This window comes from Bartonella sp. W8167 (assembly GCF_016100335.1).
In the GTDB taxonomy this organism is placed as follows: domain Bacteria; phylum Pseudomonadota; class Alphaproteobacteria; order Rhizobiales; family Rhizobiaceae; genus Bartonella; species Bartonella apis.
Genome location: NZ_JACFSQ010000002.1, coordinates 1 through 115,343, shown reverse-complemented (window position 1 = coordinate 115,343; position 115,343 = coordinate 1). Strand labels below are relative to the sequence as shown.

108 protein-coding genes, 2 tRNA genes, 3 pseudogenes and 1 riboswitch (1 of these 114 running past the window's edge) are annotated in these 115,343 nt (G+C 46.0%); of the genes and pseudogenes, 28 read left to right on the top strand and 85 right to left on the bottom strand.

Translation table 11 applies throughout. The annotated features are described in order from the left end of the window. Both H3V12_RS07235 and H3V12_RS07230 read right to left on the bottom strand, forming a co-directional pair. A protein-coding gene (locus tag H3V12_RS07235) for a prephenate dehydratase (RefSeq protein WP_198214104.1) crosses the window boundary here: on the bottom strand, window positions 1-301 show its start. 560 nt of this gene lie to the left of the window's left edge; the window shows 301 of its 861 coding nt (coding positions 1-301); the start codon lies at window positions 299-301; its stop codon lies off the left edge, out of view. Then, window positions 298-1,038 carry a 3-deoxy-manno-octulosonate cytidylyltransferase gene (locus H3V12_RS07230; RefSeq protein ID WP_198214349.1) on the bottom strand — a complete coding sequence of 247 codons (741 nt, stop codon included), beginning with the start codon at window positions 1,036-1,038 and terminating at the stop codon, window positions 298-300. Before H3V12_RS07230 ends, H3V12_RS07235 begins: the two co-directional genes overlap by 4 nt. Before the next feature lie 118 nt (window positions 1,039-1,156). On the opposite strand from H3V12_RS07230, the gene H3V12_RS07225 reads away from it, so the two are divergent. From H3V12_RS07225 to H3V12_RS07200, 6 genes are all read left to right on the top strand, one after another. Then, a complete protein-coding gene (locus H3V12_RS07225) occupies window positions 1,157-1,702 on the top strand; it encodes a cytochrome c family protein (RefSeq protein WP_198214102.1) in 546 nt (181 codons plus the stop codon). Window positions 1,703-1,761: 59 nt separating this feature from the next. Then, window positions 1,762-3,585 (top strand): extracellular solute-binding protein, encoded by a 1,824-nt coding sequence (locus tag H3V12_RS07220; RefSeq protein ID WP_198214100.1) that lies wholly within the window; start codon window positions 1,762-1,764, stop codon window positions 3,583-3,585. Window positions 3,586-3,753: 168 nt separating this feature from the next. Next, window positions 3,754-4,860, top strand: coding sequence for a microcin C ABC transporter permease YejB (locus H3V12_RS07215; protein ID WP_075915216.1), 1,107 nt, complete (start codon window positions 3,754-3,756; stop codon window positions 4,858-4,860). After that, window positions 4,860-6,020 (top strand): ABC transporter permease, encoded by a 1,161-nt coding sequence (locus tag H3V12_RS07210; RefSeq protein ID WP_075915215.1) that lies wholly within the window; start codon window positions 4,860-4,862, stop codon window positions 6,018-6,020. The genes H3V12_RS07215 and H3V12_RS07210 overlap by 1 nt, the downstream gene beginning before the upstream one ends. Beyond that, on the top strand, window positions 6,017-7,642 hold the full coding sequence (locus H3V12_RS07205) for an ABC transporter ATP-binding protein (protein WP_198214098.1): 1,626 nt from the start codon (window positions 6,017-6,019) through the stop codon (window positions 7,640-7,642). Before H3V12_RS07210 ends, H3V12_RS07205 begins: the two co-directional genes overlap by 4 nt. A 475-nt stretch (window positions 7,643-8,117) precedes the next feature. After that, window positions 8,118-8,351: a hypothetical protein gene (locus tag H3V12_RS07200; protein ID WP_198214096.1), complete on the top strand. Its 234-nt coding sequence runs from the start codon at window positions 8,118-8,120 to the stop codon at window positions 8,349-8,351. A 127-nt stretch (window positions 8,352-8,478) separates the two neighbouring features. Here H3V12_RS07200 and H3V12_RS07195 read toward each other — a convergent pair whose 3' ends face one another. Then, window positions 8,479-9,246 (bottom strand): molybdopterin-synthase adenylyltransferase MoeB, encoded by a 768-nt coding sequence (locus H3V12_RS07195; protein WP_198214094.1) that lies wholly within the window; start codon window positions 9,244-9,246, stop codon window positions 8,479-8,481. Window positions 9,247-9,331: 85 nt separating this feature from the next. Here H3V12_RS07195 and gshB point away from each other — a divergent pair, with 85 nt between their 5' ends. The 7 genes from gshB (at window position 9,332) to H3V12_RS07160 (ending at window position 17,930) form a co-directional block, all read left to right on the top strand. Next, window positions 9,332-10,270, top strand: coding sequence for a glutathione synthase (gene gshB / locus H3V12_RS07190; RefSeq protein ID WP_198214092.1), 939 nt, complete (start codon window positions 9,332-9,334; stop codon window positions 10,268-10,270). A 141-nt stretch (window positions 10,271-10,411) separates the two neighbouring features. Continuing rightward, entirely contained in the window at window positions 10,412-11,461 is a 1,050-nt protein-coding gene (locus H3V12_RS07185) for a substrate-binding domain-containing protein (protein ID WP_198214090.1), read from the top strand. 56 nt (window positions 11,462-11,517) lie between these two features. After that, entirely contained in the window at window positions 11,518-13,002 is a 1,485-nt protein-coding gene (pstC, locus tag H3V12_RS07180) for a phosphate ABC transporter permease subunit PstC (RefSeq protein WP_198214088.1), read from the top strand. Then, window positions 12,999-14,291: a phosphate ABC transporter permease PstA gene (gene pstA / locus H3V12_RS07175; RefSeq protein ID WP_075869765.1), complete on the top strand. Its 1,293-nt coding sequence runs from the start codon at window positions 12,999-13,001 to the stop codon at window positions 14,289-14,291. Before pstC ends, pstA begins: the two co-directional genes overlap by 4 nt. A 68-nt stretch (window positions 14,292-14,359) precedes the next feature. Further along, window positions 14,360-15,118 (top strand): phosphate ABC transporter ATP-binding protein PstB, encoded by a 759-nt coding sequence (gene pstB, locus H3V12_RS07170; protein WP_075869766.1) that lies wholly within the window; start codon window positions 14,360-14,362, stop codon window positions 15,116-15,118. Window positions 15,119-15,135: 17 nt separating this feature from the next. Then, window positions 15,136-15,858: a phosphate signaling complex protein PhoU gene (phoU, locus tag H3V12_RS07165; RefSeq protein WP_198214086.1), complete on the top strand. Its 723-nt coding sequence runs from the start codon at window positions 15,136-15,138 to the stop codon at window positions 15,856-15,858. Window positions 15,859-16,898: 1,040 nt separating this feature from the next. Continuing rightward, complete coding sequence (locus H3V12_RS07160) at window positions 16,899-17,930, top strand: cell wall hydrolase (protein ID WP_198214084.1); 1,032 nt, start codon at window positions 16,899-16,901, stop codon at window positions 17,928-17,930. A gap of 491 nt (window positions 17,931-18,421) precedes the next feature. Here H3V12_RS07160 and H3V12_RS07155 read toward each other — a convergent pair whose 3' ends face one another. The 3 genes from H3V12_RS07155 to H3V12_RS07145 all read right to left on the bottom strand — a co-directional run bounded on the left by H3V12_RS07155 (window position 18,422) and on the right by H3V12_RS07145 (window position 22,392). Continuing rightward, the gene (locus tag H3V12_RS07155; protein ID WP_246787525.1) at window positions 18,422-20,761 is read right to left on the bottom strand and encodes a membrane-bound PQQ-dependent dehydrogenase, glucose/quinate/shikimate family; all 2,340 of its coding nucleotides are present in this window, start codon (window positions 20,759-20,761) and stop codon (window positions 18,422-18,424) included. A gap of 404 nt (window positions 20,762-21,165) precedes the next feature. Beyond that, window positions 21,166-21,239 (bottom strand) — tRNA-Gly (locus tag H3V12_RS07150). 55 nt (window positions 21,240-21,294) lie between these two features. Further along, window positions 21,295-22,392 carry a 2'-deoxycytidine 5'-triphosphate deaminase gene (locus tag H3V12_RS07145; protein ID WP_198214348.1) on the bottom strand — a complete coding sequence of 366 codons (1,098 nt, stop codon included), beginning with the start codon at window positions 22,390-22,392 and terminating at the stop codon, window positions 21,295-21,297. 85 nt (window positions 22,393-22,477) lie between these two features. Next, window positions 22,478-22,513: riboswitch (SAM riboswitch) on the top strand. Between the two features lie 170 nt (window positions 22,514-22,683). On the opposite strand from H3V12_RS07145, the gene H3V12_RS07140 reads away from it, so the two are divergent. The 3 genes from H3V12_RS07140 (at window position 22,684) to H3V12_RS07130 (ending at window position 26,670) form a co-directional block, all read left to right on the top strand. Continuing rightward, window positions 22,684-23,877: an O-succinylhomoserine sulfhydrylase gene (locus tag H3V12_RS07140; protein ID WP_077970205.1), complete on the top strand. Its 1,194-nt coding sequence runs from the start codon at window positions 22,684-22,686 to the stop codon at window positions 23,875-23,877. 169 nt (window positions 23,878-24,046) lie between these two features. Next, window positions 24,047-25,912, top strand: a complete 1,866-nt coding sequence (mutL, locus tag H3V12_RS07135; RefSeq protein WP_198214080.1) for a DNA mismatch repair endonuclease MutL — start codon at window positions 24,047-24,049, stop codon at window positions 25,910-25,912. A 518-nt stretch (window positions 25,913-26,430) separates the two neighbouring features. Further along, a complete protein-coding gene (locus tag H3V12_RS07130; protein ID WP_075869960.1) occupies window positions 26,431-26,670 on the top strand; it encodes a DUF2093 domain-containing protein in 240 nt (79 codons plus the stop codon). 64 nt (window positions 26,671-26,734) lie between these two features. Here the strand turns inward: H3V12_RS07130 and lpxK are convergent, their stop codons facing one another. The 10 genes and pseudogenes from lpxK to H3V12_RS07080 form a co-directional block, all read right to left on the bottom strand. Beyond that, window positions 26,735-27,757: a tetraacyldisaccharide 4'-kinase gene (lpxK, locus tag H3V12_RS07125; RefSeq protein WP_198214078.1), complete on the bottom strand. Its 1,023-nt coding sequence runs from the start codon at window positions 27,755-27,757 to the stop codon at window positions 26,735-26,737. Next, window positions 27,747-29,069 carry a lipid IV(A) 3-deoxy-D-manno-octulosonic acid transferase gene (waaA, locus tag H3V12_RS07120; RefSeq protein WP_198214076.1) on the bottom strand — a complete coding sequence of 441 codons (1,323 nt, stop codon included), beginning with the start codon at window positions 29,067-29,069 and terminating at the stop codon, window positions 27,747-27,749. The genes lpxK and waaA overlap by 11 nt, the downstream gene beginning before the upstream one ends. A gap of 10 nt (window positions 29,070-29,079) precedes the next feature. Continuing rightward, a complete protein-coding gene (locus tag H3V12_RS07115) occupies window positions 29,080-29,835 on the bottom strand; it encodes a lysophospholipid acyltransferase family protein (protein ID WP_075869775.1) in 756 nt (251 codons plus the stop codon). A 227-nt stretch (window positions 29,836-30,062) separates the two neighbouring features. Next, on the bottom strand, window positions 30,063-30,308 hold the full coding sequence (locus H3V12_RS07110; RefSeq protein WP_075913544.1) for a DUF4170 domain-containing protein: 246 nt from the start codon (window positions 30,306-30,308) through the stop codon (window positions 30,063-30,065). Between the two features lie 45 nt (window positions 30,309-30,353). Further along, window positions 30,354-31,154, bottom strand: coding sequence for a 3'(2'),5'-bisphosphate nucleotidase CysQ (locus H3V12_RS07105; protein WP_198214074.1), 801 nt, complete (start codon window positions 31,152-31,154; stop codon window positions 30,354-30,356). After that, window positions 31,141-32,472, bottom strand: a complete 1,332-nt coding sequence (locus tag H3V12_RS07100) for a TldD/PmbA family protein (protein WP_198214072.1) — start codon at window positions 32,470-32,472, stop codon at window positions 31,141-31,143. Before H3V12_RS07100 ends, H3V12_RS07105 begins: the two co-directional genes overlap by 14 nt. Before the next feature lie 460 nt (window positions 32,473-32,932). Then, window positions 32,933-34,261: a pitrilysin family protein gene (locus H3V12_RS07095; RefSeq protein ID WP_075915626.1), complete on the bottom strand. Its 1,329-nt coding sequence runs from the start codon at window positions 34,259-34,261 to the stop codon at window positions 32,933-32,935. Between the two features lie 8 nt (window positions 34,262-34,269). Further along, window positions 34,270-35,622, bottom strand: coding sequence for a pitrilysin family protein (locus tag H3V12_RS07090; protein WP_246787524.1), 1,353 nt, complete (start codon window positions 35,620-35,622; stop codon window positions 34,270-34,272). 146 nt (window positions 35,623-35,768) lie between these two features. After that, window positions 35,769-36,326, bottom strand: coding sequence for a 16S rRNA (guanine(966)-N(2))-methyltransferase RsmD (gene rsmD, locus H3V12_RS07085; protein WP_075869780.1), 558 nt, complete (start codon window positions 36,324-36,326; stop codon window positions 35,769-35,771). Window positions 36,327-36,876: 550 nt separating this feature from the next. Beyond that, window positions 36,877-38,247: pseudogene (locus tag H3V12_RS07080) on the bottom strand (pseudouridine synthase); the annotation flags it as partial. Between the two features lie 193 nt (window positions 38,248-38,440). On the opposite strand from H3V12_RS07080, the gene H3V12_RS07075 reads away from it, so the two are divergent. After that, on the top strand, window positions 38,441-38,890 hold the full coding sequence (locus H3V12_RS07075) for a nucleoside deaminase (protein ID WP_198214066.1): 450 nt from the start codon (window positions 38,441-38,443) through the stop codon (window positions 38,888-38,890). Then, window positions 38,890-39,723, top strand: a complete 834-nt coding sequence (locus tag H3V12_RS07070; protein ID WP_198214346.1) for an aldo/keto reductase — start codon at window positions 38,890-38,892, stop codon at window positions 39,721-39,723. Before H3V12_RS07075 ends, H3V12_RS07070 begins: the two co-directional genes overlap by 1 nt. 679 nt (window positions 39,724-40,402) lie before the next feature. On the opposite strand, the gene H3V12_RS07065 is transcribed toward H3V12_RS07070, so the two are convergent. From H3V12_RS07065 to H3V12_RS07030, 8 genes are all read right to left on the bottom strand, one after another. After that, window positions 40,403-41,032 (bottom strand): hypothetical protein, encoded by a 630-nt coding sequence (locus H3V12_RS07065; protein ID WP_075869964.1) that lies wholly within the window; start codon window positions 41,030-41,032, stop codon window positions 40,403-40,405. 258 nt (window positions 41,033-41,290) lie between these two features. Continuing rightward, a complete protein-coding gene (ileS, locus tag H3V12_RS07060) occupies window positions 41,291-44,206 on the bottom strand; it encodes an isoleucine--tRNA ligase (protein WP_198214064.1) in 2,916 nt (971 codons plus the stop codon). A 245-nt stretch (window positions 44,207-44,451) separates the two neighbouring features. Further along, window positions 44,452-45,201, bottom strand: coding sequence for an outer membrane protein (locus H3V12_RS07055; protein ID WP_198214062.1), 750 nt, complete (start codon window positions 45,199-45,201; stop codon window positions 44,452-44,454). Between the two features lie 485 nt (window positions 45,202-45,686). Next, the gene (locus tag H3V12_RS07050; protein ID WP_075913537.1) at window positions 45,687-46,430 is read right to left on the bottom strand and encodes an outer membrane protein; all 744 of its coding nucleotides are present in this window, start codon (window positions 46,428-46,430) and stop codon (window positions 45,687-45,689) included. A 200-nt stretch (window positions 46,431-46,630) separates the two neighbouring features. Then, window positions 46,631-47,251, bottom strand: coding sequence for a ribonuclease D (locus H3V12_RS07045; RefSeq protein WP_075869787.1), 621 nt, complete (start codon window positions 47,249-47,251; stop codon window positions 46,631-46,633). 10 nt (window positions 47,252-47,261) lie between these two features. Next, window positions 47,262-48,644 carry a dipeptidase gene (locus H3V12_RS07040; protein WP_198214060.1) on the bottom strand — a complete coding sequence of 461 codons (1,383 nt, stop codon included), beginning with the start codon at window positions 48,642-48,644 and terminating at the stop codon, window positions 47,262-47,264. A 164-nt stretch (window positions 48,645-48,808) separates the two neighbouring features. Further along, window positions 48,809-49,684, bottom strand: coding sequence for a bifunctional DNA-formamidopyrimidine glycosylase/DNA-(apurinic or apyrimidinic site) lyase (mutM, locus tag H3V12_RS07035; protein ID WP_198214058.1), 876 nt, complete (start codon window positions 49,682-49,684; stop codon window positions 48,809-48,811). Between the two features lie 561 nt (window positions 49,685-50,245). Further along, window positions 50,246-51,490: an aminopeptidase gene (locus H3V12_RS07030; RefSeq protein WP_198214056.1), complete on the bottom strand. Its 1,245-nt coding sequence runs from the start codon at window positions 51,488-51,490 to the stop codon at window positions 50,246-50,248. Window positions 51,491-51,737: 247 nt separating this feature from the next. Here H3V12_RS07030 and H3V12_RS07025 point away from each other — a divergent pair, with 247 nt between their 5' ends. Further along, entirely contained in the window at window positions 51,738-52,682 is a 945-nt protein-coding gene (locus H3V12_RS07025) for a 2-hydroxyacid dehydrogenase (protein ID WP_198214054.1), read from the top strand. Between the two features lie 439 nt (window positions 52,683-53,121). On the opposite strand, the gene moaA is transcribed toward H3V12_RS07025, so the two are convergent. The 7 genes and pseudogenes from moaA to H3V12_RS11275 all read right to left on the bottom strand — a co-directional run bounded on the left by moaA (window position 53,122) and on the right by H3V12_RS11275 (window position 64,563). Then, complete coding sequence (gene moaA, locus H3V12_RS07020; RefSeq protein ID WP_198214053.1) at window positions 53,122-54,129, bottom strand: GTP 3',8-cyclase MoaA; 1,008 nt, start codon at window positions 54,127-54,129, stop codon at window positions 53,122-53,124. 12 nt (window positions 54,130-54,141) lie between these two features. After that, window positions 54,142-55,083: a peptidylprolyl isomerase gene (locus tag H3V12_RS07015; protein WP_210326803.1), complete on the bottom strand. Its 942-nt coding sequence runs from the start codon at window positions 55,081-55,083 to the stop codon at window positions 54,142-54,144. Window positions 55,084-55,109: 26 nt separating this feature from the next. After that, window positions 55,110-55,832, bottom strand: a complete 723-nt coding sequence (gene narI / locus H3V12_RS07010; RefSeq protein ID WP_075869793.1) for a respiratory nitrate reductase subunit gamma — start codon at window positions 55,830-55,832, stop codon at window positions 55,110-55,112. A 13-nt stretch (window positions 55,833-55,845) separates the two neighbouring features. Next, entirely contained in the window at window positions 55,846-56,544 is a 699-nt protein-coding gene (gene narJ, locus H3V12_RS07005; RefSeq protein WP_198214050.1) for a nitrate reductase molybdenum cofactor assembly chaperone, read from the bottom strand. Then, window positions 56,544-58,082 carry a nitrate reductase subunit beta gene (gene narH / locus H3V12_RS07000; protein ID WP_075869795.1) on the bottom strand — a complete coding sequence of 513 codons (1,539 nt, stop codon included), beginning with the start codon at window positions 58,080-58,082 and terminating at the stop codon, window positions 56,544-56,546. Before narH ends, narJ begins: the two co-directional genes overlap by 1 nt. Next, entirely contained in the window at window positions 58,079-61,825 is a 3,747-nt protein-coding gene (locus H3V12_RS06995; RefSeq protein WP_198214048.1) for a nitrate reductase subunit alpha, read from the bottom strand. Before H3V12_RS06995 ends, narH begins: the two co-directional genes overlap by 4 nt. A 24-nt stretch (window positions 61,826-61,849) precedes the next feature. Beyond that, a pseudogene (locus H3V12_RS11275) lies at window positions 61,850-64,563 on the bottom strand (MFS transporter). 207 nt (window positions 64,564-64,770) lie between these two features. On the opposite strand from H3V12_RS11275, the gene H3V12_RS06980 reads away from it, so the two are divergent. The 3 genes from H3V12_RS06980 (at window position 64,771) to msrA (ending at window position 66,547) form a co-directional block, all read left to right on the top strand. Next, window positions 64,771-65,472, top strand: coding sequence for a cyclic nucleotide-binding domain-containing protein (locus tag H3V12_RS06980; RefSeq protein WP_198214042.1), 702 nt, complete (start codon window positions 64,771-64,773; stop codon window positions 65,470-65,472). A gap of 96 nt (window positions 65,473-65,568) precedes the next feature. Next, window positions 65,569-65,907, top strand: coding sequence for a hypothetical protein (locus H3V12_RS06975; protein ID WP_198214040.1), 339 nt, complete (start codon window positions 65,569-65,571; stop codon window positions 65,905-65,907). Next, window positions 65,900-66,547, top strand: a complete 648-nt coding sequence (gene msrA / locus H3V12_RS06970; protein ID WP_198214038.1) for a peptide-methionine (S)-S-oxide reductase MsrA — start codon at window positions 65,900-65,902, stop codon at window positions 66,545-66,547. The genes H3V12_RS06975 and msrA overlap by 8 nt, the downstream gene beginning before the upstream one ends. Before the next feature lie 807 nt (window positions 66,548-67,354). On the opposite strand, the gene H3V12_RS06965 is transcribed toward msrA, so the two are convergent. Genes H3V12_RS06965 through H3V12_RS06955 form a run of 3 tightly spaced genes read right to left on the bottom strand, consistent with a single transcriptional unit; the run spans window position 67,355 to window position 68,945 of the window. After that, the gene (locus H3V12_RS06965; RefSeq protein ID WP_178391769.1) at window positions 67,355-67,561 is read right to left on the bottom strand and encodes a SlyX family protein; all 207 of its coding nucleotides are present in this window, start codon (window positions 67,559-67,561) and stop codon (window positions 67,355-67,357) included. Further along, a complete protein-coding gene (locus H3V12_RS06960) occupies window positions 67,558-67,980 on the bottom strand; it encodes a group III truncated hemoglobin (protein ID WP_198214036.1) in 423 nt (140 codons plus the stop codon). The genes H3V12_RS06965 and H3V12_RS06960 overlap by 4 nt, the downstream gene beginning before the upstream one ends. Before the next feature lie 5 nt (window positions 67,981-67,985). Further along, a complete protein-coding gene (locus H3V12_RS06955) occupies window positions 67,986-68,945 on the bottom strand; it encodes a hypothetical protein (protein ID WP_198214034.1) in 960 nt (319 codons plus the stop codon). A gap of 223 nt (window positions 68,946-69,168) precedes the next feature. Here H3V12_RS06955 and H3V12_RS06950 point away from each other — a divergent pair. Next, window positions 69,169-69,244 (top strand) — tRNA-Thr (locus H3V12_RS06950). A gap of 195 nt (window positions 69,245-69,439) precedes the next feature. Here H3V12_RS06950 and H3V12_RS06945 read toward each other — a convergent pair. The 44 genes and pseudogenes from H3V12_RS06945 to H3V12_RS06735 all read right to left on the bottom strand — a co-directional run bounded on the left by H3V12_RS06945 (window position 69,440) and on the right by H3V12_RS06735 (window position 103,158). Continuing rightward, complete coding sequence (locus H3V12_RS06945; protein WP_198214032.1) at window positions 69,440-69,997, bottom strand: hypothetical protein; 558 nt, start codon at window positions 69,995-69,997, stop codon at window positions 69,440-69,442. Between the two features lie 102 nt (window positions 69,998-70,099). Beyond that, window positions 70,100-71,638 (bottom strand): phage tail protein, encoded by a 1,539-nt coding sequence (locus tag H3V12_RS06940; protein WP_198214030.1) that lies wholly within the window; start codon window positions 71,636-71,638, stop codon window positions 70,100-70,102. Then, window positions 71,631-72,314 carry a phage tail protein I gene (locus H3V12_RS06935; protein ID WP_198214029.1) on the bottom strand — a complete coding sequence of 228 codons (684 nt, stop codon included), beginning with the start codon at window positions 72,312-72,314 and terminating at the stop codon, window positions 71,631-71,633. Before H3V12_RS06935 ends, H3V12_RS06940 begins: the two co-directional genes overlap by 8 nt. Beyond that, window positions 72,307-73,443 (bottom strand): baseplate J/gp47 family protein, encoded by a 1,137-nt coding sequence (locus H3V12_RS06930; RefSeq protein WP_198214027.1) that lies wholly within the window; start codon window positions 73,441-73,443, stop codon window positions 72,307-72,309. The genes H3V12_RS06935 and H3V12_RS06930 overlap by 8 nt, the downstream gene beginning before the upstream one ends. After that, window positions 73,433-73,849, bottom strand: a complete 417-nt coding sequence (locus tag H3V12_RS06925; protein ID WP_198214025.1) for a GPW/gp25 family protein — start codon at window positions 73,847-73,849, stop codon at window positions 73,433-73,435. Before H3V12_RS06925 ends, H3V12_RS06930 begins: the two co-directional genes overlap by 11 nt. 65 nt (window positions 73,850-73,914) lie before the next feature. Continuing rightward, window positions 73,915-74,505, bottom strand: a complete 591-nt coding sequence (locus H3V12_RS06920; RefSeq protein WP_198214023.1) for a phage baseplate assembly protein V — start codon at window positions 74,503-74,505, stop codon at window positions 73,915-73,917. Next, window positions 74,502-75,647, bottom strand: coding sequence for a contractile injection system protein, VgrG/Pvc8 family (locus H3V12_RS06915; RefSeq protein ID WP_198214021.1), 1,146 nt, complete (start codon window positions 75,645-75,647; stop codon window positions 74,502-74,504). Before H3V12_RS06915 ends, H3V12_RS06920 begins: the two co-directional genes overlap by 4 nt. Further along, the gene (locus H3V12_RS06910; RefSeq protein ID WP_198214019.1) at window positions 75,644-75,898 is read right to left on the bottom strand and encodes a tail protein X; all 255 of its coding nucleotides are present in this window, start codon (window positions 75,896-75,898) and stop codon (window positions 75,644-75,646) included. The genes H3V12_RS06915 and H3V12_RS06910 overlap by 4 nt, the downstream gene beginning before the upstream one ends. 8 nt (window positions 75,899-75,906) lie before the next feature. Further along, window positions 75,907-76,389: a phage tail protein gene (locus tag H3V12_RS06905; RefSeq protein ID WP_198214017.1), complete on the bottom strand. Its 483-nt coding sequence runs from the start codon at window positions 76,387-76,389 to the stop codon at window positions 75,907-75,909. Between the two features lie 2 nt (window positions 76,390-76,391). After that, window positions 76,392-79,088 carry a hypothetical protein gene (locus H3V12_RS06900; protein ID WP_198214015.1) on the bottom strand — a complete coding sequence of 899 codons (2,697 nt, stop codon included), beginning with the start codon at window positions 79,086-79,088 and terminating at the stop codon, window positions 76,392-76,394. 173 nt (window positions 79,089-79,261) lie between these two features. Beyond that, window positions 79,262-79,594 carry a hypothetical protein gene (locus H3V12_RS06895; RefSeq protein ID WP_198214013.1) on the bottom strand — a complete coding sequence of 111 codons (333 nt, stop codon included), beginning with the start codon at window positions 79,592-79,594 and terminating at the stop codon, window positions 79,262-79,264. 111 nt (window positions 79,595-79,705) lie between these two features. Then, window positions 79,706-80,221, bottom strand: a complete 516-nt coding sequence (locus H3V12_RS06890; protein ID WP_198214011.1) for a phage major tail tube protein — start codon at window positions 80,219-80,221, stop codon at window positions 79,706-79,708. Between the two features lie 12 nt (window positions 80,222-80,233). Continuing rightward, a complete protein-coding gene (locus H3V12_RS06885) occupies window positions 80,234-81,508 on the bottom strand; it encodes a phage tail sheath subtilisin-like domain-containing protein (protein ID WP_198214001.1) in 1,275 nt (424 codons plus the stop codon). Continuing rightward, window positions 81,508-81,726 carry a hypothetical protein gene (locus H3V12_RS06880; protein WP_198213994.1) on the bottom strand — a complete coding sequence of 73 codons (219 nt, stop codon included), beginning with the start codon at window positions 81,724-81,726 and terminating at the stop codon, window positions 81,508-81,510. Before H3V12_RS06880 ends, H3V12_RS06885 begins: the two co-directional genes overlap by 1 nt. A gap of 4 nt (window positions 81,727-81,730) precedes the next feature. Beyond that, window positions 81,731-82,222 carry a Gp37 family protein gene (locus H3V12_RS06875; RefSeq protein ID WP_198213992.1) on the bottom strand — a complete coding sequence of 164 codons (492 nt, stop codon included), beginning with the start codon at window positions 82,220-82,222 and terminating at the stop codon, window positions 81,731-81,733. Beyond that, window positions 82,219-82,677 carry a DUF1320 domain-containing protein gene (locus tag H3V12_RS06870; protein WP_198213990.1) on the bottom strand — a complete coding sequence of 153 codons (459 nt, stop codon included), beginning with the start codon at window positions 82,675-82,677 and terminating at the stop codon, window positions 82,219-82,221. The genes H3V12_RS06875 and H3V12_RS06870 overlap by 4 nt, the downstream gene beginning before the upstream one ends. 5 nt (window positions 82,678-82,682) lie before the next feature. After that, window positions 82,683-83,072 carry a hypothetical protein gene (locus tag H3V12_RS06865; protein ID WP_198213989.1) on the bottom strand — a complete coding sequence of 130 codons (390 nt, stop codon included), beginning with the start codon at window positions 83,070-83,072 and terminating at the stop codon, window positions 82,683-82,685. Window positions 83,073-83,081: 9 nt separating this feature from the next. Then, the gene (locus tag H3V12_RS06860; protein WP_198213987.1) at window positions 83,082-84,023 is read right to left on the bottom strand and encodes a major capsid protein; all 942 of its coding nucleotides are present in this window, start codon (window positions 84,021-84,023) and stop codon (window positions 83,082-83,084) included. 20 nt (window positions 84,024-84,043) lie between these two features. Then, on the bottom strand, window positions 84,044-84,367 hold the full coding sequence (locus tag H3V12_RS06855) for a DUF2190 family protein (RefSeq protein ID WP_198213985.1): 324 nt from the start codon (window positions 84,365-84,367) through the stop codon (window positions 84,044-84,046). A 22-nt stretch (window positions 84,368-84,389) separates the two neighbouring features. Next, window positions 84,390-85,526, bottom strand: a complete 1,137-nt coding sequence (locus H3V12_RS06850) for a hypothetical protein (RefSeq protein ID WP_198213983.1) — start codon at window positions 85,524-85,526, stop codon at window positions 84,390-84,392. A gap of 232 nt (window positions 85,527-85,758) precedes the next feature. Further along, window positions 85,759-86,589 (bottom strand): trypsin-like peptidase domain-containing protein, encoded by an 831-nt coding sequence (locus H3V12_RS06845; RefSeq protein WP_198213981.1) that lies wholly within the window; start codon window positions 86,587-86,589, stop codon window positions 85,759-85,761. Between the two features lie 146 nt (window positions 86,590-86,735). Then, a complete protein-coding gene (locus H3V12_RS06840) occupies window positions 86,736-87,167 on the bottom strand; it encodes a hypothetical protein (RefSeq protein WP_198213979.1) in 432 nt (143 codons plus the stop codon). A 20-nt stretch (window positions 87,168-87,187) separates the two neighbouring features. Next, window positions 87,188-87,709 carry a phage virion morphogenesis protein gene (locus H3V12_RS06835; protein ID WP_198213977.1) on the bottom strand — a complete coding sequence of 174 codons (522 nt, stop codon included), beginning with the start codon at window positions 87,707-87,709 and terminating at the stop codon, window positions 87,188-87,190. A gap of 89 nt (window positions 87,710-87,798) precedes the next feature. Continuing rightward, the gene (locus tag H3V12_RS06830) at window positions 87,799-89,070 is read right to left on the bottom strand and encodes a PBECR2 nuclease fold domain-containing protein (protein ID WP_198213975.1); all 1,272 of its coding nucleotides are present in this window, start codon (window positions 89,068-89,070) and stop codon (window positions 87,799-87,801) included. Between the two features lie 3 nt (window positions 89,071-89,073). Next, window positions 89,074-90,639 (bottom strand): DUF935 family protein, encoded by a 1,566-nt coding sequence (locus H3V12_RS06825; protein ID WP_198213973.1) that lies wholly within the window; start codon window positions 90,637-90,639, stop codon window positions 89,074-89,076. Next, window positions 90,636-92,315 carry a phage terminase large subunit gene (terL, locus tag H3V12_RS06820; protein WP_198213971.1) on the bottom strand — a complete coding sequence of 560 codons (1,680 nt, stop codon included), beginning with the start codon at window positions 92,313-92,315 and terminating at the stop codon, window positions 90,636-90,638. Before terL ends, H3V12_RS06825 begins: the two co-directional genes overlap by 4 nt. Beyond that, a complete protein-coding gene (locus H3V12_RS06815) occupies window positions 92,302-92,808 on the bottom strand; it encodes a DUF1804 family protein (RefSeq protein ID WP_198213969.1) in 507 nt (168 codons plus the stop codon). The genes terL and H3V12_RS06815 overlap by 14 nt, the downstream gene beginning before the upstream one ends. A gap of 1 nt (window position 92,809) precedes the next feature. Beyond that, entirely contained in the window at window positions 92,810-93,118 is a 309-nt protein-coding gene (locus H3V12_RS06810) for a hypothetical protein (RefSeq protein ID WP_198213967.1), read from the bottom strand. After that, on the bottom strand, window positions 93,115-93,450 hold the full coding sequence (locus tag H3V12_RS06805; protein ID WP_198213965.1) for a DUF2730 family protein: 336 nt from the start codon (window positions 93,448-93,450) through the stop codon (window positions 93,115-93,117). The genes H3V12_RS06810 and H3V12_RS06805 overlap by 4 nt, the downstream gene beginning before the upstream one ends. Next, window positions 93,447-93,941 (bottom strand): hypothetical protein, encoded by a 495-nt coding sequence (locus H3V12_RS06800; RefSeq protein WP_198213963.1) that lies wholly within the window; start codon window positions 93,939-93,941, stop codon window positions 93,447-93,449. The genes H3V12_RS06805 and H3V12_RS06800 overlap by 4 nt, the downstream gene beginning before the upstream one ends. 2 nt (window positions 93,942-93,943) lie before the next feature. After that, on the bottom strand, window positions 93,944-95,146 hold the full coding sequence (locus H3V12_RS06795) for a peptidoglycan-binding protein (RefSeq protein ID WP_198213961.1): 1,203 nt from the start codon (window positions 95,144-95,146) through the stop codon (window positions 93,944-93,946). A gap of 30 nt (window positions 95,147-95,176) precedes the next feature. Continuing rightward, window positions 95,177-95,674: a helix-turn-helix domain-containing protein gene (locus H3V12_RS06790; protein ID WP_198213953.1), complete on the bottom strand. Its 498-nt coding sequence runs from the start codon at window positions 95,672-95,674 to the stop codon at window positions 95,177-95,179. 312 nt (window positions 95,675-95,986) lie between these two features. Continuing rightward, window positions 95,987-96,595 carry a regulatory protein GemA gene (locus H3V12_RS06785; protein ID WP_198213951.1) on the bottom strand — a complete coding sequence of 203 codons (609 nt, stop codon included), beginning with the start codon at window positions 96,593-96,595 and terminating at the stop codon, window positions 95,987-95,989. After that, a complete protein-coding gene (locus tag H3V12_RS06780; protein WP_198213949.1) occupies window positions 96,592-96,864 on the bottom strand; it encodes a hypothetical protein in 273 nt (90 codons plus the stop codon). Before H3V12_RS06780 ends, H3V12_RS06785 begins: the two co-directional genes overlap by 4 nt. Beyond that, entirely contained in the window at window positions 96,865-97,383 is a 519-nt protein-coding gene (locus H3V12_RS06775) for a host-nuclease inhibitor Gam family protein (RefSeq protein WP_198213947.1), read from the bottom strand. After that, on the bottom strand, window positions 97,384-97,623 hold the full coding sequence (locus tag H3V12_RS06770) for a hypothetical protein (protein WP_198213945.1): 240 nt from the start codon (window positions 97,621-97,623) through the stop codon (window positions 97,384-97,386). It lies immediately after the preceding gene. Window position 97,624: 1 nt separating this feature from the next. Next, window positions 97,625-97,981 (bottom strand): hypothetical protein, encoded by a 357-nt coding sequence (locus tag H3V12_RS06765; protein ID WP_198213943.1) that lies wholly within the window; start codon window positions 97,979-97,981, stop codon window positions 97,625-97,627. Further along, window positions 97,959-98,549, bottom strand: coding sequence for a hypothetical protein (locus H3V12_RS06760; protein WP_198213941.1), 591 nt, complete (start codon window positions 98,547-98,549; stop codon window positions 97,959-97,961). The genes H3V12_RS06765 and H3V12_RS06760 overlap by 23 nt, the downstream gene beginning before the upstream one ends. Further along, complete coding sequence (locus H3V12_RS06755; RefSeq protein WP_198213939.1) at window positions 98,546-99,319, bottom strand: ATP-binding protein; 774 nt, start codon at window positions 99,317-99,319, stop codon at window positions 98,546-98,548. The genes H3V12_RS06760 and H3V12_RS06755 overlap by 4 nt, the downstream gene beginning before the upstream one ends. 32 nt (window positions 99,320-99,351) lie before the next feature. Continuing rightward, the gene (locus H3V12_RS11205; protein ID WP_246787531.1) at window positions 99,352-100,089 is read right to left on the bottom strand and encodes a Mu transposase C-terminal domain-containing protein; all 738 of its coding nucleotides are present in this window, start codon (window positions 100,087-100,089) and stop codon (window positions 99,352-99,354) included. A 288-nt stretch (window positions 100,090-100,377) separates the two neighbouring features. Beyond that, window positions 100,378-100,815, bottom strand: a pseudogene (locus H3V12_RS11200) (transposase family protein); the annotation flags it as partial. A 698-nt stretch (window positions 100,816-101,513) separates the two neighbouring features. Beyond that, complete coding sequence (locus H3V12_RS06745; protein ID WP_198213936.1) at window positions 101,514-102,005, bottom strand: hypothetical protein; 492 nt, start codon at window positions 102,003-102,005, stop codon at window positions 101,514-101,516. Next, window positions 101,978-102,865 (bottom strand): ParB N-terminal domain-containing protein, encoded by an 888-nt coding sequence (locus H3V12_RS06740; RefSeq protein ID WP_198213934.1) that lies wholly within the window; start codon window positions 102,863-102,865, stop codon window positions 101,978-101,980. The genes H3V12_RS06745 and H3V12_RS06740 overlap by 28 nt, the downstream gene beginning before the upstream one ends. Further along, a complete protein-coding gene (locus tag H3V12_RS06735; RefSeq protein WP_198213932.1) occupies window positions 102,862-103,158 on the bottom strand; it encodes a helix-turn-helix domain-containing protein in 297 nt (98 codons plus the stop codon). The genes H3V12_RS06740 and H3V12_RS06735 overlap by 4 nt, the downstream gene beginning before the upstream one ends. A 143-nt stretch (window positions 103,159-103,301) precedes the next feature. On the opposite strand from H3V12_RS06735, the gene H3V12_RS06730 reads away from it, so the two are divergent. The 3 genes from H3V12_RS06730 (at window position 103,302) to H3V12_RS06720 (ending at window position 104,520) form a co-directional block, all read left to right on the top strand. Further along, complete coding sequence (locus tag H3V12_RS06730) at window positions 103,302-103,742, top strand: helix-turn-helix transcriptional regulator (RefSeq protein WP_198213930.1); 441 nt, start codon at window positions 103,302-103,304, stop codon at window positions 103,740-103,742. Between the two features lie 56 nt (window positions 103,743-103,798). Then, entirely contained in the window at window positions 103,799-103,978 is a 180-nt protein-coding gene (locus H3V12_RS06725) for a hypothetical protein (RefSeq protein ID WP_198213928.1), read from the top strand. Between the two features lie 146 nt (window positions 103,979-104,124). Beyond that, a complete protein-coding gene (locus H3V12_RS06720; RefSeq protein ID WP_198213927.1) occupies window positions 104,125-104,520 on the top strand; it encodes a hypothetical protein in 396 nt (131 codons plus the stop codon). Window positions 104,521-105,150: 630 nt separating this feature from the next. Here H3V12_RS06720 and H3V12_RS06715 read toward each other — a convergent pair. From H3V12_RS06715 to H3V12_RS06695, 5 genes are all read right to left on the bottom strand, one after another. Then, the gene (locus tag H3V12_RS06715) at window positions 105,151-106,350 is read right to left on the bottom strand and encodes an NnrS family protein (RefSeq protein WP_198213926.1); all 1,200 of its coding nucleotides are present in this window, start codon (window positions 106,348-106,350) and stop codon (window positions 105,151-105,153) included. A 4-nt stretch (window positions 106,351-106,354) separates the two neighbouring features. Further along, window positions 106,355-107,074 (bottom strand): ATP-binding cassette domain-containing protein, encoded by a 720-nt coding sequence (locus tag H3V12_RS06710; protein WP_246787523.1) that lies wholly within the window; start codon window positions 107,072-107,074, stop codon window positions 106,355-106,357. 8 nt (window positions 107,075-107,082) lie between these two features. Further along, window positions 107,083-107,898 (bottom strand): ABC transporter permease, encoded by an 816-nt coding sequence (locus H3V12_RS06705; RefSeq protein WP_198213914.1) that lies wholly within the window; start codon window positions 107,896-107,898, stop codon window positions 107,083-107,085. Further along, window positions 107,898-108,884, bottom strand: a complete 987-nt coding sequence (locus H3V12_RS06700; RefSeq protein ID WP_198213912.1) for a PhnD/SsuA/transferrin family substrate-binding protein — start codon at window positions 108,882-108,884, stop codon at window positions 107,898-107,900. The genes H3V12_RS06705 and H3V12_RS06700 overlap by 1 nt, the downstream gene beginning before the upstream one ends. Before the next feature lie 499 nt (window positions 108,885-109,383). Then, complete coding sequence (locus H3V12_RS06695; RefSeq protein WP_198213910.1) at window positions 109,384-110,001, bottom strand: TetR/AcrR family transcriptional regulator; 618 nt, start codon at window positions 109,999-110,001, stop codon at window positions 109,384-109,386. Window positions 110,002-110,099: 98 nt separating this feature from the next. Between H3V12_RS06695 and H3V12_RS06690 the strand changes: the two genes are divergently transcribed. Further along, window positions 110,100-111,104 (top strand): SDR family oxidoreductase, encoded by a 1,005-nt coding sequence (locus H3V12_RS06690; protein WP_198213908.1) that lies wholly within the window; start codon window positions 110,100-110,102, stop codon window positions 111,102-111,104. A gap of 516 nt (window positions 111,105-111,620) precedes the next feature. Here the strand turns inward: H3V12_RS06690 and H3V12_RS06685 are convergent. After that, a complete protein-coding gene (locus H3V12_RS06685; protein WP_198213906.1) occupies window positions 111,621-112,400 on the bottom strand; it encodes a hypothetical protein in 780 nt (259 codons plus the stop codon). A gap of 455 nt (window positions 112,401-112,855) precedes the next feature. After that, complete coding sequence (locus H3V12_RS06680; protein WP_198213904.1) at window positions 112,856-113,200, bottom strand: antibiotic biosynthesis monooxygenase; 345 nt, start codon at window positions 113,198-113,200, stop codon at window positions 112,856-112,858. A 1,519-nt stretch (window positions 113,201-114,719) separates the two neighbouring features. Here H3V12_RS06680 and H3V12_RS06675 point away from each other — a divergent pair. Further along, on the top strand, window positions 114,720-115,343 hold a 624-nt coding region (locus H3V12_RS06675; RefSeq protein WP_198213902.1), incomplete at its 3' end, for a hypothetical protein.

The window sequence follows — 115,343 nt, the reverse complement described above, 5'->3', positions numbered from 1 at the left end:
TTATCTCTTCACGTTTAACACCCGGCAGCACCATCAATTCAAAATGGATCGGTAAAAAATATTCACCGATAATGAAGAGTTTTGTTTGCGGCAACAAATGGTGGATATCGGCAACACGTCCGGCAAGCGTGTTTTCAATCGGAATCATGCCAAGGTCGCCTTCTCCGCTCTCGACCGCATGCAAAGCATCTTCAAATGTCGTGCAGGGCAACGGCTCCATATCCGGAAATACGTTCCGGCAAGCCGTGTCAGAATTGGCGCCGTAATCACCTTGGAACGCTATTTTATTGGTTTTTGTCATTTTCCCGCTCTGATCATTTCGCGTGCATGTTCGAGATCTTCGATTGTGTCAACCCCCAAAGGCACAGTTTCGATAATTTCGGCATCAATACGCATACCTGCTTCAAGCGCACGCAATTGTTCAAGGCTTTCCCGCTTTTCAAGATAGGAAGGCTGTAGCGAGACAAAACGTTGAAGTGCTCTACGTTTATAGGCATAAAGGCCGATATGGTGGTAAAGTGGCCCCTTGCCATAAGGAGCTGTCGCGCGGGTGAAATAAAGTGCGCGCAATCTGGTTTTTCCAATCGGCGAACCGACAATTTTTACGACATTCGGATTGACTTTTTCATCTTCAACCGAAATTTCAGCGCCCAAAGTGGCAATATCCGTTTCAGGGTTTTCAAGTGGTTCCAGTGCTGCAGCAATTTCATGCGGCGCAATTGTTGGCAAATCACCTTGCACATTGACGATGACATCAAAACGGTTATCCGGATCAAGAAGCGTTAATGCCTCATAGATACGGTCCGAACCCGATTGGTGGTCGGGACGTGTCATGACAGCTTCCATTCCATGCGCCTTGACAGCATTGGCAACGTCTTCATGGTCGGTTGCAACAACCACCCTGCCGAGATTTGCCTTATTGGCGCGTTCGGCAACATGAACAATCATCGGCTTTCCGGCAATATCGGCCAGAGGCTTTCCGGGAAGTCGTGTTGAAGACATGCGGGCAGGAATAAGTATAAGAGTAGAAAAAGCCATCATCATTGTCCTGAAGATTATTATCCCAGTTTATTCTATCCGATTTATAGATGTTGCGTTGATGACGCAAAAGACTTAAATTTTCAACATCTATAAAATTTAAGCGACCGAATTTTTTATGAAGGTATCCACTGTCAACGACCTTATCGCCGCCTGTCTTCTCTGGGCTGTTTTTATTTTTGCAATCGTTTATGGCAGTGACATTGTTTATGACCACCAGAAACCGGCAAAAATTGTTTATTCAATCAACGGTGAAGACGCACCGATTACCGAAAAGGTAGAGCCGAAACAACAAATATCACTGGCGGCAAGGCTTCAACAGGCCGATATAGGAAATGGCCGCAAAGTATTCGGCCAATGTGGTTTATGTCATACACCGGCAAAAAATGGTCCGGCGCGCGTCGGCCCCCCTTTGTATGGAATAGTGGGAAGACCGTTTGCTTCGGTTTCCGAATATACCTATTCGCGCGCTATGCGGGCAGAAAACGGCAAGACATGGGACTTTGCAACACTTGATGCCTATCTTGCTTCCCCGCGCAAATATATTCCCGGAACGGCCATGGCTTTCAACGGCGTGAAAGATGAAAAGGATAGAGCCGATCTTATTCTTTATTTGCGTAGTCTTTCCGATGAGCCGGTTGAATTGCCACATTTAACCCCTTAAGAATAATAATCAATAAAATCTGTTTTCTATTGGCTATATTGAAATCGATTGGGGATTTGATGAAACTCGGATTGGCTTTTTGTCTCTTTTTTGCCCTTAATAGTATAGCTAACGCCGATCCCGAGTGGCGCACGAGCCTGTCTCTCGGAGTTGAACCCAAATATGGCGACAACTTCACCCATTATGATTATGTCAATGTGAAGGCGCCCAAAGGTGGCACTTTTAATGATAGTCGCACCGGCACATTTAACAGCTTCAACCCCTATATTGTTACAGGTACACCTGCAGCGGGTTTTTCTTCCCGCGGTGGTGGGGAACAATATGATACACTGATGGCACCTTCGACCGAAGAAACGTCGGTCAACTATCCCCTTATTGCCGAGGCCGCACAATACCCGGATGATTTTTCGTGGGTAAAATTCCGCTTGAACAAAAAAGCCCGATGGCATGACGGTCGCCCCATTACTGCCGAGGATGTGGTGTGGAGCTTCAATGTTTTGAAAAGCAATTCGCCATTTTTCAACAATTATTATCATTCGGTCAAAAAAGCCGAAAAAACCGGTGAAAATGAAGTCACTTTTCTATTTGAAGAAAAAGGCAATCGCGAACTCCCTTATGTGATGGGGCAAATGCCGGTTTTACCTCAACATTGGTGGGAGGGGACCGATGAAACGGGTAAAAAAAGGGATATTACTGCACCAACTCTCGAAATACCTTTGGGGTCAGGGCCTTACGAGGTTGAAAGTTTTGTGGCCGGAAAATCGATCACGTGGAAAAGGGTTAAAAACTATTGGGCAGCCGATCTTCCTGTCAATCGTGGGCGGTTCAATTTTGATAAAGAGCATTATAGCTATTTTCTTGATCCGAACGCTGCATGGGAAGCTTTCAAAAAAGGTAACCTCGTCGACTGGAATTTGGAAAATCGTATCCAGCGCTGGAACCAGAGCTATGATTTTCCAGCGGTCAAAAACGGGCAAGTTATCCGGCGCAGTTTCGCTTTTCACGGCTCGGGACGTATGCAAGGATTCTTTATCAATACCCGCCGTCCACAATTTGCCGACCGGCGCGTGCGTCAGGCACTCAGCCTCGCTTTTGACTTCGAGTCTCTCAATAAATCGATGTTTTTTAATGATTATCATCGGATTTCAAGCTATTTCGACGGGCTTGATCTCGCGGCAAAAGGTTTGCCGCAGGGAAAGGAACTTGAAATTCTTGAAACGGTCAAAGATGAAGTGCCGGCCGAAGTCTTTACCATACCCTTTTCCAACCCCGTTTATGACAAACCCGATTCATCAAGGCGCTATCTCACAGAAGCCATGCGTTTGTTGAATGAAGCCGGTTGGCATCTGGAAGAGAACCGGCTTGTCAATAAAAAGGGTGAAGTTTTCACATTGGAAGTGATGTTGAGTGATATGGCATTCGAGCGTGCAACAGCACCTTTTATAGCCAATCTTCAACGTTTGGGTATCAATGCATCCATGCGCGTCGTTGACACTTCACAATATCAAAATCGCGAAGCAAATTTCGATTTCGATCTTGTCATCAAGGTCATCGGACAAAGCGATTCACCCGGCAATGAACAATTGGAATATTGGGGCTCGAAAGCCGCTGACCGGCCGGGAAGCTATAATGTCGCGGGGATAAAAAATCCGGCTGTCGATAAACTCATCGAACGTGTCATCTATGCAAAAGATCGTGAGGAACTCGTTGCTGCAACCCGTGCTCTCGACCGGGTTTTGTTGTGGAATTATTATGTTATCCCGCAATGGTATGCCGAACATCTTAATATTGCCTATTGGGACAAATTCGGTATCCCCGAACCGCAGCCGGAAGCAAGCGGCGTTGATATTCCCTCATGGTGGGTCAAGAAAGACAAAAACTAGAGCTGCGGTGGACTAGAACGCCCAAGAACCGGAATTGCTGAAAAATCAGCCGTTTGTCATTTGTTTACCATAAATGTTCCAGAATAGGGGTTCAATTGAACGCACCGGTTTGATTCGCATGTTGCGAGCTTAACAAAACTCATACCGGCAAGAGGATGAAAGAGAGATATGGCGGCCTATATAGCGCGGCGTTTGCTGCTGATTATACCGACATTGATCGGCATTTTGACGGTGACATTTGTCATTGTGCAATTTACTCCCGGTGGCCCTATCGAGAATATTATTGCGCAATTGCAAGGGACCGGTGGCGATGCCATGGGGCGGGTTGCCGGCGGTGGCGGTGACCTCGGGCTTTCATCAGAGGTAACGTTACAGGGTAGCGACGCGAGTGCAAAATATCGTGGTGCACGCGGCCTTGATCCGGAATTTATTGCAAAACTCGAAAAGCAGTTCGGTTTTGATAAACCGCCGCTTGAACGTTATTTCACAATGTTGTGGAATTATATCCGGTTCGATTTCGGCGATTCCTATACGCAAGGCCGTTCTGTCGTCGATCTTATCAAAGGTGCCTTGCCGGTTTCGATTTCTTTAGGGCTATGGCAATTGTTGATTTCTTACGCAATTTCCATTCCCCTCGGTATCCGGAAGGCCGTCAAGGATGGCTCCACATTCGACATATGGACAAGTGCCGTTATCATTATCGGTTATGCAATACCGAGTTTCCTGTTCGGCATTCTGTTAATGGTCCTTTTTGCCGGAGGGTCATTCTTCGACTGGTTTCCATTAAGCCATTTGACATCGGAAAATTTTGATGAATTGTCGCTCGGCGGCAAAATTCTGGATTATTTCCACCACCTTGCTTTGCCACTCACAGCCATGGTTATTTCCGCTTTCGCCACCACAACATTGCTGACCAAAAACTGTTTTCTGGAAGAAATCAGAAAGCAATATGTGGTGACGGCACGGGCAAAAGGTTTAAGCGAACACGCGGTTCTTTACGGGCATGTTTTCCGCAACGCCATGCTTGTTGTCATTGCAAGTTTTCCGGCAGCTTTCATCGCTTCATTTTTCACCGGTTCACTGCTTATCGAAATGCTATATTCGTTAAACGGAATGGGGCTTTTAAGCTATACATCCATTGTCAATCGTGATTATCCGGTCGTGTTCGGCTCGCTCTATATTTTCTCGTTGATCGGGCTTGTTGTCAGCCTTATTTCCGACCTCACATATATGCTTGTCGATCCGCGTATCGATTTCGAGAAGAGGGACGTTTGATGAGCAAGCAACCTTCCGGACTGATAATCGACGTGGCAAAGCCGGCAAAACCCCGCCGCAACAAAAGGCCGTTTTTGTCGCCGCTTAATGAACGGCGGTGGAGAAACTTCAAGAAAAACCGTCGCGGCTGGTGGTCGTTGTGGATTTTCCTAATTCTTTGCCTCTTTTCTTTCGGTGCCAATTTTATTGCAAATGACCGACCGATTATTGCATCCTATAAAGGCGAGCTGCTTTTTCCGGTGCTTTTCGATTATCCCGATTCCAAGTTTGGCGGTGTCCTTGCAACGGTCGATTTCCGTGAAGATTATATCAAGAAAGAAATCAACGAACATGGCTGGGCGATATGGCCGCCGGTGCATTATTCCTATGATACAACTGTCGGTAACAAGCCTGTTGCGCTGGCTCCGCCATTCTGGCTTCAAAGTAAAGACGAGCGGTGCAAGAATTACGCTCTCGGTGCAAAGGATCCCGAATGCACAATCGGGAATTGGAACTGGCTTGGTACAGATGACCAGACACGTGATGTCTTTGCGCGTGTGCTTTACGGTTTTCGTGTTTCCATATTGTTTACGGTTATCTTGACGGCGGTTTCTTCGATTATCGGCATTGCTGCCGGTGCAGTGCAGGGGTATTTCGGCGGTTGGGTCGATCTCATTTTCCAGCGTTTTATCGAAATCTGGTCTTCGGTTCCCGCGCTTTATCTCATCATTATTATGGCGGCAGTTCTTGCCCAAGGCTTCTGGGTTCTGTTGGGAATTATGTTGTTGTTCCAGTGGGTAGCGCTGGTGGGCGTGGTGCGTGCAGAATTTTTGCGAGCAAGAAATTTTGAATATGTCAATGCAGCAAGGGCGCTGGGTGTGCCGAATATCACGATCATGATACGCCATCTTCTGCCCAATGCTATGGTTGCAGCGCTTACCTATTTGCCGTTTTTGCTGACAGCCGGTATCTCGACCTTGACCGCCCTTGACTATCTCGGTTTCGGTTTGCCTCCGGGGTCTGCCTCGCTTGGAGAACTCATGCGGCAGGCAGCGACCAATCTCAATGCGCCGTGGATTGGCATTACCGGCTTTGTTGCTATTGCTGTCATGTTGTCGCTTCTGGCTTTTATCGGTGAAGCCGCCCGTGATGCTTTCGATCCGAGGAAGACATTCCAATGACAGCTTTGCTCAGTGTTCGCGACCTTTCAGTGATGTTTCGTCAGGATGGCAAGGAAACACTTGCCGTCGATCACATCTCGTTTGACATCAATTCCGGTGAAACACTCGCGCTTGTCGGCGAATCAGGTTCGGGAAAGTCTGTAACCGCGCTTTCTATTCTGAAGCTTTTATCCTATCCGATGGCGAGCCACCCTTCAGGCGAAATCCTTTTTGACAATAAGGATTTGATGAAGCTTGATGAAAAATCTTTACAGAAAGTTCGTGGTAAAGACATTGCAATGATTTTTCAGGAACCGATGACTTCGCTCAATCCCCTTCACACAGTCGAGCGGCAGGTAAGCGAGGTGATGAAAGTTCACGAGGGCATGTCGGATAAAGACGCTCGCCAACGCACGATCGAACTTCTCACTCAAGTAGGAATACGCGAGCCTGAAAAACGCTTGTCGTCATTTCCCCATCAATTATCGGGCGGTCAGCGGCAACGCGTTATGATTGCAATGGCGCTTGCCAATAATCCGCAACTTCTTATTGCCGACGAGCCGACAACCGCACTTGATGTAACAGTGCAGGCGCAAATTCTCGAACTCCTTGAAAAGCTCAAGCAAGAGCGTTCGATGTCTATGCTCTTTATTACCCACAATCTCGGTATTGTGAGGAAATTTGCCGACCGTGTTTGTGTGATGACTGGTGGCAAAATTGTCGAGACAGGAAAAACCGCCGATATTTTTAACCACCCGCAGCATGACTATACCAAAAAGTTGTTGGCCGCAGAGCCGAAAGGAAACCCGCCGAAAGCCGATAAAAATGCTCCTGTTGTTATGGAGGGGGAAAAGGTCAGGGTCTGGTTTCCAGTTAGAAAGGGTTTTTTCCGCCGCACGGTCGATTACATCAAGGCGGTCAATGATATTGACGTGACGATACGTGAAGGACAGACATTGGGCGTTGTCGGTGAATCCGGTTCGGGAAAAACCACACTGGGTCTCGCGCTCACCCGTATGATTTCCTCACAAGGCCATATCCGTTTTGACGGAAAAGATATTGAACATTTTTCCTTCAAACAGATGCGACCTTTGCGTCGTCATATCCAGATTGTTTTTCAGGATCCGTTCGGCTCGTTGTCGCCAAGAATGTCGGTCGGTGAAATTATCGCCGAAGGATTGCTTATTCACGAGAAAAATCTGAATTACGAAGAACGCGATGAACGAGTTGTCCGCGCTTTAGAAGAAGTCGATCTTGATCCCGAAACGCGCAATCGCTATCCGCACGAGTTTTCTGGTGGTCAACGCCAGCGTATTGCAATAGCCCGCGCCATGGTTCTCAATCCACGTTTTGTGATGCTGGATGAACCGACCTCGGCTCTTGATATGAGCGTTCAGGCACAGGTGGTCGATTTGTTGCGCGCTCTTCAACAAAAACACAATCTTGCCTATCTCTTCATCAGCCATGATCTGAAAGTCGTCAAAGCATTGGCCAATGATCTTATTGTCATGAGAAATGGTCAAATGGTTGAACATGGACCGGCGGAAGAAGTGTTTTCATCACCCAAAACCGAATATACCAGAGCTTTGATGAATGCCGCTTTCGATTTAAGTGTCGATAAGAATGACATTGGTGAAGCTTGATATTTATCAAGCATGAACGCAGGCAAGCAAAGCGAAAATTCTATGTCTGCTTAACAAAACCGATCGGGCGGTTTTTTGATCGACCAAGTTTTTTGGTTAGCCAGTTTTAGATCGTCCAGCTTTTTGATTGGAAAAGTTATCTGATTGGTCGAATCTTTGCTTGCAAGAATTTTGAATTTTTCTTGTGTTTTCTTTGAAGTGAAATAAAAATCGGCGCAATCAAACATCAGCAGAAACGTTCAGGCGATAGTGCATCACTTGGCTGGAATAGCTTCAAGAAATAACAATTATCTTTTTGTTGAACAAAGCGCATAAGAGAGGATTTTTCGGGTTTCAAAGCCGGCAATCGTCGGAAGTGTTGTGTTGAAGTTATGAAAGAGCATTAGAGCTTTCAACGAAATAAAGCTTATAGTCTTGAAAAGTTTTTGATCCGCTCAATGTCTTTTAGCTGTGAGACTTTCAGGAGAAAGACATTATGACAAAAGAACATAAAAATGGGCATAAGTCACCCGAACATAAAAACAGGCCAGAAAATAGACATGAGCGCCGTCACGACACCATGCCGGATGGCACCGCCTATAAAACCAATGAAACGCTTCTCGATGCGGGTAATCTTGAAGATTATAACGGCCCATTATCGGATTCCGACAGTCCATTATTGGAAAAGAACATTGCTTCCGACAATTTGTCGACCGATAAACAGAAATAGTCCTTTCAGAATAAGTGGTCCCGACATTCAAAATGGCCCGACTTTATTAGAAAGACGGGGCTAGAAAGACGGAGCTAACAAATTGCGTGCTTCGAGAGGCGTTGTTTTAAAATAAAAAACAGCGTTTTTATTTTTGTTTTTGCGCTCTTTTTTTATAGCGGATTGTCTCGAAACGGGCTGACAGCCCGTCATAAAGGAGCAGCCTTCCGACAAGCGGTTCACCGCAACCGGTGATGATTTTTATGGCTTCCATAGCTTCTAACGAACCGATAACACCGGGCAGAGCACCGATGACGCCCGCTTCTGCACATGTCGGTACAACACCTTTGGGTGGCGGGGTCGGAAAGAGATCGCGATAGGATGGGTGTTCACCGCCAAGATAGGGCATGAGGACAGTTAAAGAGCCGTCAAAACGACCGATTGCACCGCTGACGAGCGGTTTTTTTAAATTTTCGCAACTATCGGCGAGAAGATAACGGGTGGTGAAATTATCCGAACCATCAATCACAAGATCGAATTTGCCGATAATCCCGGCAGCATTTTCTTCCGTTAGTCTTAAAGGGTAAAGGTCAAGTTTGACATGCGGGTTGATCGCTTTAAGAGTTTCGGCAGCGCTTTCAGTCTTTTTTTCTCCGATTGCCGAAGTTTTGTGAATAACCTGCCGTTGCAGGTTTGAAAGCGAAACCACATCATCGTCAATAATGCCGAGAGTGCCGACACCGGCGGCTGCAAGATAGGTTAAAACCGGCGCTCCAAGCCCGCCCGCACCGACAACCAGCACTTTCGCAGCTTTAAGTCGCTGTTGACCGGCACCACCGATTTCCGGCAAAAGAATGTGGCGTGCATAGCGCTCAATTTCTTCCTTGTTTAATTTCTCGTCTGGTGCTTGCGTCATGCCTTAACCCTTGTCATATTTTATTCCTATCTAGTAATTCATGGTACAATTGACCAGCCCGCTTTGATTATATGAGGCAAATCTTATGAAAATAGCTATCCAGATGGATCATATCTCGACCATCCATATCAAGGGAGATACAACATTTGCTTTGGCATTGGAGGCGCAAAGGCGGGGACACGAGCTGTTCCATTATACACCCGACCGGCTTTCCATGTTGAATGGAGAAGTGACTGCCCGTATCGAAGCGTTACAGGTGCGTGACGAGGAAAAAAATTATTACGAATTGGGTGAGCCAAAGCGCACGCCGCTTCAACAAATGGATGTTGTCCTGCTCAGGCAGGATCCTCCGTTCGATATGAATTATATCACGACCACGCATATTCTTGAACGCATAATGGATAAGACTTTGGTCGTGAATGATCCGAATTGGGTGCGCAATAGTCCTGAAAAACTCTTTGTTACAGAATTCCCCGACTTGATGCCGGAAACGCTCATCACCCGCGATGCAAAAGAGGTCAATGATTTTCGCTCCGAATTCGGCGATATTATTATCAAACCACTTTATGGAAATGGTGGGGCAGGGGTTTTCCTTTTGAAAAAGGACGACAAAAATCTCGGTTCGCTCCTTGAAATGTTCAACGAGCTTTATCCGGAAGCTTTTGTCGTGCAACGTTATCTGAAAGATGTAAGTGCCGGTGACAAGCGCATCATATTGATTGACGGGGTGGCTGTAGGGGCCATCAATCGCGTTGCCGCCTCGACCGATGCCCGTTCCAATATGCATATTGGTGGCCGTGCGGAGAAAACGGAATTAACCCGCCGCGACGTTGAAATTTGCGAACGGATTGGCCCGTCTTTGAAAAAGCGCGGTCTTATTCTTGTGGGGATCGACGTTATCGGTAACTATATGACCGAAATCAACGTTACTTCGCCTACAGGGGTGCGCGAACTGAAACGTTTTGGTGGTGCCGATGCCGCAAAAATCTTCTGGGATCATGTGGAAAACAAATTAAAAGGTTGAAAAAGCCGAGATAAAGATAGTCAACAATAGCTTTAGACTGTATGAGGTTTTTATCAGACATTGTAACAAGCATTATGAGAGAAATAACAATCCATTGTTAGCCTTGTTAGAAAAAGCTGCCGGTTGTCCAGGAGTGCATGGATGAACAGATTGCTTGCAACGGTTGTGGGAGTGGTATTGGCCACTACGTGTTTGTCCAAAACCGCCTTGGCTCGCGACTATATCCAGATATCCGGTTCGTCGACCGTTTTACCCTATGCAAAAATAGTTGCAGAAACATTCGGTGAAATTTTTACCAATTATCGTACACCTGTTATCGAATCGGGCGGTTCAGGTGCAGGTATAAAAGAATTTTGTCGTGGTATCAGTGAAAATACGATAGATATTGCCAATGCTTCGCGACCGATGAAAAATACCGAATTGAAAGCCTGCTTTGATGCCGGCGTCACGGAAGTTGAAGAAATCCGCATCGGCTATGACGGGATTGTATTTGCAAGCGATATTCACGGTCCTAACGTCGATTTGACGCCTGTCGATGTTTATAAAGCATTGGCAGCTCAAATTGTTGTTGACGGGAAGCTTGTTGCAAATAAATATAAAAAATGGAGCGAGATTGACCCGAAATTACCTGATTGGGAGATCAACGCATATATCCCTGGCGAAAAACATGGCACGAGAGAAGTCTTCGAAGAAAAATTGATGACTGAAGGCTGCAAACAAAGTGGTGCAGCCGAAAGCATGAAAACTCTTTCGATGGATGATAAGGCGGTATCAGCAGCCTGCATAAGCATTCGCAAGGATGGCAAGGCTATTGATATAGATGGCGATTATTCGGAAACTCTCGCGCGTGTCATGTCAAATAAAACGGGGATAGGAGTTTTCGGGTTGGCATTTTATGAAAATAATGCCGACAAGCTACGACTTGCTACCGTTAATGGTGTTACCCCCAATGTTGACACGATTTCAAGCGGAAAGTATCTGGTTTCCCGTCCGCTGTTTTTCTATGTCAAAAAAGCCCATTTGGGGGTCATTCCGGGTATGAAAGACTATGTCGAATTTTTCTTGTCTGACCAGATGATCGGACCGGATGGTCCACTTGCCGATTATGGCCTCATTCCTGCTCCTGATAGCGAACGGGAAGCGCAAAGAGCCGCATTCGAGAGTGGAACTGTCATGTCAATTGATAAATGAAGTGAGCAGACGCGGGAAATTCCCGCGTTATTTTTGAAATAAAACCGGAAAATGGAATGTCCATATCACTATTAATCTTGGTTGTTTTTGCTCTTGGCATTATCGGTTTCGTGCTATCGGGAAAACGTGCCGTTACAATCGAGAAACAAGGTAAAAAATTGCATTCCCGACCATATTATTATGGTTGGTGGACATTTTTATTGACGGTTGTTCCCGCTGTTCTTTTTCTTTTTCTCTGGCAATTGGGAAGCACAATCTATCTTGAAGCACACGCTTCTTCCCGACTGACAGACATCATAAAAAGTGGAGAGTCGTTAAACCATAATTTGGCATTAAGTACCGTTGATAGTCTTGGCCATGCTTTTTCAGTCGCTCGAACCGACATTGCCGATCTTGATCGTGATAATTCTTTTTCTTCACTCACTTATGAAAAAATACGCAGCGATATGGCAAAAAAAGGAATTATGCTACCAAGTGGAGGTGCGGATAGTCTCATTCCTGTTGCCGTTGAATGGTATAAAGGGGCAACGAAGTCCCATTTCTATTGTTTGATTATCACATTGGCTATTTCAATTGTTGGCCTGTTTTGTGGAATTCATGGTGTGGGAGAAAAAAAACGCGCCCGCAACAAAGTCGAAAAGATGATCTTTGCCGGTCTCGTTATTGCCTCTATCGTGGCCATTCTTGCAACCATCGGCATTTTCTTTTCGATGCTTTTCCAGACAATCAGTTTTTTTAAAGTTGTGCCGTTATCGAATTTCTTTTTCGGTACTGTTTGGGACCCGCGTTTTAGTGCAAGTGGCTCGGCGGCTACTGTTGGACAATTCGGTTTGCTGCCGCTTTTGGCCGGTACGCTCTATATTGCATTGGTTTCGATGATTTTTGCGGTTCCTGTCGGGCTTTTTGCCGCAATTTATATGTCGGAATATGCTTCCCGTCGTATGCGGGCAATTATCAAACCGTTATTGGAAGTTCTGGCCGGTATTCCGACAATTGTTTACGGGTTTTTCGCTCTGGTTACTGTCGGGCCGTTTTTACGTGATCTTTCAATTGCTATTGCAGGCGGGCAAGGCTTCATCATGTCACAGAGCGTTTTGACAGCCGGCCTTGTTATGGGCATTATGCTGATACCTTTTGTTTCTTCACTTTCCGACGATATTATTTCGGCGGTACCACAGGCTTTGCGTGACGGTTCATACGGGCTTGGAGCCACACAGTCGGAAACCATCAAAAAGGTTGTTCTTCCGGCGGCATTGCCGGGGATTGTGGGTGCAGTATTGCTCACCGCGTCACGGGCTATCGGCGAGACGATGATTGTCGTCCTTGCAGCCGGTGTTGCCGCAAATCTGACCCTTAATCCGTTCGAGGCAATGACAACAATAACAGTAAAAATCGTCAACCAGCTCACTGGTGACCTTGAATTCAATTCGCCGCAAACACTGGTTGCTTTTGCTCTCGGTATGACGCTTTTTGTACTGACACTTTTGATGAATGTTTTTGCGCTTTATGTCGTGCGTAAATATAGGGAACAATATGAATGAGTAACGTTGTTCAAACGCCGAGACGTGACATAGGGTTAAAGCGCCGTTATCGGGCGGAACGACGTTTCCGTGCATATGGGATTTCAGCAATCGGTGTGGGGCTTTTATTCCTCGTTATTCTTTTGTGGTCGATTATCTCTCAGGGCGTGAGTGCGTTTCAGCAGACAACAATGACCTTGCCGGTCTATCTGGACGAACACATTATCGACCCGAAAGGCGAGCGGCTCACAAATCCCAAAGTTCTCATTACTGCAAATTATCCGCTTCTTGTGCGCAACGCTCTTGCTGAAAAACTCGGTATCGATAAAAATGATCATCCTGCAATGCGCGAACTCAATCGTATGATTTCTGGCGGCGTGCGCGTTGAAATACGTGAGCTTCTTTCCGAACATCCCGATTATATCGGTAAAACCCGTACTATTGATGTGTTAGCCGCCGCCGATATTGATTCAGCTTTTAAAGGGCAAATCGACCTATCTGTTCCAGAACAAAATCGTAAAGTCACCAACCGCCAGATTGGGTGGATGGAAAAACTCGCTTCCGATGGCACGTTGCATAAAGCCTTCAATAAAGGGCTTTTTACATTCGGGGCCTCGAGCCGTCCGGAAACATCCGGACTTGGCGTTGCCATTATCGGTTCGGCCTATATGATGGCAATTGTATTGATATTGTCTTTGCCGATTGGGGTTGCAACAGCCATTTATCTCGAGGAGTTTGCCCGCCGCAGCAAATTCAATGATATAATAGAAGTCAACATCAATAATCTTGCGGCTGTTCCCTCTATTGTTTTCGGCTTGTTGGGGCTTTCCATCTTTATCAATTTTCTGCATCTGCCGCGCGCTTCGTCAATCGTCGGAGGTCTCGTATTAACGCTTATGACGCTGCCAACCATCATCATTGCAACGCGGGCTGCTTTGCGGGCTGTTCCGCCTTCAATCCGCGATGCGGCATTGGGATTGGGAGCATCAAAAACGCAAACGATTTTTGGTCATGTTTTGCCACTTGCTTTTCCCGGGATTCTCACCGGTACAATCCTCGGTCTTGCAAGGGCTTTGGGGGAGACAGCGCCACTTTTATTAATCGGCATGGTCGCGTTTGTTGCAAATTATCCTGCAACGCCGATGGAACCGGCAACAGCTTTGCCAGTGCAAATTTATATGTGGGCAAACGAACCGGAACGTGCCTTTAATGAACGTACATTTGGTGCGATCATTATTTTGATGGCGTTTCTTGCTATTATGAATATAGCGGCGGTGTTGTTGCGTCGTAAGTTTGAACGGCGCTGGTAGAATTATGGTTTTATAGAGTGATTTAGCAAACTTGTTCTGGCTTTGAACAAAATAGGATTAGGTTGATAATGAAAATCAAGATGCGTGGTCAGGATGTCAAAGTATTTTATGGCGCCAAAGAAGCGTTGCATGGTGTCAACCTTGATATTCCCGAACATCAGGTTATGGCACTGATTGGTCCGTCCGGTTGCGGTAAGTCAACTTTCCTGCGTTGTCTCAATCGCATGAACGATACAATTGACGGGGCAAAAGTCACCGGTCTTATCACTCTTGACGGGCAGGATATTTATGATCCCGACATCGACGTTGTCGAATTGCGTGCCCGTGTCGGTATGGTTTTTCAAAAGCCCAATCCTTTTCCGAAGTCCATATATGAGAATGTCGCTTACGGGCCGCGTATTCACGGGCTTGCCAAATCACGCAAGGAACTTGATACGATTGTTGAACAAAGTCTTATCAAGGCCGGTTTATTTGACGAGGTGAAAGACCGTTTGAATGATGCCGGTACCGGTCTTTCAGGTGGACAACAGCAACGCTTGTGCATTGCACGCGCCATTGCGGTCAGTCCGGAAGTTATCTTGATGGATGAACCTTGTTCCGCACTCGACCCAATTGCAACGGCGCGCATTGAAGAATTGATTGATGATTTGCGCGAGAATTTTACGATTGTTATCGTCACCCATTCAATGCAGCAGGCTGCACGCGTTTCGCAATTTACAGCGATGTTCCACCTGGGAGATCTGGTTGAAGTGGGCGAAACCGAGATGATGTTCACATCGCCAAAAGAGCAACGTACGCAAGATTATATTACCGGTCGTTTCGGTTAAATTCAGGGAGCACGCTTATGCCAATCAATCATACTGTCCGTTCATTTGATGAGGAATTGGGCTACCTTGAAGCAAAAATTGCCAAAATGGGAACTTTTGCCAGTGAGATGATCGAAGAAGCAGTCAATGCTGTGATCAATAACGATCTTGATCTCGCTAAAAAAGTTATTTCCGATGATATGTTTCTTGATGAAACCGAACGCGAAATTGACGAAAAATCGGTGGCAATTATTGCTAAACGCCAGCCAATGGCGGTGGATTTGCGCGAAATTATCGGTGCTATGCGCATTGCAGCCGATCTGGAACGCGTTGGCGATATGGGCAAAAACATCGCAAAAAGGGCGGCTGCGATTGTCGAAAGCCGGCAACCGGCAAGTTTGTATCATGGCCTGCAATCATTCGCGACATTGACGCTCAATCAGCTCAAGGAAGTGTTGGACGCCTATGCGAGCCGCTCGCTTGAACGGATTGATGCTGTGCGTAACAGGGATGAAGAGATTGACGCCATGTACACATCGTTGTTTCGCGAGCTCCTCACTTACATGATGGAAGATCCGCGCAATATTACGGCTTGCACACATTTGCTATTTTGCGCCAAAAATATCGAGCGTATCGGTGATCACGCAACCAATATTGCCGAGGCATTGCACTATATTATGACCGGTACTTATTTGAGCACTGACCGTCCGCGTGATGACACCACCTATAAGGTTGGCGCTGACGGAAAAACCGCAGAATAATATCTGGCATAACAGGGCCTTTCGTTTGGGAACGTGACCTAGTGACGCCCTTAAAACGCTTGCGACCTATCTAAATAAAATTTCAGTGCTATGACGCTTTATTGTTTGGTGTAGCAGGAACGCGCTTTTTTCAATAACAATAATAGCTAGCCCTTATTTTGCATGTGCATTCTGCCAGTGAGATGTTCATTCTCTTAACTGGCAGGCAGAGCGCTTCGACACTTGTCCGCGCGTTCGACAGTTAAAAATATGCCTGCGTGTTTGCAGAAATAAACACAGCTTTTCATGTCTTTCATTTAAAAATATGTTTTTCTCACCCCGCAATCGAAGTTTTTTCAAACGCCCGGATCAGGCAATAAACGCTCTTCAACAAAACATCGGATAACGTAGTTTGCCGATGGCAAATAGGGGAATAAAAAGCAGAATTGCCTGTTTAAAACAGGGAACGCAAATAAAAAATAACAGCGAGAATGCGTAGAACGCCAATAAAGGGAAAGTAGGAAAAGTCGAAAAATCTAAAGAAAAAATGAAAAGCAATAGCCACGTGGAGAGCTCTAAAACCTAGCTAAAGCAATCGGTAAAATTGCTGTCTGACATTATCGTTTGAGGAATTCTGTGGCCGCTTTTTGAGAAAAATCAGACGTTTTGAACAATTTGTCGGTTTAGCGTTAACAATTGGTGAAGAACCACAATGACAAACTCGCGGGAAATGACCTTCAAGCAGATGAGGTGAACGTGTGTCACCGTTAAAACGGTAATAAAATAACAAACAAAAACAATATGTTAATTTGAAAATCCGGATAGAGTTCGGTTGTTTTGGATTTCCCGTTTCAATGGGTGTCTTTGCGGTTGTTCATGGGGTGCAAAAACGCGGTTAATTAATTTTAAAAGGTTTAAAGCGATAGTCATTTTCAGGGATTTTGGTTCAATAAACCGGATCGCAATGGGGGCTTAAAAAGGATTGCCTTCATTTGGCCTTTTTTTGCCCTTGTTTTTATAGGCGAGAAAGAAAACGAAACTTAAGAATGGTATTTGATAAGATGAAAAAACTCCGTTGGGCAAGTACCGCTGCAATCATGCTTGCACCGTTCATCGTTACAGGCTGTGCGTCGACCCATTTCGGTTTCGGGCATAAAAATAATAAACAGGCTTCCTTTCCCCTGACAGAGCGCACTTGCCTGATGCGGGCAATGTATTTTGAATCAAACCGTTCAAGCCGCGATGGTATGATTGCAGTCGGTACCGTCGTCATGAATCGCGTGAATTCAACTGCTTATCCGAAGACAATTTGCGGCGTTGTCGGCCAGCCCAATCAATTTGCTCCCGGTGTTTTGACCAAACCGATGACCGAGCCTGCTGCAATGGCAAGAGCCGGTGAAGCTGCTGATGCGGTATTACGTGGCGAGCGGGCGAAAAAAAGCAAGAACGCCATGTTTTTTCACACCGCCGGTTTGACATTCCCTTATAAAAACATCCATTATGTCCAGGTCGCCGGTGGCAATGCTTTTTATGAAAAGCGCGGGCGTGATGGCGAATTGCAAGTCCCGACCAATGACGCACCTTATGATGTCGCTTTTGCTTTCGCACAGGAAAAGAGCGGAAAAGCGCCCCAATTTACAACGCCGGGTCGGGGTGCCCAGCCAGTAGCGCCAAAAGCGGTTTCGGAACCGGCACCTGCACTTCCGGTCAAGACAGCGCCCGCAAGCGAACCGGTGATGATTGCACAGGCTCAACCTGTACCGGTTGAAGCCAAACCTTTTTCATCACAGAAAAGCGCTTTTACTCACCAAACCAATACGGTTGTAGCAGATGCAAAGCCGGCAGTATCCCATGCAAAGCCGGTTGAAAAAGCTCCAGAACCTTATCTACCATTCCAAACGGCTCCTACTCCTGCACCAAAACAGGTTATGGTCGCCGATGCGCATTATAATTATGCTCCGAAGCCTGCTGCACGTTCAGTTGACCATACGCAAACAGGTTCAACAACCGTCGGCTATCCCACACCATCAAAGGAAAAAGTCGATGAAATTGGTGCTATTTTACAAAAACAGGATAAGAACAAAAGGTTCTGATGAAATTTTGTGAAATAGCCTGATTGAAAGGGTATTTTTACAAGCTACTTTATGCCTCAAGCCCGCAATATTCTGCGGGCTTTTTATTAGGATTTTTGTTTTCCGGCCATTTTTACCGATTTGATTTCTAACAGCTGCTACGTTTTAAGGCCGTTAGAATATATTCAAAATGTTTTCAGCTTGGCGATGAATTTGAAGAATATTGTTTTTCCAAGGAAAAATAAGCCGAAACATTCATCTCGATATTTCTTCCAAATGAATTTTTAAAATAAAATAAATAAAAATTGAAACATAATATATATAAGAAAGATGATATTTTTAATAAACTTAAGTGTTGTTTTTAATAGTTTTATTTTTAACTTTAAAAAAATTATTGGATAAACATTAAAAATGACCCGCCACATGAAAGTGGCAGGTCCGATTTTAGCTCATTCCAACGTTGCTGATATTTGAAACGTTCGGGAAACAGAAGTTTTTGCTTCTATTAAAGCCTAGTCCTTCAAAGCATAGGCAATGACATAATCACCCCGTTTCGGGTTTTGGCGTGCACCGCCCGCAGTAATGACAATATATTGTTTGCCGGTTTTTGGTGAAATATAAGTCATCGGACCACCTTGGCTGCCGACAGGCAAACGCGATTTCCAGATTTCTTTACCTGTACGGCTATCAAAAGCACGCAAATAAAAATCTTGCGTTCCGGCAAAGAACACAAGGCCGGATTGTGTCGCTAAAGAGGGACCAAGTGTCGGCATTCCGATCGGAACAGGCACACCGAGTGCGATATTGAGCGGCCCCGTGTCCCTGACAGTGCCAACCGGAACCTGCCAAACAATTTTGCGGGTTTTGAGATCAATTGCCGACATTGTGCCAAAAGGCGGCTTCTGACAGGGGACGCCAAGCGGCGAAAGGAAGCGCATGCGCATAGCACCGAAAGGTGTTCCGGCCATGGGGACAATGCCCATTTCAATGCCGGACGCGCTTTCAGGAATATCTTTGCGCTCGACGAGATAATTCGCAAGGCCAAGGCGCATATCATTGACGAAAACATAGTTCAATGTCGGATCAATCGAGACAGATCCCCAATTCATACCACCGAGTGAACCCGGCATTTGTAATGAATAATCAAGCCCCGGCGGGGTGAAGACACCCTGATGACGCATTTTGGCAAATTCGATCCGGCATAGAAGCTTGTCGAATGGTGTCGTACCCCACATATCGGCTTCTGTTAAAGTTGCATTGCCGAATGACGGCATCCCGACAGAGAAGCGCTGTGTTGGCGAATAACGTTCACCAGCAACGTTACCCTGCGGTACCGGTTTTTCTTCAACATCCGCAATCGGTTCTCCGGTTTCACGGTTAAGCAGGAAGACCTCTCCCTGTTTGGTGACCTGAACGAGTGCCGGCACGATATTGCCATCATTATCGGGTGCGTCAAGCAGAACAGGTTGTGCGGGCGTATCAAAATCCCAAATGTCATGATGGACAAATTGGTAATGCCAACGCACTTCGCCGGTCTTCACATCGACAGCCACAACGGAAGACGAGTATTTATCGTCTTCGGCTGTGCGATAGCCTGCCCAGAAATCGGGGGTTGAATTCCCTGTCGGTAAATAGACAAGTCCGAGTTTTTCGTCATATGACATTGCCGCCCAGACATTTGGTGTTCCACGTGTATAGGTTTGCCCTTCCGGCGGAAGTCCGTGAATATCAGGATTGCCGGGATCCCAAGCCCAGACAAGATGACCATCTTTCACGTCATAGGCTCTGACAACCCCCGGCGGTTCATCAGTCGAGAAATTGTCGGCCACGCGCCCGCCGACAATGACAACATCGCCGGCAACAAGTGGTGTCGATGTTTGCTGGTAATAACCGGGTTTGACCTCACCCATACTGGCTTTAAGATCAACAGTGCCTTTATCTCCGAATTCTTCGCAAGGTTTTCCGGTTGCCGCATCAAGTGCAATGAGTCTTGCGTCTCCCGTTGGTAAAAACAGCCGTGCCTGACAAGCCGTATCGGCTTTCACAGCTTTGATTGACTGTGCCTCATGATAACCCAAGCCGCGGCAACGTTGCCAGTTCGGTCCGGTCCCGTGAGGGTCGAACATCCAGTTCTGTTTTCCGCTATCGACGTCGAATGAAAGCACCTTGCCATAGGCAGTACAAACATAAAGATTGGTGCCGATCTGTAGCGGGGTATTCTGGTCTTCTGCCCCCGAGCCGTTACTTTGGGGAATGTCACCGGTATGGGCAATCCAGGCAACATCAAGTTTTTTGATATTGGCAGGCGTTATCTGGTCTAGGGCTGCAAAGCGGCTACCATAATCGTCATTGCCCCAGTTTTTCCAGTCTTTTTGTTCATTAGCCGGTTGCACCGGTAATGCAGCTTTGGCTTTTTCTGTCGCGTGGATGACATTTTTCGGTATAAACGAACTGGCAATTGTTGCCGCCATGCCGATAAACACCAAACCGGCCAAAACGAGCGACGCCGAGCCGACGATTTTTCCCTGTTTTTGCGCCATCGGCCTATAGGCAAGCAACACCAGAAAAAGTGCCACAGACAAAGCAAAGAGGTTGGAAAATTGTTGCCAGTAATCAAACCCCGCCTCATGATAAGACCATAATGCGCTCATCACATAGATAAATGCGAAGATCCATACACTCAGACGATTGAGCCGGATCATAAACAAACCCGACAGAAGCAACAGGATACCGAGCGCCAGATAATACCATGTCCGGCTCCCGAGATAGAGGAGATACCCCCCGAGAAGAGTGAAATAGAATCCCGCCGCCAATACCAACAAGCTTAGAAGAATAACCAGACAAACAGTCATTCTTGAAGGGCCATTTTTAAACCTGATCATTTGAACATCTCACTGATTGAAAATATTTTCGGGGTTTTTTCAGATTGTTATTTTTGCCAATCCTTTGCATAAAGTCAAAACAGCGTCAATTCAGTACCCGTTCATATGAGTGTGATGAGTGATAGTTTTTATAATAAAAATGATAACAATATTTCATATATAAGATTTTTTCTTTAATTATTATTTTAATTCAATTTAAAAATAATTTTTGATTCGGTAATCAAATAGCAGATATATAACTTTTACAATTTTAAAAATAAGTAAATCTGTTTTTTTATGTTTAAAATATTCAATGGAACATATCCACATAAACAAAATATAATTAGTGAGCGGATAAATATTGAAAGAAGAGAAAGAGGCAACAGTCAAAGAGCTGGAGCGGGTAGCGGGAATCGAACCCGCGCGTTCAGCTTGGGAAGCTGACAGGCTACCATTACATCATACCCGCAAAATGCGTGACACACGGATGCAATCTTTAATGCTTTTTGTCAAGCACCCTCTCATCAAAGTGGTTTAAAATGTTTTGACAGTTTCAAGCCCTGTGCTTGGTAATTCGAGCCGAGATCACGCCCATAGAGAGATTTTGGATGCCTCAACATATGTTCATAAACGAGATGTCCGACAATTTGTCCGTGTTCGAGGATGAAGGGAACTTCATGGCTGCGCACTTCGAGAACAGCGCGCGAGCCTTTGCCACCGGCTTCATTATTGCCGAAACCGGGGTCGAAAAATCCGGCATAGTGAACGCGAAACTCTCCAATCAACGGGTCAAATGGTGTCATTTCAGCAGCAAAGAGCGGCGGGACATGAACTGCTTCGCGTGAGACGAGAATATAAAATTCGTCCGGATCAAGGATGAGAGAATGCGAACCCCGATCATAAATCGGTTCCCAAAAATCGAGCACATCTGCCACGCCCCGCTTGTCGACATCGATAACGCCGGTATGATGTTTGCCGCGATAGCCGACAAGTCCCTTGGAATTACCTGTAAGATCAATCGAAAGCCCGACACCGCTTGCAGTAATATTTGGATGCTCATCGGAAACCAGCATTTCTTTTTTGTGAAGGGCAAGAAGCTCGCTTTCATTCAAGCCGCTTTTACCTTTACGAAAACGGATTTGCGACAGTCTTGAACCGGTGCGAACAATAATAGGAAATGTACGCGGGCTTATTTCGAGATAAAGTTTTCCGTGATAACCACTGGTGACTTTATCAAATTCTTGTGCATAATCGGTTATGATACGGGTGAAAATATCCAGTCGCCCGGTTGAACTTTTCGGATTGGCAGATGCACAAAGCTCATCGGAAAGTGCGAGCGTTTCGATAAGAGGTACAATGTAGACGCAACCCGTTTCAAGTACCGCACCATTTTCGAGCTCGAATTCGTGTAGCTTGAATTGTTCAAGTTTATCAATGACTTGTTTTTCAGGTCCGGGGAGAAAAGAAGCACGGACACGATAGGCTTTTTTGCCCAACCGCAAATCGAGACTGGCCGGCTGTATCTGATCTTTGTCTAACGGGCGATACGATTTCAAAATATTATTTTCAAATAAACTTTGAATATCGCTATCTGCCAGAATGCCGCTTGAGCGTGCCATGATGACTACCTTTTACTATTTACTATTATCTCTTTAACGCGTTCACGGATTGACGCAAGCTTTTGAAGAGCATAAGGAAGGTTTATCCCGTGGTGATTTGGGCCGGCCGGCTTGCAGCCACGCTTGGGTTTATGAAATTTAAACGCATTCCGATGGCAGCGTAAAGTCATCAGTTCCAATTCCATAAAACCCTGATAAAATGCTAAAAGGCCGTAAGACCAAGCGGACTTTTGGCATCTTCTTTTTCAATCTTTACCATGACGGCAAAGGTTTTTTGATGAAAGCAGGTGACATATGACACTTAATCCGCATCGTAAATACCGTACCGCTACAGAAATGGTTCATGCGGGGACTCAACGCTCTCCTTATGGAGAAGTCTGTGAAGCGATTTATTTAACACAGGGCTTTACCTATCCGAGTGCCGAAGCAGCCGAAAGGCGTTTCGACGGAGAGGATCCGGGCTTTGTCTATTCACGTTATGCCAATCCGACCAACGATATGTTTGAAAAACGTATGTGTGCGTTGGAAGGTGCAGAAAGTGCACGCGCACTTGCTTCGGGAATGGCCGCTGTCTCGACAGCTATTTTATGTTTTGTGAAAGCGGGCGACCATTTTGTTGCAGCCCGTTCCATGTTCGGTTCATGTCGCTACATCATTGAAAAAGTCCTGCCCCGTTATGGCGTTGAAGTTTCAATCATTGATGGGCGCAAAATCGAAAATTGGGAAAAGGCGATCCGCCCCAATACACGCGGAATATTTTTTGAAACACCAGCCAATCCGACTTTGGAAATTGTCGATATCAAAGCGGTTTCGGAACTTGCCCACAAAGTTGGTGCAACTGTGATTGTCGATAATGTATTCGCAACGCCACTTTATCAAAAACCTCTCGAACTCGGCGCTGATGTCGTAGTCTATTCGACCACCAAGCACATTGACGGGCATGGGCGTTGTCTCGGTGGAATGGTTTTATCGAGTGAAGAATGGATGACAGAAAATTTTCAGGACTTCTTCCGTCATACAGGACCCGGAATGAGCCCCTATGTCGCTTGGCTCATGTTGAAAAGTCTCGAAACGCTTCCGCTGCGTGTTGAGGAAATGACACGCTCGGCAGCAAAACTTGCCGATTTTATCAGCGGGCATAAGGCAGTTGCGAAATGTGTTTATCCCGGACGTGACGACCACCCGCAAAGAGATATTATAAAAAAACAGATGACGGGCGGTTCGACAATGATTGCCTTTGAATTGAAGGGTGGCAAAAAAGCTGCTTTTTCCTTTTGCAATCATCTGACAATTCCGCTTATTTCAAATAATCTTGGAGATACACGCTCCATCATGACGCATCCCGCAACCACAACCCACCAGAGCATCGGCCCCGAAGCACGTGCCGAACTTGGCATCAGTGACGGATTGTTGCGTTTTTCGGTTGGTCTCGAAGATGTTGACGATTTGTTGGAAGATGTCGAACAGGCATTGAACGCAACACTCTGATAAATACATTATCCGGATCGTTCAAAATATTTACGGCGCGAGCTTTTTTAAAAGGCTTGCGCTTTTTTTAATATGGCCTCAATCAAGATAATTCATTCAAGGGGGATAATGCCGGAGCACAAATGTGCTTTTGCTATACGTCGGTTTATAAATTGGCTATAAAGGCTTCATGACAATACATCATCTCAGTGAAACCGTAATTAACCAGATTGCAGCGGGCGAAGTGATAGAGCGTCCGGCAAGTGTGGTTAAAGAACTCGTCGAAAATGCTATTGATGCCGGTGCAACACGGATAGAAATTGTGACGGCAGGTGGAGGCAAAAGCCTGATCCGCGTGTCCGATAACGGGTGCGGTATTGCCGAGGACGAACTTGAACTGGCAATTTCGCGCCATTGCACATCCAAACTTGACAATGATGTTCACGACATTCATTCACTTGGATTTCGCGGTGAAGCTTTGCCGTCAATCGGGTCGGTTTCAAAGTTGAAACTGGTGTCACGCACAGCTTCTTCGGAACATGCGGCTGAAATTGTTGTCAATGCCGGACATGTTGATGGGCCGCGTCCCGCAGCCGGTAATGCGGGAACAATTGTTGAGGTGCGTGATCTTTTTTACGTCACACCGGCGCGTCTCAAATTCATGAAAACTGACCGTGCCGAAGCCAATGCAATAACCGATATTGTCAAACGGATTGCCATTGCATTTCCGAATGTCCGTTTTTCGCTTTCCGGTACAGATCGCTCGATGCTTGACTATCCCGCGACCGGTACAGGTGAAGAGGCACAATTACAGCGCATCACCCAAATTATGGGAAAAGATTTTGCCCCCAACGTTATTACTCTTGACGCGGTAAGAGAGAGCGTGGAGCTCAAAGGCTTTGCAGGCATACCGTCATTCAATCGGGGTAACAGTCTTCATCAGTTTGCTTATGTGAACGGCCGACCGGTGCGCGATAAGTTGATATTTGGCGCCATTCGCGGGGCTTATGCCGATGCAATGACGCGCGACCGCTATTCGATTTGTGTGCTTTTCATCAATCTTCCTCCGTCTGATGTCGATGTCAATGTCCATCCGGCAAAGGCCGACGTGCGTTTTCGTGATCAGGGGTTAGTGCGCGGGCTTATTGTCGGCGGTATCCGTGAGGCTTTAAGTCATGCCGGCATTCACCCTGCAACGACGGGGGCGGACGCCATGCTTAAAAGCTTTCGTCCCGATGGTGTGCCAACTTCATCATCTGTTCCGCCGCACCAGACCTATTATAATAACGGAGCTTTTTCCTATAATTCATATTCAAGAGCGCCGGTGCCGCCAGCAGCGCAAATGGTCAACCAACCGCTTTATAGAACACCTTCATCAGGCTTCAATGAAGACTATGGAAATGTGCTAGGCGATCTTGATCAACCGACGACAGATAGCCGTCCGGCGATGGAAATTCCAACTGTCGAGGAACAGCGTTTTCCCCTTGGTGCAGCACGCGCTCAAATCCATAAAAACTATATCATTGCCCAAACTGAAGACAGCCTCATTATCGTCGATCAACATGCAGCACATGAGCGGCTGGTTTACGAGGCTTTGAAAAAGGCACTCTATTCCAAGCCTTTGCCGTCCCAAATGTTGCTTATTCCCGAAATTGTGGAATTGCCGGAAGAAGATGCAACTCGCCTATTGACGCATGCAGAAACGCTGCAAAAGTTCGGTTTGAAAATTGAACCCTTCGGCCCCGGTGCCGTCGCAGTTCGCGAAACGCCAGCAATGCTTGGCGAAGTGGATGTCAAAGGCCTTATTGCCGATTTGGCCGATGAAGCAGCCGATTATGATACCACAAACGGGCTTAAAGCTATGCTTGATTATGTTGCGGCAACCATGGCCTGCCACGGTTCGGTGCGTTCCGGCCGCCTGTTGCGTGCGGAAGAAATGAATGCGCTTTTACGCCAGATGGAGGCAACCCCGGGTTCGGGAACCTGTAATCACGGACGCCCGACCTATGTCGAGCTGAAGCTTACCGATATTGAAAGATTGTTCGGCCGCCGTTGATTGTTTTAGTTGAAAGGCTGCGGGCGTCTGTTCGTAACCGTTGCTTAAAAACAGATAGTTTTGAATGAACAAAGCCGGTGTGCAGGTTTGTGTGTCAATTTTATGCGCCGGAAAAACGCTTAGCGCACGGAATTATGCGGCTGAATTAAACCGGAAATGCTTCGGTTGATCGATTTCCGGTGCTTTTCCTGAAAAACAGGTTTGCTTTTCGGTTTCCCGTGAAGTCATTTAATTCATTGATATGGTTTTCCTCTCGTAACAAAAACCGTCCAGTCTCCGGTTTTGAAAGTTTGTGCCGGATAGGTGCGAAAAGCTTGAACGAGAAAAAATTCGAACGAAAACAAAAAGCTTTTAGATCGGGTAATGGATGGAGAAGATAAAAAGTGAACTTTTTCAAAAGTACGATATGTTTGAACGACTATCAATAGTTTCGTGAGCAAAGGATTTAAGGCTTTTATAGTTTTCTCTAACGCTTTATAATCATCGCCGATAAGCAATCTGAAAGGTTTAGAATAATGATGTTTCCCGGTGGTGAACGCGAGGCGCAACTCCATTATCTGAGTGGCGATTATGAGGTTTTAACACACGGAACCTATGTTTTATGTGCAATTACAGGCGAGAAAATTCCGCTGGACGAGCTAAGATATTGGAGTGCACCACGTCAGGAAGCTTATGCAAGTTGCGAAATTTCCTATCGCCGCGAACTTGAATGCGATCCCCGTTTACGTAAGCTTTTAGGTACAACGCTTAAAAAATAAGCGTTATTTATAGTTTATGAATTCAGTTTAAAGAAAAGCGCCCATATAAGGCGCTTTTTGATTTTTATTCTTTGTTGGAGCGGTTTTTGAACGCCTCAAGTGTTTCATTTATCCGTTGCTCACAAAAATCCGGATCATCAAATTGAACTTCGACATCAAACACAACAAGATTTTCAAGCTTCTTGTCTTGTCCATCGGTTTTTAAACGGGCAAAATCTTTTGCGGTGGTTGCAATAAAAAGGTGTTTTGCCTTTGCCGAGCCGATAATGTCATCAAGATCGAAATCTGTATAAAAATGATGGTCGGCAAAAACCCGTGTTTGTTCAACTTTCCCATCCAATTCTCCAATCGAACGGAAAAATTTTTGCGGATTTCCTATGCCTGCAAAGGCGAGAAACTTTTTGCCTGAAACAGCATCGGTGGCAGAAGGCACAAGATGGGCAAAGTTTAAAGGTTTTGCTGCACGGGCGGCCATATGGATAACTTCGTTACCTTTGTCGCCATTGCCAATCATCAGCACACCATCGGTATAGGCAAGTTGGGTTACAAGCGGTGCACGGAGCGGTCCCGCCGGAAAGACCGCATTGTTCCCCAAACCCCGCAAGCCATCCACCACCATCAGGGCATAATCGGCGAATAAACGGCGACTTTGAAAACCATCGTCCATCAGGATGAGATTGCATCCTTGTTTTTGTAAGAGTTTTGCGGCTTCAAATCTGTCGGTTGCTACAGCAACCGTTGCATGTCGGGCAAGAAGCAATGGTTCGTCACCGACTTCCCGGGCCTTGTCAAATTCGAGGTCGATGAGATGGGCACTGCGTATTTCGCCACCATAGCCACGCGAAACAATTCCCGGATTAAGACCAAGTTTTTTGGCCGCATCCGCAAGACTGATAACAACCGGAGTTTTTCCCGTTCCACCAAGCGTAAAATTGCCGACACACAAAACCGGAAGATCAATCACCGGAATATTTTCGCGTTCCATTCTACGGCGGGCAAAATAACCGTAAATCCACGAAACCGGCAATAAAAGCCAACGCATGAGTTTTTGTTCATTCCACCAGAAGTCAGGTGCCTCACCAACCATGATTGGTATCCTGATGATGAAGCTTGGCCTGCATGATCAATGGATCAATGAACGGCCGTAGCACTTTTAACGTGCGTTCGAGCGCTCCACTCATATTTGTGGCTGTATCGTAAGCCGCTTCGATCATTTCATAACGTGTCGGCTCGTGAGTCAAAAGTGTGTTGAGCTGGACGGCCAATTGCGTGGCATCTTCAACGATTCTTGCTGCATTATTTGCAAAAAATACATCGAATGTATCTTTGAAATTTTCCACATGTGGACCTGTCAGAATAGCCGATCCGAGAAGCGCCGGTTCAAGCGGATTGTGTCCACCGGTTTCTGTTAGCGACTTGCCGATAAACGAAACTTTTGCAAGTTGTAAAAATACCCCCATTTCTCCGATAGTATCAACGAGTATAATATCGGTATTCTCATCGGGCATCCGTTTTTCACTGTGTCGAATAACGTGAAGGGATTTCTTTTCAAGTTCTTCCATAATTGCGTCAGCCCGTTCGGGATGACGGGGCACAATGATCGTCAAAAGATTAGGCAGCCGTGTTTTTAATGCAAGATGAACTTCGGCAGCGATATTCTCTTCCCCCTCATGGGTGGAGATAGCCGCCCAAACCAGCCGGTTATGCAGACTTGCACGATATTGCATTAACAGATTTTTATCGGCAGACGGTGCAATGTCGGCTTTCAGATTCCCCGAGACTGCGACCGTTTTGACACCGAGTGCATGATATTGTTCGGCATCGCTTTCGCTTTGTCCGATGGCTGCATCAATCTGCCTGAAAACGTGCGAAGCGAGAGCAGGCCGCTTTTGCCATGAATGGAATGAACGGCCGGACATATGTGCGTTCACCATGACTTGCGGGATGTGACGGCGCGCAAGCCCGTTGATTCGTAATGGCCAGATTTCTGATTCGCAAACAAGTGCCAGATCAGGTTTCCAGTGATCGAGAAACCTTCTTATCGCCGGTTTAACGTCAAGTGGCGCAAATTGATGAATAACGCGGCTGCCAAAACGGTTTTCGACGAGGCTTGCAGATGTAACGGTGCCGGTTGTCAAAAGGACATTGATATGAAGTTGTAAAATACGGTCAATGAGCGGAACAAGCGCCAGTGTTTCTCCCACACTTGCGGCATGAAGCCAGATAAGTGGCCCTTCCGGCCGCTTCTTGTTTGTGCGCCCCATGCGTTCGCGTTTGCGGTGCGGGTCTTCCTTGCCGCGCGCTGCCCTCATGGAGAGATAGAAGGGAAGAAGTGGACTGATCAAGCCGCCTGCCATGCGATAGAGATAGAGTGCCGTGCGAGCCTTGAATTCCTTCATAGTGCTCCCCCTATTTCCTTTCTTTGAGGCGTTTTTCGGCCTCGTCCGTCAGACGGTTCATAATGTCGGAAAGTTCGATACGTTTTTGTTCCATAAGGTCGTCATCGGCATCTTCCGGTACATAAAACGCATCTCCCATGAGAAAGATAGAATGTCCAAATGGCAGCGGAATTACGGTTTTGTCCCAGGTTTTTTCCAAAATTTTTACATGGGAAAATGAATAGATATAGGGAACAATAGGGCGTCCGGATATTTTTGCGAGTAATATAATACCTTTGCCGGCTTCGCGCGCTTTTCCATGCGCAATATCGGCAATCATTGCGGCTGTTTTGCCTTCTTGTAATGCCCGTTTGAGAGTAAGCAATGCCCGTGCACCGCCTTTATCGGTATTTTGATGTTTTGTCCGTCCGCCCGAGCCGCGCACTGTTTCAAGACCCAGCTTTTCGCCGACCCGTGCATTGATCTCGGCATCAGCAGAGCGCGAAAACATGGCAATGATATGTTCTTTCTTGGGGCGCAAGAACGGCCCCATAATATGACGCCCATGCCAGAATGTAATAATAAACGGGTTATAGGCATCATGGGCGTTTTGCGGGTTATCCGAACCTTCAAGTCGCGGATTGGTCCAATAAACCAGACGCAGATAATTTGCCATGAGCGATACAACGATCGCTTTTGTTATGCGGGCGTTCATCAATGGATAACGGATTTTACGCCACAGGCGGTTTAAAAAGTCCGATTTTTTTTGTTTTTTCTTTTCAGTCATTCAAGTGTCGAACCAATCACTTTTAACGAAGCGGGCCGCAATCCCGTTATTGAAAATAACATGAGCCCGCGAAGGCATTTGAAAAGCCAATCCGTGACACGGACTGTCATTGTCATAATCTCCTTACAAGATCAAGGCATGGCAATCAAATGCCGAGCAAAGAATGCAAAAATGCTTCAAAAAGTGTTAAAACTGTACCGGTTCGTTTCAGAATAAGCAAATATCTATTATTTGCTTTCGGTATGTTCAGGGTCGAGCAGACGGTGCAGGTGGACAATGAAATAGCGCTGCAGTGCATTATCGACACTTGATTGGGCCTTTGCCCGCCATGCGGCTTCAGCCGACTTGTAATCCGGAAAAATTCCTACGATATCAAGGTTATCAAGATCACGGAATTCGTTGCTATCAAGGTTCTTCAATTCTCCTCCGAAAACCAGATGCAATAGTTGTTTCGGTTCACCTGTCGCGCTCATATATACCTCCTATGATTACTCTACCCATTTTAATTCGTTAGCAGATTAACGAAATCGTATTTTACGGACAATATCTATCACGTTATCAAGCTCGCGGTTTAAGCCAGCAATCAAAAAATCGTGTTCAAATGGTGCTTTTCCATAAAGCGGTGTCTTATTGTCGATATCCCTTATCAAACCGCCACATTCCTGTAAGATCAGATCAGCTGCGGCGATATCCCAATCATGGCTCTCGGGCTTTATCAAGACGATGTCTATTTTTCCTTCGGCAGCAAGTGCGATGCGATAGGCAAGTGAAGGAAGATAATGTGCGAATGTGACATTGGACTTGAAGACTTCCGGCAATTTCGCTTCAAATTTTCCGGTTGCAGAAACCACAAGTTTGCCTTCATGAGCTTCAAGAAGTGGAAGTTTATTGCCATTAAGACTGGCACCTTTACCACGTTCAGCCTTGTAAACGGATTGGGTTGCAGGACAATCGAGAACACCAACTTGCGAAATTCCGTCTTCGATAACGGCAACCGATACACACCAATGTTTTGAACCGGAAAGAAAGCCACGCGTTCCATCAATCGGATCAACCACAAAATATCGTTTATAATCGTTATGCGGGCGTTCATCCCTGGTTTCTTCCGAAATCCATCCATAATCAGGCCGCGCGGTCAATAGAAGCTCTTTCAGAACTTTATCGGCTGCAAAATCCCCTTCACTTACCGGTGAATTTCCCGGTTTGATCCACACTTTCGGGTCGTTACCAAAAAAACTTAATGCTGTTTTCCCTGCTTGTTGAGCAGCATTGGAGATGAGTGCGAGATCTTCGGAATTATGAACGTTATTTTCCAGCAAGGGTCATTCCTTCAATCAAAAGCGTTGGTGCTGCTGTACCATAACGGCGGTCAATGTCGCTCGCCGGTGTGAGATGTGACAACATATCAATGAGATTGGAACCGAGAGTAACTTCACTAACCGGATAGGCAAGCTCGCCATTTTCAATCCAGAACCCCGATGCGCCGCGGCTATATTGACCGGTCACAAGATCAACGCCATGGCCGAAGAGCTCGGTGACATAAAAGCCGTTTTTGATTGCTTTCATCATCTCATCTGGCGATTTTTCCCCGGGTTCGATTGAAAAATTAGTGCTTGCCGGTTGTACAGAAGAAGCCGAGCGCACGCCGTGACCATTGGTTTCAAGATGAAGTTCGCGGGCAACCGATGAAGATAAAAACCAGTGCCTGAGAACGCCATTTTCAATCACGTTGAGAGGCACACCTTCCACCCCTTCACCATCAAACGGGCGGGAGGAATTCCCTCGTTTTTTTAATGGCTGATCGGTAACCGTTATTGTCGGTTTCATAATCTGTTCGCCCATTCTGTTTTGCAACAGGCTGGTTTTGCGGGCGACTGCTGCTCCATTCACCATTGAAGCAATATGGCTTGCAATCGTGCGTGCCATCCGTGGCTCGAAAATAACATTGACAGTTCCGGTTTTTGCTTTCTGGGCATTCAACCTTCTAACGGCGCGCTCACCGGCGTTTTTCCCGATTGTCGTTGTCTTGTCGAGATCTTCGTGGTGAAGAGCGGTTGTATAATCATAGTCACGTTCCATTGCCGTTCCTTCGCCTGCAAGCGCACTGCACGAGAAGGAAAAACGGCTTGATTGATAGCTGCCGCAAAAACCGTCACTGGTTACTAGGACCAATCCACCACTTCCATAACCGGCAGAAGCGCCATCAGAGTTGGTGACACCTTTGACCGATAAAGCGGAATTTTCAGTTTCCAGAGCCTTTTCGGTGAGATATTTACTATCCGGAACAAATGGATCGAACAGATCAAGGTCTTTAGGGGCTTTCACAAGACGGGTGCGATCAGCCAAACCTTCAAAAGGATTTTCAGGTGAAACTTTGGCCATGGCAACCGCCCGTTCGGCAAGGCTTATCGGGTCGGCCGAAAGGTTTGCTGAAATACTCGCTACCCTTTTGCCGACAAATACCCGTAACGAGAAATCATCATTTTCCGAGGCTTCGGTTGCTTCCACTTTGCCAAGACGCACCGACACACTGACCGAGCGCGAGCGGACGATAACAGCATCCGAGCTATCGGCACCGGCTTTGCGTGCAGCTTCTACCAATGCAGAAGCTTTATCAATTTGGCTATCATGGACCATTACAGATTCCTCTCGATCATTTTGTTCAAGATTTTATAAAAACTTACGCTATAAAACTCAATTCTTTTCGTTGAATGTCGATATTATGTGAACGGGCAACAAGGATCTTGAGTGAGGAAAATTAGAAACTCGAAAATTATAGGAGTGTGTCAAGTAATTGCGTCGATTGATTTTAAAAAAGTGAATGTTCGATCTGAAATTACTATAATTTTGGAAAAGATTTTGTTGCACTAGTAAAGCCGGTTTAACGCTCAAAATTCGAATAAAAGCAACTATAACGATGACTTGGCGCTTTTACTTCGAAATGCGTGGCATCACGATTTTAAAGGCAGAAATTCGAAACACCTTTTTCAGGTTCTATTCATACTTTTTTCAAAAAGCCGGACGAAGGATAGGTCAGCCCTTTTGTAAACAGAGTTGATGTCGGCTTTTTTAAAAAACCGACATCAACTAATTTATTTTAACCTTTCGATGGGCCGATAATCAGCAAAGCAGGTTCCGGACGAAGCAGCTTTTCAGCAACTGCCTTGACCTGATCACGGGTAACCGCTTCAATCAGTGCACGGCGCTTTTCTATGTAGTCGATCGGCAGGTTCTCGTCCTGCAAGCCCACCAGTGTTGCTGCAATATCGGAAGAGGAACCCATATTCTGCACAGCATAGGAACCAATGACATAACTTTTTGCCTCATCAAGTTCCTGTTCGCTTACACCTTCATCAGCCATTTTTTTCACTTCGCTACGAATGGTAGAAAGAGATTTTTGTGCTTCGCTTGAACGTGTACCTGTTGATACAGCCAATGTTGCAGAATGGTCGTAAAGCATCAGGGATGAACCGACCGTGTAAGCAAGGCCGCGTTTTTCACGGACTTCCGAAAACAGACGTGATGTAAGCCCCGGCCCACCCAGAACGTAATTCATGAGATAGGCCGCAAAGAAATCGGGATCATTGCGTTTGACACCGGGGTAAACGAGCATCAGTGATGTTTGCGGCAAATCATAGTTAACATTAGCCATGCCGCCGAGATTGAGTTTTGCTTCTTCTATTTTCTTTAGTTCTGCTTTCTCCGGCAGGGCACCGAATATCTTGTCGATAATTGTTGCTGCTTCGTTTGCACTGACCGGTCCGACAATGCCAATATGGATATTGTCACGGGCAAACATGGCATGATGTGCTTTGACAAGATCATCACGGTTTATTGTGGCGAGTGTCTCCGGCGTACCTTCTCCGCGTCTTGCATAAGGATGTTTGCCATAAATCAACGTCAAAAGACGGTTTTGAGCGATGGTTTTCGGGTCTTTTTCGGAAGCTTTGAGTTCGGCAACCAATTGTTCGCGGATACGGTCAATAGCCTCGTCATCAAAACGGGGCTTCTGGACGGCGAGGGCAAGCAAGTTGAGAGCTTCGTCTCGTTTTTCGGCAAGCATTTTCATGTTTCCGCGCATTCTGTCACGTGTGACCGAAAATGCCATTTCTGCACCAAGCTCATCAAGGCGGCTTTGGAACGCTTGCGAGTCCAAATCACCGGCACCTTCATCAAAAAGGCCGGTCATCAGGTTTGCCAAACCTTCTTTCCCTTCAGGATCCTGTGTTGTTCCGCCACCAATGGAAAATTGTATGGAAACAACCGGAACTGTGTTGTCTTCCACAAGCCACCCAGTAATGCCTTTTTTTGATGTTACATTTTCAATATTCAATGCATTGGCAAGCGAAACACCCAACCCGAAACTCAAAATCAACGAAAAAACAAGGATTGAAGCACGATGGAAAATAAGCGGTTTCTTGTTCATGGTGACCCTCATTTGCTTTTCTTTTGCTGGTTGGCACCTAGCGGTGATGCTTCGTGAACAGGGGGCAACAAATAACTGGTCACACTTTTATCCGTATCAAGATAGCGGTTGGCTACATCTTTGATATCGTCTGTTGTAACTTCCTTCAATCGATCCGGCCAATGGGTAACATCATCAATATTCATACCGACCGAAAGGGAACTACCGTAAATTTGTGCAAGACCGGCCGGACTATCGAGTGAAAATATCATATTTTTGATAAAACGGTTCCGCGCCTGATCAAGTTCGGCTTTTGTCACACCATTCTTGCGAATATCTTCAATTTCACTGGCAATCTGGTGTTGCACATCCTCAAGACTTGCCTCTCCGCGAGGCATTCCATAAAGATAAAATATACCGTCATCAACGGCATTGCCACTATAATTGGCACCGACAGATGCTGCCGACCCGTTTTTGACAACCAGTGTCTGGTATAACCGTCCGCGTGGTGCACCGCCTAAAATTTCGCCAAGCAAATCAAGTGCTTCAGCTTCTTTTTTGGCTTTCGCATTGTGATAGGAAGGAACGACCCACATTTTCTGGAAACTCGGCTCGCTTACTCGCGGATCATGCATTGTCACGGTGCGAAGTGTTTTCTTTTCCGGCTCTTGCGGGCGGATACGTGGGCCTATTTCAGAACGCACCGGCAGTTTGCCATAAATGTCGGAAGCCATTTCGCGCACTTTTTCCGCAGTAACGTCGCCCGAAATAATAAGCGTCGCATTATTCGGGGTGTAATATTTATTATAGAAGGAAATCGCATCATCACGCGTCAGTTTTTCCATTTCCTGTTTCCAGCCGATAACAGGATTATGGTAAGGACTGTTCATGAACAATGTTGCCCTAGTGTCTTCAGCAAGCATTGCATCGGGACTGTTGTCAGTGCGCATGCGCCGTTCTTCAATGATAACATTTCTTTCTGGCGCGATCACTTCATCTGTTAAAACCAGATTTTCCATCCGGTCTGCTTCGAATTTCATAATTGTTTCGAGATATTCCGAGGCAACGCTCTGATAGTAACCGGTATAGTCATATGACGTGAAAGCATTTTCCTCACCGCCGATTTTGGCAATGAATTTCGAAAATTCGCCATCTTTATGGGTAGAAGTGCCTTTAAACATCAAATGTTCAAGGAAATGGGCAATGCCGGTGTGCCCTTTCGGCTCGTCGGCAGAACCGACATGATACCAGATCATTTGTGTCACAACCGGTGCCCGATGATTTTCGATCACAACAACTTGCAGGCCATTTTTCAGGGTAAAACTTTGCGTTGGACCGGATTTGGTAATTTCAGGAAGATCAGGAGTGGTTGAAGTTGTCATTTGTGACTCTGTCGGGGTTTTCTCGCTTGTCTCCTCTGCATAAAGAGGAAAAAGCGCGCTCGTAGACAAAAGAACGCCAAACGTCGCTTTCAAAAACGTTTTTCTCATCAATTCAGGCACAGGCAAAACCTTTCTCGACTGTTTAATCACAATTGTAACATATAGATATAAATAATTGTGCCACCATAATGGCGCTCGTCGTCAAGCTTAAAATTTTCCGGTAAACGAATTGTGGCCTCTTTGGTCTCTTCAAGCACAAAAAGCGCATTATTTTTTACCCAATGGCCTTCAACAGCAGCCGAAAACGCTTGTTCCCCCAGGCCATGGCCATAAGGTGGGTCGGCAAAAACAACGTCGAATGGTTGCATTGTTCCTATCTGCCCCAAACGTGTTGCATCACGGCGCAACAGGCGGGTAACCCCCTGTAATCCGAAGGTTTCGATATTTTTATGGATTAATCCACGCCCTTCAACCGACTGTTCGACAAAAGTGCAGGTTTCGGCACCACGCGAAAGCGCTTCAATGCCGAGTGCGCCGGTTCCTGAAAAAAGATCAAGCACGCGTTTTCCGTTCCAGAAATTCACTTGCCGTGATCCCAGAATATTGAACAGACTTTCACGCGTGCGATCGGTTGTCGGACGGATTTCCTGTCCTGCGGGCGTTGCAAGATGACGTCCGGAAAATTTACCGCCGACGACCCGCACTCGAGCCTCCGTCCGGCTGGCCAGAGCGATGACCTCCGCTACGCCTATTTCCTTTTGCATCGCCTTTACGATTTAGGAATTTGTTTGCTTTTTCGGGCTTACCCGCAAAAGCTTTTTTCCCGCCGCGGTCATCTCTTGAAGAAAATGGTTTTTCGGAACGGTTGCCGGAAAAACGGGATGATCTTTTCCGGTTCTGCTCATCCGGATTTTGCTTCCCGTAATGACGGCGTGGAAAGTCAAATCCACCTTCGCGGCTTTCCGAAGAACCGCGATATTTTTTTTGAGGGCGATCAAACTTTTGATCAAGGCGATCAAAATCCTGCTTTTTGGAAAATTTCCGCTCTGCATTATATTTTCTTGGCGGTTTTCCGGTGGCTAAACGTGGCTTATAGGAAAATTGTTTGTTTTCACCCTCAAAATTGCGATCGGGCCCACGATCACGCCAATGACCGGGTCCATCGTTTACCGAGCGGTTATAATTTTCGTTTTTCTTATAATTTCTGTTTTTTCTACCGCCCCTTGACGCATCATAGTCGTCTAACGTGCGGTCTTTCCGGAACTTTTGGCTGAAATCGGGCTTGCGGCCCGATTTGTCAAAATGTTTTTCACGACGATTGAAATGTGTTTCGCTTTCGCCCTGTGAAGCGCGATAAGGATGACGGCCGGCTGATCTTTCATCAAAGCCGTTGTCGCTTCTCTCTTCTTCGTCTCTTATGCGCCAGAATTTTTTATGAGCGGTTTGAGGGCGGGCACCGGGAGCCATCCAGACATTGGCACTACGCAATCGTTGAGGTTCAGCTTCAGGTTTCTTTTCGAAAGCTTTTTTAAGGGGGGCAGCATTTTTAGCAAATTTACTGCCTCGTTTATTGAAACTGTCCGGTCTCGTTGAAAGCTGGTCGCGGCCACGTTCGGCAAAATCGGCCTTTTTCCAATGCCTGTTAAAGCGGGGAGCTTCCGGCGTTGAAGAGATCCAGCCGTCATCCGAAACCGTCGGTTTTTCACGCGGTTTTTGTTCTCCGACAACAGGGGCATTGGAAAACGGCTTCAAAATCGGCAAATCGAAATCGGCATTGGCTTCTTCAATAAGACGCTCACCCAACTGGTCGCGCAGCGTACGGCCTTTGAGCTCGCGCACAGCGCCTTCTTCAAGATCGGCAAGTTGGAAGGGACCGAACGAGATGCGAATAAGACGTGTGACAGTAAGCCCTAATGCTCCAAGAATATTTTTGACTTCACGGTTCTTGCCTTCTCTTAAAGCGAGCGTAAGCCAGACATTCGTTCCTTGTTCGCGTTCAAGAGTTGCTTCCACAGCACCGTAAAAAATACCGTCTATGGCAATACCATCTTTTAAAGCATCAAGATCGGCTTGCGTTACTTTGCCGTGGGCACGGACACGATATTTACGCACCCAGCCGGTTGACGGTAATTCAAGAACGCGGGCAAGGCCTCCATCATTGGTAAGAAGCAGCAAACCTTCCGTATTGATATCGAGTCTGCCAACGGAAAGTACGCGTGGCATTCCTTCCGGCAGACTATCAAAAACAGTAGGCCGACCTTCCGGATCGCGGTTGGTTGTCACAAGTCCGGCGCGTTTGTGGTAAAGCCAGACGCGGGTGCGCTCAATGGGGGGCAAAGGTTTGCCATCAACAGTAATTGCATCTGTGCGTTTGACATTGAATGCGGGTGTATCAAGAACCTTGCCATTAACCGCAATGCGTCCGGCGGCAATCATGGTTTCTGCGTCCCGTCGCGATGCTATTCCGGCGCGCGCCAATCTTTTGGCAATGCGTTCACTGCCGTCGCTTTCTTCACTGGTTTTTACCCTCGGCGATTTTGCGTCTTTCTTCCCACGCAGGTCGAAATTGTTTCTGGTATCCCCCCTGTTATTTTGCGGTTTCTTATTGCCGCGATCATATGTCATCTCACATTATCCTTTAGAAGCACCGGGGGCGCATTGTTAATTTTTAACCGCTCTAGCTTATTTTTTTCCGATATGGAATCTCTTTCGTCAGGTGTTTTCTGATAAACTGCCATAAATGACATAAATGGCGGATAAAATCCAATTGTTCCGGTTTTTCAAAATGCTGGCTCTTCAAAATGATTGAAAGGTAAAAATGAAAAAAACCCCGATGGAAATAGCGCTTGAAGAGGCAATTTCGGCAAATGCGAATGATGAAGTGCCGGTTGGCGCCGTGATTGTCAAGGACGGTAAAGTGATCGCCAAGGCTTGCAATCTTACGCATAAAAAATTCGACCCGACAGGTCACGCTGAAATGCGGGCTATTCGTATGGCATGCGAGATGCTTCAAAGTGAACGATTGGTCGATTGCGACCTTTATGTGACTTTGGAGCCCTGTACAATGTGCGCGGCTGCCATATCTTTTGCACGTATCAGGCGACTTTATTTTGCCACAGGCGACGAAAAAGGTGGCGCAGTTGAACACGGTGTCCACTTTTTTAACCAACCCACGTGTCATCATCGGCCGGAGGTTTATTCCGGCCTGGGTGAAAGACGGGCATCCCAGTTGCTCAAAACTTTTTTTGCAGGAAAAAGGGAAGAATGATGAAAACAGTAAAATTCCCGAATGGTTCGATTGTACCTGTTTTAGGACAAGGTACATGGGGTATGGGGGAGGGGATATCCTCCGTTAAAGACGAAGCCAATTCTTTGCGTGCCGGCCTCGATCTCGGATTGAAACTCATTGATACGGCCGAAATGTATGGAAATGGTGGATCCGAAAGAGTGGTTGGTGAAGCCCTTGTCGGGCGGCGTGACGATGCCTTCGTTGTGTCGAAAGTTTTGCCAAGCCACGCGTCACGGCAAGGCACGATTGAAGCGTGCGAACGCAGCCTTAAGAATTTAAAAATCGAAAAAATCGACCTTTATCTTCTTCATTGGCAAAGCAGCGTTCCTTTAACCGAAACAGTTGAAGCTTTGGAAAAACTTGTCACACAAGGCAAAATCGGTGCTTGGGGTGTCAGCAATTTCGATACCGCACTCATGCAGAAACTTGAAGGCATTTCGCCAAAAGGTCATATCGCAACGGATCAGATACTTTACAATCTGTCTCGCCGCGGGCCAGAATTCGACCTCATTCCATGGTGTGAAAAACGGCATATACCGGTGATGGCCTATGCACCGATCGAGCAGGGGCGCATCATGAAAAACCGTGATCTTATCAAGATTGCAGAAAAGCTTGGTGTTGCACCATCGGTGCTTGCTCTGGCATGGGTTATCCGCGATCCGCTGATGATTGCTATTCCAAAAACCTCTTCACTCAAACATTTGCGCGAAAACGTCAAAGCACTTGATCTTGAGCTCGACAGTAATGTTCTTCAGGCACTTGATGAAATATTCCTGCCACCGTCACACAAACAGCCGCTCGAGGTTATTTGAAAAAAGCAGAAACCTTATTCAGTAAAGGGAAATTGCTCGGAAATAGCGTTTGGACAACATTCAAAAATATTTGGCAAAAAAATTTTCCGGTTATGAGCCCTGTTAAACAAAGAAGTTTTAAAACTTCGGAACTTCAAGAGGGGGGCAAAACCTCTATTCTATGGAGTTTAAGCTATTCCCGAGTAGTCTGTTTATTCAATTCTCGGTTTGGAGTTTCTGCCGGAAAACCTTATTGATTGAAGATTGGCTGAAACGGCATTTGCAACGGCGACTGTATTGAACAAAGGGCGCTATTTTTATTGTTCGTTTCTTGAATGAAGATAATGGCGACGAACTCTTCACCAAGGCCGGTTTTAAGGTTGAAAGATTGCTGCATCCGGTCAGCTGAATAGGCGCCAATCGGTATATCCATTTGAGAGGGGGGAAAGTTTCATTAAGAAACCGGCTGGAAATGGCGTCACGAATTTGGATGTTGTTTATCTGTCACTCCAACACGTGATAAAAGAGTAAAACGTTATCAAACAAAAACTTGAACGAAGTTATCGCCAGCTCACAGAGCCGAACAAATGTTCTTCCCTCCTTTTAACCAAACAAAAAGGAACCTCTCCCGCCATCAAGAAAGACCGGAATGCGTCGAAGAAGGGATAAACATTCTAACAATAAGACGTTGCTTTCAATATTAGAAAGGCCACCAGCTCTTCTTGCCGGATGATTCTTTCAACGCTTTCTTTCTCTCGCGTTCTTTTTTGGCTTCATCTTCACCTTGATCGCCGATTGGCGCTGATGCTGCCGGCTGGCGATAGCTTAACGGAGGTTCACTCAGATATTTGCGTGTTGTGGAAGAACCACCTTGTGTTTCTCTCTTACGGCGCAAAAATTCCGCACGCTGTTCTTTGTCATTATTAACCTGCTCGTTGCGGTGTATACCGTTGAGCCAGTCACTCGAACCGGTTGATTTTGTTTCTTTGCCACTATCGGGCACAATGGGTGAAACATAATTCGGGTTATTCTGGTTGGCCGTTGCTTCATCACGCAATCTTTGGCGTTTCTGCTCGGGTGATTCTGGCCAATCAGGTGTACCGGTCTGGGCAACATTTGTCTGTGGTTGCGGAAGAACGCCTTTTGTACCGGGGGCGGGACGAACAAGTTCCGGACGCGGCTTGGTATCAATCTGATTCCTGTTATTATTCGATCTGATGGATGCAATATTGGAAAAATCATCAACCAGCTGTTTTCCGGTTGATTTATCGGTACCATAAGTCGGACTGGAAACGCCACATCCTGTCAGCATAAGACCGGCCGTGACCATACCCGTTACAATAATTGTTACTTCGCGTTTCTTCACTGCTAATCCGTTCCCGGCTCCGCCGCCAAAAATTGCTTTTACTACTCCACCCCGCGGGCAGATAACGACACCTTTTTGCGCCAAAAATTGGCACTTATAGACCAAACCCTTAGCATGAGATGTGCCTTGACGGCAATCCCCCCGGCAATAAGGAAGGATGATGACGTCGTATGATGTGTTGGCCACTGGCAAAGCAATAGCTCTGCCAGTGCTTTTTATTTATCAGATCTTTCCGAGTGCATGAAGCTCATGCAACGCTGCTGCATCACGTGCCGATACATCCGGATATTCGGGATCACTCCCGACATCCTGAGTATAGCGCCATGAACGGGCACATTTCTTACCGTCGGCTTTATGAAATTCCACAGCAACGCCTTTGACATCATCAAGTCGGAAAGCATCTTTCGGTGCTTCAGCATTGGTAATGACAATATCACTTGTGATTGATATTTCTGCCATATCCATACCTTCGACAGCTTTCAACAAATCAAGGTCGGAAATATAGACAACGGGGGCTGCTTCCAATGAAGAACCGATATGTTTTTCAGCTCGTTCAAGTTCAAGAGCACCTGTCACGACTTTACGGACCTGACGAATTTTGCGCCAGCGCTCGTTCAATTCGTTATCACACCAGCTATCGGGCGTTTTACGGAACTGTTCGAAGTGAACCGATTTGCTTTCCGGATGCCGCTCCAGCCAGGCTTCTTCCATTGTGAATGGAAGCATCGGGGCAAGCCATGTGACCATGCGTTCAAATATCTCGCGCACAACATGGATCGCGGATTTGCGCTTTATTGAAGAAGGCGCATCGCAATAAAGCGAATCTTTCCGGATATCGAAATAGAAAGCAGAAAGGTCGACGATTGAAAAATCAAGCAATGCACGGGTAATGCGTTTGAAATCGAAACCGTCATAAGCCTCGTTGACAAGCCCGTCCAGTTCATAAAGGCGATGCAACATGAACTTTTCAAGATCAGGCATATCTTGATAGGCAATGTTTTCACCCTCGTCATAGGCGAGAGTACCAAGCATCCAGCGGATGACATTGCGGAGTTTACGATAGGAATCGACATTGGTCTGGATGATATTTCGTCCCAGACGCTGATCTTCCCAATAATCGGTTGTCATGACCCAAAGGCGCAAAATATCGGCGCCGGAAGTATTGATAACGTCTTGCGGAGCCACAGTATTTCCCAACGATTTCGACATTTTTTTGCCTTGCTCGTCGAGTGTGAAACCGTGCGTCAATATAGCATTATAAGGTGCTCTTCCGCGGGTACCGCAGCTTTCCAACATGGATGAATGAAACCATCCACGATGTTGGTCGGATCCTTCAAGATAAAGATCGGCCGGCCATTTCAAATCAGGCCGATCCTCAAGGGTAAAGACATGTGTGCAGCCCGAATCGAACCAGACATCAAGAATGTCATGAACCGGTTGCCAATCTTCTTTTGCATGTTCACCCAGAAAACGTTCTCTCGCGCCTTCCTTGAACCAGGCATCGGCACCTTCTTTTTCAAAAGCATCGACAATGCGCTTGTTGACAGCCTCGTCTTTGAGAATTTCTCCGTTTTCTTTGACGAAAATTGCAATGGGAACGCCCCATGCACGTTGACGGGATAATACCCAATCGGGACGATCTTCCATCATGGCGCCGATACGGTTTTGTCCCGCCGGTGGCACAAAACGTGTATCTTGGACCGCTTTGAGGGCACGTTCGCGCAATGTGGTGCCGTCAGCAAGTTTTTTGTCCATATAGACAAACCATTGCGGTGTGTTCCGGAAGATAACAGGCTTCTTGGAACGCCAGCTATGCGGATAAGAGTGCTTGATACGCCCGCGGGCAAAGAGCATATCTTTTTCGATCAAGAGGGCGATAACGGTTTTATTGGCATCGCCATATTTACCATTATCATCAATGACACGTGAAGCACCGCCTTCGCGATCGGGGCCGAAACCCGGCGCGTCCTTGGTGTAGTAACCGGCATCATCAACAGGAAATGGAATTGATGAATCAATGCCGAGTTCCTCTATCTTTGCTTTATTGGCAACCCATACTTCAAAGTCTTCGCGCCCATGACTGGGAGCCGTGTGAACAAAACCCGTACCGGAATCAGCCGTTACATGGTCACCGTCAAGCAGAGGAACTTTGAATGCATAATCATTTGCGAAGCCTTTGAGCGGATGGGAAAGCAGCATCGTCTCAAGCTCTGAAGGGTTCAAAGAGCGAAGTTTTCTGAAAGCCAGTTTTGCTTTTTTGGCACTTTCTTCTGCCAGTGCATCAGCAAATATAAGTTTTTCACCGGGCTTCGGGCCATAATCATTTTCAGCGTCCACAACCTGATAAAGCCCGTAAGGAATGCGGGAAGAATAAGCAACAGCACGGTTACCGGGAATTGTCCAAGGAGTCGTTGTCCAGATGACGACGAAGGCTCCTGACAAATCATCGGCTTTTGCTTTTAGAACGGGAAATTTGACCCAAATTGTATCGGATTCAACATCGTGATATTCGACTTCCGCTTCTGCCAAAGCGGTTCTTTCGACAACTGACCACATGACGGGCTTGGAGCCGCGATAAAGCTGGTCGGACATGGCAAATTTCATCAATTCGCCGGCAATCCGTGCCTCCGAATGGAAAGCCATCGTTGTGTAAGGATTCTTGAAATCTCCGATAATGCCGAGACGTTTGAATTCATCCGATTGGGTTTTAACCCAATGTTTGGCAAATTCCCGACATTCCTGACGGAATTCGTTAATCGGAATATCGTCTTTATTCTTGCCTTTTGCACGATATTTTTCTTCGATCTTCCATTCGATAGGCAGCCCATGGCAATCCCAGCCGGGTACATAATTGGCATTATAGCCCCGCATCTGGAAAGAACGGACGATTGTATCCTTTAAAATTTTATTCAAAGCATGCCCAATATGGATATCTCCATTGGCGTAAGGAGGGCCATCATGCAAAACGTATAGCGGCCGGTCGACAGCCTGTTTGCGCAGTGCGCTGTAGAGATCCATCTCTTCCCAACGTTTGACAATTTCCGGCTCTTTTTGCGGTAATCCGGCACGCATCGGAAAGTCGGTTTTGGGCAGGTAAAGGGTTTTTGAATAATCCATGGCTTGGTCTTTATTTGACATGTTTAAAAATTCCTGTCGAACGTCATATAATCGAAATGATTATCTCTCCCGATCTTTCGAACCTTTGCACTTATCAGGCAAGAGTGAAGATCGGGCTAATAATTCGTAACGTCAACAGTTCAGAAAAATGTGCACTCATGATGCATGGCTTTATCATGAGATGAAACAGAAAGAAAACTGAAAAATCGACAAAAAGAAAAGGCCCCGTAAAATACGGAGCCTTTCCAAAACAAAGTTCGCTTGAATTAGAACTTGTAAGCAACACCAACGCGGAAATCGTTGGTCTTGTAGTCAACATTGTACTTGATGTTGTTCTTGCTGTAGTCTTCGTCACCGAAGTCTGTGTAACGATATTCAGCACGAAGGATGATGTGGTCTGTCATAGCATAGTCGAAACCAGCGCCGATTGTCCAACCGACGAGTGTATCGCTATCGCTAGCTGAATAACCGGGGATTGTATTGCCGCTAGCATCTTTCATGCGGAAGTGTGAATCAACCTTGGCGTAAGCAACACCACCGGCGATGTAAGGCATCCAGCGGTCAACTGCATAACCAACGCGAGCACGTGTTGAACCGGCCCACTGTTCCTTCAACTTACCGTTAAGGCTGAATTCCGAACCATCAGAAAACTGGTAAGAACGCTTGTCGCTCTCGTCCATGTCGCCCCATACCCAGTCGGTATCAGCACCGATAACAATGTTGTTGCCGAGGTCATAGTTATAACCGGCATAAATGCCACCGATGAAGCCTGACGGATCAGGAGAGAAGCCTTGTCTACGGCTCCAGTCGCCATTTGCACCTTTGTATTTGCCCTTAAGGTCTGTATCAGACCAGGAACCGCCGATCTGGGCACCAGCATAGAAACCGGTCCAAGAAAAAGCAGGTGCTGCAACAACAGGAGCTGGCTCCTGATTTGCTACAACGTCAGCAGCTTGTGCTGCAGAAGCTGCTGTAAGAGCAGCTGCGGAAGCAGCAATAAGATATCTAATTTTCATTTTTATTCTCCAATGCAATAAAATGCCGTCTGAACTTATATAGTTTATCCGGATAAGAATTGCTGTAGCACGAAAGACACACCTCGCAAAAACTGAAACAAAAACCTCAATAAAATGCGAGGAGGGTTGAAAAATATAGAAAAAATGCAGGTCGTTTCTTTAAAAAAGTGTCGAAAACGCTTTTTGACCAGAATCAAAACCGGGCTTTACGACGTCGATTCGCAAATTTTCCGTTAATTTTTCAAGACGGCGACTTATATGCCAAATCGATTTTTGTGTCAAAGAGAAGAGACCAGAGCCGTTTCCCATGTTCCATTTTTATGGAATAGCCCTGCATTTTATCCGGTTTTGTGACGAACTTTCCATTGAATGCAGGTCTTCCGGTTCTATTAATAGTCAAAACAAGAGATAAAAAGGTTGAACAAGATAATAAAAAAAGCCCCGCAGTTTCCTGCAGGGCTTCTTTTTCAATTCTTTGAAAAGAATTAGAACTTGTAAGCAACACCAACGCGTACGTCGTTGGTCTTGTAATCTACGTTATATTTGAAGTCTTTGTTGCCGAAGTCCTTGTCGCCGAAATCGGTGTAACGATATTCAGCACGAAGGATGATGTGGTCGGTCATGGCATAATCAACGCCGGCACCCAAAGTGTAACCGGTCAAAGTCTTGTTGCCACTGGCCTTGCTGTAAACGCCATCAGCATCCGAGAACTTGGCATCGGAATCGATCTTGGCATAAGCAACACCACCAGCAAAATAAGGCATCCAGCGATCCATCGAGTAACCGATGCGAGCACGGGTTGATCCAGCCCATTTCTCTTTGATCTTGCCGCTAACTTTGAATTCGTCTTCTGTGCCTTTGAGGTAGGACTTGCTATCGCTTTCATCCATGTCACCCCAGATCCAGTCTGTGTCGGCACCGAGAACGATGTTGTTGCCAAGATCATAGTTGTAACCGGCATAAAGACCGCCGATGAAACCTGATGGATCCGGTGAGAAGGATTTACCGAAGCCGGCAAAGTCTTTTGCATCGCTACGGCCTTTGATCTTCTGGTCTGTATCAGACCATGAACCACCGATTTGACCACCAGCATAGAAGCCGGTCCAGGAGAAAGCAGGAGCGGCAACAACCGGAGCCGGTTCCTGATTCATGACAACGTCAGCAGCTTGTGCGCTGGAAGCAGCGGTCAAAGCCAAAGCCGAAGCAGCAACGAGATATTTTATTTTCATTTGTTAACTCCACGCGAAATGTATTGCGATTGAGGCCACTATAGTTTGTGCGACTATAAAGTCTGTAGCAAAAATGCCACAGCAAGTGGAATGAGCCTTTTTTTGAGCGATTTAGGCAAGAAGCTCTTCAATATGGTAAACAAAGTATAAAAAAACGCCGGAAAACCGGCGTTTTGTAATTTAAAAATGTGTTTTGCGAATCAACTATGGGCGAAAATATCGACTTCGGGAAAGCCAATAAGATCAAGCTCCGACCTTGACGGCAGGAATTCGAAACACGATTTCGCCACACTCTCGCGGCCATCTCTGATGAGCCTGGCTGCAAGAATCGCTTTCAACCGGTGAAGATAAAGAACATCCGTTGCTGCATATTCGACTTGTGCGGGAGACAGTTCGTCAGCACCCCAGTCGGATGACTGCTGTTGTTTGGAAATATTGATTTCAAGAAGTTCGGCGACAAGATCCTTTAAACCATGCCGGTCAGTATATGTGCGGGTGAGCTTCGAGGCAATTTTTGTGCAGAAAACCGGTCTTGCCATGACACCGAATGTCAGAGCCAATACGGCGAGGTCGAAACGGCCGAAATGGAAGATTTTGGTGATGTCAGGATCTTTCAGAATCTTTACAAGATTTGGTGCCGTCTTTTGCCCCTTGGCAATCTGGATAACATCGGCAGTGCCGTCTCCCGGTGAAATCTGGACGACGCAGAGCCGGTCGCGATGGGGCTGAAGCCCCAGAGTTTCAGTGTCAATGGCAACTTCCTTGACATTATAATTTTTCAAGTCAGGCAAATCACCTTTGTGAACGCGTATTTTAGCCATTCTTATTGTCCTATTTGTTTCCCAAAGCAGCTAGAATTCTTGCCCAGGAGCGTTGGCCTTTATGGAATGATTTGAGATTGTATTTTTCATTTGGAGAATGGATGCGATCGTCGTCGAGCCCGAAACCGACAAGCAATGATTCCATACCGAGAAGAGATTGGAAATCACCGACAATCGGAATAGAGCCGCCCATGGCTGCAAGAATAGCCGGTTTGTTCCATTCTTCTGTTAAAGCTTTCTTGGCAAGTTGAACAAGGGCCGAATCATAGGCAAGGTTGATTGCGGGAGAAGCACCGTGATCTTTAAATTCAACCGAACAGTCGGCCGGAATTTGGGAACGAACATAATCACGGAATGATTTTCTGATTTTTGCCGGATCTTGTTTGTGAACAAGTCTGAAGGAAATTTTTGCACTGGCTTTGGCGGCAATAACGGTTTTGAAGCCTTCTCCCTCGTAACCGCCGCTAATGCCATTGACCTCGGCGGTCGGTCTTGCCCATGTCATTTCAAGTACGGTGCGTCCCTTTTCACCTGCCGGAATCGACAAGCCTACGGGTCCGAGAAATTCTTTAGGACCACGATTAAGTGCGTTCCACGATTTCAAAACAGCTTCCGGTGTTTCTTGGACCCCGTCATAGAATCCTTTAAGGGTTACATGGCCGTTTTCATCGTGCAGGCCGGCAATAATTTTTGCGAGAATTTGAATGGGATTTGCCGCAGCACCGCCAAAGTGGCCGGAATGCAGATCGCGATCGGCACCTTTGATGATGATTTCCTCACCGACCATGCCTCTCAGCGCTATAGAAATAGAAGGCGTATTAGCGTCCCACATGGTTGTGTCGCAGACAAGTGCGTAATCGGCCTTCAATTCGTCTTTGTGGGCATGCAAAAATGGTTGTAGCGAAGGAGAGCCGGATTCCTCTTCCCCCTCGAACAGGATCGTAACTGCAACCGGAAGGTTGCCGGTTTCCTTTTTAAAGGCGCGGCATGCTTCGACAAAGGTCATAAGCTGTCCCTTGTCGTCACCGGCACCGCGCGCGGCAATGACCTTTTCACCATTGAGCTCTTTTATTTTCGGATCGAAAGGATCATCTTTCCAAAGGTTGAGGGGATCAACCGGCTGCACATCATAGTGGCCATAAAACAAAACATGGGGAGCATCTTTTGTCGGTCCCGGATGATGGGCAACTACCATGGAATTGCCGGTGGTATCGCGGCGCGAGGCTTCAAAACCGATCGATTTCAAATCATCGACCAGCCAATCGGCAGCTTTGCGACAATCATCCTTATATTTCGGGTCGGTCGAAATGGAAGGGATGCGCAACAGTTCAAAGATATGTTGCAGACTATTATCGAGATTTGCATCAAGACGGGATAAAACTTTGTCAAGCATGGAATGCACCTGCAGTTAGTAAATTGAAAAACAACTTTAAGCCTCTTAAGCTGTTTTGCAAGCCGTTCGCATCATTTTTGACTTGTTAGCAGTTGTTACATCATATCCGGTACAAAGTTTCCGGTTTTGCATTATTGTAAATTTCTCACGTCTCTTCCCCGATATTACCTTTGACAATGCGTGCAATAAAAACTCGAACGACCGGATTGGACAATTCGTTTTATAGCCTTTCCACATTCGGGGCATGGTTCCCCTTCACGGTCATAAACAGAAAACCGGTGTTGGAAATAGCCGAGCGAACCATCTGCATGAACGTAATCGCGTAGGGAAGAGCCACCCGCTTCGATGGCTTCGTTGATAACATCGCGGATATTTTGTGCAAGGATTGCCGATTTTTTTTGCGCTGCCGCAGATTTTGCCCCTAATGTTGATGATTTGCGTTTTGGAGAAAGATGACTTCGCCATAAAGCCTCGCAAACATAAATATTTCCAAGACCGGAAATGATGGACTGATTGAGAAGTGCGGCTTTAAGGGGGGCTTTCCTGTTATGCAAAACCTCGTTGAGATAGGCACCTGAAAGACCGTTTCCTGTTGGTTCGGGGCCTAAATGGGCCAACAATTTATGGTGTTCCAGCTCTGTGGTTTTTGTCAAAAGCATAAAGCCGAAACGGCGCGGGTCATTATAGACGGCATGTAAAAACTCACCGTTCGTCGTTCTGATATCCATTTCAAAATGGTCATGTGCCGCAAGCTTGTTTGTTTCATGATAATAGGAACCAAGTGTCGTGTTTTCAATTCGCCACGAACCGGACATGCCCAGATGGCTTATAATGGTTTCATCATTATCAAGATGGATAAGCAGATATTTTGCCCGTCGTCCGAGGCCAATAATTTCACGACCGGTAAGACGGGACTGAAAATTTTCCGGAAATGGAAAACGTAAATCCGGCCGGTTCTGCTTGACGCTTATTATCTTCGCATGGGTGAAGCTTGGTTCGAGACCACGTTTAACAGTTTCAACTTCAGGAAGCTCAGGCATATACGATTGCTTCGATTATAAGCGGAAGTTTATTTCAACCGCTCCGGTTCAGACATATAACATTGATTTATTAAAAATAATCGTTACGGGAGCGGATTTTAAGGTCGGGGAAAAGTTTTTCTCTTGGAAAATTGAATTTTGTAGATAGTGGAATGGTATTTTTTACCGAACAATAAGTCGCAAAAAAATTTTAAAATTGTCATCAAATAAAGTGATACGAAACGTTCTTTAACCACACTGGATTATAAAAACATGTTTAATATCTGATGCCGTGAAAATAGGACTGTATGGGGTAAAAAATTAACGGATTGTTAACCCTGAACTGTTATCTATCGAACACAATTAAATGTTATCTACTTGAAAAAGCACGATAACACACCTAAATTAGGTTCAATACAGCGGTGATTGACCACGGATGTACTGGCAGTCATTGCATAACGGAAGGTCGGGTTATTCCCCGGCCTTTTTGTTGTTTTTAGTTATGTTAAAACGGATTTCGAATTTTTAATAAAAAACGAAATCCGTATTTTTAAATCGGGTTGTTCAAAAAAATGGGCGTAATTAAGCCCATTCGCCTTTTCTGAAGACCGGAACTTTTTTTCCGTCAGCGGTGATACCGTCAATATCGATTTCTCCCGACCCGATCATCCAGTCGATATGGATAAGGCTTTTATTGCCTCCCTGTTTTTCAATTTGTTCTTTCGATAGTGCGGCGCCGCGCAAGAAGCATTTTGAATAGCATTGTCCAAGGGCGATGTGGCAGGCCGCATTTTCATCAAATAATGTATTATAGAACAACAGGCCGCTTGCAGAAATCGGCGATGAATTGGGAACGAGAGCAACTTCGCCCAAATGACGGGCACCTTCATCGGTATCCAGTATCTGTTGCAATACTTTTTCGCCTTTCGAAGCGTGCGCTTCAACAATACGCCCTTTTTCAAAACGCACTTTGATGTTGTCAATCAATGTGCCTTGATAGGATAGGGGCTTTGTCGAGCTTACATGACCTTCAACCCGATGGGCGTGAGGTGTCGTGAAAACTTCTTCGGTCGGAATATTGGGATTGCAGATAACTCCATTTTTTGCTTTCGAGGCACCGCCTTGCCATTCATGACCATCAGCAAGACCGATTGTGAGATCTGTTCCTGGGCCACTATAATGAAGGGCAGAAAAGCGTTGGTCATTCAACCATTTTGCATGTTTTTTCAGATTGGCATTATGATCATTCCATGCGCCGATTGCATCCGGCTTATCAACACGGGAAGCAGCAAATATTGCATCTGCAAGTTTTTTTGTCGCCTCAATGATTGGCAAATCCGGAAAAACCACGGCCGCCCATGACGGATTGGGATAGGAAACGATATTCCAGTTGATGTCAAAACCGGCAATTTTTTCCAATGCCGGTTGATAGGCAAGTGATGTAGCCTTGTTTACGCGTGATACTTTGGCTGGATCTTCGTTAGCAAGAAGTGACGGATTATCACCGGCGATAGCAAGACGGGCCGCCCCGTTTGCATAGGCTCTTGCCATACCTTCATAAAGCCAGCTTGCGGCCTTATCGAAACTCTTCTCATGAGCATCTTTGAAACGACAAAGCGTCATTTCTTCGTCGCTGAAAATAGGGGTAACAACACCGGCACCGGCTTTATAAGCGTGATGGGCAATCCGGCGCACCAGTGGGAGTGCCGCGAGCGGGCTTGTGAGAACGAGATCTTGACCTTTCTGCAGGTTGAGACCGACCTTGACGGCGACTTCTGCGAGCCGGTCAAGCTTTTGAGGATCGATAACAGATTGGTCTTCATTCATTGCGGGTGTTTCCTTTTAAAATTAAAAATCGCCAAATGACATCTACTGAACAAATAATAATGTTTTTGACAGTGATATTAAAGGCACTTCGGAATAACGACGGAGAAAAGCGGGAACGAAACGGGACCGGCATTGGAAACAGAATTTAAAACTTTAGTGGAGTTTAAAAATTTCGATAGACAGTAAGGTTCTATTCATTAATATTTTTTGTTGGAGAATAATTTAGTAAAACCAGAGGGAGAATAATGTGAAACAGGATATATTGGTACTAAGTCCACTTGAAGAGCGTCAAATGAAAGATATCGACAAGCGTTATCATTTATTACGCGCGGATTTGGTCAAGGATAATGACGATTTTATTGAAAAAAATGCAAAAGATTGTCGTGCAGTTATCAGTACCGGCAATATTGTTTTTGACAAAAATCTGATTTCGAAACTGCCACAAGTCGGGCTTGTTGCCTGTGTGACAGCCGGTTTTGATCAAGTTAATCTGAAAGACCTGAAGGATCATAAAATCCGTTTAACCAATACGCCGGATGTGTTGACCGATGACGTTGCCGATGTGGCATTGATGTTGATGCTCGCCGCCCGTCGCAGGCTTGTTTTTGGCGATCATTATGTGCGCTCCGGCGAGTGGGCCAAGAAAGGCCCGATGCCGTTAACAGAAACAACGGCCGGAAAACGCGCCGGTGTTGTTGGTCTCGGACGCATTGGACACGCTATAGCCAAAAGATTTGAAAGTTGCGGGCTCACAATCGGTTATTATGGCCGCCACAAAAAACCGGATATTGATTATCAGTTTTTCCCCTCGCTCGTCGAACTTGCCAAGTGGTCGGATATTCTGGTTGTTGCAGTAACGGGCGGCAAGGAAACTGAAAAACTGATTTCCGAAGAAGTGATTGCAGCACTTGGAAACCGCGGTTCTCTTATTAATATCTCACGCGGTACGGTTATTGATGAAGATGCCATGATTAAAGCCTTGCAAAGCAAAGAATTGGAAACGGCCGGTCTTGATGTCTATCTTAACGAACCGAATATCAATCCGGCATTCTATAAGCTCGAGAATGTGGTTCTCTATCCCCACCATGGCAGTGGCACTGTTGAAACACGCGACAGAATGTCGGATCTTGTGGTGGAAAATATTGACGCCTTTTTCGCCGACAAACCTTTGCCTTCGGAAGTTAAACTTTGAGGTTGAATTTCTGTCGGGAAAGAGAAATGCGGTCTCTTGGCAGATAGTTCAGGAACGCTTTTCAAAAAGCGCATTCTTTACGATGTTTATCACCGAAAAAGTTGGTAAACGGGAATATAAGCACTGTAGCCCGATACAGTGCTTATTTTATTTGATGGACAGACGGATTGCGCAATTTTCGTGCCTGTCCAAAGCCGCTGGAAAGAGGTTTTGAAACTTTCCTGTTTGATCAGATAAAAGACAAAAAAATCCGGTTTGATCGTCTAACTCACACCGCAGAGGATGCGCTTGAAAACGGGCGCTCGTAATTCCGACCATCACCAAGAAAACGAACGCATTATAGAGTTGGTGCCCGACGACCAATTCCGGTTACAAATAACGATGTTTTCCGTTCTGTTTAAGCGGCCCTGTCAGCTTTTATGTCGCAGGTGAACTGCAATCAACCGCCGAGCTCCGACATGTGACGGCTTAATCCGCAAATGCCATCTTTTTCGATTGAAAATTCATGTCCCTTCGGCTTGCTGTCGATTGCTTTCAGGATAAGTTCTGTCAGCTTTTCATCACTTTCGGAGCTTCTGATAGCTTCACGCAATTCGACCATGCCGGATTGCCCCATGCAGGGATAAAGTTTACCGGTCGAACCGATGCGCACACGATTGCACGAAGCACAAAAATCGCATGAAAGCGGGGTAATAAACCCAAGTCTACCACCCGTTTCCTTGACTGTTACATAACGGGCAGGGCCGCCTGAACAATGCGCATCCGGAACCAATGTCCAGCGTTGTTCAAGACTTTTCCGTAAAGCGCTGAGTGACAGGAAGGTTTCATAACGGTCGTGACCGGTATAGCCCATCGGCATTTCTTCAATGACTGTAAGATCCATACCGCGCCCATGGGCAAAACGGATGAGATCGTCAACTTCACCAAGAAAGCCGCCACGCATGGCAACAGCGTTCAATTTAACTTTCAATCCGGCTTTTTGTGCCGCGTCAATGCCGGCAAGCACATGGGCAATATCACCGCGACGGGTCAATTGGTGATAGCGGACAGGGTCAAGTGTATCAAGAGAAACGTTGACACGTTTGACACCATTTTGAACAAGTGCCTCGGCATAACGGGCAAGCAATGTTCCATTGGTTGTCAGTGTCAATTCTTCAAGACCATGTCCGAGATGCTTCCCCAGCATTTCGAACAAAACCATAATATTGCGGCGTACCAATGGTTCGCCACCGGTAAGACGGATTTTGGTGACACCGAGATCAATCATCCGGCTCGCAACACGGTAAAGTTCCTCAATCGTCAGAAGCTCTTTTTTGGGTAAAAACACCATTTCTTCCGCCATGCAGTAAACACAGCGTAAATCACAACGATCGGTTACAGAAAGTCGCAGATAGCTGATCTTTCTGCCGAAAGGATCAACCAACTTTGAATCTGGTGTTTTTTGCACTCTCTAAACTCCTTACTGGACAAGAGGTCCCTCACCCGGTTTTAAATCAATACCCGTGATATGGGATTTTCCAGCCAAAATTGCTATATATTGTTGAACAGCTTTTGACCAGCTTGATGCCTCGAGCCAGGCAGCAATTTTTTCTTTTACCAGCTCCAGAGGAAGAATCTTCCCCGGAATAATCTGGTTTATTTCGACAATATGATAACCATAACGGCTTTCGACCGGTTGCATTAATAATCCGGTTTTTTTTGTTTTTTTCAAAGCATTTTCAAATTCCGGCACAGTCGACCCCCGAGTAATCTGACCAAGATTGCCACCTTGAGCTGCTGAAGGGCAGGAAGAAATATCTTTCGCAATTGTGGCAAATTCATGTGGATTTTTTTTCACCTGTTCCAAAATGGCATAAGCTTTCTCGCGTGCTTGATCGAAGGCTTTTTTGTCTTTCGGGTTGGCACCGATAAGAATGTGTCTGACCTGCCAGATCGTTTCGGTTGAAAAGCGTGATGGATCGCGATCGTAGAATGCTTTGCAATCGTCTTCACTTGCCTCAGGGGTTTTTATTTCACTTTCAAGAAGGGCTGAGATTGCCGCGTCAAGCTTTGTTTGCCGGGAATTATCTTCACCCGCATTATCTTCCCCGACACTGTCTTCCCGTGTGCTATCCTCATTATCGGGAACAAGATTTTTATTTTTTGCTTCCTGCCATAAAAGTTCACGGATTACCAATGAACGCGCTGCCTCAAGAAGCGCTTCACCCGGCGTTTGAGCCGGATGATTTTGTGCTTCTTGAAGAATATCGACTTCGGGAATGACAATGCCATTGACGCTGACTTCTTTGAATAACGGCTTTGCTTTTGGCGGAATTCTCGTGTCGATTTCCTGCTTTGTCGGCGAGGCGGGAACCACTATTTTTTTTAAGCCCGAATGCTCGACTTTTACCGTTGTCACCATAGACAATTACTCCTTTACCCGAAGTCTTAATCGGTTACTTCACCACGGATGCGAACAGGCAGGCGATCTTTTTTACGAACAACCTGATATCCCGTACGCCAGATATAACGTACCGGCGCACTCAGCATATGAACAAGACGGGTAAACGGGAACAAAAGCAAAATAGTGAGCCCGAGGAAAAGGTGCAGCTTGAATACAAAAGCCACATCGGTGATATAGCTTGAAGCTGCAAGGTTGAAGGTGAATATTCCTTGTGCCCAATCCATCAGCTTGACCATTTCATGCCCGTCGAGATGCTGCATCGAAAAAGGTATGGTTGCAAGGCCGAGGAAAAGCTGTGCCCACAACAGAAGAATAATCAATGTATCTGTTGTGCTTGAGGTTGCCCTGACACGCGGGTCGAACAAACGCCGGTGGGCGAGCATTGTTGCGCCGATAATGGCCATTGCACCGGCAATGCCACCGGCTGTCATGGCAACAACCTGTTTGAAGCTATGGCTAACGCCCAAAGCGTCCCAAACGGCAATAGGTGTGAGAAGCCCGACAAAATGGCCTAGAAAGATAAACAACACACCGACATGGAAAAGAACAGACCCCCACATCAATTGTTTACGACGTAACAACTGGCTGGAACTTGCCCGCCATGTATAAGGCTCGCGATCATAACGGATAATCGAGCCAAGTGCCAGAACAGTCAAAGCAATATAGGGATAGACCCCGAATATGAGTGTATGGAAAAAGTGCAACATTGTCTATCTATCCTTAAATTTGCGCAGAAGCATCGCGGTGCTGGGCACGGATGCGACGTTTTAACCGGTCGGGCCCGCAATCGTTTTCACCCTGGTTGCCACCGAAAGTAATGGCTTCCTCTTCCCAGATGCGGTCGAGAGCCTCAAGGTCATTAGGGTCATCTTCTTTGCGGTTGATGATTTCGGCTGTTAGCGCCTCGTCGGCTCGTTTGCCGGACAGACTTTCAAGTGCTACAAAAGCGGCAGCATAAACCGACCCGCGTTTTTGCAGTCTCTGCCGGATTGCGGAAATGATGTGCAAAGTTTCGCCGAGAAGATGGCGTGCTTCCTCGTCACTTCTTGTTGACAGAAATTCCAGAAACATCGGCAGATAATCCGGCATTTCGTGAACGTCGATTTCAAAACCGGCCTGGTCATACATGTCCTTGAGGTCGACCATAGCCTGTCCGCGATCGCGGTTTTCGCCGTAAACATGTTCAAAAAGATGGAGCGACAAAGACCGCGTTCTGTCAAAAAGCAAAACGTAGTCTTCTTGCACTTCGTAAATGTCGCGATCGGAAATTGCCGAGACCAGACTTTTCAGGCCGACAATTTCTGACGCATCAAGATCGGAAAGCTGATCGAGCGTTGCTCTGATAAGATTGCCCGATTGCTGCAATTCTTCTTCCGGATAGCTTAAAAGTAAGGAAATGATTTTGAGATCGGAATTCATTACGCGCTCTCCTTCAATAAGTCCGTCGGGGTTGTGACGACTTTCTTACCCTTTGAACCGAAAAGATCACCTTTTGAATTGCCGCCCGAACATCCGTTGCCGAATGAAAAGCCGCAAGACCCACGCAGATCATAGGCATCTTCACTCACTTCACGGTGGGATGTCGGAATGACAAAACGGTCTTCATAATTGGCTATCGCCATGACCTGATACATGTGTTCGATCATTTCAGGTGTCATGCCGACTTTTTCGGCATATTCCGGACGATATTCACCGTCGACAGATTTCGCACGCATATAAGCACGCATGGCAAGCATACGTTCAAGTGCCGAAACAATCGGTGCTTCTTTTCCGGCCGTCAACAAATTGGCAAGGTAACGCACGGGTATGCGCAACGAACGGACATTGGGAATAAAATCGTCCATTGCAAGCTTGCCGGCTTCGGCTGCCGATTGCAGCGGCGAAAGCGGCGGAATATACCAGACCATCGGCAAAGTGCGATATTCAGGGTGAAGCGGAAAGGCCACTTTCCATTTCATCGCCATTTGATAGACAGGCGAATGTTGGGCAGCTTCAATCCACTCGTCACTTACACCATCCTTGCGTGCCTGTTCGATAACAGCAGGATCATTCGGATCAAGGAAAATCTTCAATTGTTCCTCATAAAGATCCTGTTCGCCTTCTGTAGCAGCAGCATCGGAAATCTTGTCGGCATCATAAAGCATCACACCAAGATAACGGATACGCCCGACACAAGTTTCCGAACAAACTGTCGGCATACCGCTTTCGATGCGCGGATAGCAGAAAATGCATTTTTCCGATTTGCCGGAAGACCAGTTGAAATAGATCTTCTTATACGGACAGCCGGAAACGCACATACGCCAGCCGCGGCATTTTTCCTGATCAATGAGAACAATACCGTCATCCTCGCGCTTATAAATCGCACCTGAAGGGCAAACGGCCACGCAGGCAGGGTTAAGGCAATGTTCGCAAAGACGCGGCAAATACATCATGAATGTATTTTCAAATTCGCCGTAAATTTCTTTTTCGACATTGGCAAAATTGTAATCTTCGGAGCGTTTGGAAAATTCGCCACCAAGGACATCTTCCCAATTCGGGCCCCATTTGATTTTTTCCATGCGCTCGCCGGTAATCTTGGAGCGCGGACGGGCAACCGGCATGGTTTTTGACTCTTTTGCCGTTTGCAAATGCTCGTAATCGAAATCGAACGGTTCATAATAATCGTCAATTTCCGGCAAATCGGGATTGGCAAAAATTTTGGAAAGAACACGCCACTTTGCGCCCATGCGCGGACGTATCTTGCCATTCGATTTTCTGATCCAGCCGCCGTTCCAGCGTTTCTGGTTTTCCCAATCTTTGGGAAAACCGATGCCGGGTTTGGTCTCGACATTGTTGAACCAGGCATATTCAACGCCTTCACGGTTCGTCCAGACATTCTTGCAGGTGACAGAGCAGGTATGGCAACCGATGCATTTATCGAGGTTCAGAACCATACCTATTTGCGCGCGAACCTTCATTCTGCGGCCTCCTTCATTGCTGAATTTTCTTCACCATCCATCCAATCGACATGGTCAAGTTTGCGCACCACCACAAACTCGTCGCGATTGGCGCCGACAGTGCCGTAATAATTGAAACCGTATGATTGCTGGACATAGCCGCCGATCATATGGGTCGGTTTGGTAATAACGCGGGTCACCGAGTTATGGATCCCTCCGCGTTGTTTGGTTAAAGGCGAGCCTGGAACATTCACGATTTTTTCCTGGGCATGATACATGAAGACCGTTCCGTCTTTCATGCGCTGTGAAACGATGACACGGGCAACAAGCGAACCGTTGGCATTGAAAGCTTCCACCCAGTCATTATCCACAATACCGGCCTTTTGAGCGTCGTTTTCCGAAATCCAGACGACCGGTCCGCCTCTGTTCAAAGTCAACATCAACAGATTGTCGGAATAGGTCGAATGGATACCCCATTTCTGGTGCGGGGTTATAAAGTTCAAAATCAGATGCGGCTTGTCACCGGCCTTGGCTTCAATCGCTGTTGTCACCGTTTTGGTGTCGATCGGCGGGCGATAAACGCAGAAACCTTCACCAAAGGCACGCATCCACAAATGATCCTGATAAAGTTGCTGACGACCTGTTATGGTGCGCCACGGGATCAATTCGTGAACATTGGTATAGCCGGCATTATAACAGACTTTTTCTGATTCAAGACCGGACCAAGTAGGTGACGAAATGATTTTACGCGGCTGGGCAACAATGTCGCGATAACGGATCTTCTCGTCTTCCTTGGGCAGTGCCAGATGCGTATGGTCGCGTCCCGTATGTTCACCCAAAGCTTCCCATGCCTTGACAGCAACTTCACCATTGGTTTCCGGTGCAAGGGTCAAAATGACTTCGGTTGCATCAATATCGGTTGCAATGCTTGGCATGCCTTTTGTGGCACCCTCATCTTCAACAACGCCATTGATACGGCCGACGAGATCGACTTCCTCTTCGGTTTTCCAATTGATGCCTTTCCCACCATTGCCGACCTTTTTCATCAAAGGACCAAGGGCGGTAAAACGCTTGTAGATATTCGGATAGTCGCGTTCAACCACTGCAATGGCCGGCATTGTTTTGCCGGGAATAGGTTCGATTTCGCCTTTTTTCCAATCCTTGACATCGAATGGCTGACCAAGCTCGCCCGCGGTATCGTGCTGGCTCGGTGTCAAAACGACATCTTTTTCAACACCCAGAACTTCTTTCGATACTTCGGAGAATTTCTCGGCAAGGCCTTTGAAAATATCCCAGTCGCATCTTGCCTCCCAAGCCGGATCAACCGCGCTTGAAAGCGGGTGGATGAAGGGGTGCATGTCCGATGTGTTAAGGTCATTCTTTTCATACCATGTTGCAGTCGGCAGCACGATATCGGAATAGACACAGGTTGTAGACATACGGAAATCGAGTGTTACGAGAAGATCAAGTTTGCCTTCCGGCGCTTCATCATGCCAGACAGCTTCTTTGGTCTCGACCCGTCCCTGATCTCCCAAATCCTTGCCCAACACGCCATTGGCTGTGCCAAGGAAGTGTTTAAGGAAATATTCGTGTCCCTTACCTGATGAACCGAGAATGTTCGAGCGCCAGACAAACATATTGCGTGGCCAGTTTAACGGATCATCCGGATCTTCGCACGACATTTGCAGGCTGCCCGATTTCAGACCGTCGACGATATAATCCTTCGGGCCTTTACCGGCAGCTTCAGCTTCTCTAGCAAGGTTGATCGGATTTGCTTTCAATTGCGGTGCCGATGGCAACCATCCCATGCGTTCGGCACGGATATTATAGTCGATCAATGCACCATCCCACGGCCCTTCGGGCGCAGTTGGCGACAACAATTCGCTCACTTTCACAGTTTCATAGCGCCATTGATCGGTATGGGCATAGAAAAACGACGTACCATTCATCTGGCGGGGTGGGCGCGACCAGTCAAGACCGAATGCAAGCGGAGCCCAACCGGTTTGCGGGCGCAATTTTTCCTGTCCTACATAGTGGCTCCAGCCGCCGCCGGATTGACCGATACAACCGCACATAACGAGCATATTGATAATGCCGCGATAGTTCATATCCATATGGTACCAGTGATTGATACCGGCACCGAGAATAACCATCGAGCGACCTTTGGTCTTTTCGGCATTGCGGGCAAATTCCCGTGCGACTGTTATGATTTTGTCGCGCGAAACGCCCGTGATCTTTTCTGCCCATGCGGGAGTATAAGGAATATTTTCATCATAAGAGCTTGCACAGTTTTTGTCTTTGAAACCGCGTTCCAAGCCGTAATTGGCAACAAACAGGTCAAAAACGGTAGCGACGACAACCTCGCCTTCCGGCAATTTCAATTTGCGGGCAGGGACTTTGCGTGTGAGGATGCTCTCATGATCGGTGCCGTCATCGAAACTGTGTTCGCGACTTGCAAAATAGGGGAAATCGACATCGGCAACAGTGTCATGCTCGCCTTCAAGCATGAAGCTCATTTCCAATGTGACATCACGGCCCTTGCCATCTTTCGATTCAAGGTTCCATTTGCCTTTTTCACCCCAACGGAAACCGGAAGAACCGAGTGGCGCAACATATTCACCGCTTTTCATATCAACGGCGACAGTCTTCCATTCGGGATTATTGGTTTCACCGAGCTTGTCGGCAAAGTCGGAAGCGCGGAGCAACCGGTCGGGAATGAAGTGGCCATTTTTGCTAACCAGTCTGACGAGCATCGGCATATCTGTGTAGCGCTGGCAATAATCTTCAAAATATTCGGCCTGACGTTCCAGATGGAATTCGCGCAAAATAACGTGGCCAAGCGCCATGGCAAGAGCAGCGTCGGTTCCTTGCTTGGGATGGAGCCAGAGATCGGCAAACTTGCTTGCTTCCGAATAATCGGGTGAAACAACCACCGATTTTGTGCCTTTATAGCGGGCTTCCGAATAAAAATGCGCGTCCGGCGTGCGGGTTTGCGGCACGTTGGAGCCCCAAAGCATAAGGAAGCCGGCATTATACCAGTCGGCAGATTCAGGCACATCCGTCTGTTCACCCCATGTCATGGGTGAAGCAGGCGGCAAGTCGCAATACCAGTCATAGAAAGACATGCACACGCCGCCCAGAAGTGACAGGTAACGCGAACCGGAAGCATAGGAGACCATGGACATTGCCGGAATCGGCGAAAAGCCGATAATCCGGTCAGGGCCATATTTCTTGATTGTGTAAGAATTGGCAGCAGCGATAATCTCGTTGACTTCGTCCCATGTAGAGCGAACAAAGCCGCCAAGCCCGCGTACTTTCTGGTATTCGGCCCGCTTTTCGGGATTTTCCTGAATAGCAGCCCATGCACCGACCGGTGTTTTTACCACGCGTTCCTTGCGCCACAATTTGATAAGACGCGAACGGATCAGCGGATATTTTACGCGGTTTGCCGAATACATATACCAGCTATAGCTTGCGCCCCGCGGACATCCACGTGGTTCATGGTTGGGAAGATCGGGGCGGGTACGAGGATAATCGGTCTGCTGGGTTTCCCAAGTGACAATGCCACCCTTGACATAGATTTTCCAAGAGCACGAGCCGGTGCAATTGACACCGTGGGTCGAGCGCACGATTTTGTCATATTGCCAGCGTTTGCGATAAGCGTCTTCCCATGAGCGGTTTTCATCAGTTGTAACACCATGTCCATGAGAAAACGGTTGTTTTTTTCGTGCCAGAAAATTCAGGCGGTCGAGTAGTAGACTCATCAATGGTCTCCTTAACTTGCAGCGTTATTTTTGTGTCCGACGACCTTCGACATGGAGAATTGCACCGTTACGGATGTAACAGAACCATGTGATGGCGAGGCAAATAACGTAAAAAATCATAAATCCCCAAAGTGCGGCTTGCGGGCCACCCGTTGCATCTTTGGAAAGTGCAAAACTTACGGGAATAAGAAAGAAAGCATAGGCAGCAATGGCGGCGGTAAAGCCGGTAATTGCAGCCGATTCACGGTCGCTTTGATGGCGTTTTTGTTCTTCCGTGGCGTTTGGCATGGACTTGTCGATAACACGGCTCATAATAACCGGTATCATCTGGAAGGTCGAAGCATTGCCGACACCGGTTGCAAAGAACAAAACCATGAATGCAGCAAAGAAACCGGGGAAAGCGATGGCACTACCGGGATTTGCAACAAAATAAAGTGCAGCACCCAGAGCAAGCATCATCAGGATAAATGCCCAGAAGGTTACACGGCCACCGCCGATTTTGTCGCTTACGCCGCCAAATCCCGCACGTGCAAGTGCTGAGATGAGTGGTCCCAAGAATACATAGTGCAACACGTTCACATCCGGAAAAGTCAACCGCATCAAAAGTGGGAATGCAGCAGAAAAACCGATGAACGAGCCAAAAGTTCCCATGTAGAGAACGCACATCAACCAGTTATCTTTGCGTTTGAAAATAATGGCCTGATCGGAAAATGAAGCCTTGGCATCGGCAATGTCGTTCATTCCGAACCAGCAGCATATCGCTGATAAAGCAATGAAGGGAACGAACACGAAAGCACCGTTCTGTAGCCAGAGCTCGGAAGTGGAACCGTCCGCTTGCGTCACTGTGAGCGGGTGACCGCCCAACCAGCCGAAGGCATTGGTGGCAATAACGAGCGGGACAACAAATTGCACAACCGAAACACCGAGATTGCCCAAACCGGCATTAAGGCCGCTGGCTTTACCCTTTTCGGCTTTCGGGTAAAAAAACGAGATATTCGACATGGAAGAAGAAAAGTTTCCTCCACCGAAGCCGCATAACAGTGCGAGAAGCGCCATCACCCAATAGGGGGTATTGACGTCTTGGACAGCAAAACCGATTCCAAGTGCCGGTATCAACAATGAAGCGGTTGTCAGTGCCGTCCAGCGACGGCCACCGAATATCGGCACCATAAAGGAATAGAAAATACGAAGTGTTGCGCCGGAAAGTCCCGGTAAAGCGGTAAGCCAGAACAATTGTGTCGAACTGAATTTGAAACCGGCACGCGGCAATTCGGCCACAACTACCGACCAGACCTGCCACACGGCAAAAGCCAAAAGCAGAGCCGGAATAGACAACCAAAGATTCTTGTTGGCAATTTTGCGCCCGTAATTATTCCAGAAACTGCTATCTTCGGGATTCCATTCGGTTAACACGTAACCTTTATTGATTTGATTGGACATGCGAATTACTCCTGAAATTCAGGCGTTTTTTGCCCGAGCTCTACCAATTTGCGGTGGTTCATCAGTAGGATCGAAACATGCATCCAGATGAGTGCCGCAAGTGAAATGACGAATAAAATCATGAAGCAGGTTGAATAGATTCCGGTGATGTCGAGGACTTCACCGAAAAGGATCGGCAGGATAAATCCGCCAAGTCCGCCCATCATGCCGACGAGACCGCCAACAGCACCGACGCTTTTCGGGTAATAAACGGGAATATGCTTATAAACGGCAGCTTTCCCGAGAGCCATGAAGAAACCGAGTATGGCAACGACAATGGCAAAACCTACAAGGCTGATCGCAAATGTAAAGGTAAATGGACCTTTGGCAGTTTCAACCGTGTACTGTGTTGGAGGATAGGAGAGGATGAAGCATGTAATTGTACACATTGTGAGTGTCCAATACATGACACGGCGTGCTCCATATTTATCAGAAAGATAACCGCCATAGGCACGGAAGAGCGATGCGGGTATCGAATAGAGTGCAGCAATAACGCCGGCAAGCCACAGATCGATGGAATAAACATCCTGCAGATAGTGCGGCAACCACGTTGCCAAAGCGATATATCCACCGAATACGAAGAAATAATAGAAGGAAAAACGCCAAACTTGCAGTTTCTTCAAAGGTGCAAGTTCAAGCAAAGCGCTTTGCGGCTTGATGCCCAACCGGCGCTGTTCGACAAGCACGGGATCGTCGGAGGTAAAGAGCCAAAAGATCACAGCCGTGATAACGAGAACGAGCGCCCATATATAGGCCACGCCTTCCCAGCTTCCCCACCAGCTCATCACCCATGGAGCGCCAAGTTTCGTAACGGCTGCACCGACATTGCCTGCACCGAAAATACCAAGTGCAAGGCCTTGCTTTTTCGCACTGAACCAGCGCGAAACATAAGCAACGCCAACCGAGAATGTGCCGCCGGCAATACCGATGCCAAGGGCTGCTATCAACATCCATGTATAGGTGTGGGCAAAAGTGAGCAGAAACGTCGATAAAGCCGAAGCCAACATCGATAATACGAAAATAATGCGCCCACCGATCTGTTCAGTCCAGATGCCAAGTGGAATACGCACGAGCGAACCGGTGAGGACGGGCGTGGCTATGAGAAGTCCGAGTTCGGATTGGCTCAAACCCAATTTTTTCTGGATTGCAATTCCGATAATTGAAAAAATTGTCCATACCGCAAAACATACAGTAAAGGCTAACGAGCTCAGCCATAACGCTTCTGAAGAGCCTTTGATCGGGGTGTCAGTTTGTTCCATTTTTACCACCAGATAAATTCTTCCTTTTTGTCGAGGGGGTATGTAGTAATGAGTGAAATAGGGCACCTTGATCAAAATCAAATGAGTTTTATTTAAAATAAAAGAAAAGCTTATTTTAAAATAATGATGATGACGCCTTGAAATATTGCTTTGCTACACTTGATAGATGCTAAGGCAAAAAATAAAAATGTTAATTAGAGGAACAATATGAGATCAGAAGATCGTTTAAAAATTCAAAATCTCGATATTTTTTCGCAAGCAAGTGACAAAACATTCGATTCTTTAATTGGCCCGGGTTTTTTTCAACGCTTTCCTCCGGGAGTGGTTCTCGTCAACGAAAACGCCATGCAGGATTTTCTCTATATCCTTGTTGATGGTCAGGTTGAAATGTATGCGACGAGCTTCGGACGAGAGACAATTCTCGACATTATCCAACCGGTAAGTCTGTTCATTCTGGCGGCCATTTTGAACGATGATGTGTGTTTGCAATCAGCCCGGACATTGACCGAAGCACAGGTTTTGATGATCCCTTCAGCCCGCTTCAGAGAGGCAATCGACAATGACACAGCTTTCATGCATGCAGTTGTTCGCGAACTTTCACGTCGCTATCGTATGACCATCAAGGAGTTGAAAAACCAGAAATTGAGAAATGGGAGCGAGAGATTGGCTAATTGGATTCTGGCGGAAGCCGATACACAGGTTGAAGCCAATTATATCGATATTCCGTTTGAGAAAAAACTGCTCGCCTACAAGCTTGGCATGACACCGGAAAACCTGTCACGGGCATTTGCAACTGTCGCAAAACATGGCGTTAATGTCGACGGGTCGCGAATTGTTTTCACCGACCGACAAAGGCTCATCAATTTTGCCCATCCCGATAAGCTTATCGACAAACGCGAGCCTGTTTGATTATAAATAAACGAGCCATATGGGGTGTGTTTTTTTAAGACTGTATCCGATTTCAAGCAGCAGGCCTGAAATCGTTATCAATAAGGAATTGTTCTTGTGCGTTTGATCCGCCGGTTATTTCGCTTCATTTCTTATCTGTTTCTTGTTCTAACGATTATAACTCTCGTCATTGATGCTGCCCATTCAGTCGGCGCTTCCGAAGTCTTGTTTCTCCCCATCGGCTCTACAATATCGTTTGTTTTTTCAATGGGTACGCAGGAATTTGACAACTTTATTTCGCATCTTTCATCTCCATATTTACCTGTAGCAGCAAAAATTGTCGGCCTTTGCCCGACATGGATCGTTTTTGCCGTTTTCGCGTTGGTCTTTTATGTTTTCGGCTATGATCGCGAAGCCCATTTTGATAATGCAAACTATGGTGAAGAAAATGTTTGATCTTTTGTCACTTTCGGAAAAACTCAAAATGCCGGAAAAAAACGATGCACTCGTTGGCAGGAGTGAGCCGATTGCAACCGCTAAAACCCACTATGTCAATGGGCACAACCTCAAGGGGCCATATCCTGAAAATATGCATCATATTATTGTTGCAATGGGCTGTTTCTGGGGCGTTGAACGGCTATTCTGGAAAATTCCGGGCGTTTACGTGACGGCAGCCGGTTACACAGGCGGCTTTACACCTAATCCAACCTATGAAGAAGTTTGTACCGGTAAAACAGGTCATACAGAAGCGGTACTTGTTGTCTATGATCCGACGATACTTCATCTTGATGAAATATTGAAAACTTTCTGGGAACAACATGATCCCACACAAGGCATGCGACAGGGAAATGACATAGGTAACAATTACCGTTCGGCTCTCTATCTTTCTAATGAACATGATTTGGAAATAGCAAAAAAAAGCAAACAACAATTTGAAAAAGCACTTCAATCAAAAGGATTGGGGCCGATTACAACCGAAATTGCGTTAGAAGGGCCGTTCTATTTCGCTGAAGATTATCACCAACAATATCTCGCCAAAAACCCGAATGGTTATTGCGGATTGAAGGGGACCGGTGTTTCTTGCCCTATTCTATGAGAGCAACCGACATTTAAAACCAAACTTCAAAACTCTATTAAAAATCAGCCTTCCCTTAAAGGGCGGGATGGCATTATTTTGGTCTATACTTTACCAATGCGCAGAAAACTATTTCACAAAAATTTGGATCCTATTCGGGTGTTTGAACTTTGTAAGAAACGTGAAATAGTTTCAAAAATCGCCAACGAACGGAATTTTAACGTACGACATGCTTTCCGATTGGTCGCAGTTGAACAAATTGTGCACGTTATTTTCCCGGCAAATTTTCTAAAAGTTCATGGCTCGACCTTGCCAATCACAGGGAAAATAGCGTCGATTTCAGATGAGATTTAGTCAAAAACAAAAATTTGAATTCAGAGTAATCAATAATTTTTGCATATATTATTTGTGCTTTTGATAGGCTGAATGTTATTGAATCTTGACGGACTAAAGATGCGTAACACAGTTGACGTTATATTATTTTTTATATGGAACTCGTTCACATTCCTGCTCGGGACGCATGTCGTAGAAGCGCTATGGCACGATAACGTCATACTCGCGATTGTGGGCTTAATCTTTTTCCCTGGAGGTGTCTGTCGCGGTTTCAATCTTTGGGTCGGCTGGCTTTCCGCAATATTTTAAGATGTTTGGAAAACATTTTCCGCCTGCACCGATTGGTCATCAGCAAATAAGGTTAAACAAATTTTCAAACCCGTTATTGCCGACGAAAAAGATGGCGAGTGGCATTTTTCCCGATGCATGTGGATAACAGATGTCGTTCAAGCGGCGCTCGGCTTCAATAATTTCAGGCAAATTTTACCCGATGTTTTACCAATGGGGTGGCCGGGTAACAGGAATGTCGGGCTGGCTTTGTTCTTCAAGTTCAAGAAAACGTTTGGTCAGGGCTGTTAATTTTTTATCCATTTGGTCGATTGTTTTCCATTGTTCAGCAAGAACAGAGGAAAGCTCGTCGACGAGCCGCTCCTGTTCGGCAAGTTTTATTTCCACTTCGGTAAGACGATCTTTTTCAATCACAATGTGTGATCCTTATTTCTGATGAAACGTTCGCCGGGTTTTAAAAGAACTTTATTGTTTGAGGCAAGACCCAGTTCAAGGCTATGAGCAATCTGGGTTGCTTTTTTCATGAACAATTCGGCATCTTCCTTCAGGCAAAGTTCATCAACGGTTTTTTTAAAAATTTCCAGCCAATGGTCAAAATGCATAGCATCAATAGGTAAAACGACATGCTTGGGCATAGGGCGGCCGTTATACCGGTTGGTATGCAGCATAACCGATGACCAGAAGGCGAACATATTTTGTAAATGGGGCTCCCAATCACGGATATGTTCTTCAAAAATAGGACCGAGTATATGATCTTTTCTTACCCGTCCATAAAATGTACGCACCACGGATTCGATGAGTGCTTCATCTACTGCAATCGGTTCTTGTGCCATAAATCTCAGTCCGCTGCTTTGATCTTCATTCCGTAAATATCAATACCGCTGCCTTCGCCCAGAAGGTCGCTTGTCAGATATATTTTAGCCGGACCGTTACCTTCTGCCGGAATTGTCACCTCGAACAGAAGGTCATTACGGTTAACAGGAACTTCAAAACGACGTCTACCACAATCGGCGTTATTTCCAAGGTCGCAAGTTATACTCATCTGGCCCGGCTTTGTGCCATCACCCCTTGCATTGATATCGATCATAGCCTTTTTGCCGCGCAAATTCGATAATGCTCCGGCGCCAATCTCAACGACAACAACATCTTCATCGCTTTTTGCAGTAATATGGGTGTAAGGGATGCCCCCGTCATCTTTTATCGAAACAGATGCTTGTCCATAGGTGGTGATGGCTGTTGCATCTCCAGGGTAGAAAAATTTTATCCAGCTGCCGTCGTTATCTGCTTCCTTGCGAAAAGGAACGACCGTATTGGTGCGCTGGTTCTGTTCGATTGCCTCTTTACGATGTTCGATAATAGCACGTCCCGAAAGACTGTTGAAAAACGACCATCCGGTAAAGCCGATTATCATGATAATCGCAAGAATACTCGGGGCGACAATAAGGAGAATTTTGGAACGCCGCCTTGCCGATGCACGGTGCAAGGTCGTGTCTTCGAGATTGGTTGCACCATTGACTTCAATTTTTATCTGGTCTTCAGGGCCTTCAGAAGCAAGATCGTGAGTTTCTTTATCGGCTCTGTTCATCTCCGTGGCAACGTAATCACTTTCAATTGCACGGATAATCTGCATCAATGCATCACGCCGCTTTGTGCGGGTAACGTCATTTAAACCGTGGCTGGAAAGCAATGCACGTTCATGTGCGTTCCACGCAGATTCATAGACGCGGCGCCGTTGAGCAACATTGCTTGAATCGATTTTTAGCAATGCATTGCGGATGGCTTGCTCGGCATTAGCCAACGAATAATTCTCCTTCTTGTCCATTTATCGGGTGGCAGAATAAGCAACAGCAGGGTAATTGGCAAACCAAATCTATTGTTGATTTTTTAAAAATTGCTTGTGTTATAACTGCGCTTTGTGAGTTAATTATGAAAAACATCGAAAGACAGAATTGCATGCTTGCTTTCGGTCAAGCTTTTAGCTATCACCCGTTACCGGTTCTGTTATAAGAACAAGACTCTGTGCCGCATTAGCTCAGTTGGTAGAGCACGTCATTCGTAATGATGGGGTCGCTGGTTCGATTCCGGCATGCGGCACCACCTTGATTTTATGATCTTTTGATTGTGTTATTTCATTTTCTTTTTTGTCGTCTGTCGTCGGTTTCCATAGATAAAGGTGACAGAAAAACTAATCATAACAGTGTAGCGCGCCACGATTTTTGAGACAGATTCACATGATATTTGAGACAGCGTGCGTTAGATTACCCTTTCACTCATCATCATTCTGACGCACATTCAGGCCGACAATGCATTTGGCCATTTGATTGAGGCAAAGACTGCCTGTGCGGCTTCCTCTGTTTTCGCATCGGCAATAGCAGCTTTTGCTTTTAACCGAATGCCTTCAATAGCAGCACCAATCTTTTCCCAAATTGCAAAAGCATAGGTTACCGTTTCAGCCACTTCAATCATTGAAGACCCGTCAATTCCAATGCTTGCTCGTAATAATGGATATTCATTTTCATCGGGCGTCGTTACATTTTTCGGATCGGCTATATGAGCCGCATATTTTTTCGAATAGTCAACTGCTTGATTAAACTTTTCGGTGTACGTCATCGACTGCCCGACGCCGTTCGTTATGTATTTAAGACGTTCTTTTTCTGCGGCGACATCAACCCGCGCTTTTAATGCTTCTTTTGTTTCATCCAACGTTTGTGGAAACATTCGAAGACCATAACCGGCCAAAACCTCTGCCAAAGCTTCATCCGTTTCTTTCCCATCTTCGTTTTTTGGCCACGACGTCGGTAAATTTCCGGCGGCTTTCCATGCCGAAAAATCTTTGTCTTTTTCGTCCACAACGGCTTGTCGGCTGCTTGAATAAACCCGGGGCCGATCGCTGGATATCCAATACCAATTATCTGCTCTAAACATTTGCTGACCTTGCATTATTATAAATTATTATGAAATAACACCACCCGTGGCCGTCATACCTTCGATGTCGCCGGGAATGAAATTGGCGTTTTGCCCATTAAGCATAATCACACCATTCGTATTTGCGACGAAGCGTCGCCCGTTGCAGGTCCCTTCCAACATAGTGCGGCCGGGGTCTATATATACAAGACCATTAGCTGCCGCATAAACATTTGCAACAGAAACAGAACAGTTGTACTCAATGCGACTGGTTTGAATATCAGCCAATTCCGTCACGCCTAGACGTATTTCGCCTTTTCTTGCATATAAAGCCGCCAAGCCCGTGCCGGTTATTTTGCAATTGCCGGCAACCGCAATATTGCCATTGTAACTAGCAAGCGCGGTCGAATTTACGCCAGCCATAAGGAGATGGCAGTCTTTGATATACAAATTGTTGCCGCCCGTGTAATAGATGCACTCAAAATTTGCCCTGACAGTTAACCCTTCAAGAATCACGCCATCCGTTGCAATGTTCGCCCCGCGCATACTTGTTTTTGTCGCATCTATAATAACCTGGTCGGGGGTGTTAACATTTCCGGAAATGCGCCAACCACCAATAAATGACGGGGGGACAGAAAAACCATCGTATGTGCCGCCCGGCGCAACAATTAAATTAATCGTTTTTGATGTCATATACCGTTCGATCAGCGCCTTGATCGCACCATCAATCGTTCGAAAGCTTTCCTTTAGCGAAAAGCCGGTATTCTTGTCGTCGCCGTCCGGCGAAACATAATAGGTGTCGGTTGGCGGGGTGGTTAGTCTGGAATACCGTTTATCGAACAGATCTGTTAATGGTACATAGACGCCGGCGATCTTGATAAAGATGGAACCATCTGGAAGCCCGATGCCATGCCCGTCGCGAGAATTAGAAAAAAGCCATTTTTGCCCAGTCCATTCGGCTATCTGTCCGCCCTTGTCTTTCCAGTCACCTTTTGCACCGGTGGGAATAACATAAGTATCACCCTGATTGTTGCTGCTCGGCGGGGTGGTAATATCCAAGGCCTTAACCGGTAGCCATGGCGTATTCATCAATTGCCAAGCTGGAATGCGGCGCGTCTCGACATATTCACGGGTCGCCCAAAGAATGGACGGGTCAACCAGCACAACGACTTGTGCCTGCTCACCAATAACCAGTTGGAATTCATAATAGACATCTTCCAACTGGCCCTCGGCGCTCGTGGCTTTGTAGTATGGTGCCGGTTTTACGACCGCCAACATATCACCGTCGAAGTCAAAGAGACCAAATTCACGCATCCAAAAGCCGCCAACATTGTGCGGGATGATGGCATTAATAATAATAGCCGCAGGATTTTTGGGATCAGTTACGACTGAGTCTAATTGTCCACGCCAAACTTCATTCATAAGACCAGTGTCGCTTGGCAAGGGATTGGTTTCGACGCCGTTTCCGTCACCGATAGCAAAACTTGTAAAAACAACTTGGCCCTTATTCGCCGCTGCGGCCGCGATCTTATACTTTCCCTTGTCGGTTAGAAGTGTGAAGTAACGTTGGTTATTCTTATCAGCCATAAAGGCCTCCTTTTGCCAATACGCGAGTGCGCTTAAAGGCGTATGCACCGCCGCCTATATATGAATGGATACTATGTTTCTGATTGCCCAATTGCGGGCCATTAATACGGATTTTTCGCGATTGTTGAGAAACTACGACCGGATGGATAGTGTTCTGGTTTGAAAGCCCTATGAACATTTCAACGAATTGGCTTTTTCGTGCGTAATTCTCGATGGCACGCCGTGCGATCTTCTGCATCCGTGGATCCAGCAAAACGTCCTGTGCGTCAAAAATTGCCTCTCGAGGAAACACCACGGCGCGGTGTGTGCCAGGCTGTCCTTTCGGCTCGCGTTCATACCACTGCGTCCAACGTACTTGCATCCCTAAAAGTGAAAGTACCAGGCGTATACCGTATAGCGTCCCTTTAGCTTCATGGATTTCATACCAACGTTTTAGAAGCCGCCTTTGGATAGTTTCTGACAATCCAGGTTCAATCAAGTCCTCGAGGGACAATTCTCTGGTGAGCGCCGGTAGACTGGCAGCGGGTGCGGTGTCAATAAATTCGGCCAGAACCAGCCGAAAATCAACGCCATCCAAAAGCGCGGCCGAGGCCTCCATCAATGGCACGTTAAAAGCATCACGCACGGCAGGCGGCAATGTTTTCGGGTCAAGGCGGGTCTTGCTTTCATCAGCCATCGGTGAGCCTCATTTCAATGGTCACGTCGGCCTTGGCCATAAATTGCCATGGCTGCAATTGCTGAAAGACAAGATTCTGCACATCTACATCGAGGACGCCGCCAATATGCTTGATTGGGTCAGCCAAATCGGACGGTGCGATAATGCCACCCAGCCTTTCGCGCCATGCGGTTTTAACGTTGTCAACCAATGTCTTGGCTTGGGCTTCGATAACGCCAGCGGCCGCACGGCAATAAATGACGACATGCGGGGCGCATGTGAGGGCATCACAATTTTTCATCGTCACTTGGTCGCCAAGCGGTCTGATCGTTTCGGGGTCTAATGCGGCAAAAACCTGGTTTTTTAAGGCGGCTCCTGCATCACCTTCGGCGGTCAAAACGTAAATGTCGATAAAACAAGGTTGCGGCCGCACGATCGCACAATCAACGATCTGGCTAGAAACCCCCATCACGGTTTCACGATAGCCATCGGCGGGGCCTGCGCGGCTGATACGCTCCGGCGCGTTGGCAATGCGCAAGCGCCAAGCTTCAAGCGGTTCTATATCTGAGCCGCCATCAGGCGCGCTGTTATTTGTCACAGCAACACCGGCAATGGGATCAAGCAAAGAGGTGATGCTTTGCGCCTTAAGGTCATTTGGCCGTGCACCAGCGATATCGGCCAACGCTAAAACATCAACGGCTGTTTGACCGGCACCGATGATCGCGTCGTCTTGCGTTAGAAAGATGTCATTGCCATTGCCACCTCTAACGCGTGTGCCAGCCGGAATGAGAACGTTCTGATTGCGCCGATCGGTCAATGAAAATGTCAACAATACGCTGGCCTTAGATGCAGGCAAACGCGGTGTCCAACGGTTTGCGGCAAGTTCGGTCAAGCCGCTTTCACTTGCATATGCAACAAGATAATCGAGCGCCTGCGCCTGTGACTCCTGCATCGCCAGAGAAAGCCCATAAGCCCAGGTTTCAATGAGGTACATTTCGACTTGTGCGTTATATAATTTGCGCCCCGTTTGCTTTTCAAAATAGTCGATCATCCGGTCGCGTATTTTGATCGGGTCGGTTTCATATATTTGTGGCGTCGGTGTGGTTGCCAGCGCTTCCAAACTATAAGTACCAGGACGATCAGTTCGCATAAATGCCCCCATGTCCCAGCTTTATATTGACGTCAAAATTCCGGAAGTCTTCAAGAACGCTATTTTTCGGTCGCCATGGAATCGTGACTTTCCAATGATGAACATCAAGGGGCGTTGCCACGACTGTTCCAACTTCTATGCGCGTGATCCACGCCGTGATGGCGTCCCATATTTTTTGGCAGATCAATGGTGTTGCTTCTACCGAGGGCAAATCAATAAGCGGCATCAAATCAACACCTTTGGGTGGATTGGTTGGCACCGAGCCAATCATGGTATTCAGGAGTATCGTTATTTCCTGTTCTATATCTGAAAAATCGGTCGCAATTTCACCGGAAGCCAAGTCGCCATTTTTTGCAACAAGGCTTTTTTGCCAGTGAACAAATGTGATTTCGCTTCGATCAATCATGCGCCAAATTTATGCACATGAGCAGCATGAAAAACACGGGCATGTTGCCCGTGACGTTTTCGATATTATGGCAGAGGATCACCCGTTTGGCCGTCGCCGGTGTGCACGCCGGAGTGGTGATGATCCGAACCGACGTTCTTATTATTATGGCGCAAAGTACCGTTTTTGAATTCGGCGTCACCATTTTGCGAGAAGTTGCCGGTTGACTTCACCGTGCCATCACCGCCGATAACAAGGCCAGCTCCGCCCACTGTAAGACTGATTGAATTTGCTGTAATCTCGACCTTTGCAGCTCCGATCTCGATTGTGTAGGGGGCTGTTTGTTTAACATTATAAGTGCCACTTTCTTTGTCGTAAACTTCTTTGCGGCCGCCCTTCATTTGTTTCATCACAAGATTGGCGTTATCTGTTGGTGGTTGATCGACATCTGAATACATCGCACCTAAAATTGTGCCTTCTTCACCCCGATCATCTGTCAGGCAATTCACCTGAGCCCCAACCTCGGGCATCGCATAGGACTTGCTGTCACTTGTGACTTGCTGATTGACGTTAAGCCACCAGCTGGTCACACCATCCTGGTCGGTAAATTCGACGCGGGCAAGGCCACGTTTGCTATCGACTTGCCTGACAATTCCATTGCGAAAGTTGCTTTTCATTTGACAATACTTCCGTCAGCTTTGACTTCACCTAAATCATCAACACCATCGGTAATTGACGGCTTGGCACTATTTCCTTTTTTCTTCGCTTTCTTTTTTATGGCTTTACCGTCTTTGATATTTTTGCCTGTCGCGTGTTCGAGTTCAATCGTTGTTTCATAGCCTGAGCGATTTTGCTTATGTTCACTTTTTACAATGAGATAACGACCATCAAAGACACCAAAACTGGTAAGTTCGATCACGGCTCCAGCAACAAGCGTTGGCAAACCAACAAGCGTCAAAGAACCGGTTATCTTTTGTGCATTCTTTTTATCAAGACGGCTTTTTGCCAACCGTTTTGCCTGTTCCTCATTTTCAACACGCACATCCAGTTTGACAACATCGCCGGATTCGGTAACCAGACCCAAGTCATCGACACTCGATGCCTCGGCACCAACCAATGACTTACGTCGCGGGTGACTATATTTGACCTGTGCTTTTTTAGCGGCTTTGTGGTCCGCGAATGAAAGTTCATAGCTTTTCAAGAGCTGCCCGATATGAGCAATTCGATCAATGGTAAACACCGGGTCACGCGCACGCAAACCGTCACGAGAAGTAAATACAAGCGTTTTGCCTTTGACTGAAAAATAATGGCCGTAATCATCAGCTAAACGTTTCAAAAATTCCAAATCACGCTCGTCATTTTGGGTCACGCGATCAAAGTGTATGTCTTCAATCTCGCCTTCGACTTCAAGATTATGTTTGGTTGCAATCTTATCCACGATATCCGAAAGGTTCTGATCTTCATAGGCAACTGTATTGGGAGTACGTAAGGCATCTGTTTTGGGAGTTGCCAATGCCTTTATTGTGATTGTGTCTCCGCCGCTATCACCAGAAACCGACCATTCGTCCACTGTAAAGCGACCGGCAAAAACTTGTTCGTCATCATAGCCATACCAGACTTCCATAACGTCGCCATCTGATGGCGCATAAGCGCCCATCCATTGGCCGTCCGAATTATGCATGGTCAACTGACATTCGTCGCTTTCGCCGTGACGATTATCTGTATAATCAATTTCAGTCGTGTAGCCGCCAAATTCTGCCGTCACGTCCAAAGACTGATATTTGACGAAAAATGCCGGTTTTCTTATAGAATTTATCATAGCCCTCTCGAACGCTTCCAAGGCGGCAATAAACGATCATCAACAGTCGTTCTTTTTGTTAAAAGCGGGATCTTTAATGTCATTCCGGCTGGCAAAATTGCTGGCACGGCAAAGCCATTAAAAAGCGAGCGGTTTTCTTCAATAAGTTTGTTTTGCAAACGAATATCACCATAAAACCGGTAGGCCAAACTGTCCCACCGATCGCCGTCGCGGGTAAAATATTCGAGATAAGCATTTTGTTTTGTTCCCATTGCTAACTCTATTTTTTCGCTGCCGGATTGGCTTCAACACTGCCAAAACCCGCGCCGGTGCGGATGTTATTGATAACGGCATCCAGCGGGTTCATAAGCGGCGCTTCAATCAATGTCATCGAGCATTCCATACGAACAACTGTGCCGCCGCGTTTCGTCGTCTTCAAATTGTCTTTGTCCAAACCCTCGACCACATAACGAACGCCAGAAAAGCCGGTTTGCGTAACAAATGGCATCGGCGTTTTTGCAAGATAAGCAGTCCATAACCGTGACCACTGGTTTGTGGGGGTGCAAAATGTTTCGTCGAAGAAAAAACCGAAAGTCCGCTCGTCTAACTCTTGGCCAATTTCTTGCAGAACAGGTTTGCCACGAATAACATCATGCCGCGCCCACGTATTTTTATGCTTGAGTTTGTCGGATGTCGGGCCGGTCAGATAATCGTTTGAGCCAAATGTGCCCAGTATTATGTCGCCCAAATAACTCAATAACATGATCAATACTCCCGCCGTTTTTTCGCCGCTGCCACTTTATCCAGCATTGACGGCAATTTTGCTTGCAATTCGGCAAGCGCTTGACGCATAACGTCGCCCATTTCGCGGGACGAGGCATTTCCCGCTACATTGATAACAGGCGCGTAATTGATTGACACCGTTCCATGTCCACCGTTATTGCCCCCGGCTGGAAGCCCGGCAGATAATGCCGGCCGCATTGGATTGATTGTTGATGAAAATGGTCCGGACAAAGCGTTGCGCATTCCGCTTGTTACCCTTTCGACAGCAGCAATTGCCGGCGCGGGTTTTATTGCTTTGGCAAGAGTCTCGGAAAAGCGAACCCTATTTAAATCGGACAGCGGGCCGCGTTTGGCGGGGCTGTGCGGTAAGTAATCCCGAATTTGTCCAACAACATCACGGGTAGCAGCGATTGCGCTGCCGGCACCGTTACGAATTCCTATTGCAAATGTCCTCATCAATGCGGCGCCGTGACTTTCAAAATTTGCAGCCGCTAAAACACTTCGGGCAGCAGAAATTGCAACAGAAAACGCCCGTTCGATCCCCCCCGCTTTCGCTATCGTTTCAGCTGTTTTATCTTGCAGCCCCGTCAAAGCCGCCTTGGTGTTAGAAAAATCGATTGCCGAGAGTGCTTCGAGCTTTCCCGATAGTTTTTCGACTTCAGCATTTGCCGCAGAGATGGCAGCCGGATCTTGCGCGACAATGTTGACCGCAGCTTCTTTGGTGCCGCCAGAAAACAGATCTTTAACAAACTTCCAAGCGCCACCAATGGTCGTAAAAACGCTTTGTATTTTGCCTTTTGCATCATCAAACATTTTGACGATGTTATTCATGACAACTTGAACAGTGTCGGATTGTATAATGTTTTGCCAGCTGGGAAAATCCGGAATAAAATCAAGCCAATTAAGGGGTGAAAGATAATTTAACCAGCTTAATACAGTTAAAAAATTGTCCCAAGAGAAGATTGAAATCACTGTCTGCCAGCCAGGAAAGCCCGGAATGAATTCAACCCAGCGGATTGGCACCAAATAACTGAACCAATTGATAGCCGTAAACACATTGTCCCACGAAAAAAGACCTTTGACCCAATTCCAAAAATCCGCAAAAATCTGCTTGGTTTTTGCCCATATATTTTTAAACCACGGGCCAATCTTGTCCCAATTTCTGTAAATCAAATAAGCACCAGCTGCGATGGCTGCTATAGCGGCGACAACCCATCCGAGTGGAGTTGACATGAAGGCAATGCCCATCGTGATAAAGCTTTTTGTGACCAACCCGATTGGTGTCAGCAAAAGGCGAAAAGCCGCGCCAAGCCGGCTAAAATTGTTCAGTTGCGCAAAAAGTGCAATAGCCTTGCCGCCGATGCCGATAAAAACACCAATACCTTGAGCCACTTGTATAAAGCCCATGGCCATTCGCGCCAAAGCCGGCACAACCGGCAAAGCAAGCAAAATGATAGCCATATTTTCCCACCCGCCGACATAGCCGGATATTTTATCCAACACATTAAAAATGGCTTGCCCCGCGATGGACAGCTTTTCAACCACCGCCCAGGCGACTGTCATTGTTGCTATTAAATCCCGGGAAATATTTTCGCACCACCGGTCGATGGTTCCATCAGCGCCCCACCGATCTATGAGGCTCACCACCATGTCGAGCTTTTGCGTGAGAAAATCGAACAGGCCGCTGTTCATGATTTTCAATTTCGCGTTGTCCCACGCGTCGGTAAGCTTCCACATCAACCCGTCCCAGGTTTTGCCGAAGGCAGCACTCGAACCGCCAAAGCGGGCGCTCACAACTTTATCGATCGCAGCCGCATTGCTTGACCGGTTGCCGGCAACTGCTTTATATTTTTTCATGCGGCCGTCTTTGCCAGCGAACATATAGTCAACATATTTCCCGTTCTTTTTGGCGGTAATGCCGAAAAGCTTTAGCGTTGACAAATTACCCTTGATTGCGCCGGTATAGGCCTTCGCGGCCGTGTCGATATTTTTTCCAGTTCCGGCTGCCATATCGGCAATATTTTGCAGTGACCCGTTGGCCGGATCGATTCCCACATTTTTCAATTGAATGTAGCTGTGTGTTAGGTCTTCCAGGCCATATGGCGGCAACTGTGCTTTTTCAATCCAGTCCATAGCGATTTTTGCTTCTTCGGCCGACTTGGTGACGCCCTTCATCGCTATTAAAAGGGTTTGATATTTCCGCGCTTCCTTTGCACCGGACATGCCGGCCGCAAACGCAAATGAACCCGCTGCTATTGCTCCACCACCGAGCAACGCGCCATATTTGCCGACGGACATGCCACCGCCGGCTATATTTGTAAGACCTGTGCCGATCCGATAACCTGCACGTCCACCTTTGAACGCTTGTAAATTAATCCACCGCTCAATAACTTTATTGAGCCGGCCAACCGCCATTTCTTCCGCCCGCCAACCTTTTACACGATTTGCCGAGAGCTGCTCCATTTTTGCGCCGGCGGCGGCATGAGCTTGTTCGGCTTTTGCTGCTTTTTCGCTTGCAACGGCTGCTTTATCGGCTGCCTTTGCGCTTTTTTCATAGGCGTTAGCAGCTTTTTCCGCGCCCCGAAGCGCGGAATCGTTGAAGGTTTTTTCAGCCTTTGAAACAGCCGAAATGGTTTTCGTGGCTTTGTCCACTGCCTCGAGGATAAGTGAAAATTTCATCTAAATCCCTCGCTTTCAACCATTTTTTGCCGCCTCGATGGCTTCCTGTTCTTTTTTGGCGCTTGAAACAGCAATGTTAAGCCAGTAAAAAAACTCACAACTCGATAATTGCATTAGAGTGTTGAAATCCCAACCACGCGTTACAAGCCACTCGATATCCTGCGCGGCTGGTATTAAGGGTTTTCCTGGTTGTCTTCCTCTTCGTTACCGAAAAATTCGCCCAGAAGCTGAAAATAATCACGCCCGTTAATGGCTTCTTCGATTTGGCCAATCGTCCAACGTTCGCCATTGAAGAGGCAAACACGTTGGATTAACGCGAGTTGCATCATCCCCGCTTTGCCGGCGGCAATGCGCTGCGCTGCTTGCGTGTCTGAAATGTGCCAATCTTCGGGTATGGTAACTTTAATCTGCGAACGCTCCAGAACAACATCATGTGTCGAAAAGTCCGGTTTCAACTTTACAGTCTGTGTATTCTGCGTGCCTTCGCTTTTATTTTCTTCGCTCATAATATTTGCCTTTATTTAGCTGTTGGAAAAAAGGCCGGGCAGCGGGAGACGGTTCATCTGCCCGGCCAGCCGCGTGGTGCCCAAGGGATAGCAGACGCGGCAAATGAAAAGTTATTGCGGCCAAACATCTTTGCCGTTGATGCGATGAATACCGGCAAAAAGGTCGTATTCAAAAATTGGTGTCGACGAACCGGAAAATTTTTGCACCAACGAAGTAATTGAAAGGTCGTAACTTGTTGTTGCCGCTTCACCGAGCTTAAAGCTTGTGTCACCTTTTTTAGCAGGCAGTGTCGTGACTGTGGAAATAAGCCGACCCTGTTTTTCCTCATCAAGGCCTTCCGCACCGAAAATATCGAGATAACTATTGAGCGTAAATTTGCAGGCCTTTGTAGGGTTTTTCAGCCGTGCATCAAGTTCGAGATCAGGATATTGCAATTCTAACGTTGCTTTCAACGCATCAACCGCGCGGCTTGGTAGTTCCAAAACCCCAATCTGACCGAGCGTTTCATGGCTCACCATTTTGTAGCCAATTTCGCCAATTTTGAATTCTTTTACCCGACCTGTCAGTTTATTGTCATCGAGGTATAGATAGCCGTTGGTTATTTGGCCAAGTTGTATCGGATTCATTGGTTAACCTCCTTATGCGGCGAGCCCAAGGGCATCTTTAATGAGATTGATGTCTAGATAGCTTTCAACGGTCAGCCACTCCATCGGCGCCACCGGTGCTAACTTCAAGTTGTAATAGAAGTGCCCATCAGCGACATCGCGCGCTGTCGTTTTGGTACGGTCGAAACTAAAACGCCCACCGTAAAGAACACCTTCGCCTTCTTTCTTCCGCAAAAATGCGTTCACGTCATCTTCGACCTGCTCAATTCCCAAGTTGGTTGCGATGGCATCAATGCGTTCCTGAAGGTAATACACAGCCGATTCATGAATCATATCAATTGTGCGGCGCGTTTGAATGAAACTGCGCTGGCTGATATCCGAAGGAAAAGCCGCCGATCGGTTCCCGTAGGCACGAAAGCCACGGCCATACATATTCATGACTGTAACAATGCCGACTTCGTTCAACGCATTGGTGTCGGACGATAAATCACCCGGATGGTAAGAGATATCACGTTCCATTCCGACAACATCCGTCATTGTTTTGTTGGATGGCGAATAATGATAGCCTTGCGCCAGATCCGTGGCGACAATCACGCCCGCAAAATGTTGGCTGAATGGCTGGTTAACGACATCATCCACAACCGGATCATATGCTTTTACTTGCGGATAAGTAAGGATAGACCGATCGGAGGCGGTATTATATTCGCCACCAACCCCGCGTGAAGCGACAGCCTGCTGGATCGTTAAGCCTGCCGGCAGGTCGGAAATATCGATAGCGTGAATTTTATTGGAAATAACATTCATGCCTGTGCGCACACCGATGTGGGTTGAAAATCGCGGTGCCAGCAAAATTTTCGGGAAAAACCCGAGCTCGTTAAAAGTGCCATAGGCAAGTTGAAAACCGCTTGCTTGCCCCGCTTCGTCGAACCCGCCGACGATATCGGAAGCAACCACCATTGACGGGTCCGGCTTGCCATCGTCATTTTTGTGTTTATCCGGATCAAACACATTGACCGCGATAATCGTGCCGCCACCTTGGCCATCCTGCACCTTATTGAAAATCGCGCTTATCGCTTCCGGCAAGGTGTAGCCCGCTTTTTGTGGTCCAAGCAATGAAACGGCTTCTTTTTGCGAGCGGATGACAAGTCGTTTATTAATCACGTTTTTACGCTTTTCCGGTGTATCGTAAATGTCCTCGATCGGAGCCGTACCGACAATAAATGTTACAGCCGATTTTACGTCACGAATAATGCCGGCGCCTTCGCGTCTTTCAATAATTTCGGGACCATGGTGAAAATTAACAGACATTATTTGGTATCCTTCTTTTTTACGACAGTCGGCAGTGTTTGTTTTTGCGGCTCTTCATCAACCGGTGCAAATAGGCCAAGGTTGACTAAAATTTTTATTTCGTCATTCTCGGCTGGCAGCTCGTAATTTTGACCCGGCACAAAATTACCGTCGAAAATCACTTTGCCTTTTTCTTCAATTTTACGGGCTTGTAACCCGCCCAGATATTGAAATTTCATGATGTCAATTCCTTTCAAAAGCGGGATTTTCGGCCGCATCAAAACGTATATCAGCGACCGCCGGAATATGGTGGGTGAAGTCAAGGACATAGCGCCAGCCGCCGTCGATGCGGGCGTCTAGTTTGTCAGATTGAATTAAAAATGGTGTCGCGCCGCATAAAGACTGTCCTTGAAGAGCCAGTCTTACCGCCTCTATGGCGCTATTGGCACCAATATCACCTTTGTTTTTGCCTCTTAACGACCGAACAAGCACGTAAACTTGCCAACGAATTGTGCGGCGAGGGGCATAGGCACTTGATGGTGCATCATCATTTGGACCATAGCTTGACCCCGTGTAGAGGACGAAAACAGCACCGCCATCACCTTGCGGAAAATCATATTCCTCGGCGCGATCATCAAACGCTTCAATTCGATTTATTTGTTGCGGCAATTGTTGTTTAAGCGTGCGAATAATTGCTTTCTCGATATGCGTCAGCATGTCTGTTATTTCGGTCATAAGTACCCCCCAAAAGCCTTTTTCATGCGCGAGGCCGGCATAAATCCCGTTACCGTTTGCCCATGGGTACCAGGCTCCGGTTGTTCGCCATCACCGTCCGCATCAAGTGTGATTTTTCCGGCTGAAATATCTTTTAACGTTGCGATCGCGTCTTCATATCGTTGCCGCACTAAATCCGACATCGATGACGATTGACCACCTTGGCCGCGCAATTTGTAACGGGCAATATCGAATGCTATGTCTGCCAAAATCGGCGGTATTACCGTAAAATTTTGCCGGTAACGGGCACGCACATAACCGTTAATGAGATCATCGGCTGACAATAAAACGGAAGTTGCACGTTCAAGATCAAGCGTGCGGTTGTCCCGCCCGCCTGTACCGAGAAGTCCGTCGGCTTCAGTTTCACTCAACCGATTTGCAAATTCTGCTTCGGAAAGATATTTCGGTTCGGTCATCTCTGTTATGCCTTTTTGATGACGTTTGTCGAAACAAGCTCGTCAACAACAGCGTCGTCGGCTTGATCGAGCGATATTTTGGCGCCGATTTCATTCCGTTTGCCGTTTATTTTGACCGGAAACAACACTTCATAAAGCTGCGCTTTCGCGGCCTTTTTATTGTCCTTTTCTGTCGATGTTTGGGCGTTTTTAACGTCCTCTTTGTTTTGTTGCGGCTTTGACGGTACGACAGTGGCATTCGCCGCCGTTTTCTGATCAACGGTCTTTTTATCGTCCTTTGCTTTCGATGTTTGAGAATTTTCAACGTCAGCTTTGTTTTGTGGTGGCTGGTCCGACGCGGCGGTGATGTTCACCGCCGTTTTCTCGCCGTCCGCCTGTTCAGGTTTTTGAGCCATCACACCCTCTCACGCTACATTCTTGAAAAGGAAGCCACCTTCCGCGCCGGTGACATATGGGCGATATTCTTCCGTATACGGGTAGATCCATGATTTGGTTGAGCGCTCGTCATAAGGTGCCTCGACGATCGGGTAACCGGAAAGCCGATAAGTGTACCCGAAGGCCGGTATCATGTAGTTGCCGCCCTTCGGCACATAGGCCAAAACAGCATCATTGCCCCAAACGTCGGAAGCAGGTTCCACATCATCCGCATTGTCGGCCAGCGCGACCGCTTTACCAACAAGAACGGTATCGAGGTCAAAATACTTGGCAAGCAGCACGCTTGTAATACTTTCCGATGACGTATACTTGAACTTTTCTTTGACAGCGGCGTGGTCTTGCAACGCGTTAAATGCAGCAGGCCCCAACACAAGCGTGTTAGGATCGCGCCCAATCATGCGACGGACTGCTTCTTTTGCGTTTTTCACGTCCTGTGCCGGCTTTGATGTTTCAGCCGACCATTTGTCCGAACCCGCAAACGACATTTTGTTATCCGTCGCGTAAATTGCAGGGTCGCGCACCAAGTTGGCAATTTCGACCTCGCGGCCCAGTCCGATGATGTCCTGCACTGTTCGGACGGAAGTTTTGGCAAGATCAATGCCAGGAACTTTTGAAGCATCCTGCTGCAATTCATAAGGCACTTGAGCTTCCAGCGATTCCTGCTTCAGTGCAATCGGATCGCTTTGATAGCCGAATTGAACACGTCGTGTTTGCGACCCGGGTGCCCGGCGCGTGTTAAGGGCTCGGCGGAAAGCATCTTTGCCGAAACGAATAACACGCATCGAGCGGTTCGGAATATCGACGAATGGTAGCAAAGAAGTACCAACAAACTCACTATTTATGTAGCCGCGAGATTGGGTTGTCAGAACTGGATCAATCACTTGCGCCTGCCGGCTGGTCATTTGTGACATTTAAGGAAACCTTTCAAAAATTAGCGAATAAGAACGGTGACGGTTGAACCAACTCCGCCGCTCGACAGCGCAATGCCAAAACTATCGGCGGTTGCTACAATCGGTCGGCCATTATCGTCAGCCGACAATTTGTCTCCGACATTAACGCTGGCACCGGCGACCAATTCAGCAACACCAACCGCAAGCAGAGGAAAAGCCGAGCCTTCTTCTGCATCACTGATTGCGACACCCAACACTGAATCTGCCTTCGACGCCGGTTTACCTGACGGGCTTACAAGCTGTCCGGCGGTTATTTTTGCGCTTGCAATGACAGTAAATTGCAGCGCCGCGATTGTTGTTTTCATTTTTTACCTCTTTGTTAGAAAGTTAAAAATCGCCGGATTCAGCAGCTTTAACTGCGTCTTCGTATGAAATGGTTGGCGTTTTTCGTTGAATCCTTAGCGCCGCGTTATGGATTTCCAAACGGTCCGGATCGACTGAATAATTATCCGGTGCGGCAAAGCTGACGTTTTCTGTTGCCCCCGATTTCGGCAATGCTTCGCCGAAATGCACAATTTCCGGCTGGTCCGACAAAATTTGGCGGAAAATGTCGCCTGGTTTTTGCTGACTGTCAGCAAAGTTTACAGCGGTGGCACCCATATCAACCGCATCAAGGACGCTCACAAGTTTGTCTTTGTTGACAGGAAGAAGGCTACCTTTGGCAACCAAAGTATCGGCAAAAGATGAATTTGCAACGTGGACCGCTTTTTTCTCGCGTTCGGCAATTTCCTTTTCGCGCTCGGCAATTGCGTGTTCGCGTTCGCTAAAAGCCTTTTCTGAAAGAGAAGTATTTGCTTTCTTCTTCTCTTCGTCATTATCGTTGACAGGCGGCAGCTTTGGCTTTTTCACTTCTGCAATTTTATCGCCATTATCGTCTTCGCTGTTATCCGCCAATATTTTAGCCGCTTCGTCATCAGTCAAAAGTGCTGCTTGTTCTGCACCAAACTTTTCAACAAGCCAGTTTTTGAGCCGGGCCAATATGCTTTTATTGTCGTTCATTTCGCTAAAATCCACGTTTAAAGTTGTTACGTTAGTTGTTGCACCGGCAAAGCTGACAGGCTTTAGGCCCGGTATTGCCGGTGCAGCAGCGCCCAAAAAACCCACATGCCTAAGGTAAAAGTGTCCGGGTTTTGGGTTGGCAGGTGAACAGGGTTGAAAAAACGAGGCGGATATTTTTTTATATCGGCCGGCCTTTACCGCCTCGGCAAAATTGCTTTCAATCTTGTCAAGATCGGCAACGAGCCTTCGTTTCTTTCCGTCGTAATTCAGTGACTTAACCCACGCATAAGCCGGTGCGGTCGTGTCCGGATGACCAATTACAACCGGTGCGTCATCGTTACGATACTGGCTGGCAATATCGGCCAAGACTTTTTCAGAAAATGTAATGGTCTGGCCTTCCATCGACTTGAAACAGCCGGGCCTGCAAATTTCAACCGAGATTTTTTCGTGTGTGTTATCCATCATGCGCCAAAATGTATCGGCATGATCGGTATGAAAACACGGGCACATTGCCCGTGAGTTTATTATTTTTTTAATGGAAAAACAGAAAGTTTGGCTTTTGAATAAGCAATTAGCCGCATTCTTGGGGCAGCTTTATTTATAACGGCGTTTCTAACGGCCATCTAACGCGCATAGGCGCGTTTTATGCAAATTTACGGCTCATTCTTCATGAAATTTCTAAAGTCACGCTGGCGGCTTAAATTTTCATGATTTTGTTATAACACAGTTCAACTGTTTCTTGGACCGTTTTTGCTTTCTCGACTACTCCCAAATTAAGTACCTGTTCGAAAAACGGGACAGACCTGTTTGTCGTCGGTGCAGGAATAATCTCTATTTTCGTTGGTTTTCTTTCAATATAAACGCCGGATATAACTCCCAAAAAGAGCATCCTTGGTACTCCAATTCGAACGCCCCTTCGATTACTATACCAGCTGTCATCATTTATAAAAACGGGACTGCCGCTTGATCCGGGAAAAACTGAAGCATCAATTAAAAATTTTGGTTCTCCGTTAAAATCGATTGTTAAAAGACTAGCCGTCGTTCCGCTACGAATGATTGGTAAGTGGTTGACCTCATCCCACATGAAGTTCGGGTAACCAACAAAAGTTATACGTTCTATAGCAAATAAATCTTCTAACCCTTTTTGATCAGGTATCAGATTTTCGTTAATAAAAGAAAAAATTAGATCTCTATCTGGTCCTTTATAAATCTGACAGCCTACTAAATCAACGACTTGAATATCAACATTCTCCGAAGGGTGACCGCATGAGTATTTTTGCAAATAGTCTCCATCCAATCGCACTGTTGCCAAGGTGCCATAATCCAACTTACCATTTTTATCTTTCGTAAAAAGCTTGAATTCGACCTTTTCAGCATTTTTTAATAAATGCTTATTGGTCACCAGATAGACACAGTTCTTACACGTATAAAAAAAACCTGTTCCAACCGTCATGCGACCGTCATGCGTATAAACGCTAATGCGAGTAGTACAAAATACCATTTTATCACTCGCTCTTTCATTATTCATTGTTCAGTCTCCACGCATATCCATTCATCAATGGCATCTATGGCAGCTTGCTCGTCATTTTCTCCAAAGCCAATATATGGCCGAGCCGAAATAACAGCTTTTTTTATAAATAGCCCGCCAGTGCTATCCGAAGCTTAAAATCATTTTTAATTTATCGGGAATTTCATATTTACGAAATCGACTATTATTTTAGGTCCCCAAATACCCGACGACCAACTCAAAAGAATAGAGAAACCGTTAAAAATAATCCGGCTCCCCTCACTCTCTAAATCTATTGTTGTGTATCTTTCGAGCATGGCATAAATCATATAATTTATAACTGCACATAGATACAGGGTCCATGCACAAAACCCAATATAATAAAATATTTTAAGCATTATCGTATCATAGCGCTCGATCGCTAATTTTAATGCAGCAAGAAATACAATACTTTGAAAGCTACAATATACAGCGTCATAGAATTTTTTCAGGTTTTCGCTTGTAACTAACCGATCTTCGACACTTACAGGCGTCAACAACATTGTCTCCAATGTATCCATTGTTTTTACAAACATCTTTTTTAATTTTAACCACATCATTGCGCACTCCAGTGATGGTCTTAGCTATTCAATTCATCCTCTACATCAAACCAATCTTCTATTGAATCCAATGCAGCTTGCTCGTCTTTTTCGCCAAAACCAATATATGGCCGGGCCGGAATAACAGCTTTTTTTATAAATAGCCCGCCTTCACCGCCGGTTGGAATGCGCAAGGCCTTTTTATCTTTAGGAACAATAGTTGCACCGAACTGGTGAACCGCTGCATCAATCGTATTCGGCCCAAGTTTTAAAACATTGCCATCAACCTGATAAACAATCGACCCTTTCAATCGGCCCGTCCGGTTTAAGATCGGCGAGCTTGAGCCGCGCAATTTTTTCGTGAGTTCACTTAACGGCTGCCATTTATTGCCTTGTGGGTCTGTCTGTGTCTGGAAACGCTCGAATGTGGTTTCCAGTAATGCCTCACCGACATTTGCCAAGGCGCCACTCACATCCTTGGCTTTTTCCAACAAATGATCAAGGACACGATCGACACGTTGCTGTTCGCCGTCAGTAAAAACCAGCTTGATCTCGACTGCCATTTGATTTTCCGTCCATTTTATATTATCTTAAAAGGTGGAAAGGCCATGCTGCGTAACCGGCCACCAAGGCCAGACCTTAAGGGCAATTGTTACGAATTGCCCTTTTTTGTTGGCCGTCGGTAAAGTAACTGGCCGTGTCGTTGATTTTCTATATATTTTTCGCGCTTTCCTGATGATACGTCATCGATTGGAAAAAGCGTAGTGCCCGACCACCCGTCCTGGCCCCATTCAAAAACACCGACTGCCGGTGTCTTTTCATCAAAACGCAAATAACGGCGGCGCAAAACTTGCCTGCCCGTTGTCTTCATGGACTCAAAATCAACCCAAATTTCATCCGGATCTATTAACGCTTGAAAAGCCTTCAAGAGGTTCTGCGCGCGGCCTCTTTTTAACGACTTCCATTTACCTGTCGCTGTCTTAAACATCGTTTCGCCGATAGGAATGGCATATCCAGCTTTGTCACGTATCAGAACAGCGCCATTCTCTCCACGTTTTGCGCCAACAAGTGCAAGGATCGCATCAACATAATATTCCGCTGGCTTTCCATCTGGCAGCGTGCCCACATTTGACGGCTGTGCAATATCACGGAGCGGGTGTTGTTGCAGGGGATCCGATGCACTGCGCAATGGATTAAGTTCGTCTTGCAATTCTGGCGGTATGAGCCCTGAAGCCCAATTAGCACCGGGGGCATGATCCCAGCCAAAACTGATGCCATTCGGAACTTCAAGCGTTTCACCTGTTTTCGGATCTTTTACTTTTCGATACGTCAATACCGGCGTTTCATCCGGCCCTGTCTTGCCCAAGCGTTCAAGCTGGCGGCGTGATAGCGGCTGCACACCGCACGAACACCCCCAGCCGTTCGGCGGGTAAATGACCCGCCAAATCGGATTGTTCCAGTCAAGCACTATCCCGTCGAGCGCAACATGGTCTTGGCGTGGCATCTTTGGAGTTCTTAAAAAGCCATGCTTATATTGCCAAAAAGGCCGCACCTTGACCATTTTCGGGTCAGTCATTTGTTTCCAACGGCCCGCAGCATATGCCGTGCGAATATTTGTTTCAAAAATCACACGGGCGCGCCATGCACGGCCTTCCAGTGTTTTTTCGCCAGTCCAGCCGGTCCAGCCGTGTTTGGCTACAATGGCTTCAAATTGATTGGCAAATTCTTCCAACCTTTTTCCGTTTTTTAATGCATCAATAAGTGCGTCCTTCATGTCGTTCAAAAATGCATCTTTTGTCGCTCCGGCTATAACAAATGCACGGTCATGAGCGCGGCCTTCCAAATCACGCCAATGTTTTGTCGGCTGCCTGACCTTTTGGCGGAAATAGTCAATGGCTTCTTGAAAAGGTGTTAAAAAGCCCATTATTTAAGCCTCTACCACGTCTGATTGGCCTTTTGCTTCAGCTGCCACCAACGCAGAAGCAAGCGTGTCGGCAAAGGGCGTCAGCTGAAGGTCAGGGTAAAGAGTCAAGATTTTTTCACTGAACGTTTGAAGATCTTCGCCGACGTCAACCGACTTTTCCAATTCCTTTTTTATAAGATCAATCCAACCGCCAAAAATCGGCTGCATTGATTGATCAAGCTGTTCGACCAACGTCGAAATGTCGTGATCTTTGTCATGGCCGGCATCATTGTCATCACTGTCAGGAGCTGCAAAGCTACTCTGCTTTGGCTCACCCGTAGTCTGTTTTGGTTCGACCATTTCTTTGTCAAAAATTTCGCTAAATGTCGCGGCAAGACCGGCAGCCGGTATAAAACCGAATTGCCGGGCCTGTGAAATATTGTCCATCTCGGCTTTGGTGGCGGCAGCACGCTTTTGGCGCAAGTCCTCAATTGCCGTCTCGTTTTTGGTACGCGGACGCCAAACAGTGGGGTATGGCGCTCCTGGCATATTAAGATCGATAATCCACTTAACGAGTGTGTCGGATATAGTTTCGCACACGGCGTCTGCATCACCATCAGCCAGTCCATCCGAGACTTCCAGATGTGTTTCGCTGGCTGCGCGGCTACCATTTCCATCAAGTGATGTGGTTAGTGTTTCGCCGAGAACTGTTATAGATGATTCTTCGTCCCAATATCTGCACCACTTCTCATATGACATTGTTTCCGAATGAGAGGATTCGAGAAATTCAACTTCAGACCCGATTGGCATAACAAGAACACCGTTTTGTGCCAAATTCATGAGCATTTGCACAATCTTATCGACTTCTTCCGGTGGGGTGCCAAGAGGATATTTTCCTAAGGGCGTGGGTGACGTAAATTTTTCCAAAAAATGAGACCAAAAACCAACGCCTTCTCTTTTAAAAAGGACATTCCAGAACAGTATTCGCCCAAGCCCCCGCCCATAGGGATCAGAACCGTCACAATCGTGCCGATGAACGATAAATTTCCGCGCTGGCAAGGAAATACCTTCAAATGGTTCTTCAGGTGTTAAAAGGCGCAAGTTCCATTCATTATCAAAAGCAAAACGTGCGCATCTGTGTTTCTTTATTGTTTCCGGTAAAATGAGATTGTTTTTATTTGCCCAGATAACTTCACTCACCGAAAAACCGAAAAGTGTCGCATCGAGGAGGTCTCCGGTGATACGATCAAAGGCTATTCCCTTAAGGGCCTTTTCCAATAATTGAGCGGCAGCTTGTGCTTGCGCGTTGTCGTCGTCCGCGGCTTTAACAACCCACTCGCGCGATGTTACTTTGGCTTTCCTTTTTTCGAGAAGCGCCTTGACACGGCCATCTTTTTCGACTTCTTCATACAGCCGGAGCCCGCGGCCATTGCCCTTGGCAAACAAAGTCGCATCTTGCGGGCGCAAAACATTACCATAATTTTGAATCGTTATGTCATTTGCGACGCTTGCTATGAGACGTGTCATTTCCGTTGAAATGGATTTGGTTTTCCGTCCGTTTTCGGCTTTTTTTGTCATTTTTTTTATCACAGCCGATATCCTTTCAGCACATCATTTGCTCCGCCCGCTTGCGGTGGAACAGCACGTATTTGGCTCATATCTGTTGATTGCGAATAACGAATGGCATTGGTAAAAAGCATCTCCAGCGCATCAGGACCATCGTCGTGGTCGGAATTAGGCCATTGCGTCAATTGTTCGATAAGTGTTGTTTGGGTTGCATGAAAACGGATTGTGCCGGCCGCTATGGCGGGCTGTAGCCGCTCGATACGCAATGACTTGTCGGACGTGTTATTAATCGGCACTGCCGGCAAATAGATGCCCTTTTGAATAGCGTAATTCATGAGTTCTGTTCGGAAAAACTCTTGAAACTGCACGCTTTCCACGAGCCACAATTGGCAGTGATATTCAGTTTGCAAGGCGATAGCGTCATTAATAATCATATCAGGCAAGCGTTTGCGTATAAGCGCCTCTACCACGTAAAGAACAGGAGAGCGTTCACTTCGGTCTAACGCGCCGACAAGTAATGCTGATGGATCGCGCGTTTTTCCCTGTTTTCCAAGCGACGGATCAATGGCTGCATAATATCGCCAGTCTGTTTTTTTCTGAACCCAATATGTAAGATTTTTGAACGGCGCGTTTTCAGCAATTGGCTCACCTTGTTGTTCGGTAGCAAAGGCTGAAAGACTTTCGGCGCGTTGCATCATGAGTTGTTCAAGCGACTGCATATCCGGCCAGTTCAAAACCGCGCCTTCATCCATATCCTCTTTATTTGCTTTATAATAATCATGAGCGGCACCTTCGCCATCATTACGCAAGATTTCTTCCCACGTTTCCCATTTGGTCATATTGTTCGGCATTTTCATCAGCGCTTTAAATCGTGCCAAGTGCCAGGCCGGTTTTCTTGCCATCCGCAAAATTACTGCGTCGTGATGCAAAACCGTGCCGATATAAAAAAGATTCATACTGCCATCGGCTGCACCCAATTTTAAAACCGCACGCAACAGCCACGTCTCTAACTTATCGCGTTGTTCGGGTGAACGGACATTTTCATCATTTTCGATGTCATCAAGAACAACAAGGTCGGGGCGAAAAGGTCCATGGCGGCGCCCGCGCAATTTTTGTCCGGCGCCAACCCCTTCAATACGCACGCTGTTTTTTAAAACGATTTCACCTTCACGCCAGATGCGTCCTTTTCCTGTAAATTTTGGAAAATCCATTGCAAGTCGCGGGTTAGATTCAAGTTCCGCCTTGATAGCTTCTAACGCCAACGCGGCTTGCGCATAAGCATCCATGACAATGATTGTGTAATGGGTAAGTCCGGTAAGAGAAGACCAGATCGGGAAAATCAGGCTGACTAACGTGGATTTGGCAGCGCCACGCGGTGCCACCACAATATCATGGGCTCCTTTTTCTCGGCCGACAACAGCCGGCAAGCGCGAAAAAAGATGTTCGTGCAACAAGCTCGGCTTTTTTGTGAGATAGTGCGGGAAATAAGTGGTGGCAAAAAATTGGAAACCATTTTTCTTGTCCAGTACTTTTTTTATGCGCGCCGCTTTTGCCGCTTCTCCGGGTGCAAAACCTGACACACTTGCTTCAATTGAAACGCGCATTTCATCGGCAAGTTTTGCAAGCTCCGTTTGAAAATCTTTAGCGGTTAAACGCCTGGTCGAGCTTGGCAACAAATTTTCGAAATTATTTGCCATCATACGCCTCAGCAAGTTCGTCGCCAAAAGGTTCTAAAACGTCCGAAATCACATCGGCCAATTCTGGCTTTTCGCGCGCAACAAACTTGATCAATCTCTGTAAAACGTCATACGCGATGCCCAATTCCGAGAGTTTCGGCGCCGCACGACGTGCTGCTGCGACTGTTTTGTTAAAAGCGTCCGATATGGTTGCCAAAAGCTTCACTTTTTCGGCAGCTGATATGCTGTTATCTTCTTTCAATTCATCCATGACCGCTTGAAATTGCACTGTAAAATCTTCAAGCGACTGAGAAATAAGAGCTGATAGGCCTTCACCATCCACAAGAGCGGCCGATCGCGCCTTATCCCAGTCGTCACCGGCTTCTTTTGCCTCTCTTTTCCATCTGTTGATGGTTGCAAGCGAAACACCGGTCACGACAGAAATAGACGTCATTGCAAGGCGCTTGTGCACGTAAGCAGTTCTCGCCTCCCTTTTCGTCGCCTCATCATGTGCCATTTCAAAACTCCGGCTTAGGTTTTTTTACGCCTTCAAGAAAAGCTTTCCTTTCGACGTGATCCAAGCCCGAACGCGTGATCGTTGCCAAAATCAACGGTCCGTCATCGTCAATAACAATACCGCCAATATCAGCGAGATACCGCATTTGCTGACGGACCCATTCGCGCGATCGCTTGTGTCCGCATTCAGCCAAAACGGTGTCGAGCACCGATTCATTCATTTCGTTACCGGGGGCGAGTGAGAGCGCCTGCAAAATAGACAGCCGCGCATCCTCATCTATTTTTTTCGCCAATTTTGCAAAAAAAATCATAACCGTCCTTTCGCGTTTTCTATCAGTATTTCATTGATGTGAGCGACTAACTCTTTCATGGGCTCAACGCTCGTCGTTAAAACGCGCATATCGCCCCCCATGCGTTCTAACGAAATTTCGATGCGATGAACGGCGTCTTGTGATGGGAGGTTTTTGATCTCATTTTCCATCTTATCAAGCCGCTTAGCCTGGTCGCTTATCACATCATTAAGTGCAATGATTTGTTTCTCGTTTTTGCGTGAACCAGCAGTCAACCATGACCACACCGCGGTGCTGATGGTGATAAGCATTGCACAAATGCTTACCGCCACTTGAATATCAGCCGAACTCATTTTTCTGACGCCGATGCCGGTATGGTGGCTATTTTGTCGATTGTGCCAAACTCTTCAAGTTTTGCCGCAACCATGTCACCAACGTCTTTCGGTGTGAGTTTGAAATGGTTCAATGCGTCGGGCACGCGCGCTTGAACATATTTAACAGCTGTAGCTATGAGTAATGAGCGAAAATCGATCGAAAGTTTATTACTTTCAGCCATCTTTTGACGTAATTGGTCGGCCGCATAATTAACACCGCGTTCGACAGCGCCCATAACAACAGCCCGTTGACTGTCATCAACTCGGATCCCGAGCCACTTGTGCAAATAACCGGCAAGGCGACTAAATCCCCAGCCAATGACAGCAACAACAATCACGACGATATACTCGAGCAATTCGTTAAAAAGTGGTGCCAATGATATCGTTGTTCCACTCTGGTCATCGCCCGCAAAAGCCGTATTGGCAACGAAAATGAAAATCGGTGTAAGAAGAAAAATAAGAAGACGCATTTTTAAACTCCAGACTTAGTTGCGGCTGCCTTTGCAGTCCATAAAATTGTCGTCTCCAATTTTTGCTTTGCGATTTCCGTTTCACGGTTTGTACCTAGGTCATCAATCAGACCCCATAAAACCGTTGCATAACGTTTTATTTTTGTAAGCTTTTCCGGCTGAACCTCGTTCACGCCCATGATGTCGCCATGCGCACCAATTACTATATTGGCGGTAAGCGACAAGGCCGCTTCAAGCGGGAAATCTGGCAATGATGGTGGCTGCTCAGGTTGTAGATCAGGTGCTTGATGTGTAGTCGTTGGATCAGCCGCTAATCGTTGTTCTTGCAGTGATTGCTGTAAAGCGTTACGCGTTTTGCTATCATAAATCCCATTGGCTTCGAGTTCATTTTGAACTTGAAATTCTTTTAACGCGTTTGTTGTATTAACGCCAAAATCACCATCTATACTAATAGTATTACCCAATTCCACTAACTGAGCTTGCAGTAGTCGAACATCAATTCCTTTTGATCCTTTTTTTAGTTCACGGATTACAATTCTTCCTGGCTCGAGAAGTTCTAGGGCGGTTTCTGTCAGAATTTCTCGTTCATAAGTTCCATAAGAGAGAACATCTTCAGCGCGTTCAGTAGCGTTTTCCCTATCCGCTAGCCCATTATAGCCACCGTTGACGATTTTGGTGATTTCCTTGACACTCGCGGTTTCAGCTTTTGCGCCAATAAATTCCTTCCAGTACGCGAGACCGCTTAAGAAGCCGATATTTGCATGAAGTAACAGGTCTGGTTGCGTGACGAGATCAAGGCCCAATTCTTTGCCCGCCTGATCATAATTATATTTACCAGTCGTCTGTTTTAGTCCCCGACCGCGATAACGATAACCATCCCCTGGCTTATCGTTGCCAAGCCGCCCACCATATACCTTATTGGCGAGTGCTTGAGGATTGAATGCAAACGGCCGCGCCATTGCTTCTGATTTAAAACGTTTTGGCCAGACTTCGCATAACCGTTTAGCCGAATATCTTAATTTTTCCTCCAACCGCGTCAGATTTGCACTTTCATGAACGATCTGCCCCATAAATTTTGCTTGTGCCACAGGGGTGGTAACGCCAAATCGCTCCCACGCGCCTTTATAGCCCTCATCGACCATTGCATCGACAATGGCGGCTTTGGCCTTCGGGCAAATTGCTAAAATATCGGCTTTATAAAGCATCAAACACACCTCTTCCAAAAGTGTGTTCGATTATTTCCTCTTTAACTTAAAAGCGTCACGGGCAACATGCCCGTCATAAGTGTTTTTGTCGAGATAGTCTTCAATATCAAGCTGGTTGGGATTGTTTAAAAATATGGGCCGACCTTTTATTGTCACGGCCGGACAACGATTGCTCTGATGAATATTGCGCACTGTCTTCATGGTGCAATCAAGCGCACGAGCAATATCACGCTGTTTCCAGCCTTTGCAAGATAACATCTTTACCATGTAGCGCAAGCCTGCCGTTGAAAATGCCGACTTCGATATTGATAACTCGCCGCCACCCATGCGTTCAATCAATATTTTTGCCCGGTCTTCGCCTATAATGTTAAGTTCATGCTCCGGACGCCATTTGGTTGGCACATAAAACCGGCAGCCGCCAAAATGGGCAACGACGGACAGAGCCGTGTCAAGATCACAAATCTCTGCGACCTCCTTCACGGCGGGTGTCAAAACGTCAAACGGTATTTTGATGGTCCGATCGATCATAATAACTTTATGTCTCTACGTCATTGAACTTTTTAATACGATTACAGTTTTTTGACGCTGTTAAACTAAATTTCGCGAGATATACGTACTCTGGGGGGATTTTTAACGTAATGCTACGTTCAATAATGGAATGGTCATTTCGCATGGTGTAGACAAATCTGACCGTAATTCCTCCATCTTTTGACATCCAAAAACGCGGCTTTTGAGTAGGCGGAAATGGAAATCCTTGTGTTTTCATTTCCTCGTCATAACTAAGCGGCATAAAGTATTTTAAGATGAATGCTCGTAGTTGTTTATTCACACGTTTACTTTTCATGCTGCCACGCTCATCTTTTTCTGTCGAACCAATTTTCCCAGCCGCGCAATTTCAGCATTCAGCTTTTCGGGCGGAATATGGCTACTCTCAACGCGCCCCAGTATTCTTAATTGCGCTGCTAGCACCCGCCTTTTGTTAAATTCCGTCCGGCTTTGTGCACTCGAAAGCTTTTCACCAGTCTGGCTCCAATTCACACCGGCGTCGCGTGCCATCATTGCCTTCAAAGCGTCTATAACTTTGCCCGCGGCCGTCCCATCCGTTAGAAATTGCGTGTGGTCATATCCAGTCTGACGTTTGGCAAATGCAATCAATGCTTTATCATCGCGATTTCGAATAACGCCTAAATTGTAAGCATTAAGCCACATAGCCCGTAAAATGCCAGCGAATTTGCCCGAAACTGTTTGGCTTCTTTTTCGATTGCCCGGCGTTGTCCCGGCCAATTTTCGCAACGCTAAAATAACCTTTTGCGCTTCGGCTTCAGTCATATTTTTGCTGGATTGTTGGCCGACCTCTCTCAACATGAAAGACCGGCGCATATCCTCATCCATGCCGATACGACGTGCTTCGGCGTGGATGAGTTTGATTTGGGCGTTGGTGCTCATCATGCTGCTCTCGGAAAATTATCAAGAAAGCGCGATTGGCCGGGGAACGCCCACCGATGCCAAAGCTTAAAGCCATTTAAGTCACCCTCTGGCAGGCCGGGGCAGAGATAAGTACGGCCATTATAAGCCAATCGACACCTCGTTTCTACAATATTCTTAAAGGTTCGCCCTTCACCTTCTGCAAAAATTAAAGCACCCTCGGGAACCGCTGACAGCATTTGGCTAAATCCGACAACGCCGTCTCGAAAACAATATGCATAATAATGTGCCATTCACGCTGCTCCTTTTTTCAGTTCGAGTGGTTCAATTATAAAATCTTCGCCACCCGATTTGATTGTAACGCCGGGCACTTTCATCGCCTGATCCGGCTCGGCGAGCATGGCATCTTTGTTGATTTCTTCCTTGACGCGAATAAACTTTTCCAAACCAGCAAGTTTACAACCCTCAATGATTGCCTCCACACGGCGTAGGCTCACACTTGGCGGCCGCGTGCGCCACGATACTGTGCCGGTTGAAAAGCTCGCAAATTTTACTTTCCCATTATTGGTGAGCTCATTCCGGTGCGCTTCGCAATATGCCTGCACGCCAGCGGTCAAACTTGCGAGCTCTTCATTCAGGGGCGCCGCTAGTTCGTCAAAGGATTTGCCGATTTCCCGCACGCGCTCGTCATGCTGCGCTTTAATTACATCCCGTTGACTGTGCAGATCCCCAATTCTCGCGATTTTAGCGACCACGTCATCGCGTGTTTGTGGCACGCTTTGCAATGCTGTCTTTTTCGTTCGATTTGCCATTTATGCCACCTCTTTTTCATAATTTTCGTTTGCAACCGGTTGACTAACCAATGGAAACGGCATTGGTACGACGGTTCGGCGGGGATTTTTGGCGAGTTCAAAAATTATTTGCAGCGCCATTCTTCGGCAATCTGATGACGACAGATAAACACCGCCGCGCTTTGCATGTGCTAAGAGTTCATCATGAATGGCCAATAAATCATTGTCGTTACAATCAATGTGCGTTGTGACTGTATTCATCTTATTTTCCTCTCTTTTGGATCGAATGTTTTGGATTGAATGGGCAAACTTGGCACGCCTGCCAATGCTTAACTTCTGCGCGACTTGACGTTGGTATTGCCCGATTTCTGTAACGCTCGCAGTCTACCGGCGTTATATTTTTTAAAAGATGCGGGCATTCGATCAATACTGTCAGATTTGCCAGAATTGCAGACCTAAGTTTGGTTGTATCGCCCGGATATTTTTGAGCTCGCGCTAAAGATACGCTTGCCCTTTTGTAGCCGATCTTTTCGGCAACTTTGGTAATTGAACCAAACCGTTCGTAGGCTTGTTCCAGAAGACGAAGGGCATATTCATCAAGTTGTTGATACGTTGTCATTGCACGCCTCCGCCAATTGATTGCGATCAACAATCTTGCCCTTCGACCATACGGGCGCCAAATGGCCGGTATCTTTGATGAGCCGAAAAACTTTAAAACCATTTGATGTTAGGGCTGTTCCTTTTTCACGGGCGGGCAGCTCGACCACATAACCAGCAGTCACCAATCGCCGGATGAAAACCTGCAAATTATGACTAACATTGCCATCGCTTATTATTTTGGCAACTGTAATAATACTCTGCACAGTAAAGCGCTTTTGCAATCGCATGGCGTTCCATGCCCTTTGCCGAAAAGTATTTCTCGGGGCTTGACGCAAAAATGATAAAGGTTGATTTGGCCCGCTGGTAATTGTTCGGCCTTCAGCCAAAAAAAGTTGCCCATCATCCGTGAGCTGGTAACGACCAGCTTCTAGCCGCTCAATAAGTTTTTTGATCACCAGCTTACATGCTGCCTTGCTTATTTCTTTGCGGGAAATCGGCAAATGGCAGTCTAACTCGTCAAGCGACTTTAAGCCTTTTCCGATGGCACCCAGCACGGCGATTTGAATTGTACCTGTACCGGCCATCATATCACCTCCGGTATTCGTATTGCCGCGCCGGTTTGACGATCGTTTACTAACAATTTGCCAGCCATGTCGGAAAGGTGAAGAGGATTTTCCGCGTCGAATTCGCCACGCAAACCAACGCGTTCTATATTGGCAATGGCTTCTTTTATTTCGCGATTGAAGCCGCGCGTCACTTGATGAACGAATTGTACGATATCGTCACCAACCGGTACTTCGCAGATTGAACGCAAAAACAACCGCACATCATCAATCGTGGCCGGTTCAAAATGTACGTATTGGGCGATGCGGCTAGCTATTTGCGGCAGCGCGGTGAGGTTATCGCGCAGCTTTCCCATGCCAACAAGAATAAAAACTATATCTCCAAGGTCGGAAAAATCTCTGATAGTTTCCATAATTCGCGAATTGCGCGATATATGGTCAGCTTCATCAATTACAACTGAAAACGTGCGACGCTGTGCAAGCATGACACTTTGCCTTTTTAACAACGCTTCCATGGCTTGATTGAAGCGTTTTTGGAAAGCATGAGCCGGATCATTGACATTCAATTCAGCAAGAAGTTCGTTTAAAAACCACGCCGGCGTCCATTCTTTTTTTGCCCGTAAGTAGACAGCATCATTTTGCGCTGCCCACCGGTAAAGGGATGTCGTTTTTCCTAAACCGGGTTGCCCATCAACAACCATCAAACATGCTTCTTGCGCACCCCGCCGTTCTAACGCCGAAAGGGCTGCATCAAATTTTTTTATGTTTTCTGTTTCAACAAATTCGTTTTTCATTTACGTCTCTCATGTCTCGTGACTTTCGTCTGTCAGGCAGCAGATCTTGCAAGCTTTGCAAGGGCATCAAGATCAATGCCCTGACGGGCGAGAAAGTCGGCATTGTGCTTCGTGGCCAACAGATCATTGCGAATATTCGCATGGTCCTGCGCCGTTACTCGTTCCGGATTTGCCATCAGCCAACGCGCATACTCTGCGTCATTCCGGAACTTCGGACGCTTCCTAGCTGATTGGAAATTGCTCTGTTCATTATCGCTATTGCGCTCGCTGTTAACTGCAACGAGCACTGGTTGTGCCGGCTCGGGTGCAGGGGCGGCAAGCGGAACAACATTTTCAGCTAATGACTTCAACGTAATCGACCGCAATTCCTTGTCGATTTCGGTTACTTTGCGCATAGCGCGAGCCTTCCGGCCTTTATGCCGTTTCTCCATCGCCGCTTGCTCGGCGCTCAACGGAATGTAGCGTGTTTTATGTCCCTCAAACCGTGCTTCGGCGATCATTTTGCCGGGTGCACGTTCGCCATCAAGCATAATGATTTCGCGACAAATCACTTTCGATGCGTCATGAATGTCGTAGGAAACAATGACGTCTTTGCCGTGATATTTTTCAAGTTCGATGGCATAATAGGAATTGCCTAGCCAATCCACCAACGCGCGCCGTGTTTTGCGAATAACCCACGGTTGAAGCAGATCACGAGCTTCCTCATCAGACACAAGATAAGGTTCAAAACCGCCTGACAATGCTTTTTGCCAAACTTCGTTCGGGCTCATATGACGCCTCTTGCCTGTGGTCGGGTCTACTATCTTTTCAAGCGAGCGGTGCGGCCTGTTGTTGTAACTATCGATTAAATCTTGGCACGCCTCTAAGAACTCCGACCATGAAGGCAGCAAGCTTGATACGCCAGCCAAAGCCAACTCTTTGCGTGTTGTCTTGTGAACAAGGGTTGAAGCCTCTCGATCCATGTCTCGCCCAATGTATGTCGGAAATTCACGAGCTAAGACCGTCCAGCGTTTGTTAAAGTTTTCAATGACACCTTTCGCCTGACTGTTATATGCAATGGCGTGTGCAGGCGTAATGCTCAAACGCGAAAGAAAACCGGTTAGGCTGTCTTCCATTGCTTTATTCTTATATCCGCGCCCATTGTCGGAATAAAAAATAGCGGGAATGCCGTTTGTTCTGGCTGCCATCAATAAGGCGTCAATGACGGCATTGGCGTTTTCATCCAAAGCCGCCGACCAGCCAACGATTTTGCGACTAAAAGCGTCTATTATTGTTGTGATTTCCGGCTTAAAAGGTTGCCCATGCAACGGGTGTGCGATTTCCGCGTCGAACGTTTTTCCGTCTCCAACATATACACTTGCCGGCAATAAGTCCGAAACGTCACGTGCTTTGTACGCTTTGAGCGCCTTTAGTTCGTGCGCACCCAGTCGGCCACGCTGCTTTTCGATTTCAGGTAATTTTGATAATGCATGACGGACTTGACGTATTGTTGGCATCTTGGCGAGATCACTCTCAGCACACCAACGTTCATATGCCTGTGCAACGGCCGGTTTTTGAGGCTGCCGATAATATTTCAAGAAACTTTTAAGCCAGGACGGTGCAGCTTCTTTTTCGCGCGTTTTTTTCGGTGCTAAAGCAACCAATCCACCACTTTCTCGACTTGTAAACCAGCGCGAGATTGTGCCACGTGACAGCCCACGGCTTTTATCATTGGCATGTTCCGACAAATTTGCCAGTTCAGGCGATAATCTGTTATTTTTTAGGTCGTCTAAGAACGAAAGGATCGCACCTCGCTGTGTTTGTCCGCGCTCATACATGCGTAATTCGACATGCCGCAACACACCAGCTCGTGCATTCATTACTTCTTTTTGCCGGCCTGTCAGTTCTGTTAGCGACAGGCGTTCGTTTAAAACGATGTCTTTGTTTTGTTCAGCTTGAATTGCAACAATCCGGTTGCGATTATTGTATTCAGCTAACAACGCAGCTTGTAATGCGAGCGGCAACAATGTGTAATGATATTCATTTCCGCCGCCACCTTCGCCGCTTTGACGCTTGCGGCACAATGGTGTCCTATCCCAGTGTTCTCGTGTGATAACAAGTTGAACGCCACGTTTCGTATGCGGCAAAACCGTCAGTTTTAGCCTTGAAGCTGCATCAGCTATTTCTTGAGCCGACAAATAGGTTTTAAAAAGTGTCATTTGAGCGCCCTCACTTTGCCAACGAGAGCGTCGCGACGCCGCTGTCTTTCTTCGATTTCTCTATCGTTCCTCCAAATTTCGATGATATCCGCATAACGCGCTGGAACAGCGACATATCCCGCGAATTGGCAGACAAACGCCAACAACCCATAGCATTCAGTTACATCTAATAGAGCTATGAACCGTTCTAACGTTATTTTATGGTTTTCACGTGCAGGACTGGCATAAGCATCCAGCATATTGACCGTTATAGCTTGATCCAAATAAGCTGACATTTGCCTGGATATTTCCTCGCGTGTTTTACCTGACTCTTGGCAAGCATGGGCAACCACGCGCGCGATTTGAACGTTCAGAGTTCCACCTTTTGTTATTTCCGGTGAAATTTTTGCCGCGACATCATCTTCTTCCGGATGGTAATCACGAAACAGATCAAGCGTGTTTATATCGCGGCTTTTTTTCATCAAATCCGTCCCGTTTTCTTTGCCCATGCGATTACCCGGTCCGCTTGAGCCGACAAAACAATATCGAGGTCGTCATCGGTTAAACGCGACAACTTGTTTGCGAGCGCCTGGAAACGTTTTTCTTGCCCATCTGGCAAACGACCATTTTTTATGATTATAAGCGCGTCGCTCACGCTAGTTGCTCGCACTGGCTCCAACAGCATCAGGTCTAATATCTTGCCCTGCATTACTGTTGTCTCATCGGAAAGTGCTTTCAAATTTCCCTGGTGCTCAGCTATCCACGTTCCTTCTAGCCGGTGCCGAGCGTCAACAGACAGGCCTTTCCAAATGGCAATAGCACCAAAAATAGAGCGTCTTGAAAGGCCTATTTTCTCCGCAATGTTTTCTGCAAAACCGAATATTTCCGGCTGTTCCGGATCAACGTGCAAATTTTGCACTTTGATTTTTTCAGACTTACGGTCACCGCCATGTTTGACTTGCGGGTGCAATTTTTCATAAACGGTTTTAAGGTCAAAAAGGTGGTGACAACGGTCAAGTGCATTGAGCTCGTTCCGACCAAGATTTTCCATTACCTCTTCTAATTTGGCTTCATCGTCCGTCTTAGCTGTCGAAAGCCGTGCTGGTATTGTCTCCCTTTGCAGTGCTTTAAACGCTGCTAATCTGTGCGCACCGCTGACAAGCACATATTTGTCATTGGCTTCACGTACGGTGATCGCATTCGTTAGCCCTTGCGTGTCGATGATTTTTGCAAGTGCTTCCACCCACGCTTGATCAAGTTGGCGGGCGCGATTTTCCGGAACCTCAATTTTAGACACGCTAACGTCAACGACACTTGGGTTGATTGCGTTGTCAATCATGATTGTATTTGTTGACATAGGAGCATTCATGCGGCCTTCTCCATGTCAACATTGGCTGCTGATTTTTTACTTTCTAAAAGCGCACGATATCTGTTAGATATAACGTGAGGTTTTTTGATGAGGTAACGATCTGGCCAAATAATTCGTGGATCTTGGTCAATACAAGCTGCAATTATTGATTGTGCTTTGTAATGACATTTGTTTTTCACTTGCACAAAAGTCGACGGGTGATAGCCGTTTTCTCTTGCAAGTTCGGATAAACTGAAGCCCCGCCGTTTTATTTCGGCAATAATGCCTGGCCAATCGAGTTTAGTCTTACTCATTACTTAATCTCCCAAAAAGCGGATGCTGCTACACCCGCTTTTTTCTGGTAGTTGGATTATAATTACAGACCGTGATTGCGGTTTATAATGAAGGAGGTTAAGGCAAAAAATGGGTTTTGTAAACCTATTTTTTGCGTTTTGAAATGGCGCGCCCAGAACGAATAAAAACAGCGTTAGGTCAACGGCTTAGGTTAATTCGTCAAAAGAACGGTAATCTAGATCGAGAGATGTTAGCCAAAAATTTGGGTATAAATGCAAAAACTCTCGCTAATTATGAACGGGGTGATTCTGCGCCTGACGCGACGACCTTGGCGCAATATCAAAAATTGTATGGAATAAATATCAATTGGCTTTTGTCTGGTGTCGGCGACATGATGTTAAACGACGTGGATACAATGATTGATAATGAACGCCTAACTATGGCTATTTCGGCAATTGAGGAAGGATTGCAACGAGTAAAAAAGACATTACAGCCCGACGTTAAAGCAGAGTTAATAGCGATTGCTTATAAAATTCTTGGAAGCAGTGGAAAATGTGATGCTGCAAGTGCTGATAATATTATTCGGCTTATGATCGCAAAATAAAACAATTCTTGACCAAATCAGATCATGATTTCCCTGGTTAAAATAGGGAGACCAAAATGAACGGCTGGGATGAATTACACGAGAAACTCGCTAAAGCTTTTGAATGCCACTCTGATGAGAAGACGAGTGATGAAACCATGACTGGAACTGTGATTCAAATCATTTTCGGCAACGTTAATACCTTCAATATTAACAAAAATGCAGAAAATTTGAAAAGAGATACCGGCGAGAAATAAACAGTAAACGGAAGCATTAAATGCGTGGAGTGAGAACTTTTATAACTACGATATCCATTTTGACGTTAGGCTTAGCTTTAAGTGATTTTTAAGTGTACTCGCCGCATTCAAAGGCAGTTTTAAATTAAAAAATAGGAGGCAATAACATGAATAGAATAATCTTCATGTCTGTTCTGTTGTTAAATGTTCTAACAATGGGTGCAGCTTACGGAGAAGATCCTCAAGAAATTTCATCGCTCGATTATGCACTCAGTGACAATAACAACAACGGTAAAACCTTAAAAATAACCCAGTGTAGAATTAGTCACGTCAGCACCACAGGAGCGTTGTGTAATATATCGGTTGGGAATGCAGGTGCCGGAGATATATTTTTGAAAGTCGATAAACTTGATAAGAATGAGCTTAAAGCTGCGATTTTGAAATGCGCGGGACTGAAAGGCCTTGAAAGCCCCGACTGTGATGCTTCAATCGTTGGCGAAGCGCTACCTAAAGGAGCAAAGCCGCAATTTCAAGTGACCAATATCATTTGGAGTAAAAACTGATTTCTGGCATTTCCCACCACACGACTTAAAGGCGTAGTGCCCAAAAATACACAACGATTTGAAAACATTCACTTTTTTTGTGGTGGGAAATAATGACAAATCGCCATAAATAAATTTCCCACCACCAACAGACATCTGTCTCAAATATCGTGTAAATTTTTCCTCTCAAATTGCACTAGAAGCCTTATATCGCTAAGGCAAGCGATTGATACACTTTCGCGTTAAAATGATATTCAAATGACCGCAGAATGAGTGAAAGTGATATTGTGCAAATCCAGAGCGTTTTTTTAGTGCTTGTTGCTTTAAACGACCATTTTCCTTTATTTTACAGTTATTTGCCGTTTTTTCACCCTGTCCTTGTCTGTCTCAAATATTCTGGAAATCTGTCTCAAATAACACAGTCCCCTACAAACAGCAGGTGAGTTTTACTTTTATATCAGTAGAAAAATTCAAAAAACTGTCCTGTCTTCAATTGACTGAAAAACGGAAAAACTTGAGCTTAAATAAACCTTCAAGGTCTTGCAGCACGATTTTTAAGCGAAAATTTTTGCCATCTATTCTTTCAGTTAATTGGCTTTATAACGTGATGAAATTTCAGAATAAACAGTGCTGAAAAACGGCTTGATGAACTTAAAGTTTTACCGGATTTTTGAGGAAGGGCAGATATCCCCATAGCCAGAGGAGGAAAGCCAAAGACCAGAAAATCGCGGCCCATGCATAATGGTGACTGCCAAAAGCGGTGAGATCGGTTATTTCTGGCAAAACACGCATGGCGGCGGCGAATATAATAAATGCGATAGCCGCTTTTGATTGCCACGGTATGGCTATCAATTTTCGTCCTGAATGACGTAAACCGGCAATCGTAAAAACACCCATCACGCCAAGCCCCAATGTCGCAATGGTTAATATATGTAAGCCCGCATAAATCGGTATGCGCTCATTAAAGCCGGAAAGACCGATAAGAAAAAAACCGATTGCAGCACTGACATTGGCAAGCGCAAGGCATAAGACTTCTGCTTTTAATGCAGCCTTGCCGATAAACCATTCTGCAGTTTTGTCCATAAAACCGGCACTGGCAGCAAAAGCGAGATAATATTGCATTTGTGAAGACGGCAGAAAAAGCATTGATAGGGCATATAAGACTGTCAAAAATGCAGATAGATTGCGTCTGCCCGGATGCGGGCGATATGGGCTTGTTTCACCAGAAGGATCCAATGAAAGATTGGTGACCACAGTGTTAATGCGCGAGATAGCCAAGGAAAACAGAACAACAAAAACAGCGATAATCGACCACAATATGTGGGACGATAGTTCCGTTTCTTCGCGCCACCACGAGATTTTCAAAACAATTTCGAGTGCAAAAAGAACGATAAGCCATAGCAAAAATGACAAGCTTTTCCATTTTCTTTTCGAAATAATCGGCAAACCGACATATAAGATCATAAGTGCCAGAAAGGCGAAATCGAACACACTGCCGACGACCATCAGGTAATCCGAACCCAAAAAACCGACAATGCGACCGGGAAGCCATAATAAAAGCAGAAAGAAAAGTCTCATGCCATTTAACGGCTTTGTTTCTGTCCATTCGGCAACGGCGGAACATAAAAATCCAGCAAGGGCAGCCGAATAGAAGCCGAAAATCATCTCGTGGGCATGCCATTGTTGGGGAAAAATATAGCGTGTACCGGGATAGTCGAGTTGATAGGCAATTACCCAGATAAACGGCATGAGCACAGCATAACCGGCCGATACCGGAAAGAATAGAAATACGCCTTCGGTAAAAAATGGATTATGAGCAATCGACGTTTTTATATTTTTGCCAAGCCCCATTGCGTTAGTCCCTGTCTCTATAAAGAAGGTCGTAAAAATCCCGATCTTTGGCGAATTGTTCGCTCATATCGAATATCTCACGTTCGCTTCGCTTTCCCGGTTCACCTTCGACATGTCTTTCAGCAACAATTGTTGCAGGATCGCCACCAACCAGTAACAGACGGTGAGCAATGCGCAGCGCTTCGTGAAGATCATGAGTAACAAACAATGATGAAAACCCCTGACCTTTTGCCTCTTCAATAACAATGTCCTGAAGGTTACGCCTGAGGCCGATATCGACAGCAGAAAACGGCTCGTCGAAAAATATGATATCGGGATTAACGGCAAGTGCGCGCGCGACAGCTGCGCGCTGGCGCATGCCACCCGATAATGCAGCCGGATATTTTTCAAGATCAGTTATTTTTAAACCGACCTTTTTTGCGCAATCGGAAATGAAATCTTTTTTTCCGGATGGTCGGTGTGAATTCATCAAACCATAAGCAATATTTTCATAAGTTGTTTTCCAAGGGAGCAATCTCGGTTCCTGAAAAACAATTGCTTGCTGGCGATAAGTTTTCCTGATTTCCCCTTTGTTAGGCGTTAACAGGCCTGCGGCAATCTGTAATATTGTGGTTTTTCCTGCACCGGACGCACCAAGAATAACCAGCGTTTCGTGGTCATTGACGCGGATATTGACGTTTTCAAGAATGCGTCTTCCGAGATAAGAAAACGCGATATCTTGCATTTCAATTCTCATTTTTTTACGCCCCAAGGCTCGGATGCATGTCGCCAGCTTTCAAAAAATTCACGTATAGGATGGATAATCCCGAATTCGGTTATAAGAGCAAAACACACGATGATCATGATAATGGCCGTTACTTCAGGAACATCAAAAGTACTGCGTGCTTCAAAAAGGAGGCCCCCCAGCCCGCCGGAATAGCTCAAAAGTTCAGCCATCACGGCGACTTTCCAGGCACTTCCGGCCGAAAGCGACAAGGCGGGAAAAATATAGGACACCATTTGCGGAAATGTGATTGTACGAAATCGCTTGAATATACCGATGTTAAAAGCACGCGCCATATCGTCGAGTGACCGGTCACGCGTGGCAATTGCCTGAACGCTATTGATAAAAATGAACGGAAAGGACGCAACAGCAATCGTCATGATAACCGAGCCACCACCGTTTTCAAACCAGATAAGCGCAAGCACAATCCAACCGATTGGAGGCACGCCGAGAAGAATGATAATGATCGGCCGCATCAGACGGATTGCCGCAAATGAATAACCGCACAATACGCCACCGAGAATTCCGATCGAAGCAGCAATGATAAAACCTGCAAATGAACGTTCGGCCGTAATTTTCGCCATCTCGACAAATTTGTCCGTTTGGACAAGCAAGACCATTGCTTGCAAAGTTTGTTGCGGAGAGGGGAGCACATAACTCCCATAAAGTTCATGGGCCAACTGCCAAACGGCAAAAAAACAGAAGCAACCGGCAAGCCCTGCGAAGCCTCCCCAGAAATAGTTTCCAAGCGACACAAGATGGGAAATGGTCTTATGGAAATTCATCAGGCATAAAATCCGTCATCAGGCAGTTTTCCGCCCAGAATTGCAGAATTTTGTTCGATGAGAACATTGAAAAATGTTTCCAGCCCCGGTTTCACTTCGCTTGCATTATGAACAACAAGATGACTGAAAGCGATGGATGCGGCTATCAGGCGCGGCGGAAAATCGAGAAGACCGCTGATCTCGTCAGCCGCTTTTTCAGGGTCAGCTTTAATTTTTTCAAGTGCATCAGAAAAACATGCATTGAGCGCTTTTATTTTGTCTTTTCCTTCGTCGCCTTCGAAACCTTTGCCAACAACAAGTCCGGCTTGCGGAATGGCATCGGTTTTCGACACTTTTTCCCAAAGCTTTTGAATATCGAGAGCACGAACAATTTTTTTAGGGGATGCCGTGCTCATGGAAATCACAGTAGAGGCCGCTGGCTCCACAATGACTGCTGCATCAACACGCCCGATCATGAGAAGCGGCATAGCTTCGGGGAGGCTCCCCGTATATTGTATGTCGATTGCATTCGGCTTGATGTCATAGGCTTTTAAAATTGCCTGCATAATATAGTCGGGCATATCGTTTTTGAATGGTACAGCAAGTTTTTTACCGACAAGGTCCTGAAGTGTTTTGATGTTGGATGCTTCCGGTGCAACGATATAAAGAAGCCCGTCTGTCAGAATATTCGCCAATCTTACACCAAGACCTTTATTATATAAATTCGCGCCGCTATAACTTGGCAAAATGGCCATATTGATTGTGCCGGAACCGAGCCCGGCTCTGATTTGATCGGGATTATTCCAAACTTTGAATTGGCAACCGGGTAGCAAATCTTCCAACATGCCGGTTTTTACTGCATAAGCCGCGACGATAGAAGGACCCGCCGGAGGCCCCCATATTACCGGTTTTTTGTCGTCGGCAGCGGCAATAGAAGGAAATGCGCAAACAACAGGAAGAAGTGAAGCGCCAATTAAAAAATGACGGCGTGTTTGAGTAAGCATCATCTACCTCCGGTAAAAATTATTCGTTAGCAATGGTCATATGAGTTGGTCATGGGTGTTTGATTATGGTATCAAGTTTAAGATGAGTTTATTCCTCAATTTTAAAGAATCAAAATGCTGCTTTCATTTCATGCGAAAAAATTTTGCCTTCCTTGGGCGGCAACAGAGCCTGATCAGGCACGGCCAACGAATTTACTCGGGTCAAGAGACTTTTATTCTATAAGTTGTATGCAATTATTTGAAAAATTAAATTTTATATGGTGGCGGATCAGATGTTTATAATAATAATTTTACTTATATATAAATTTCCCGAGTGATAAAGCCGATTTTAAGTCAATGAAATTCCAAAAAAATTGGTCGTTGTTATTCTTGCTTTACCTCAGATCGGAAATTTGTCAGGCCATTAATAGTGAAACCGGTTTATAGATATTCATGAAAAAGAGGCAGAGAAATATTTCTTGCCTATATGATCAATATACCGGTTTACTAGCTTCGAACGTTTCTATTCCTCTTCTATCTGAAAAATCGATTTCAGATAGGCCGAAAAGGGATTTTGCTTCTCCCGCTTCGGGTTCAATCGTCTGGCAACTGCTTCATTAGCCCCAAGTGCCATTAACCCTTCAGCAACAATCGAGCAATCAAAGGGAGGTTCTATATTTCTCATAGCAAACAGATGTTGCACGAGCTTCGTATAGAACGATTTTTGTTCGTCCATAAGATTATTATAAGTTTTTACAAATTCCGGATGGCGCAAAGCGTGAAGTTGCATTTCAAGGAACAGAATTGTGTGGGAAATATTTTGATCATTACGTTCAAACCACAAGATCATATCATTCAGGGCCTTTTCAAAATCATCCCCTGCATCATCAATGAGCTGTTTTCGTGAATTTGCCTCGAATGATTTATACTGCTCGAGAAGCTCTAGAAGAACTTCGTCCTTATTATTGAAATTGGAATAAAAGGCTCCTTGTGAATAGCCTGCTTTACCACAGATTCCTCTGATGGAGGTTGCCTCGTAGCCCAATTCAGTGAATAGCATGCGTGCAGCTTCCAACAGGTTCTGGCGTGTCTCTTGCTGGCTTTCCAATCTTGTTTTACGCGGTTTTATCTGTTTGACCATAAACTTCAGATATCATCCGACATTTCATTTGACAAGTCGGCAAATGAAACATAAATATCACTTGATATATGAATTTCATTTGATATTTGGAATCGTTGATGAAGAAAACTGTTTTCGTAACCGGTGCAACCGGACTATTGGGCAATAATCTGGTTCGTCAATTGCTTGCCGAAGGTTATCATGTCAAAGCATTTGTCCGGTCGCGACAAAAGGCAAATAAGCAATTCGCGCCTCATGATGAACTTGATATCATCCAAGGCGATATGACCGATGTCTCTAGCTTCGAAAGCCATTTGACTGGATGCGAAAGTGTTTTTCACACAGCTGCTTTTTTCCGCGACAATTATAAAGGCGGCAGCCATTGGGCCGATCTCGAAAACATCAATATTAATAGTACAAAATCCCTATTGGAAGCGGCCTTAAAAGCCGGTGTCAAACAGTTTGTTCATGTTTCTTCAATTGCAGTTCTTGATGGTGAGGCCGGCTCATTGATTGATGAAACATGTGATAGAAATATAGAAAATTCGGATGATTACTATCGAAGCAAAATCATCAGTGAAAGAACAGTCAGAGAATTTGCCGCTCTGCATCCGACGATGAAATGTTATTATATTTTACCGGGGTGGATGTGGGGGCCCGGTGATATGGGGCCTACCTCGGCCGGACAACTTGCGCTTGATGTCATGAACGGGAAATTGCCTGCCATTGTTCCAGGGACCTTTTCGGTCGTTGATGCAAGAGACGTTGCGGCTGCCCTAATTATGGTCACGCTTAAAGGCAAGCCTGGAGAACGTTATCTTGCTGCTGGCCGCCACATTCAGATGAAAGACCTTGTATCCATGATCGGTCATTATGCCAATGTCAAAACGCCAACAAAGACCATGCCAATGCCACTATTGTACTGCATCGCTTTTTTGCAGGAACTTTATTGCAAGTTTACAGGCAAGCCCATTTTATTATCATTGGCTTCGGTCCGTTTAGTGGCAAGCCAATATGATAGAACGCATTTCAGCAGTGAAAGATATGAAAAAATTCTGGGGCTTCAATTCAGACCTTTAGAGAAAACTCTGGCAGATACACTGTCTGATCTGAAAAATAGATAACCTGATAAATTGGAAGTTTGTCCGCGATAACGGATTTCTACTCTAAAATTTCAAAATATTGTTTGCTATTTACCACAAAACGCTGTTTCCGATTGTCGAAGAAATTAATCAAGTCAGGTTTTTAATGACCGAAAATAAAGGCTTATGTTTCCCGCCGCTATACGAGTTTTCCCATTCCGGCTGTTGCCACATGCTGCACGATAATTATCGGACTATCTCGGACGTGATCTTTCTATTTTGATAACCGTTTTAATGTCACTGATTAACTGTCACAGTTTTAGAGGCATTCTATCGAGTTTTCGAGAAAGATAGTGGGATATCTTCTTATAACGATGCCGAGGTGATGGATTCGACTATTTCAAAACAATCACACTGTTGCGCGAGCCATAGGCACTTGCTCGCTTAACGGAAAAGAGACGGTTTTTTAACGATTAATTCTGAACGACTTCGTGGGGTAAAGCGCAAATAACTATTAAAGCCAGTGAGTCAAACGATAGGAATCAGGCTGTCAATGAATCAGGGGAGACGATAAAAATCCTTACCTTTTTCGTATGCTTGCTGGAAATCTTTTGTTTCACGAATATTGCCTTTAAAGGGAAGAAAATCGGAAAAGTTGCATTTTTCTGATGTTTCCCAAGAAAAACATGGCGAATTATCCGGTGCATATTGTGCAATATATTTCAGCATAAAAAGCCGTGTTGTTACGGCCTCGCCTCTATTGCTAGCAATATAGGAAGAGATATCTTTTCCGGAAAGAAAAGCTTTGGTTATCGGGGCTGCCTGATTTTCTTCGATGATGAGCGAACCAACCTCGGGTGCACATCTTTTGGCATAAACCGTTCCGTCGAATGTGGCTTCTCTACAAGTCAATGAAAAATATTTACCGGTTTTAAGAGGCTGATTAAAGCCGTTATATTCTTTTCCCAAAACGCCGATAACCTGCGTCGTGTTTGATTTGCTTGAACGTAAGCCGATTTCATAGCCCTCTGTCGTTTGCTTCAAGCTTGTAATGAGTCCATCGACAGAAAACGGCGTGCTATATTTTTTTTGAGCAGTAATTCTATTAGCTTTGAAATCTTTTTCTATTTTGTCGGCATTATATGACGGCAATTGAAATACTTTCAGATTTTCAAATGTCATCAGATGGTCTGCATCCTTGATTTGCGACATATAAATTTGCAATGCAAGGAAGGTATTGATTATCCGGAATTCTTTTTCTTTGACATTCATTTTTGCCGAAGCAGAAGAAAGAATAATGATCAATATAGTAACTGCCGCCAAGACGCGCTTGAGCATTACTCTCTCCTTTTTCCGATATGTGATGGATATCCAAGCCTTGTTGATCAAATTTTTCCAAGGAAACATATCGAATTGTTACAGTCTCAAACTCGAACTATAACCTGTTTTAACGTTCAGTGTATAAGGATAGTTAGTATATTTAACAATATTTTCATATCTTTTATCATGAATTGCCGACCTTTGATCGAGAAATAAGGATCTTCACTTGTGCAGGTTTAATTGGGGTTTGCAACTTGAACTTAAGCGTTTCCAATATGGGTTTTGCCAAAACCCGTTCTCGGTAAAATTCAAATGAGCCCGTTTCATTTATCCCAAGGCTTCACACCATGTTTTTGTTGGCTCCGGTTTCATGATTTTTTGACTATTCGATCAATAGAACTCAAGAAGAATGCGTCATATAAAGATGGAACAAAATTCTCCATCAAGATAAATGCCCGAAGGATAGTCCGGATTTATGCTAACTGCATTTTTTCAAAGCTATAGTCACGTTCTACTTTCGCGATACGGATGACGTAATGGGAATAAAATACCTCCCGTCCAAGTTTCTGGGCAAGCTGATGGTCAACATTTGCTTTCCAGGCCTTCATACTCGCTTCGTCTTTCCAGAACGAATTGGTAATGCCAAAACCGTCAGCACCACGAACACTTTCTGCACCAAGACAACCGGGTTGCTGAAACGCCAGTTCTTCCATTGCCTTCGCCATTTCTCCATAGCCATTATCTCCCTCGGTCCTTTGGGAAGAAAAAGCAACAATGTAATAAGGAGGAAGGGGTGTCTTTGAAAAAAGTTTGTTCATCAGGTTCTCCTCCAGAAGGTCGTTTCAAGCTGAATAAAATTTTGTAGTCGCTTCACTAGCATCTTTTCTCTAGCTGGTTAAGACAATATTATAGATAAAAATTGTTGGTTCCTCATTTCTGAGATGCTTTGAAAGTGATTGCTGCTGTTATCAAAACGCAAAATGAACATAGACGGAGCCGATAATTTCTATTCAGAAAGTTTTCTACAAGTTTAGTTTCAGTTTAAAAAATTTTGAAAGTTAAAGATTTCCAATACGTTCAACCTATATGAAACATGTTCTGAGTTCTTTGTTAAAAAAGCAGATTATTGTGGCAGGGACAACGGCGGTTTTGTTGGTTGCAAATGCTTGGCAACCCGCATGCTTGCTGGTGATATTGTCGTTTAGAAGTTAATGATAAATCCGGCTTTATGAATGATCCTGTTATCTTATCTAAAAAATACAGTTTTGTGTTTGTTTAACGTATTCGGAGGAACTTTGTTGATTGCATGCATTTCGTGGTTTTGATTTGAGTGAATACAATGCATGATACTGACTAAGGCGTTTTAACTGTCGTCTTATACTTTTGAATTGACACATCAAAGCCCTTGATGAAAGTTTCCAAACGTGATTTTTTGGGGGGGGGAGGCGCGTTAAGGGATAAACAAACTATAAAAGTAGAATAACTTATTGTGTTATATATATTTTTCATTAAATAAGCGTGAATTTCTGTCACCGAGACATAGTTTTAAAGCGTGCATTGCTCGTTTTCGTCGCCGAAAGGTTAGATGAGAATTCTTACATCAATTATTAAGACGGCGGCCTGTTTTTTGAAGATCTTCTATGTCAATATTCCGGAATGCTGCTTTATATGATGTAGGCATATTCGTATTATAACTTCTGTTACCCCGTTTTCTTTCATAGTTTTTTGATAAATTCCAACGGCATTTTTATTATTTCGACGCCTGAAAACATAACATTCAAGAACTTCCAAGAACTTCGCCTCCATGATCAGCTGTTTGCTATAGATAATGTTGAACACCATTGATGTTGACGAAGGCTTCATCCAAACGCCATCGCCAATTCGAGCGTTGGTTCTCACATTTCTTTCATATTTAACGAGCTATTCATCTGGCAAAAGAGATACCTGATAACGCCCAGTTTTAAGGAAAATATCTATACCTAAAGCATGCAATATATCTTCAACTTGGCGAAATCGCAGTTGATATAGGCTGTTGTTTAAAAAAGTAAAAATAGTCATTTTTATGAAGTTTTTAAATATTCTAATGTAATAAAATATATAAATTTCTAAAAATATATAATATTATAAAAAAATAATGTATATATGTGATTCTGTAAGTAAAAAATATAATCATTTATTAGATCAAAAAGTTAACCTGTTAATTAAATATCATTGAAACACGATTAAAATTAAAATTTAATATTATGATTCTTATAGAATCACTTGATTATTAAAAAATGATATTGTAGAAGCCGAAAAAATTAACAAATGAATTCTTTTATTTTTTAGGGGTGTAAAATGAAGAACTTGACCTTAACGGGCTTACTGTTATGTGGAGTTAGCTCGTTTACTGTGTCGGCATATGCGGAAGTTGTCGATGATATAACTGGTAAATGTAATCCTAATAATTGTGTATGGAGTCATGGCGAAGTTGAACAAACGGCTGGGACAGAAAAAACTTATGCTCGTATGTTTATAGGAAGTGGAACATACAGCCTTTCTGGCCCGGATACTGTTTTGAATATAAAAATAAATGAAGGTGCACCGATATTCCTACGTGAGGGGAAGCTATACGTTGGTGATCCGGAAGGCAGTACCAGTAATCACACCTATTTATTTATGAATGATCATGCAAAAGTTAATTTGGATTCTAGCTTTTATATCGGGGGCGACCAAGGAAGTGACTCGAGTTCCACGGCAGTCTTGGATGGTGGTTCAACCTTAAACGCCGGATCTGTAATGAATGCAGGTGGGGCGGGAACTGCTAGCCTTGTGGTTAAAGGTGCGAGCGTCATTAATGCGCTTCAACAACAAAATGGTTCGAATGGAAATTTTTATAATGGAGTATCAGCGTTCGGAACGACTACGATTTCAGGCGAAGGTTCTCAAATTAACGTCGATGGTCTGTTTTATGCAAGCACC

Coding starts and splice junctions, on each gene's coding strand:
- H3V12_RS06805 (WP_198213965.1), bottom strand. CDS start 93,450: ATGAGTTCGGCTGATATTCAAGTGGCGGTAAGCATTTGTGCAATGCTT.
- H3V12_RS06710 (WP_246787523.1), bottom strand. CDS start 107,074: ATGCAAGATATCGCGTTTTCTTATCTCGGAAGACGCATTCTTGAAAAC.
- H3V12_RS06995 (WP_198214048.1), bottom strand. CDS start 61,825: ATGAGTCTACTACTCGACCGCCTGAATTTTCTGGCACGAAAAAAACAA.
- H3V12_RS06865 (WP_198213989.1), bottom strand. CDS start 83,072: ATGGCTCAAAAACCTGAACAGGCGGACGGCGAGAAAACGGCGGTGAAC.
- H3V12_RS06830 (WP_198213975.1), bottom strand. CDS start 89,070: ATGGGCTTTTTAACACCTTTTCAAGAAGCCATTGACTATTTCCGCCAA.
- pstC (WP_198214088.1), top strand. CDS start 11,518: ATGTCCATATCACTATTAATCTTGGTTGTTTTTGCTCTTGGCATTATC.
- H3V12_RS07200 (WP_198214096.1), top strand. CDS start 8,118: ATGACAAAAGAACATAAAAATGGGCATAAGTCACCCGAACATAAAAAC.
- H3V12_RS06775 (WP_198213947.1), bottom strand. CDS start 97,383: ATGGCAAATCGAACGAAAAAGACAGCATTGCAAAGCGTGCCACAAACA.
- H3V12_RS06725 (WP_198213928.1), top strand. CDS start 103,799: ATGAACGGCTGGGATGAATTACACGAGAAACTCGCTAAAGCTTTTGAA.
- H3V12_RS07100 (WP_198214072.1), bottom strand. CDS start 32,472: ATGGTCCATGATAGCCAAATTGATAAAGCTTCTGCATTGGTAGAAGCT.
- H3V12_RS06910 (WP_198214019.1), bottom strand. CDS start 75,898: ATGGGAACAAAACAAAATGCTTATCTCGAATATTTTACCCGCGACGGC.
- H3V12_RS06720 (WP_198213927.1), top strand. CDS start 104,125: ATGAATAGAATAATCTTCATGTCTGTTCTGTTGTTAAATGTTCTAACA.
- H3V12_RS06925 (WP_198214025.1), bottom strand. CDS start 73,849: ATGATTGATCGAAGCGAAATCACATTTGTTCACTGGCAAAAAAGCCTT.
- H3V12_RS06920 (WP_198214023.1), bottom strand. CDS start 74,505: ATGAAAAGCAACTTTCGCAATGGAATTGTCAGGCAAGTCGATAGCAAA.
- H3V12_RS06780 (WP_198213949.1), bottom strand. CDS start 96,864: ATGGCACATTATTATGCATATTGTTTTCGAGACGGCGTTGTCGGATTT.
- H3V12_RS06930 (WP_198214027.1), bottom strand. CDS start 73,443: ATGCGAACTGATCGTCCTGGTACTTATAGTTTGGAAGCGCTGGCAACC.
- H3V12_RS06685 (WP_198213906.1), bottom strand. CDS start 112,400: ATGCTCAAGCGCGTCTTGGCGGCAGTTACTATATTGATCATTATTCTT.
- H3V12_RS06880 (WP_198213994.1), bottom strand. CDS start 81,726: ATGAAATTTCAATATCTGGGCGGGTTACAAGCCCGTAAAATTGAAGAA.
- H3V12_RS06795 (WP_198213961.1), bottom strand. CDS start 95,146: ATGCTTTATAAAGCCGATATTTTAGCAATTTGCCCGAAGGCCAAAGCC.
- H3V12_RS06870 (WP_198213990.1), bottom strand. CDS start 82,677: ATGACCGAACCGAAATATCTTTCCGAAGCAGAATTTGCAAATCGGTTG.
- H3V12_RS07205 (WP_198214098.1), top strand. CDS start 6,017: ATGACAGCTTTGCTCAGTGTTCGCGACCTTTCAGTGATGTTTCGTCAG.
- H3V12_RS07210 (WP_075915215.1), top strand. CDS start 4,860: ATGAGCAAGCAACCTTCCGGACTGATAATCGACGTGGCAAAGCCGGCA.
- H3V12_RS06835 (WP_198213977.1), bottom strand. CDS start 87,709: ATGGCAGTCGAGATCAAGCTGGTTTTTACTGACGGCGAACAGCAACGT.
- H3V12_RS07050 (WP_075913537.1), bottom strand. CDS start 46,430: ATGAAAATAAAATATCTCGTTGCTGCTTCGGCTTTGGCTTTGACCGCT.
- H3V12_RS06900 (WP_198214015.1), bottom strand. CDS start 79,088: ATGAAATTTTCACTTATCCTCGAGGCAGTGGACAAAGCCACGAAAACC.
- H3V12_RS06860 (WP_198213987.1), bottom strand. CDS start 84,023: ATGTCACAAATGACCAGCCGGCAGGCGCAAGTGATTGATCCAGTTCTG.
- H3V12_RS06785 (WP_198213951.1), bottom strand. CDS start 96,595: ATGATGAGCACCAACGCCCAAATCAAACTCATCCACGCCGAAGCACGT.
- mutL (WP_198214080.1), top strand. CDS start 24,047: ATGACAATACATCATCTCAGTGAAACCGTAATTAACCAGATTGCAGCG.
- H3V12_RS06700 (WP_198213912.1), bottom strand. CDS start 108,884: ATGATGCTTACTCAAACACGCCGTCATTTTTTAATTGGCGCTTCACTT.
- H3V12_RS06855 (WP_198213985.1), bottom strand. CDS start 84,367: ATGAAAACAACAATCGCGGCGCTGCAATTTACTGTCATTGCAAGCGCA.
- H3V12_RS06740 (WP_198213934.1), bottom strand. CDS start 102,865: ATGAATGCTCCTATGTCAACAAATACAATCATGATTGACAACGCAATC.
- H3V12_RS07160 (WP_198214084.1), top strand. CDS start 16,899: ATGAAAAAACTCCGTTGGGCAAGTACCGCTGCAATCATGCTTGCACCG.
- H3V12_RS06705 (WP_198213914.1), bottom strand. CDS start 107,898: ATGAATTTCCATAAGACCATTTCCCATCTTGTGTCGCTTGGAAACTAT.
- H3V12_RS06850 (WP_198213983.1), bottom strand. CDS start 85,526: ATGATGGATAACACACACGAAAAAATCTCGGTTGAAATTTGCAGGCCC.
- H3V12_RS07065 (WP_075869964.1), bottom strand. CDS start 41,032: ATGGTCACGGCCGGTCTTATGCTGACAGGATGTGGCGTTTCCAGTCCG.
- H3V12_RS07045 (WP_075869787.1), bottom strand. CDS start 47,251: ATGGCTAAAATACGCGTTCACAAAGGTGATTTGCCTGACTTGAAAAAT.
- H3V12_RS06690 (WP_198213908.1), top strand. CDS start 110,100: ATGAAGAAAACTGTTTTCGTAACCGGTGCAACCGGACTATTGGGCAAT.
- H3V12_RS06905 (WP_198214017.1), bottom strand. CDS start 76,389: ATGTTATTGAGTTATTTGGGCGACATAATACTGGGCACATTTGGCTCA.
- H3V12_RS07140 (WP_077970205.1), top strand. CDS start 22,684: ATGACACTTAATCCGCATCGTAAATACCGTACCGCTACAGAAATGGTT.
- H3V12_RS06960 (WP_198214036.1), bottom strand. CDS start 67,980: ATGGCACAAGAACCGATTGCAGTAGATGAAGCACTCATCGAATCCGTG.
- H3V12_RS07155 (WP_246787525.1), bottom strand. CDS start 20,761: ATGACTGTTTGTCTGGTTATTCTTCTAAGCTTGTTGGTATTGGCGGCG.
- H3V12_RS07220 (WP_198214100.1), top strand. CDS start 1,762: ATGAAACTCGGATTGGCTTTTTGTCTCTTTTTTGCCCTTAATAGTATA.
- H3V12_RS07095 (WP_075915626.1), bottom strand. CDS start 34,261: ATGAACAAGAAACCGCTTATTTTCCATCGTGCTTCAATCCTTGTTTTT.
- gshB (WP_198214092.1), top strand. CDS start 9,332: ATGAAAATAGCTATCCAGATGGATCATATCTCGACCATCCATATCAAG.
- narJ (WP_198214050.1), bottom strand. CDS start 56,544: ATGAATTCCGATCTCAAAATCATTTCCTTACTTTTAAGCTATCCGGAA.
- H3V12_RS11205 (WP_246787531.1), bottom strand. CDS start 100,089: ATGAGCCCGAACGAAGTTTGGCAAAAAGCATTGTCAGGCGGTTTTGAA.
- H3V12_RS06730 (WP_198213930.1), top strand. CDS start 103,302: ATGGCGCGCCCAGAACGAATAAAAACAGCGTTAGGTCAACGGCTTAGG.
- H3V12_RS07130 (WP_075869960.1), top strand. CDS start 26,431: ATGTTTCCCGGTGGTGAACGCGAGGCGCAACTCCATTATCTGAGTGGC.
- H3V12_RS06715 (WP_198213926.1), bottom strand. CDS start 106,350: ATGGGGCTTGGCAAAAATATAAAAACGTCGATTGCTCATAATCCATTT.
- H3V12_RS06800 (WP_198213963.1), bottom strand. CDS start 93,941: ATGCGTCTTCTTATTTTTCTTCTTACACCGATTTTCATTTTCGTTGCC.
- lpxK (WP_198214078.1), bottom strand. CDS start 27,757: ATGGTTGGTGAGGCACCTGACTTCTGGTGGAATGAACAAAAACTCATG.
- H3V12_RS06815 (WP_198213969.1), bottom strand. CDS start 92,808: ATGGCACATGATGAGGCGACGAAAAGGGAGGCGAGAACTGCTTACGTG.
- H3V12_RS06895 (WP_198214013.1), bottom strand. CDS start 79,594: ATGAGCGAAGAAAATAAAAGCGAAGGCACGCAGAATACACAGACTGTA.
- H3V12_RS06885 (WP_198214001.1), bottom strand. CDS start 81,508: ATGTCTGTTAATTTTCACCATGGTCCCGAAATTATTGAAAGACGCGAA.
- narI (WP_075869793.1), bottom strand. CDS start 55,832: ATGTTGCACTTTTTCCATACACTCATATTCGGGGTCTATCCCTATATT.
- H3V12_RS06745 (WP_198213936.1), bottom strand. CDS start 102,005: ATGGGCAAAGAAAACGGGACGGATTTGATGAAAAAAAGCCGCGATATA.
- H3V12_RS07110 (WP_075913544.1), bottom strand. CDS start 30,308: ATGAGCGCGACAGGTGAACCGAAACAACTATTGCATCTGGTTTTCGGA.
- H3V12_RS06810 (WP_198213967.1), bottom strand. CDS start 93,118: ATGATTTTTTTTGCAAAATTGGCGAAAAAAATAGATGAGGATGCGCGG.
- ileS (WP_198214064.1), bottom strand. CDS start 44,206: ATGTCAAATAAAGACCAAGCCATGGATTATTCAAAAACCCTTTACCTG.
- H3V12_RS06890 (WP_198214011.1), bottom strand. CDS start 80,221: ATGAATCCGATACAACTTGGCCAAATAACCAACGGCTATCTATACCTC.
- H3V12_RS07030 (WP_198214056.1), bottom strand. CDS start 51,490: ATGAATGAAGACCAATCTGTTATCGATCCTCAAAAGCTTGACCGGCTC.
- waaA (WP_198214076.1), bottom strand. CDS start 29,069: ATGAAGGAATTCAAGGCTCGCACGGCACTCTATCTCTATCGCATGGCA.
- mutM (WP_198214058.1), bottom strand. CDS start 49,684: ATGCCTGAGCTTCCTGAAGTTGAAACTGTTAAACGTGGTCTCGAACCA.
- pstB (WP_075869766.1), top strand. CDS start 14,360: ATGAAAATCAAGATGCGTGGTCAGGATGTCAAAGTATTTTATGGCGCC.
- H3V12_RS06680 (WP_198213904.1), bottom strand. CDS start 113,200: ATGAACAAACTTTTTTCAAAGACACCCCTTCCTCCTTATTACATTGTT.
- narH (WP_075869795.1), bottom strand. CDS start 58,082: ATGAAGGTTCGCGCGCAAATAGGTATGGTTCTGAACCTCGATAAATGC.
- H3V12_RS07230 (WP_198214349.1), bottom strand. CDS start 1,038: ATGGCTTTTTCTACTCTTATACTTATTCCTGCCCGCATGTCTTCAACA.
- H3V12_RS06695 (WP_198213910.1), bottom strand. CDS start 110,001: ATGGTCAAACAGATAAAACCGCGTAAAACAAGATTGGAAAGCCAGCAA.
- H3V12_RS06760 (WP_198213941.1), bottom strand. CDS start 98,549: ATGATGGCCGGTACAGGTACAATTCAAATCGCCGTGCTGGGTGCCATC.
- pstA (WP_075869765.1), top strand. CDS start 12,999: ATGAGTAACGTTGTTCAAACGCCGAGACGTGACATAGGGTTAAAGCGC.
- H3V12_RS07070 (WP_198214346.1), top strand. CDS start 38,890: ATGAAAACAGTAAAATTCCCGAATGGTTCGATTGTACCTGTTTTAGGA.
- H3V12_RS06770 (WP_198213945.1), bottom strand. CDS start 97,623: ATGAATACAGTCACAACGCACATTGATTGTAACGACAATGATTTATTG.
- H3V12_RS06790 (WP_198213953.1), bottom strand. CDS start 95,674: ATGATCGATCGGACCATCAAAATACCGTTTGACGTTTTGACACCCGCC.
- H3V12_RS07115 (WP_075869775.1), bottom strand. CDS start 29,835: ATGACTGAAAAGAAAAAACAAAAAAAATCGGACTTTTTAAACCGCCTG.
- H3V12_RS07015 (WP_210326803.1), bottom strand. CDS start 55,083: ATGGTGACAACGGTAAAAGTCGAGCATTCGGGCTTAAAAAAAATAGTG.
- H3V12_RS07225 (WP_198214102.1), top strand. CDS start 1,157: ATGAAGGTATCCACTGTCAACGACCTTATCGCCGCCTGTCTTCTCTGG.
- H3V12_RS06940 (WP_198214030.1), bottom strand. CDS start 71,638: ATGGCTGATAAGAATAACCAACGTTACTTCACACTTCTAACCGACAAG.
- H3V12_RS06755 (WP_198213939.1), bottom strand. CDS start 99,319: ATGAAAAACGAATTTGTTGAAACAGAAAACATAAAAAAATTTGATGCA.
- H3V12_RS07195 (WP_198214094.1), bottom strand. CDS start 9,246: ATGACGCAAGCACCAGACGAGAAATTAAACAAGGAAGAAATTGAGCGC.
- H3V12_RS07185 (WP_198214090.1), top strand. CDS start 10,412: ATGAACAGATTGCTTGCAACGGTTGTGGGAGTGGTATTGGCCACTACG.
- terL (WP_198213971.1), bottom strand. CDS start 92,315: ATGATGGCAAATAATTTCGAAAATTTGTTGCCAAGCTCGACCAGGCGT.
- H3V12_RS06735 (WP_198213932.1), bottom strand. CDS start 103,158: ATGAGTAAGACTAAACTCGATTGGCCAGGCATTATTGCCGAAATAAAA.
- H3V12_RS06765 (WP_198213943.1), bottom strand. CDS start 97,981: ATGACAACGTATCAACAACTTGATGAATATGCCCTTCGTCTTCTGGAA.
- H3V12_RS06840 (WP_198213979.1), bottom strand. CDS start 87,167: ATGATGTGGTTAAAATTAAAAAAGATGTTTGTAAAAACAATGGATACA.
- H3V12_RS06875 (WP_198213992.1), bottom strand. CDS start 82,222: ATGACCGAAATAACAGACATGCTGACGCATATCGAGAAAGCAATTATT.
- H3V12_RS06845 (WP_198213981.1), bottom strand. CDS start 86,589: ATGAATAATGAAAGAGCGAGTGATAAAATGGTATTTTGTACTACTCGC.
- H3V12_RS06980 (WP_198214042.1), top strand. CDS start 64,771: ATGAGATCAGAAGATCGTTTAAAAATTCAAAATCTCGATATTTTTTCG.
- H3V12_RS07090 (WP_246787524.1), bottom strand. CDS start 35,622: ATGACAACTTCAACCACTCCTGATCTTCCTGAAATTACCAAATCCGGT.
- phoU (WP_198214086.1), top strand. CDS start 15,136: ATGCCAATCAATCATACTGTCCGTTCATTTGATGAGGAATTGGGCTAC.
- H3V12_RS07040 (WP_198214060.1), bottom strand. CDS start 48,644: ATGCTTGACAAAGTTTTATCCCGTCTTGATGCAAATCTCGATAATAGT.
- H3V12_RS07215 (WP_075915216.1), top strand. CDS start 3,754: ATGGCGGCCTATATAGCGCGGCGTTTGCTGCTGATTATACCGACATTG.
- msrA (WP_198214038.1), top strand. CDS start 65,900: ATGTTTGATCTTTTGTCACTTTCGGAAAAACTCAAAATGCCGGAAAAA.
- H3V12_RS07075 (WP_198214066.1), top strand. CDS start 38,441: ATGAAAAAAACCCCGATGGAAATAGCGCTTGAAGAGGCAATTTCGGCA.
- H3V12_RS07055 (WP_198214062.1), bottom strand. CDS start 45,201: ATGAAAATTAGATATCTTATTGCTGCTTCCGCAGCTGCTCTTACAGCA.
- H3V12_RS06935 (WP_198214029.1), bottom strand. CDS start 72,314: ATGGCTGATGAAAGCAAGACCCGCCTTGACCCGAAAACATTGCCGCCT.
- H3V12_RS06915 (WP_198214021.1), bottom strand. CDS start 75,647: ATGATAAATTCTATAAGAAAACCGGCATTTTTCGTCAAATATCAGTCT.